Below are 115,343 nucleotides of genomic sequence, written 5' to 3' on the forward strand. Positions count from 1 at the left end.
TCCGTGTCGACAAGCAACTGTGTGTAGCCTGCTGCTTTCAACTGGAGCTGTGTACCGCGGATGAGGTCGAAGTAGAACGGATTGGTGATATCAGGGACCAGCACCCCTACGGCCCCTGTCCGCCCGGAAGTCAGGGCCTTCGCCTGGCTGTTCGGGATGTAGTTCAGCTCTGCTGCAACCTTTTGGATCCGCTCGCGGGTGCGGATGTTGACACGGTCCGGCGTGGACAGTGCACGTGAGACTGTGGATGGAGCCACTCCGCACATGGCCGCTATGTCATGGATAGTAGCGGGGCGGCCCACGGAGGTTGGTTGCGTTGCCATGGCGTTCCTCTCTGAACGGAATGACGGGGCGCCACTGTGACTTCTGACACGGGCTGACTGCTCAAGGGTCGCACAGGAAGGCAAATATGGCAATCGGTTGTCAGGAAGGTTGCAGCGGGTTTAGGGTGGCGGACATGTCTAACGCGTAAAACGCGCCTCTGCACGCGCCGGCCGCCACAGGCGTCCGCCGGTGTGCTGCCCCAACCCAGGAGAACCCGTGAACCCTATAGCAAAAGCAGAATGGCTGTTGTCCGGATTCGGCGATGAAGTCGATCCGGACCCGGCAGTGCAGGCGGCAGTGCTGCTCGCCCTGGGCGCCAGCCACATTGAAGTCCGCAGCGCCTGGGGCGTGAACGTCTCGGAGCTGGAACCGGAGCAGGTGACCCGGCTCAAAAGCATCCTCGACGCGAAAGGCCTGGAGGTCTCCGCGGTTGCCAGTCCCATCGGCAAGGTCGCCATTAACCTTCCGGTTGAACACGAGGTGGAGCGCCTGCGGCAGATTATCGCTGTGGCCAAAGGCCTGGACACCAGCTACATCCGGATCTTCTCCTTCTACCCCGGGGAGGGGCAGGGTCCTGATGACATCCGCGACGAAGTCCTCACCCGCATGGGCGCGTTGGCAGCGGAAGCCGCCAGTGCCGGCGTCGTACTCCTGCACGAAAATGAAAAAGGCATCTACGGGGACACTCCCCAGCGTGTCCTGGACATCATGAAGACTGTGGACTCGCCAGCCTTGCGGGTGGCCTGGGACAACGCCAACTTCGTCCAGGTGGGCGTCAAGCCCTACACCGAGGGCTACACGCTGCTGCGCCCGTACCTTGAGTACCTGCAGGTCAAGGACGCAATCGCCGGTACAGGTGAGGTGGTTCCGGCTGGTGAAGGCGACGGCGAGCTGGACGCCACCATCGCCGCTTTGAAGGCGGACGGATACACCGGCTTCGCTTCCCTGGAGCCGCACCTGGCCAGCGCCCACGAACTGGGCGGCTTTTCCGGGCCGGTAGCCTTTGGTACCGCCGCCCGGGCGTTCGCATCTCTCGCGGCCAAGAACGGGATTGTACTTTCGTGAGCGGCATCAAGGCGGCGCTGGTTGGCTGCGGCGATGTGTCATCGGTGCACTTCGAGGCACTGGCAAAGCTCGACGGCGTCAGGCTGGCGGGCGTGTGCGATACGGATCCGGGGCGGCTCGCGGCAGCCGTGCAAGCCTACGGCGTTCCGGGTTTCCCGGACCACCTCAGCCTGCTGGAGGCGGTGGGGCCCGACGTCGTGCATGTCACCACGCCGCACAACATGCACGCGTCCGTGGCTGCTGACTGCCTGGAGCGTGGGGTCAGCGTCATCATCGAGAAGCCGCTGGCCCACACCCTCGAAGAAGGTGAAAGGTTGGTCCGCGCGGCAAAGGCCAGCACTGCAAAGATCGCCGTGTGTTTCCAGAACCGCTACAACGCCACCAGCCAGGCCATGCACGCGCTGCTGTCCTCAGGCGACCTTGGTGCAGTACAGGGGGCCTCGGCAACGGTGATGTGGCAGCGCAGTGCCGAGTACTACCGAAGCAAACCGTGGCGGGGCAGTTGGGAGGGTGGTGGCGGCGGCCTGATGATGAACCAGGCGATCCATACCGTGGACCTGCTGCAGTGGTTGGTGGGCGACGTAGTGTCAGTCAGCGGCCATGCCGCCACGCGCTTCCTGGGCGGCACCATCGAGGTTGAGGACACGGCGGAGTTTGTCGCCGAGCATTCCGGCGGGGCCCGGAGCGCCTTCTATGCCACACTCGCCAACGCGGTGAACGCCCCGGTCACCCTGGACATCGTCACCGAGAAAGCGACGTTGAGCCTTCGTGGCGATCTCACGGTCACCTATGCGGACGGCACGGTGGAAGTGGTTCCCGAGCGCGTGGTGTCATCCGGCGGACGTGCGTATTGGGGCGTTTCGCATGAGCTGCTGATTAAGGACTTCTATACCCGGCTCAACGAAAAAGAACACTTCTGGATCGGCGCGGAAGAGGCGCAAAAATCCCTGCGGATCGTCAAGGACGTCTACCTTCAAAGCTTTCCCGATCTCGCTTCCGTCGTTTCTTAAAGCAACACCCCGAGATCCTCGCAACTTCCCTGACAACCGGTTGCCAAAAGCGGCAACAATGCGTACTGTGGGATCCACAGGCAGATGTGGTGCACGCCACACGCTCTAAGAACTCCCCTCTCCACGTAGCCAAGGAGCCAACAATGAAGTTAGGTCCCAAGGCGGCAACAGCCGCCCTCATCCTCTCCGCGTCCCTCGCGTTGACCGCATGCGGCGGAGGTGCGGGTGCGGGCCCAAATGCCGGCGCCGCCACCGCGACAGCCCTGACCCTGGGAACCATCCAGGACGTCCGCTCCTGGGATCCCGCGCAGGCCCACGTCGGACACGTCCTTCAGCCCTACCAGGCTGTTTATGACACCCTGATTCTGCGCGAACCGGACGGCAAGCTCAGCCCAATGCTCGCTACCGGCTGGAAGTACAACGACACCAACACCAAGCTCACGGTGGACCTGCGGAGCGACGTCACCTTCAGTGACGGCGCCACATTCGACGCAACGGCAGCCAAAGCCAACCTGGACCACTTCAAGGCGGCAAACGGCCCGCAAATGGCCCAGCTGACAGCCGTCGCAGATGTTGCCGTGGTGGACCCCGACACCATCGAGCTCAACCTCTCCACCCCGGATCCCGCACTGGAGTACTTCCTGAGCCAGGCGGCCGGCCTCATGGGAAGCCCCCAGGCACTGGGAACCGAAGGCATCAAGACCGAACCGGTTGGCAGCGGAGCTTACGTCATGGACAAGGCAGCAACGGTCAAGGACTCACAGACTGTCTTCACGGCGCGCCAGGACTACTGGAACAAGGACCTGCAGAAGTACCAGAAGCTCACCTTCAAGATCCTGACGGATCTGACGGCACGCACCAACGCCCTGGTCTCCGGCCAGGTGGACGCCACGCTCCTTGACCCTAAAAACGGCAAGCAGGCCGAGGGCGCCAAGATGAAGCTCGCCGCCAACGAAGTGGACTGGCAGGGCCTGCTGCTGCTGGACCGCGACGGCGCAAAGAACCCGGCCCTGGCCAACGTCAAGGTCCGCCAGGCCATCAACTACGCATTCGACCGCAGGACCATCCTGGACCAGGTCATGCTTGGCCAGGGCACTCCCACGTCGCAGCCTTTCGGCAAGGCCAGCGGCGCCTGGAGCGAGGATCTTGAGAACCATTACAGCTACGATCCGGCCAAGGCCAAGCAGCTCTTGAAGGAGGCCGGCTTCGAGAACAGCGTGACGCTGGAGATCCCGTCAGTGCCGGGCTTCGAAACCCAGATTTCGGTGATCCAGCAGCAGTTGGCAGATGTTGGCATCAAGCTGCAGGTCGGTGCAGCGATTACGAACACCTTCACCTCCGATGTTGCTGCGCAAAAGTTCACCACCATGTACTTCTCCCTGTTCCAGGGCCAGCCCACAGTCGCGATCGACCAGATCGTCTCCACGAAGGCGCTGTACAACCCGTTCAAGAACGCCACCCCTGAGCTTCAGGCCAAGATCGACGCCGTGCGCAACGGCGGTTCCGACGCCGGCAAACTGGCCCAGGAGGTCAACAAGTACGTGGTGGAGCAGGCGTGGTTCGCCCCGCTGTACCGGGTGAACCAGATGTACTACCACAACACGAAGGTCGACGTAACGCCCCAGATCCAGCAGGCCGTTCCGTCCATCTACAACTACTCGCCCGCCAAGTAGGACCCCATGATCACGTTCATTGCGAAAAGGCTGGGCAGCGGTCTGGTGGTGTTGTTCGTCGTCTCGGCGCTCACCTTCTTCCTGCTGTACATTTCCAGCGGCAGCATCGCCCGCAACATTCTCGGCGACCAGGCCACCCCTGAACAGGTGGCGATGAAGGAACAGGAACTGGGGCTGGATCAGCCCCTTGCAGCCCGTTACATCGCCTGGCTGGGCGACGCCCTGAGCGGAAACCTTGGAGCCTCCTGGTTCACGTCGGAGCCTGTGGCCAACTCCCTGGCCAGCCGGATTCCCGTGACCATGACCATGGTTTTCGCCGCAATGATCCTGATCGCAATCTGCGCGGCGCTGATCGGCGTTGCCGCAGCCGTCAAGCGCGGCTGGGTGGACAGGCTGGTCCAGGTGGGCGCAATCGTTGGCGATTCGGTTCCCGGTTTCGTCATCGGCGTCATCCTGGTCACCATCCTGGCCATCCAGCTGGGCTTCTTCCCTGCCACCAGCACCATTTCACCGGACTCCGGCGCGGACGCCTGGGTCTATTCGATGTCCCTTCCGGTTATCGCCCTGCTGATCAACGGCGTCACGGGCGGCGCACAGCAGATACGCAGTGCCGTCATCAAACAACTCGAGCGCGACTATGTGCGGACACTTCGCAGCCGTGGCATCGGGGAGCGGGAAATCCTCTTCAAGCATGTGCTGCGAAGCGCCGCTCCGGCAGGCCTCACGGTGTTGAGCCTGCAGCTGATCGGCATGCTGGGCGGCGTGGTGATCATCGAGCAGATCTTCGCCCTGCCAGGAATGGGCCCGCTCGCTGTGACCGCTACTGGCCAAACCGACCTGCCAGTGGTGATGGGCGTGGTGATGTACACCGTAGTGGTGGTCATCGTGGTCAATCTCATCGTGGACATTCTCAATGGCTGGCTCAATCCGAAAGTGCGTGTGTCATGAGCGACTCCGTGGAAACAGCGGCCGTGGCCGCACCGGCCCCTCAGGGTCCGGCCCCATCAGGTCCAATTCAAACAGGGCAAAGCGGCACGGTGGTCCGTTCGACGGTCCTGCGCCGCCTCTTCAGGAATCCCCTCGGCATCGCAGCCTTGGTGATCCTCACCTCCATCGGGCTGCTGGCCGTTCTCGCCCCGGTCCTGGCGCCCTTCGACCAGAACTACGCAAACATCGCCAAGACCTTGGCAGCGCCGGACTCCGTCAATATCCTGGGCACGGACAGCTCCGGCCGCGATGTCTGGAGCCGCCTGCTTTTCGGGGCCCAGCTGACGCTGCTCTCGGCGTTGCTCTGCGCCGGCGTCGCCATTGCCATTGGCCTGCCCGCAGGCCTGATCGCCGGGTACTACTCGGGCAGGTTCGAAGCCGTCTCCAACTGGGTGGTCAGCATCCTCATGAGCCTTCCCGGCCTGATTGTGCTCCTGACCATCCGTGCGGCGTTCGGGCCCTCGGTCTGGATTTCGATGATCGCCTTCGGCGTCCTCATCAGCCCGTCCTACTTCCGTCTGACCCGCACTGCCGTCCAGTCCGTGCGGAACGAGCTGTATGTTGATGCGGCCCGGGTCTCCGGTCTTTCAGACTGGAGCATCATCGCCCGCCACATCTTTTCCGTGGTGCGGGCCCCCATCATCATCCAGACCGCCGCCATCGCCGGCGTGGCCATTGCCATCCAGTCAGGGCTCGAGTTCCTGGGCCTTGGTGATCCCACCAAGGCCACATGGGGCGTGATGCTCTCCGAGGGCTTCAAGAATGTTTACCTCACGCCAACCCTTCTGTTCTGGCCTGCGCTCGCCATGGCGCTCGCCATTGGCGGACTGGTCCTCCTGGGCAACGCCATCCGCGACGCGCTGGAAGACGGCGAGAAAATCAGGCACAGCAGGAAAAAGGCAGAAAAAGCGGAAGGCACGACGACGGCACCCGCCAAGGCGCGACCGTCCCGTACGTCTGTGGCAGCCGCCGTCGAAACCGGTACTGAGCACCACCTGGTGAAGGTGACCAATCTCGGCGTGGGGTACCCGCAGGCGGACGGTTCCATCAAGAAGGTGGTCGACGACGCCTCCTTCCACGTGGACCGCGGCGAAATCCTCGGCATCGTGGGGGAGTCCGGCTCCGGCAAGTCCCAGACCGCGTTCTCCATCCTTGGCCTGCTGCCTGACAACGCACGCATTGTGTCCGGTTCCATCCAGTTCGACGGCAGCTACACCGTTGCCCCGGGAGAGGACCGTGTGAGCCAGGACCGGCTGTCCAAGCTGCGCGGCAAGCGGATCTCCTACATTCCGCAGGAGCCCATGAGCAACCTTGATCCGGCATTCACCATTGGCTACCAGCTGGTCACCCCGATGGTCCGCGTCCTGGGCATTCCCAAGGAAGAAGCCCGCAAGCTGGCACTCAAGCTGCTCTCCGACGTCGGCATTGTGAGCCCAGAGCGGACGTTCAACGCATACCCGCACGAAGTCTCCGGCGGCATGGCCCAGCGTGTGCTGATTGCGGGCGCGATCAGCTGCGAACCTGACCTGGTGATCGCCGATGAACCCACCACTGCATTGGACGTCACCGTACAGGCCGAGGTGCTGGATCTCCTGCGCGAGTTGCGGCGGCGGTTGAACATCGGCGTCATCCTGGTAACGCACAACTTCGGCGTCGTCGCGGACCTGTGCGACCGCGTGGCCGTGATGCAGAACGGCCGGCTCGTGGAAGAAGGGGCCGTGCGGGAAATCCTCCGCAACCCGAAAGAGCCCTACACCCAGACCCTGCTGGGGTCCATGCTCGAAGGAAAGAAGCCCATGTCCATGCTTGTATCCAGCCAGAAGGAGCCCGTGGCATGAGTGCCCTGGAAAGCGCGCCGCTGCTCTCAGTGCAGGACTTGATGGTGGAGTACCCCAGCAAGAAATTCCGGGCCAAGCCGTTCCGGGCCCTGACGGATATCAACATCAGCATTGGCCAGGGCGAGACCCTTGGCCTGGTGGGGGAGTCCGGCTCCGGCAAGACCACCTTGGGCCGGGCAGTACTGGGCCTGGCACCGGTCACCAGCGGAAAGGTCACGTTCGAGGGCAGGGATATCAGCCACGCCAGCCGAAGGGAACGCCGGATCCTCAGCCGGGACCTGCAGGTGGTCTTCCAGGACCCCTACACGTCCCTTAACCCGGCCCTTGAAATTGGTGACATCCTCGCGGAGCCCCTGGGCGTGCAGGGCATGAGCCCCGCCGCTGCGAAGAAGCGGGTGAAGGAACTGCTGGACCAGGTGGGGCTGCCCTCGGACGCGATCCACCGCCTGCCGCGTGAGTTCAGCGGCGGCCAGCGGCAGCGCGTCGCCATCGCCCGTGCCCTGGCGCTTTCGCCGAAGCTGATTGTGTGCGATGAACCCGTCAGCGCTTTGGACCTGTCCACGCAGGCGCGGGTCCTGGACCTGTTCCTGCAAATCCAGCAGGACACCGGCGTCTCCTACCTGTTCGTTTCGCATGACCTGGACGTGGTCCGCCACATCAGCCACCGCGTGGCCGTGATGTACCGCGGCGAGATTGTTGAGCAAGGACCTGCCGACGTCGTCACTACTGATCCAGAGCACCCCTATACCCAGCGGCTGCTGCTCGCGTCCCCGGTACCGGACCCGGACCGCCAGGAAAAACGCCGCGCGGACCGCCACCGGCTTCTGGAAATCCAGCGGCACCAGAACGAACAGGCCGGCGTCCCCGCCTGACCGCGGGCAAGCCTGCGAAAACGAAGCGCAATGAATGCAAGAGGAACTAACGGAGGAATGACGTGGCAAAGCTAGGCGTACAGGCGATGATGTTGAAGGACAGTGTCGCGGAAATCGGAGCGTTCGAGACGCTCAGGAAAGTCAGCGCGATCGGCTACAACGCCGTCGAAATTTCCCAGATCCCGATGACCGCGGACAACGTGGAGGAGCTGAACCGCTCCCGCAGCGAACTCGGAATGGACATCGCGGCTTTGTCCGTGATGCTGGAAAAGCCCGAGGGCCGGCCCGGTGACTCGCTTCGGGAAGACTTCGACAAAATCGTTGACGACGCGAAAAGGTTGGACTCAAAGCTGCTGCGCATCGGCATGCTGCCCTTCCCCGCCATGAAGTCGATCGACGCTGTCATTGATTTCGCCAAGGAAGCGAACGGTTACGCCGAGCGGCTGCAGGAGCACGGCATCAGCCTGTACTACCACAACCACCACGTCGAGTTCGCGAAGTTTGACGGCAAGTACATGCTGGACATCATCGCCGAAAACTCTCCGGCCATGGGCATGGAAATCGATGTGCACTGGGTCCAGCGCGGCGGACTCGATCCCGTCCGGACCTTGGAGAAGTACGCAGGCCGGACTGCCATGGTCCACCTGAAGGACTATCGGATCGGGACCCTTCCGGACGCCGCCTTTGGGATGCTCGAAGCCGGAGACTTCCCGGGCTTTATGCAGGAATTCAAGAACGTGGTGCAGTTCGCCGAAGTGGGCGAAGGCAATCTGGACTTCCCGTCCATCATCCCGGCAGCGCAGGCCGCCGGTGCCCGGTACCTGCTGGTTGAACAGGACGAGCTCTACGGCCGCACCGTGTGGGATGCGCTGCAGACCTCCTACGACAACCTCGTAGCCATGGGCCACGCGGACCTTTTCTAAATTTTCGACACAACAGCAGGAGCATCATGAGCAAGAAAGTACGCCTCGGCATCATCGGCTTCGGACAGCAAGGCGGCGCCTACGCCAAATTCATCACAGACGGACTGGTTCCCAACATGGAAATCGGCGCCATCTGCGATTCCGATCCGGCCAAGAAGGACGCTGCCTCGGCCACCTACCCCGATGTCCCCTTCTATGACGACTACACCGCCATGCTGGAAAGCGGTGACGTGGACGCCGTGGTTACGTGCGTGCCACACTTCCTCCATCCGGAAATGGGCATCGAAACGCTCAAGCGGAACATCCACGCGCTCGTGGAGAAGCCGGCCGGCGTCTACACCAGGCAGGTCAAGGAGCTCAACGAGTTCGCTGCTTCCAAGCCGGACCTGTCCTTCGCCATCATGTTCAACCAGCGCAACAACCCGCTGTACCGGAAGCTGAAGGAGATCATCGACAACGGTGAGATCGGCGCCATCCGCCGCACTAACTGGATCATCACCAACTGGTGGCGTCCCCAGGGCTACTACAACTCCAGCGAATGGCGGGCAACGTGGGGCGGCGAAGGTGGCGGCGTCCTGGTCAACCAGGCACCACACCAGCTGGACTTGTGGCAGTGGATCTGCGGCGTTCCCAAGTCCGTGTACGCCAAGGTGGCCTACGGTTTCCGCCGGGACATTGCCGTCGAAGACGAGGTCACCGCTGTGGTGGATTATGGCGACGGAGCCACCGGCGTGTTCGTCACCGCCACCCACGACATCGTGGGAACGGACCGCTTCGAGATCCTGGGCGACCAAGGCAAGATCGTCGTCGAAAACTCCAAAACCGCCATTGTCACCCGGCTGGTCAAACCGGAGCGCGAACTCAGCGAGAGCATGGACATGGACGATGTCCGCAAGCTGTTTATGGGCCAGCTCAACCCGGAGGAGTTCTACAGCACCGAGGTGATCGAGTTCGAGTCAGCCTGGGGCGCCCAGCACTCCGGCGTGCTGGAAAACTTCGCGGCGAACATCCTGGACGGCACTCCGCTGCTGGCCCCCGGCTCGGACGGCATTAACGGCGTCCGCCTGGCCAACGCCATCCACCTCTCGAGCTGGACCGGCACCGAGGTGGGGCTGGACTTCGATGAGGACGTGTTCCTCGCCGAACTCAACAAGCGCATCGCGGACGAAGGCAAGTTCCCCGAGCGCTCCTAGCCGCCCGCCAGCAACCAGCCTCGGCAAGGGGCGTTGGCAATCGCTGGCCATTTGTAGCCCAACCAGGTAGCGCTAAGTGTCGTTTTGAACCCCCAAAACGACACTTAGCGCGACTCAGTTGGGTGGTTTCCTCGTTAGGATGGGGCGGTGACTGACCCCAAGACGCCGGATGCGGCCGCATCCCCGGACCCGGCGAAAAAGCACGCCCGGAACGGGAAAACCAACGCCACCATCTACGACATCGCCAAGATAGCGGGCGTCAATCCTTCCACTGTCTCGAGGGCACTGAGCAAGCCCGGCAGGGTCAGCGCTAAGACACAGAAACTCATCGAGGACGCGGCCGCGCAGCTGAACTACCAGGTCAATCCGTTCGCCCGTGCACTGCCCACCGGCCGGACCAACACGTTCGGCCTGATCGTTGCCGACATCACCAATCCCACGTTCTTCGACATTATCCGCGGCGCCCAGACCACCGGCACCCTGCGTGATTACACCCTGGTGCTGGCCGAGTCGGCAGAATCAGCCGTCACCGAGCTGACGGCAGCCCGGCGCATGATGACCACCGTGGACGGCCTGATCCTCGCCAGCCCGCGCATGGACGACGACGACATCCGCGCCCTGGCCCGCGACAAGCCCGTAGTGGTCATCAACCGCGAGGTGGAGGATGTGCCCTGTGTCATTCCCGACGTGCGCAAGGGCATCGGCGAAGCCGTCCGCAGCCTCGCGGGCAATGGACACAAAAAGGTTGTGTTCGTGGCCGGCCCCGCGCGGTCCTGGATGTCCGCACGGCGTTGGGAAGGCATGCAGGCTGCGTGTGAATGGTCGCACCTTGAAGCCGTGCGTGTGGAGTCCGGCAAACCAACGGTCGACGGCGGCAGGCAGGTTGCGCGCGACGTGCTGGCTACCGGGGCCACGGCTGTGCTGACGTATAACGACCTCCTGGCGATAGGCCTCATGCAGGAACTGCAGGCCGGTGGCATGGCGGTGCCGGACCAGATCAGCATTGTGGGCTTCGACGACATTTTCGGTGCGGACTTCACCACACCGCCGCTGACCACCGTGCGTTCACCGTTGGGGGAGTGCGGGTCCGGCGCCGCTACCCGGCTGCTTGACCTCTTGCACGGCAACGGGGAGCCGGCCGGGACCCTGCGCGTGGAAACGGAACTCGTGCTCCGCGGCTCCAGCGGACGGGTCCTTCCAGCAAGCTGAAACCTGCCAGACAGTAGGCATCGGCAAGTTTTGGCAACCGGTTGACAAAAGTAGCGCACAACCCGGATTATTGACCTATGTCACAGTCGATTGCTGCAAACCCAGACCGGCTCCTGCCCGCTGATCCCGGAACCCGCCGTATTGCGCGCGAGCTCCTGCAGCGCGTCGAGGACCTTCCCATCATCTCCCCGCATGGGCACGTTGACGCTGCTGTCATCGAGCAGAACACGCCCTTCCCGGACCCGGCGGTGCTGCTGGTCAGCCCGGACCATTACGTTACGCGCCTGATCCACGCCAGCGGCGTTCCGCTGGACCGGCTCCGGGAATCGAAAACGTCGCAGCCGGACAGCCGTGCTGTGTGGCGCGAGTTCTGCAAGGCATGGCCCCTGTTCGAGGGCACCGCCTCCGGGTACTGGCTCCGCACGCAGTTCTCCAGCGTCTTTGGCCTGGCGGGGGAGCTCAGCGAGGACACGGCCGATGCCAGCTACGACGCCATTTCGGCGAAGCTCCAGGAGCCGGGCTTCCGGCCACGGGAGCTGTTTAAGGACTTCAACATCGAGGTCCTGGCCACCACGGATGATCCCCTGGACACGCTGGAAAGCCACAAGGCCCTCGCCCAGGACCCCACTTTCCACGGCCGTGTCCTGCCCACCTTCCGCCCGGACGCCTACCTCAACATCGCCCACCCCGAGTGGTCCGAGAATGTGGAGCGGCTTATCGCGGCAGCGGGCGACGGCGGCACGGGCTATGGTGCCTACGTCACCGCGCTGGAGAACCGGCGTCGTTATTTCGTGGAGCACGGTGCCGTCTCGGCTGACCACGGCGTCTTCACTCCGGCAACGCTGAAGCTGGACGCTGCCGGTGCGGCGAAACTGTTCGACCGTGCCCGCTCGGGCAAGGCCACTGCGCAGGACCGCGCCGACTTCGAGGCCCACATGATGTACCAGATGGCGCGGATGTCCGTGGAGGACGGCCTGGTGATGACCATCCACCCCGGGTCCTACCGCAACCACCACGAGCCCACGTTTAACAACTTCGGCGCGGACACCGGGCACGACATTCCGTTCGCCATCAACTACACGGAGGCCATCCGGCCCGTCCTGCAGGACTTCGGCACCGCGAAGGACTTCCACCTGGTGCTCTTCACACTGGATGAAACTGTGTTCTCCCGCGAACTCGCCCCGCTGGCCGGTTTCTACCCGTCCGTCTACCTGGGCGCGCCGTGGTGGTTCCTCGACGCCCCGGACGCGATGCTGCGGTTCCGCTCCGCGGTTACCGAGACCGCGGGTTTCTCCCGTTCCTCGGGGTTCATTGACGACACGCGGGCCTTCTGCTCCATCCCGGCCCGGCATGACGCCTCCCGCCGCATCGAAGCTTCGTTCCTTGCCCGGCTTGTAGCGGAACACCGTGTCAGCGAGGACCGCGCCCACGAACTTATTGTGGACATCGTGGACGGGTCGCCGCGCCGGGTGTTCAAGCTGTGAGCACCGAACTGCACACTCCGGTTGTTCCGGCAACGGACCTTCCGCAGCTGAACCGCAGACTCCGCCCGTTGCCCAAGGCCCCGGTCCGGATTGTCCACCTGGGCCTGGGCGCCTTCCACCGCTCGCACCAGGCCTGGTACACGCAGCAGGCCGGGGATGCCGCCGAGTGGGGGATCGCAGCCTTCACCGGCCGCCGCCCGGACGCTGCCGTGGCCCTGGCGGAACAGGACGGCCTGTATACGCTGGTGGAACGCGCAGACAGCGGCGACTCCTTCACGGTGGTTGACAGCATTGTCGAGGCGGTGGACGGCGCGGACCTGCAGCGGCTCACTGAACTGGTGGCCGCGCCCGGGACTGCCGTGGTCACCCTCACCATTACGGAGGCGGCCTACGGGCTGGGTGCCGACGGCACGTTGGACAGCACCGCGCCCGACGTCGCCGCCGACCTCGCGCTGTTAGGTTCCGGCAGCTTGCGTCCGGCCACGCCGCTGGGGCGCCTCGCGCTGGCACTTGCCGCCCGCAGGGACGCAAACTCCGGGCCGATTGCCGTGGTGTGCTGCGACAACCTGTCCAATAACGGGGTAGTAGCGAGGCAGGCTGTCGCCGGGTTCGCCGGTGCCTGGGATTCCGGGCTCGCCGCCTGGATTGATGCCAACGTAAGCTTCGTCAGCACGTCGGTGGACCGCATTACGCCGAGGACCACGGACCAGGATCTTGCTGACGTCCGGGAGGCCTGCGGGTACCGGGACACTTCGCCGGTGGTGGCGGAGCCCTTCTCCAGCTGGGTGCTCAGCGGGGACTTCCCTGCCGGCCGGCCGCGCTGGGAAGACGCAGGTGCCCTCTTTGTCGAAGACATCGAGCCGTACGAAAACCGCAAGCTGTGGCTGCTCAACGGTGCACACTCGCTGCTCGCCTACGCTGGGCAGCTGCGGGGACATTCCACCGTGGCAGAAGCCTTGGCGGACCCGGCATGCCTGCGGGCCGTGGAAGCCTTCTGGGATGAAGCTGAGGCGAACCTGCCCGCGGTCGAACTGCAAATCCCGGCCTACCGCGAAGCCCTCCTGGCCCGCTTCGGCAATGCAAGGATCGCCCACAACTTGGCCCAGATTGCCCTGGACGGCAGCACCAAGCTGCGGATGCGCGCTGTTCCGGTCCTGCAGGCTGAACGTGCAGCCGGAAGGACAGGTGCGGCCGCCGCACTCATGATCGCCGCGTGGATGGACTACAGCGTGGCCCGATCCTTCCAGGACCCCCTGGGGGAAGAAGTCTCTGCTGCCAACCGGCTGTCCGCCACAGAACGCATCGAGGCGTTGCTGGCCGTCGTCGATCCGCTATTGGCCCAGGACCCGGCGGTAGTGGGCCTGGTGGAAAGCCTGTGCGGCACGGTGGCCGGCAGCTCTGCTTCCAGCTGAACGCAGGTCCGTCAGGCATGCTGCCGTAGGGCTGTCCGGCACCATGAGGTGCCGGACAGCCTTTTTTCTTGAAATTTCAACAAACCTTTGGCAACCGCTTGCCATTTGTTTGCCACGTGACTAGGATTACAGGCAGAGCAAAACGCCGCCGGCCGCCCCCGGCCCCCTGACGCTTCATTTTTTGGCCGCCCCAGGCCGCCCCGGGTAAAGGAGCCCGCATTATGAAAAAGCTGAGCAAATTGAGCATCGCCGGCTATGGCGCCGGTGACGCCGCCAACAACCTGGCATTCACCACCGCCACCATGTTCCTGCTGGTGTACTACACCGATGTTGCCGGCATCTCTGCGGCGGCGGCAGGAACCCTGCTGCTGGCAGTCCGGATTTTCGACGCTTTCGCAGACGTCTTCGCCGGCCGCGTGGTGGACCGCACCTTCAGCAAGCGGTTCGGCAAGTTCCGCCCGTTCATCATGTTCGGCTCCATCCCGCTGCTCCTGCTGAGCGTTGCCACGTTCTCGGTCCCGCAGATCGGCGAATCCGGCACCCTGCTGTACGCCTATGTCACCTACGCCGCGCTTGGCCTGGCCTACAGCCTGGTGAACATTCCCTACGGCTCCCTGGCCGGGGCCATGACGCAGGACCCGGGCGAACGTGCCAAGCTGGGGTCCGCCCGCATGGTGGGCGCCGCGTTGGTGGGCTCATCGCTGGGCATTTTTGTGGCACCGCTGATCAAGCCGGGAGCCGACCTGCAGGCTACGTTCACCGCCATCACGCTGGCCTTTGTGGTGATCGGCGCCGCACTCTACTTCTTCACGGTCTTCACCGCGAAGGAACGCGTCCACCGCGCCGTGCCCAACGTGACCCTCAAGCAGAGCCTTGACACGCTCAAGGGCAACAAGCCGCTGCTGATGCTGTGCCTGAGCTCTTTCCTCTTCCTCTCCGGCTATCTGGCCCTCACGTCGGTCCAGCTGTACTACCTGCGCGACGTGCTGGGCCGGCTGGACCTGTACCCGGTCCTGTCCATGATCCAGCTGGTCCTGACTTTCGTCCTGGCGGCCGTCATGCCCCGACTGGTCCGCGCCGTGGGCAAGAAGAACGTCTACATCTACGCCTCGGTAGTCACGGTGATCGGCGGCATGGTCGTCTTCCTGGCGCCTGCCAGCCAGACCTGGATCGGCTTCTGCGGTCTCCTGCTCAGCCTGGTGGGCGTGATGGCCGTCAACATCGTGGTGTGGGCACTTGAAGCGGACACCGTGGAGTACGGAGAATGGAAAACCGGCGTCCGCACCGAGGGCATTACCTACGCCCTCTTCTCCTTCACCCGCAAGACCGGCCAGGCCGTGGGCGGCGCCCTCGCCGCCTATGCCCTCGCCCTGGGCGGCTACAAGTCCGGTGCCGCCCAGACCGCCGACGCAGTCTTTGGGATCCAGGTCGCTGCCGGCGCCATCCCGGCTGTCCTGGCGCTTCTGGCCCTGTTGGTGATGTCCAAGTACAAGCTCACCGACGCCCTGCATGCAGAGATTCTGGCCGAGATCAGGGCCCGTCACGCCAAGGGTGAAGGCAGCGGCAGCGACGCCGGAGGCGACGCCAGCACTAGTGCCAGCGGTGATGCCAGCGGTACTGCCAGCAGCGCTGCTTCTGGCGGACCCGCCGCCAGCCTGGCCGCCCCCTCCGCCAGCACCCCCAAGTAAGCCCCACCAAACCCAGCCCTTACCCCGGCCCCTACGCCCGCCCCTGAAAGGATCTGCAGTGAAAATCATTGCCGCCGAAGTCTTCGTGACCAGTCCCTCCCGGAACTTTGTGACCCTCCGGATCACCACCGAGGATGGTGTGACAGGTATTGGTGACGCCACCCTGAACGGCCGCGAGCTCGCCGTTGCCGCCTACCTCAAGGAGCACGTGGCGCAGCTGTTGATCGGCAAGGACCCGCACCGGATCGAGGACACCTGGCAGTTCCTGTACCGGTCCTCGTACTGGCGCCGCGGGCCGGTGACCATGGCTGCGATCGCCGCCGTGGACATGGCCTTGTGGGACATCAAGGGCAAGATGGCCGGCATGCCGGTGTACCAGCTCCTGGGCGGGGCATCCCGCAACGGGCTGCGCGCCTACGGCCACGCCTCGGGCGCGGACCTTCCGGCTCTGTTCGATTCCGTCCGCGAACATCTGGAGCTGGGGTACAAGTCCATCCGCATCCAGACGGCCGTCCCGGGCATCAAAGCCGTCTACGGTGTGGCAGCGCAGGCCCAGGCCTCCGGTGAGCGGTACGACTACGAGCCGGCCGGCCGGGGTGCGTTCCCGGTGGAGGAGGACTGGGACACCCGGGCCTACCTGCGGCACCTTCCCACCGTGTTTGAGGCGGTCCGGAACGAGTTCGGCCCCGAGATCCCGCTGCTGCACGATGGCCACCACCGGATGACCCCCATCCAGGCCGCCAAGCTTGGCAAGGCGCTGGAGCCGTATGACCTGTTCTGGCTCGAGGACTGCACCCCGGCCGAAAACCAGGAGGGCCTGCGCCTGGTCCGGCAGCACACCACCACGCCGCTGGCGATCGGTGAAATCTTCAACACCGTGTGGGACTTCCAGACCATCATCAAGGAACAGCTGATCGACTACGTCCGCGCCGCGTCCACCCACTTCGGCGGGATCTCGCCGTTGAAGAAGGTCATGGATTTCGCCGCGCAGTACCAGATCAAGTCCGGTTTCCACGGCCCCACGGACATCTCCCCGGTGGGCTTCGCGGCGCAGCTGCACGTGGGCCTGGCCATCCACAACTACGGCATCCAGGAATACATGCAGCACTCCGACGCCACGAACACGGTGTTCGAGCAGTCCATGACGTTCGTGGACGGTTACCTGCACCCGGGCGACAAGCCCGGTATCGGCGTCGAATTCAACGAAGAAGCCGCCGCAGCCTACCCGTACCAGCAGGCCTACCTCCCCTACAACCGGCTCATCGACGGAACGGTCCACGACTGGTGAACACTCCCAACCCCGATACAACTGTTCCCGCCGCGGGACATCCCAGGCTCCGCGTCATTGTGATGGGAGTATCCGGCTGCGGCAAGACCACCATCGGCGACCTCGTCGCCCGGGAACTCGGCGTCCCGTTCCTCGACGGCGATTCGCTCCACCCGGTGGAGAACGTTGCCAAGATGGCGGCCGGCACACCCCTCACGGACGAGGACCGCTGGCCCTGGCTCGCCACCGTGGGCACCGCGCTGGCCAACGCGGGCGACGGCGGCATGGTCCTGGCATGCTCGGCGCTGCGCCGCAGCTACCGGGACGCCATCCGGGCGCAGGCGCCGGACACCATCTTCCTGCACCTGCACGGCAGCAAAGAGGTTTTGAGGGCACGCACCGAAGGGCGCACCGGGCACTTTATGCCGCCCGCCCTCCTTGAGTCGCAGCTCGCCACGCTGGAACCACTCGCGGCCGACGAAGCCGGCATCGTCGTCGACATTGCCGCTCCCGTGCAGCAGGTTGTGCAGGAGGCACTCGCCGGGATTGCCGCCGTCGGACGTCCTGCTCACGTTGCCCGCACTGCGGGTGCCCCAGGCGCCGGGCCGGGGCAGTTCGACGTCGAACTCCAGGCTGCCCCGTTCAATCTCGACGACGACGCCGTCACCTGGGTGGAATCCACCATCTCCGGAATGAGCCTCGAGGAGAAGATCGGCCAGCTGTTCATCAACCACAACAACGACTACTCCCCGGAGTACCTCGACGGCGTACTGGAGAACTTCCACGTGGGCGGCATGCGGTACCGGCCGGGCCCCTCGGCTGCTGTGCAGGAGCACATCCGCTACGCGCAGTCCAAGACCCGCATCCCGCTGCTGGTGGCGTCCAACCCGGAAATGGGCGGTGCCGGAAGCTGCGACGACGGGACGTTCGTCTCGACGCACCTGCAGGCCGGCTCGCACCCGGACAAGGCAATCGCCCGGCAGATGGGGCAGGTGGCCGGCGTGGAAACCGCGGCGCTGGGCTGCAACTGGGCTTTCGCGCCGATCGTGGACATCCACTACAACTGGCGGAACACAGTCATTTCCACCCGGTCCTTCGGCAATACCCCGGAGATTGTGGTGGAGCGGGCCAAGGAGTACTTCGACGGCATCAGCGAGTCGCCCACGGTGTGCGCCATGAAGCACTTCCCGGGGGACGGGGTGGACGAGCGTGACCAGCACGTGGTCACCTCCTACAACACGTTTGGGTACGAGGAGTGGAACCGCACCTACGGGCACGTGTACCGCGAGATGATCGGCCACGGCGTGCAGTCCATCATGGTAGGGCACATCGGGGCGCCGGAGCTGTCCCGGCACTTCCGGCCCGGCCTAGCCGATTCGGACATCCGTCCCGCAACGCTCGCGCCGGAACTGCTGCAGGACCTGCTCCGCGGCGAACTCGGCTTCAACGGGCTGGTGCTTACCGACGCCTCGTTGATGGTTGGCCTTACGCAGGCCATGAAGCGCAAGGACCTGGTGCCGGCCACCATCGCTGCCGGATGCGACATGTTCCTGTTCTTCCGGAACGCGGCCGAGGACTTCCAGTACATGCTGGACGGCTACAAATCGGGCGTTATCACCGAGCAGCGGCTGCATGACGCGCTGCGCAGGATCCTTGGACTGAAGGCTGCGTTGGGGCTGCACCGCAAGCCCGCATCGGATCTGGTCCCGGCTCCTGAAGCTCTTGCCGTGATCGGCAGCGAAGCGCACCGTGCCATTGCCGCGGAGATCGCTGACAAGACTGTCACCCTTATTAAGGACACGGCCAACAACCTGCCCATCACGCCCAAGACGCATCCGCGGATCCGCCTCTACGGTATTTCCGGCGGTGCTGATTTCACCCGGGCTGACCCGCTCGCCTACCTGGACACGGTCAAGGAAGAGCTCGAGGCCGCCGGCTTTGAGGTGCATGTCTTCAAGACGGCGGAGCAGCGGGAAGCCGCGGGGGAGACCGGGATGAACTTTATGCGGGTCCTGTCCGAGGAAGCCACCGGCGACTACGCGGACAGGTACGATGCCGCGTTCGTGTTCGCCAACGTGAAGGGTTTCGCCCAAGAGGCAGCCATCCGGATCAAGTGGTCCTCGCCGATGGCCGCGGAGATCCCGTGGTACGCCACTGAGGTTCCCACGGTGTTCGTCTCCCTCAACCAGCCCAACCACCTCATTGACGTCCCCATGGTCAAAACGGCCATCCATGCCCATGCAGGATCCCGGGAAGCCATCCGGGCCACCATCGAAAAGATCCAAGGCAAGTCCGGGTTCCAAGGCACGTTCAACGACAACGTGTTCTGTGATTCCTTCGATACCCGGCTCTAGGCGGAACTCCTTCCATCAGGCATAACAATGGCGGCCAGCGAATCTCGCTGGCCGCCATTGTTATGCGCTTCGGCTCTTGCTGTTTACCCTGACTGCTTGTCCGCGGTGCGGGTGGTGAACGGCAGGACCAGCCGGGACGGGTGGGCGGCGTCCCGGTAGATCTTGTGGGTGACGGGCCTCCCTACGGGAAGGTGGAAAGCATCCGGCGGGAGCAAGGCGTTGTGCTCATCGGCGAGGGGTTCGTCGTTGGACAGTTCCACCGTGAGCTTGTGGCCGGGCATGAACGTGTTCGCGAACGGGAAAAGACGCAGCACATACTCCTCGATGATGCCCGGTTCTACGTGCACGGCACGGGTGTGCGGGTGCCGCGGGTTGCCCTCGGTGGTCCTGTCGTCGTCGAGCTCGCGGTGCGAGGCTTTGAGGTACCCACTGGTGATGAGCTGCCGCTTGCCGTTGGGGGCGTAGTCCCACAGGCGGAGGATGAAGTTGCTGTCCGGCTGATCGATTTCGGCGAAGATGTGCGCAGCACCGGTGCCGATCATTTCCGTGGCTTCCTCGAATACGGGAGTGGACCAGCTGATGATTTCCACCTTGTCCGTGACGGTCAGCGGGGCCTGGTAGAAACCGTCCGGGGCCGCGTATTCAGTGCCCATGGGCTCGGGCTCGGTGGAGAGCTTGTGGCGCGGGCGCAGGTAGAGGTTCGTGTACTCGATCTCCTTCGGCGGCCACTGGTCTGCGGTGACCACCTCGCGGGAGCCTTCCACGAAGACACTGACCGGAGGTTCATCCATGATGCCGTTATCGATGCCCTTGATCCAGTAGTCGTACCACCGGAACATCTTGTCGTGTTCCTCGATGAAGGGCCGCGACTGCATGGGCGGGTACGGGCCGATGTCCAGCTTCTTGGGGCCCTTGAGTTCGTTGAACAGATCGATGGTGCCGTCCAGGGTCCAGCCGCGGCCCTGGTCCAGCTGCAGCCACACCGGGATATCGATGTTCGGGGCGAGGGTGATCGGGTTGCGTTCCTCGTACCAGTCGCCGTCGAGTTCGTTCATGACGATGTCGAACCACGCTTCGTGGTTTTTCGGGTAGTTCAGGACGTGGACCAGGTTCGGCCACGCGGCCACGTCCGGGTCCTGCAGGCGCTTGGCCACGAGCTCCTTGAGCTCCTCCGGGGCGTACTTTTCGATCATGCGGGACTTCACGCCGTCGGTGAACGCCCAGCCGGAATCACCGCCGCGGCCTTCACGGGCAGCACGCGGCATGAACCACATGATGCCGCCATGGTAGGTGGTCTCGTAGAAGTCGTAATGGCCGCCGGAGACGAAGATGGCCTTCAGACTCGGCGGGCGTTCAGCCGCGGCGAGGACCTGCATGGAGCCGAAGTAGGAGATGCCCACCATGCCCACATTCCCGTCGCACCAGGGCTGGGCGGCAACCCATTCGATGAAGTCGTAGGCGTCCTGACCCAGGGACACACCGCCGGCGTTGTAGTTTCCGATGTGCTCGCCCCCGGAGTGGCCCGAGCCGCGAAGGTCGCCGATGACGTGGACGTAGTCCTCCTTGACGATCCGGACAATGTCGCCGGCCTCGATGCAGCCGTCCCACATGGAGCTGGGACGGCGTTGCGGCGGGGTGGTCAGGGCCAGGGCCTGCAGTTCCTTGCCGTAGGGGCTAAGCGCCACCAGTGCGGGGCGGGGTTTGTTATCGGTGCCCTGGTAGGCGTCGGCTGCGAGTTCTACGCCGTCGCGCATCGGAACCCGGATGCCCTTGCGGATGGCGATCTTCTCCCCGCCGGCATTCCAAAACTGAAAGTCATCCATGAGTGCCTAGCTCCTCGTTCTCGGTCGTGTGGTCAAACGTTGTGCGGTAGCCGTGGAGCGTGGTGAAAAACGGGGACGGCTCCAGGGCCGGGTCCCCCGAGTAGTCCAGGTCCTCAGCCACGGGGGCGAACGGTGAATACGGCGAGTCCGTCTCCTGCAGCCCGGCGGCAAGGCAGCCGCAGGCCGCGTCGTTGACCCGGGCCTCCACCTCCAGGCTTCCCTGCAGCGCTTCGCGTGCCTGGTCAGCATCGAGTTCGACGCCGTAGGGGGTGCCGTCTGCCCGGCGGTACGGGTGTCCGAGGTACAGGTTCCGGGGGCGGACTTCCTCGCTCAGGTACTGCAGGCTGGAGCGGTACCTGGCCGGGTCCACGAAGCCGGGGAAGCCGTTGGCCGCGCCGTGTACCTGCACTGCGTCGCCGACGAAAACGTCATCCTGCCCGTCGATGACGTAAGCCACCGATCCCGGGGTGTGGCCCGGGATCGAATGCACGGAGACGGTGACATCACCGCCGAGGGAGATGGTTTCACCGCCACGCACCAGCATGGTTGGCTCCATCTCGCCGGAAATGACAGAGTTGGTGGCAGCTGTCAGCTTGGCCTCTCCCTCGGGATCCTGCAGATACTGCCCCCGGCCGGCCAGGTATTCGTCCACGTGGGCCTGGCGGGAGCGGAGCATGGGTGCGTCGGCCTCGTGGATGACCACCTGGGCGCGCCGTCCGGTCAGCTCCCACAGCGCGTATGCGCCGCCGATGTGGTCGATGTGGCCGTGGGTCAGGAAAATCCAGCGGACATCCTCGATTCGCCGGCCGATCGCCTCCAACGCCGGGGCCATGCCTTCTGCCGGGGAGGAAGCGATGCCGGTGTCCACGATGGCCGGTTCGGGTGCGTCGATGTAGAAGCTGTAGAGCCCGAACCGGCCCCAGGGCGAAACCAGCGGATGAACAGCAACCGTCATTGCCCGGCCCCCGCCTTCAGGAATTCACCTGTCTCCTCGAACGCCCGGTGGTACTCCGGAAGCCAGGAAAAGTGCTGGACGAACCCGTGACCGGCGCCGGCATAGCGGCTGACCGTCGTCCGCACACCGGCGTCCTTCAACCGCTGGCCGTAAAGCTCGCCCTCATCGCGCAGGGGGTCGTACTCACCCGTGATGACCAGTGCGGCCGGCAGGCCGGTGAGGTCCTCACGCTTGATCGGCGAGACGAGGGGATCCGCCGGATCAGCCCCGCTCTCAAGGTAAAAGGAATTGAACGGCTTCAGGCCGGCCGTCTCCAGCCCGTAACCCTCGGCGTTCTCCCGCAGCGAGGTGTAACGATCGACGTCGAAATCCAGGTCCAGCGAGGGGTAGAACATCACCTGGTGGGTGATTTTCCCGAACCCGTCGTCGTGCGCCATGGCGGCGACGGCGGCGACAAAGGTGCCGCCCGAGCTGTCGCCCGCGAGCGCGAGGTTCCCGCCTTCCCACTTCAGGCTTCGGCCCTGCTCAGCGGCCCAGCGGACTACGCCGTAGCAGTCCTCCAGCCCGGCCGGGAATACGGATTCGGGGGCCAGCCGGTATCCGACCGAAACCACCTTGTGGCCGGTTTCCTTGGCGAGGGCCCGGGCCACGTGGTCATGGGTGTCCAGGCTGCCCAGGAAAAACGCGCCGCCGTGGAAGTACACCAGCAGGCCGTAGGAGTCTGCCTCAACCGGGGTGTAGATCCGGACCGGCACGTCGCCTGCGGGCGTTACTGCCGTGGCATCCTCAACGAAGTGCAGCGGCAGTCGGTCCTCCAGCGGCGGCACCTGGGCCGCCTCGCCGTCGCGCATTGCCGCGGGATTCAGCGGTCCGGGCGGAGGCGGCGGCAGGGTGCCGAGGATGCGGGCAATTTCGGGGTGCAGTGTCATGGCTTAGGCCCGTGCCGCGGCGGGCTGCTGGGACGTTGGCTTCTGGCCGGGGAAGACATCGTTGACTTCTTCCTCGCTCCAGCCCTGGCGGGAAATGCGCTGCAGCTCGTCGGTCACGGGTTTGCGGGTTGCCTGGAAGAGGGCAAGGGCCTCCTTGACAGATTCAGCCTGGGCCAGCGCGTCGGCCAGTGCTCCTGCGTCCTCGATGGCGGAGTTCGCGCCCTGGCCCTGGTGGTGCAGCATCGAGTGGGCGGCATCCCCCATGAGGACGACGTTATCGGTGTGCCACGTGTCCACGGGATCGATGTCGTAGACCGCGCGGATGTTCACGGTATCCATGTCCAGGCCGCGGGCGATCGCGACGATGCGCTCGTCGAAGCCTTCCACGGTCTGCAGGAGCTGTTCCTTCGTGATGGTGGGTGCCCAGGTGCCGTCCGGGTTCAGGGCGGTGATGTCGAAGGACATCTGGCTGCGGTGGCGCAGCGGCAGCAGGTAGACCTTGGTGCCCTTGCCGATGTACATGCGCAGGTTGTCGTCGGTCACCATGCCGTGGGCGTCGTCGGCCGAGATCACCACGCGGTAGGCGTGCTCGCCGGAGAACACGGGGCCCTTGTCGCTGAAGAGCTGCTCGCGGACCGTGGACTTGATGCCGTCGGCACCCACCACCAGATCGGCGTCGGCGGTTTCCCCGTTGGCGAAGGTCAGGACGGAGCGGCCGTCCTTTTCTTCGATGTTCTGCAGCTTGTGGCCGAGTTTGACCATGCCTTCGGGGAGGACGCTCAGCAAAGCCTCGATGAAGTCGCGGCGGTGGATGAGATAGGTCTGCTTCTCGTCGCCGGACTCCGGCCAGGTGTCCTTCATGATCGGCTCACCGGCGGCCGTAAGGATCTCGAAGTAATCACTCGGCGAGCTGACGTTGGCCACCGCGTCGAAGATGCCCCACTGGCGGAACCGGGCCATGGTGGCGGGACGCAGGCCGATGCCGGCGCCGACTTCGCCCATTTGGGGGGCCTGTTCGTAGACCGTCACGTCTGCGCCGAGCAGGCTCAGGGCTTTGGCCGCGGCGGCGCCGCCGTAGCCTGCGCCGACGATGGCGATCTTGAGGTTCTTGATGTCTTCAGCCTTCATTGGGTGAGTCTCTTTCGTGAGCCAGGCCGGGCCTGGGGAGGGGTAAGTTGCGGTGGTATGGGCCGGGTCAGGCGCGCAGCGACAGGAAGTCGGCCGGGTTGTCCTCAAGCAGGAGTTTGAGCGTGGCCTCGTCGATTCCGGCGGCGCGCATGTCCGGGATCATGTCCTCGAAGATGTAGTTGATGGTGTGGCCCTTTACGCCCGGCCAGCCCAGTGGGCTGCAGTTGGCGTCGGCTGAGACCAGGAGCTTGTCCGTGTAGCCCTTGTTTACGAGCTTGACGAAGTGCTCCATCCGCTCGTCGCGCTTGCGGCCCCAGAACGGCGGGTCCGGCAGTTCGAGGTCGTAGCCGAAGGTGTCGAAGCCGATCCGGCCGCCCTGCTCGTAGATCCAGTCGTGCGGGGTGATCGGAGCGTTCAGCCCGTCGTCGGCATGGCCGAAGAGCACGCGGTCCAGGGGGAGGCCCTCTTCCTGGAAGATGCTCACTGCCGGTTCGGGATCAATGGCCAGGTGGGTCAGGATCGGCGCACCGGTAACGACGGCGGCGCGCGCCGCCGCTCGGTAGATGCGCTTGTCCAGTTCCGTCATCCGGCCGCCGCGGCTCACGCCCACCTTGATGACGCCGGCCTTGGCGCCCGTGTTGCCAATGCCGATCGTAATCTCGTGGATGAACACCTTCGCGAGGTAGTCCACGGTGGCGCGGGCGAAGTGCGCCAGGGCGGTGTCGCCGCCGACGAAACCGGTACTGGCAACGATGTGCACACCCGTCTTGGCGGACAGGGACTTGTAGTAGTCCACATCGCGGCCGTTGCAGATACCGGTGGCGTCCACAAAGGTGCCGCCGCCGTATTCACGGAATTTCCGCAGCTTTGGCACGGTCTCCTCGTAGGCCTGTTCCGGCGTCTTCCACCATTTGGTGTCCAGTTCTGACCCGGGCATGCCGTAGCCGATGTGTTCGTGGACCGCCACGATTTCCAGTTCTTCGGCCGGGATGGTTCCCAGCACGGTGTTGACCTTGGTCATTCGTTCACCTCAGGGGTTCGAAAGCTTGTTGTGGATGTGCCGAGGCGTGCTAGCGCACGGCCAGGAGGTTGCGCGGGTTGTCAACGAGGATGCGCTGCGCGTCGCCGTCACTCAGGCCCTGCGCCTTAAGGAAAGGCACAAAGGAGGTGAGGACTTGGCTGTAGGGCAGGTTGTACTCCGGCAGGCCCTTGGCCACCCCGATGGAGCTGCCCGAGAGGATGATTTTGTCCGCATGGCCGGCGTTGATGAGTTCGAGGATGAGTTCACAGCGTTCGCTGTCAGTGAGGTAGTCGGCGTGGTCGTTCAGGCCAACGTGGTCGATGCCCACGAACGCTCCGCGGCCGGCCACGTCCATGGCCGAGTCCTTGGCGTCGCTGCGGTCCAGGTCCCCCACCAGCACCCGGTCGGCTCCGATCTGCTCGTCAAGGACGACGTCCAGATCGTGCAGGACATCGGCGCCGAAGCGGATGGAGATCGGGACCCCGGTGTTTTTGGCGGCCCGGGCGGAGCCGCGGAACAGGCTGTCCTCAGTGGGGGTCATGCCGGCGCGGTCGGCCACGGCTGCAACAATTCCGGCGGCGGCACGGCGCTCCACCCGGGGGACCACCATTCCCTCGGTGACTTCCTTGCCGAAGAGATCGCCGAACTTATCGGCCGGCCAAGGGGTGGGCGGGTTGGTCTGCGGCGTTAGGAAGTAGCCGCCCATTTCTTCTTCCGGGCCCATGCCGGTAGAGGCGACGATGTGGACGCCGGTGGAGCGGGACAGCGCCTCGTAGAGCTTGAGGTCGCGGCCGTGGAACATCCCCGTGCTGTCCACGATCGTCTGGCCGCCGTGCTCGCGGAAGTCCTTGAGCTTGGTTGCCAGGGCCTCGAAGATCTCCGCCCTGTCCATCGAAATGTCCGGGGCGTACTGTGCGCCGGGGAGCACTGACAGGAGCGCCTCGTGGACTGCGACAACGCCCAACTCGGAAGCAGGGACGGGACCCAGGACCGTGTTAACGGACTGCCCGCCCGGGGCTCCTGATTCATCGCCGGTCTCGACGGGTGCGGTGTAACTCACGGGCTTCTCCCTTGAAGTTTGGGTACTGGCGAAGGGCCCGGAGGGCCATCCTGGCTATTCTCACGGGCTAATGTAGCCAGCATCACATGTTTCTTTACAACATGTCAAGAAAACAGTCTAAGCGTAAGCGGTATTGACCATTGAGACCGAAGCGTCCATGTCGTTAAGTTGCTTGACATTATGTAAACAATTTATTCAAACTGTGGGGAAGACCACATCACCTCGAAACAAGGGAGTTTCATCGATGAACCAGGCCATCTCCGTGTCCAGCCGCGGCTCCACACGAGCCACCTTCATTGCCGCCTACAGCGCGGTCACTCTGGCCCAAATCACAAACGCACTGCCGGGCGCGCTCAGCGGCACCTTTGCCGTGGAGTTCCAGACCTCAGGTGCTGGCCTGACCTGGATTGCGGGCATGTTCCTCATGGGCATCGTGGTGTTTGAGCTCAGCTGGGGCCTTCTCGGAGACATGTTCGGCCGTAGGAAGCTGCTCTACGTCGGCGCCGCGGTCAGCGTTGTCGGTTCCGTACTCGCAGCGCTGGCGCAGACCACTGAAATGATGATCTTCGCGCAGGCGGTCGGCGGCGTCGGAGCGGGCATCCTGTTTCCAATCTCGTTGTCCATGATCGCGGCGATCACCCCGGACCACCGTGCCCGGGCAAAGGTCATCGCCACGTGGGCCGGGTTCCTGTCCCTCGGCGCGGTGATTTCACCCGTACTCGCCGGCTTCACGGCGCAGTTCTTTACCGTTCCGGGCGCTGTTCCAGGTGCACCTAATGAGTTCAGCGGATGGCGGGCGGCTTATCTGGTTGCCGCCGCCATTGCCGTGCTCGTGCTCCTCGTTGCACTCCGGGCAAAGGACTCTGCCGCCGCTGAGGGGCGCAAGCTGGACCTGCTCGGCCAGTTCACCCTGGCACTTGGCCTGATTGCCGTTCTTTACGCCACTGTCACAGCAGTGGACGCAGGCTTCGGCAGCCCGCAGGTCCTGGGAAGTTACGCGGCCGGCGTCATCCTCCTCGTCGCCTTCGTCATTATCGAATCACGCACCGCGCAGCCGCTGATCCACCTGTCACTGTTCAAAAACAGCTCCTACTCGATCACCGGAATCGTAGCGGTCACAGGCATGTTCGCCTTCCTTGCGATCTGCTTCAGCACGAGCGTCGCCGTCAGCGGGCTTGCCCTTGCCGAGACCTGGAAGGTCGGTGTGCTCTTCGTCTTCATCCAAGGTCCTGCCTTCATGTTCATACCGGTGGTCGGATGGCTCATCCACCACGTGGCCCCGCGGTGGGTGCTCAGCGCGGGCTTCGCACTCATGGCCGTCTCCGGCTTCTGGCTCTCGACCTTCGCCCTCGGTGCCCCGGAGGCCTTCGGCGGTACCCTGTGGACGGCCTTCATCCCGCCGCTTCTGGTGCTGGGGATCGGGTTCGCCCTCACCGTCGGCTCGGTAACCGCCGTTGCCATCAACACCGTCCCGCCCGAGCAGATCGGCATGGCTTCGGCCACCACCAACCTCCTGCGCGACCTTGGCTTCGCCCTCGGCCCCGTGGTCGGATCAGCGATCGCCTTCGGCATCGGAGCCACGGCCTTCGCGGGTCCCCTTGCCGGGATCCTGAGCGGGGCAGGACTGCCCGCAGAGGCCGTCAGCGGGTTGGCAAACGTGCCGCCGCTGGGCTTCCTCTCCGGCTGGGACGGCGTGATCGCGCAGTTCTCCGGCCAGGCAACGGCAGGCGGCGCACCCGCACAGGCCGTGGACGGCATGGTCCAGGCCCTCAACGCCGCACAGCCGCAGATCCAAGGCGTAGCAGGGACCTCGCTGGGCCAAGGGTTCCAGGCCGTTTACCTCGCCGCAGGTATCGCGGCCGTCCTCTCCGCGGTTCTTACCCTCTTCATCTCTGCACGCTCTTCCGCGCCCGCACCGGCTGCCGTGGGGGAGACCACCCAAGCAAACGCCGAAGCCGCCGTCTAAGGCTGACCCCGCTTTCCCGAACCATCACCTTCCAACAAGGAGAAACACCGTGACTGCACCCATCGAGTCCGACATCGACATCTGGGATGACGGCATCCTGGTTGACCCCTATCCGACCTACGCGGCACTCCGCGAGCAGGCCGCCGTCGTCCACCTCCCCAAATACGACCTCTACGTCCTGACGCGCTACGACGCCATCCGTGAGGCACTTGGTGACCCGGAAACCCTCTCGTCCACCAGCATCGGTTTCAACCCCATAGTGAACGAAGCGCTGCAGGGCACCTCGCTCGCTTCGGATCCGCCCGTGCACACGCAGCTGCGTGCCACGCTCTCGCAGAACCTCACTCCCCGCGCACTCCGCGGCCTGAAAGTGCTCATCGACGAAAAGGCCGACAAGCTTGTCGCCGAACTCGCAGCCAGCGGCAGCTTCGAAGCCATCGATTCCCTGGCCCGGGCCTTCCCGATCGAGATCGTTGCGGATCTCATTGGCTTCCAGGGGCACGTCAAGGACAACATGCTGCGCTGGGGCCAGGCCGCAATGCAGGTTATCGGCCCGCTGAACCAGCGCACCCAGGAGGCCTTTCCCATCGCCGGCGAGCTCTATGGCTGGTGCTCTTCGGTCACGGCTGAAGACCTCGTACCCGGCTCAATCGGCCGCGGAATCTTCGATGCCGAGACCCGCGGCGAGATTCCGGAAGGCTCGGCAGGACATATCATCCACCAGTACCTCGGAGCAGGTGTGGACACAACCATTGCCTCGATCGGGAACATCGTTGCGCTGTTCGGCCGCCACCCGGAGCAATTCAAGCTGGTGCGGGAAAACCCGGAACTCGTCCCCGCAGCTTTCGCCGAGGTGCTGCGCTACTGGGCGCCGGTCCATATCTGGGGCAGGAAGGCAACCCGCGATGTGGAAATCTACGGTGTGACAATCCCCGCAGGTGCCCAAGTGGGAATCCTCTTCGGAGCAGGGAACCGGGACCCGCGGCATTACGAGAACCCGGACACGTTCGACGTGCTGCGCAACCCGGTGGATCATCTGTCCTTTGGCTACGGGCCGCATGGCTGCGCAGGCCAGGGGCTGGCAAAGCTCGAAGCCCACGCAGTCATCGAAGCACTTGCCCGCAGGGTCGAGACACTGACCGTCGGGGACGAGATGCGGGAGCCGAGCAACATCACACGCAGCATCGAAAAGCTCGAGGTCACCAAGGTGGTGGCGGCATGAGGATCGAACTGGACCGGCCGCGCTGCGAAGGACACGGCCTCTGCGAGGAAGCAGCACCTGCGCTGATGCACCTGGATGACGACGGCGAGCTCGTGATCGATGTCTCCGAGGTGGACGGGGCGGAGCTGGAGTCCGCGAAAGCGGCCGTCAGGATCTGCCCGGTGGCCGCACTGCGGTTGGCCGCGGCATGACGATGCGACAAATTGTTGTGGTCGGCAACGGCATCGCCGGACTGACCGCCTGCGACTCACTGCGCTCAGCCGGGTTCGACGGCGAGCTAACCATTGTGGGCGCGGAGCGCCACCACCCCTACAGCCGCCCCGCCCTGTCCAAAGCGCTGCTTCACGGTGATGACACCCTCCAGGCGCACGAACTTCCCGAACCGACCCACGATGCAACCGAGTTGCTGGGCGTTAGCGCCACGGGCCTTGACGTCGATGCCCGCCATGTGTGCCTGGAGGGAGGCGGTGAGCTGCCATACGACGGCCTGGTCATCGCCTCCGGTTCCAGGGCGAGGCATCTAGCCCCCGGGCAAAGAACTGCTGGACCCCAAGGGGAGAGCATCCCCCGTGAGCTCACCCTGCGCACCATCGAGGATGCAATCCTCCTCAAAGAACTCGTCGCCCCGCGTCCCTCCGTTATCGTGATCGGCGGTGGTCCGCTTGGCATGGAGGTGGCGTCTGGTTGCCTGCATGTGGGCTGCGAGGTCACGCTCGTCTCCGACGTCGCGCCATTGGCGCGCCAACTCGGCGGCCATCTTGCCGGTATCTTTACGACGGCCGCCATCCAGAGCGGCCTGCGCGTGGTACAAGGCGGGCATGCCCGCCTCGCCGATCACGGTTCAGGGACACGGGTCGTCCTCGCCGACGGCACCGAACTCCACGCCGATCTGGTGGTCACCGCCATCGGCGATGACCCGAATATCGAATGGCTGGCCGGCTCAAACCTCCTCACCGACGGGTCGCTGCGCGTCGATTCCCGCGGCCGGGTCCGGCCGGAGATAGTCGCCGCCGGTGACGTGGCATTCTTCCCAACCCGCCGGGGCGTGCAGCGGGTTCCCTTGTGGACGAGTGCCATCGACCAGGCGAAGGTCGCCGCTGTCGGTCTGCTTCTGGGCGACAACGCGCCGGAATTCAACTTCCAGCCGTATTTCTGGACGGAGGGCTTCGGGCTGTCACTCAAGGCGGTCGGATTCACACCCGTGACCGGCGGACCCGATTTCTGTGAACCTGGCGCGGAGAGCGGGTCGCTGCTGATGCGCTGGCACAACGGCGACAGCTCAGGAACCGCCGCCGCGGTGAACTATCGGATCCCCATCCCAAAACTGCGCCGGTTGGCCGGCGCCGGCCCCGCGGCGTTGTCCACGGCCCCGCCGGCACGGGTGTGACGCCGCCAACGGCCGTTAGGATTGTTGGATGCCGTCGCTCCGAGAAGCCCAGAAGAAGCTCACCCGCGACATGATCGTGGAGCGCGCGCTGGTGCTCTTCACTGAAAAGGGCTACGCCGCCACCACCATCGATGAGATTGCGGCCGCGGCCGGAACCACCCGGGTGACCTTCTACGCTTACTACCCCTCACGCAGTGACCTGATGCGGGACTTTATGGCCCGTGTCAACGCCGTGCTGGACCGTGCCGACGAGCCCGAGTCCGGCTCCACCGCACCCGACCTGGTGGACGTGGTGCGTGCGGGTGAGTTGCCGGGCATCCTTGCGTGGCTGGAATCCCGGGCTGCACTCTGGCCGGTCTTCCGTCCCTACCTCGACGTCCTGGACGAGGCAGCCGCGGTGGACCGCGAGGTGCGCACCATGGTGGAGGAGTGGCACGAGGAAGTCATTTCCGATCTGGTCAAAGGGATGGCGCTCGCCCGCCGCTTCCCGGAGGAAACCCGCCACATCAGGGGAACCTTGGCGTTCACGTCCCTGGACTACGTGGCCACGCTCTGGACCCGTCGCAAGCTTGAACCCAATCGCGAGCATGCGCTCGAAATCCTAGCTGACAGTTGGTACCACCTGCTCTGTGACGAGCGCTGATTAATAAGTGAAGCCCCCTCAATGAGGGGGCTTCACTTATCAATCAGCGTTTGCGTCTAGATCCACTTCGGCGGGGACGGAACGCTGCCGTCCAGTGCGCCAAGTCCGGTGGCTGCAACCCCGGCGGAGCCGCGGCCTGCTGCCCACTGGACGACGGCGGCCAGCGGACCGGTGATGATCGTCGGCTTGGTTGCGCTCGTGTCGCCGAACGTCAGTGCGTTCCCGGTGACGTTGATCAGGATTCCCTGGTCAGTCCCGCGGGTGTGCCAGGCGCCGGTGATGTCCTTCAGCAGCCGCTCCAGGACGGGCGCCGGAATGTCGCTGAAGGTGGCGCCATTGTCCAGGTCCACGGCGTGGAGCCAGACCTCGCGGGTGCGCATCCACACCGTTTCCTCAGCCGGGACAACCCGGCCCTGGGCGGTTTTGATTATGTGGTGCCAAGCGTCGGCGGGCAGGTCGCGCCATTCGACGTTCAGGTGCACGGAGGAGTGGTCGAAGAGGTGCCGCAGGGCGATGGGGGAGAGGGTAGCCCCGAACTCGATCTCGTGGTTGCGCGCCTCAGGAGAGGGGTACATCGGAGTTTCCACTCCTGTGGCAGCCCATTCGACCAGCCGGGCGATAGCCCGGGCGTTGTAGCCCACGTGTACCACGACGTGGCGGCGGGCCCACCCCGGCAGCAACGAGCCGCCGTCGAGCTCTGCATCCGGGAGCTCGTTCAGCTTGCGGGCGAAGAACGCGGTGCCCCGGCGCGCCTGGAGCAGCGCGTGCAGGAGCGCCGGGTCCTTCGTCTGGTCGTGGCGGGCGACCATCAGGCTTCCTTGACCACGCGGTTGGTCAGCTGGCCCAGGCCCTCGATGGTGGTGACCAGGACCTGGCCTTCCTGCAGGTACCGCTTGGGGTCCTGGGCGTGGCCCACGCCGCCGGGGGTGCCGGTGGCGATCACGTCGCCCGGGTTCAGGGTGATGATCGTGGAGATGTAGGACACCAGGAATTCGGGGGTGAACACCAGGTCCGACGTCGGCGTGCTCTGCTGGACGTCGCCGTCCACCGCGGAGGTCATGAGCGGGCCGGGGGTGAATTCGTCCTTGGTGACCAGGGCAGGGCCGAACGGGGTGGACTTCTCCCAGGTCTTGCCCTGCAGCCACTGGATGGTGCGGAACTGGTAATCCCGCATGGACACATCGTTCAGGACGGCGTACCCGGCGATGTGGTCCGCGGCGTCGGTTTCGCTGATGCGCCGGCCCTGCTTGCCGATGACGACGGCGAGTTCGGCTTCCCAGTCCACGGTGTCCGATTCCTGCGGCAGCGCGAGGTCATCGTTGGGCCCGATCAGGGACTCGGCGTACTTGGCGAACAGGGTGGGGTGCTCGGGGACTTCCCGGCCCATTTCCTTGATGTGGTTGCGGTAGTTGTGCCCCACACAGATGATTTTGCCGGGGGAGGGCACGACGGCGGCAAGGTCGGCGCCGTCGAGCGCGTGCGTTGCGCCATTGGCTGCCTCCGCCGTGGTTTCCCAGGCGGGGTCCTGCAGGAGGGCGCCGACGTCGGCGAAACCCGGAATCTCGGTGAGGGTGCCGCCGTCCTGGCGGACCGCCGTGGTGCTCTTGCTGTTGTCGAGGCGGAGGGTGAGGAGTTTCATTACTTGGTGCGTCCTTCGGTGTAGGTGCGGTTGAAGCTCAGGCGCTCGAAGATGGGGGCGTCGCTGAAGCGGAACAGATCAAACCCGGTATCGGCCTGCAGGGACCAGGCTGCCCAGGACGGGACCACAAAGAGGTCGCCCTTGGCCAGCTGCTTAATTTCCCCGTTGAGGACCACCGAGCCGGTGCCTTCGAAGACCTGCCAGACGCTCGAGCCCACTTCGCGGAGCGCTTCGGTGGTGGCGCCGGCGCGGAGGCGGTGGAACTCGGCGCGGATGGTGGGCATGACGTCCCCGCCCGTGGTGGGGTTGGTGTAGCGGACCGCGGCGTGGCCCTGCGAGACCGTGGCCGGGTGGCCCTCGTCCTCCAGGAGCAGCTGCTCGCGGAGGGCGGCGTCGGTGTGCTCCCAGCGGTACGCGGCGATGGGGGAACTTGTGGTGTCATCCAGGCCGGAGAGCGGGCGCAGGCCGGGGTGGGCCCAGAGCCGTTCGGCGCGGGAGATGTCCGGGGTGGCTTCATCGGTGACGCGTTCGGTGCCGAACTCGAAGAACCCGGCATCGGCGTAGTGCACGAACGGGATGTCCAGTCCGTCGATCCAAGCCATGGGCTGATCGGTGTCGTTGTGGTGGCCATGGAAGTTCCAGCCCGGGGTGAGCAGGAAATCGCCGCGGGACATCCGCACGGGGTCACCGTTCACCACGGTCCACACGCCTTCGCCCTCGACGACGAACCGGAACGCGTTCTGTGAGTGGCGGTGCTCAGGTGCCGTTTCCCGTCCGCCCAGGTACTGGATTGCTGCCCACAGCGTAGGTGTGGCGTACGGGGCGCCCGCCAGGCCGGGGTTCGCCAAGGCAATCGCCCTGCGCTCCCCCCCGCGGCCCACCGGCACCAGGTCCCCGGCGCGGGCGGCGAGCGGGTACAGGTCGTTCCAGCGCCAGACGTGGGGGACTGCCTGGGGGGTGGGGACCATCGGCATCAGGTCCCCGATCTCCGTCCACAAAGGAATCAGGTTCTCCTTGTCGAAGTCCTGGTAGAGCTGCTCCAGCTGCGCAGCCTCCTCCGGGGTGGGCTCCGGCAGGGCGTGGCTGGCGGCCACTGATTCGTGAGTAGTGTTCTCGGCGCTGATGGACACGCAGGCCTCCTCGGTAGGTTCGAACGGTGTTGGCGTAGTTCGACCCTACGGAGGAAGTGCATGTGATACCGAGCATATTCTGTTCTACAGAATTAGGGCGTAGGGCTAACTAGTCAGGCTCGGCGGGGTTGGCGGCGATGTCGATTTCGAGCTGCCGGCAGGTTTCGTTCAGGGCGGCGACCAAGCCAGCGTCGAACACTGTCCGGAAGCGTGTGGCAGGCGTGGCGACGCTGATCGCTCCCACCACGTCGCCGTGCCGGTTGTGCAGCGCCATGCCGAGCGCGCTCACGCCGTCCTCGGTGCCTTCGAAGTTGGCGGCGAAGCCGTTGCTGCGGACGGCATCAAGCTCCCGCAGGAAGGCCGGGAATTCCTCCTCTGCGATGGTGTCGCCGCTGATCTCGGCATTATTGCTCCGGAAGAGCTGCTGGATCATGGACGGATCCAGCTCTGCCAGGATGGCCTTGCCGCCGGAGGTCTTGTTGGCGGGCAGAACCGTTCCCTGCCTGTCGCCTACCCGCAATACGTTGTTTCCTTCCACGGTGGCCAGGAACCGTACCTTGGTGCCCACCCGGACCATAAGATTCACCGTTTCGTTCAGCTGGGCCGACAGCAGTTCCATGTGCGGCTGGGCGAGCGAGCGGAGCAGCCTGGTCCAGCTCAACCCTGCCGGACCCACGCCCATTGCCGGGCCCGGAACGTAGCGCCGGGTTTCATCCTGCACCGCGAAACCGCGGTAAACCAGCATGGCCAGGAGACGGTGGGCTGTGGATGGCGCAACCTGCAGTTCCTCGGCCGCATCCTTCAGCCGGAGGGTCCCGCCGTCGCGGAGCAGCTGGAGCAGTTGCAGCGCGTTGTCCACTGCCTCGATGGAATACGTGGGCCGCTTCTGGACCGCCTTTTTCTGGCCAGGCTTCCGCCCTGGCCTCGCACTGGGGGTAGCGGGGTTGTTCTGCACATCAGAATTGTATTGTGGTTCATCTTCCATGCCGATGACAGTAGTGGGATGAATCACACACTTCCCGCTGCAGCGACGCAACGGTCCTCGCCCCCGGGGGCAACTGCCACCCCACCCAACGACAGCCACGGCCGGTTCTCCAAGGCTTCGGCCCTGGCGGTCCTGGTCTGCTGGCTGCTGGTGGTCTTTGACGGTTACGACCTCATCGTTTATGGGACCGTACAGTCCTCCCTGATTTCCGAAACCGGCTGGGGCCTGACCAAGGCCACTGCCGGAACCATTGGATCGATGGCTTTTGTTGGCATGATGATCGGCGCGATTTTCGCCGGCCGCATGGCCGACTCGTGGGGCCGTCGCCGCACCATCCTCGGCTGTGCCGTCGCCTTCTCCGTTTTCACCGTGCTTTGTGCCTTCGCTCCCAACGCTGCCGTCTTCGGCGCCCTGCGTCTCCTCGCAGGAATTGGGCTAGGCGGGCTGGTGCCCTCCGCTAACGCTCTTGTTGCCGAACTGGTACCCACCAAGTGGCGGTCCACCATCGCCACGCTGATGATGTCCGGTGTTCCGATCGGCGGCTCCATCGCCGCTCTTGTGGGGATCCAGCTGATCCCGGCCTTCGGCTGGCAGTCCATGTTCCTCGTGGCCGTGCTGGCCCTGGTAATAGTGGTGCCGCTCGGACTGAAATACCTGCCGGAAACCCTGGGTTCGAAACAGGACACCCAGAGCAAGCCGGCCGCGGCCGACACCAAAGCCAGCGCAGGGTTCTCCTCGCTCCTCCGCGCCCCCTACCTCGGCATCAGCATGCTGTTCGCCGTCGCGACGATCGCTACCCTGTTCGCCTGGTACGGCCTGGGGACGTGGCTGCCCAACCTGATGCAGTTGGCTGGCTACAACCTCGGTTCCGCGCTGACCTTTGCCCTGGCACTTAACCTCGGCGCGGTGGCCGGTTCGGTCATCACGGCCTGGGCCGGGACCCGCTACGGACCCATACCCACTGCCATCGCCGCGGCCGCCGTCGCCGCCGGTGCCTTGGTGGTCCTCGTGACAGGACCGCCCGTGGCAGTGGTGTACCTGATGCTGGTGCTCGCCGGCGTCGGAACCCACGGAACGCAGTGCCTCATCATCGCTGCCGTTGCCAACCACTACCCCACCCACCTGCGCGGCACCGCGCTGGGCTGGGCCTTGGGCACGGGCCGGATTGGCGCCGTCGCTGCACCTCAGGTCGGCGGCCTCCTGCTCGCAGCCGGGCTGGGCGTCAGTTCCAACTTCCTGGCCTTCGCCGGTGCCGCCGCCATCGCAGCGGTGCTGCTGACCGCCGTCGACCTTCACCTGAAATCCAAAAAAGCACCAACAACCACAGGAGCAAGCAATGTTTGAGCACGCCACGTCCACCGATGTCCTGGTGATCGGAGGGGGCATGGCCGGACTGGCCGGAGCCCTCGCACTGCGCGAGAACGGCGCCAACGTGACCCTCGTTGAAAGGGCCCCCGAATTCGGCGAGGTAGGCGCGGGGCTGCAGATGGCCCCCAACGCCTCCCGGGTGCTGAAGCGCTGGGGCCTGCTGGAAAAGGCCCTGGACATCGGTGTGCAGCCCAAGCACCTGGTGTTCCGCGACGCCGTCACCGGCGAAGAGCTCACCCGCCAGACCCTCGGCGGGGAATTCGCAGAGCGCTACGGCGCGCCCTATGTGGTGATCCACCGCAGCGACCTGCACCGCGTCCTGCTCGAAGGGTGTCAGGCGGCGGGCGTCAAGCTGGTCAACGACGTGATGGTGGAGAGCGTTGAAACCGTCAACGGGCGGGGCGTCGCTCACACGGCCGCCGGAGTCGATTTTGAAGCTGACGTGGTGATCGGCGCTGACGGACTCAAGTCCACCCTCCGTCCCCTCGTCGCCCAGGATGAACCGGTTTCCTCCGCCTACGTGGCGTACCGCGGCACCGTGCCGATCACCGAGAACACCCCGAAGGCTGACCTCGAGGACGTCATTGTGTACCTGGGCCCGGACTGCCACCTGGTGCAGTACCCGCTGCGCAAGGGCGAACTGCTCAACACCGTTGCCGTGTTCAAGTCCCCCTCCTTCGAGCGAGGCGAAGAGCAGTACGGGGGAGTGGACGAGCTCGAGGCTGCCTACCAGGACTGCGTTCCCGCCGTGCAGGAAGCCCTCAAGAACCTCGCTACCGGCATCCGCTGGCCCATGTACGACCGCGACCCGATCGAGAACTGGGTAGCCGGCCGGATGGTGCTGATGGGCGACGCCGCGCACCCGATGCTGCAGTACCTGGCCCAGGGCGCTTGCCAGGCCCTCGAGGATGCCGCCGCGCTGCAGGACGCGACCATCGGCACCGTCTTCACCCCGGACGGGGTTGTCCCCGAAGGCTGGGACGAGGCGATCCGCGAGTTCAACAGTGTTCGCGCCGGCCGCACCGCCCGGGTCCAGCGCACTGCCCGCGTCTGGGGCGAGTCGTGGCACGTCTCGGGCCTGGCCCGGACGCTGCGGAACCTGCTGTTCAAGAGCCGGAAGGACAACAACTTCCAGTACAGCGACTGGCTCTACGGGCAGGGCGGCGACGGCGTCCCCGCCGTTACGCCGAAGGGCAGGGTTGACGAGAACGTGCCGGCGTAGCCAGCCCCACCCCAACTGCAGCGGGCGACGGCGGGACCTCCCGTCGTCGCCCGCTGCCGTAGGCCGGGAAGTGGTTTTAGGATCGCTGCAACTACTCCGGACAACAAAATGACCACTGGGCTGGCTTAGTCTCCCGCGTTCTCACGCGATGTGATGTCGAAGCTCGGGGACTGCAGCTCAGTGAAGTTTCCGACGCTGGCGCGCACGGTGCACTGTGGCGTGATCTGGAGGGCTGTTACTGTCAGCCCGGAACTGTCCACCGCCAGGGCCCCGCCGCAGCCGTCGGAGAAGCGCACGCCCTTCTCGCCGCCGGTAACTGCGGTGAGCATCTGCGAGGGCTTCCCCGACGCGGGACTGACGTAGAGCGGGTTTAACTCGTCTGCGCCGCCGGCCCACACGGGCACCAGGGTAATCTTCAGCGGGCTCGGTGTCACGACGCGCGCCGGTGTGCGCACCTCCAGGCCCTTGAGGCGCTGGACGGGATATGCGGTGCCCTTAACGGCCGGGTCCTGCGTCGCAACCGTTGTCGCCTGGGATCCCGCCCGCAGCCACGCGTCGAAGGCCTGTTGGTCGGCGGGTTCCACCGGCACCTTGGCGGTCACCTGCACGGACCCTCCTGCCGGCACCTCCAACCCTGAGAGCTTCCAGCCGCACTCGGCATCAAGACCGGTGATCGAGGCCTGGTTTCGGGTCACCGAGGCCTCTTCCCAAATAGCCGCCGGGCACGCGTCCCCCTCCGCAATGCCCGGGATAACCTCCAGGAATTCACCTGACAAGGGCGCCTTCTGCGCTGCGTAGGAGACGGTCAGGCGCGTGTGGCCCGAGGACGGCTCGTACAAGGCAGTGCGTGAGATCGTCAGGCCGGTGGGAAGGGCCGGGTCCTGCAGTTGCGTGGACAGCCGGGCACCGCCGCCACCTGCCGAGGCCCGCTGGCCGCTTGGGGCGAGGACAACGAACCCCACAACCATGGCGACGAGGAGAAGGACCGCGGTACCGGCGAGAAGCAGCGCTTTACGCGTACGCCAGAACGGGGTTTCATCTTTCTCCTCGGGAAGGGCTTTCCCCTGGGTGCGCACCTGCCGGCGAGGGAGCGGGCGCACAATGGTGGCGCTGCCCGCCTCCCCGAGGGCGGGGACCTCCCCGCCGTCGTCGGCCGATGGGGTGGACGCCAAGGCTGTCAGTTCCGAATCAGTGAAGGCCCCCCGGACTACGGTTGCGGGGCGTTCGACGTCGTCGAAGTCCTCCGGAGCCTCCCCCCGCGGAATCGGGGCGCTGCCGGTAAGGCGCGGCACCAGGCGCCGAAGCGTCGCGGCAGCTTCTGCGGCGGTGGGCCGCTGCATCGGGTCTTTGGACAGCAGGACGTCGAAGATATCCCATACCTCGTCCTCTACGGGAATCCGTGGCGGACGGGAGGAAACATGGCGGTAGGCAACAGTGAAGTCAGTCCCCGGTCCGGCAAAAGGAGTGCGCCCGGCGAGGAGTTCGTAGAGCAGGACCCCCGTGGAGTACACATCGCCGGCAGGGCCGGACCGGCCCTGGCTGATGAGCTCGGGAGGCATGTATTGCGGGGTTCCGATGAGGCCGGTCGTCTGGCGGATCCTCTCGCCCACCACGTCGGAAATGCCAAAGTCGGAGACCCGGACGTCGCCTGGGCCGCAGTCCGGCCAGGGTTGGGCGAGGAGCACATTGTCCGGCTTGATGTCGCGGTGCGTCACGCCCCGCGCATGAGCGAAGGCCAGCGCATCGAGCACTTCGGCGGCGAGGCTGAGCGCATCCGCGGGACGCAGCGGGCCCGCCTCCTGCACCACGTCACGCAGCGAGCCGCCAGCAACGTAGTCCATAACAATGGCCAGCCGTGCGCCTTCCACCACCATGTCACGCACTGTGACGATGTGGGAGTCCTGCAACCCAAGCAGCACGGATCGTTCGCGGACAAACCGCTCCACGAGGGATGGATCGTCGGCGTGCTCCGGGCGCAGAACCTTGGCGGCAAATGTCTCGCCTTCGGCCGAGGTGATGGTCCATACCTCGCCGACGGCGCCTGACCCCACCCGCTCGCCGAAGCGGTAGGACGCTCCAAGCGCCTGGCCCGTCTGTGCGAATTGCATACTGTTCTCTCCACGCAGTTGATCTGGGTTACTCAAGGCCGCCGCCCGCCCGGCCAGTTACATCACGAGCCTGCGCCCGGGGATCAGCTCTCGGCACTGACTGCCTGGATCAGTGACATTTGCCCGCCCACACCGATGTAGCCGCGGCCGGTGGTCATCGCCACCGGTGCCTTTCGCGGGAGGACGGCGCCCAGCAGTTCGCCGTCGTAATTTATGTCCGGTTGAAGCAGCACGCCCAGGCGGGATTTGCGGATCGTCTTGGTCCAGTGACTGTACAGCCCGCGCAGGTCCGCGGCACGCCCCGCGGCGATGACGCACAGCCCCGGCTGCCCGGATGCCACCACCCCCGCGATCGATTGATCGGCATCCTCGAAGCGCTCGGCGTCGTCGATCAGCAGGAACACGGTACCGCGCTCCAGCCGCAGGGAGGCCAGCAGGGCAGGTACGTCGTCAGCGCCCACTGCCACCCGGTCGAGATCCGCGAGGGCCAGGGGCGAGCGGCGGTCGCAGATACCCCACACCTTGGCTGGTCCGTGTGCAGTGGTCGCGCCGCGCACGGCTGCGGCCAGGGCAAGCAACAACGTTGATTTCCCCGAACGGGCCGGCCCGGCGACCAGGGCGTGCTCGCCCTCGTAGATTTCCAGGAACGCCGGCGAGAGGTCCGCCTCCTGTATACCAACGGGGATAAGCCAGGGCTCCGACTCAAGCCGCGGTTCCACGCCCAAGTCCAGCATCGTGACGTCGGAAGGCAAGCGCCTGATCGCAGCGGTCTTCGCGGGTGCTTGCGCCCAGCTCTGCCGCACCCGGTCCACCGCGGCCTGCAACCCGATACCGGGTGTAGCCACGTGCATCTGGAGCGATGTGCGCGGGTCCACGCAGCGGCCAGGAAGCTCAGCGGGAATCGCCCTGCCCCGGACGCCGAGCGAGGAATAGTCGTAGTTGTCGGCCAGCCGGAAAAGCCACCGCTGCAGCGTCACTTCATTCATGGCTGAAGGCACAGCCTTGGCGCGCGTGGTGGACACGGCGAAGGACAGCCCGAGTGCCGGGCCGTCAGCGTAGGCCCGGTACAGCAAAGCCAGAAGCTGCTGTCCCTCAAAGTCCTGGAATTCATCCCGCAGCGAGGCCAGCCCATCCAACAGCACCACGGTGTGGCGGTGCCCCCCGGGCTTCGCGCGGCGGCTCTCCAGCTCGGTGTGCAGGTGCCGCAGGAAGCGGGCCTGCTGCTCCTTGGCACCGGCACCGGTTCCCACGTACGCCACGGTGTGGGGCAGCCGTTCCAGTGGCTCAAGCTCACGGGAACCCAGGTCGAGGATCATCAGGTCCAGTTCGGCCGGATCGGCGTCCTTCGCCAGGGCAAGCGCGATCGAGGCCAGCGTGGTGCTCGTGCCGGAGCCTGCAACGCCCATAAGCATCAGGTTCCCCGCGGCCATGTCCCATCCCGCGGCGGACTGTCGTTGCAGGTCGGGCTCGTCCACGAGGGTCACCAGGACGGAGGAGCCCCGGATGCCGCCCACGGCCGGTAGGGGCAGTGGCGCCGTATCGGCAGCAGCATCGGACTGGACATCGGGGGAGCCACTTTCCGGGGCAGGGAGGAAACCCTCCAACTCCACCCGCCTGCCGAGGGCCTCCGGCCAGACCTGCCGCGGAGCAGCGTACCCTTCCTCGGCATTGGCGGCCACGACCGCGTCGATGAGGAGGTCCAGGTCATTGTCATCCACGGCGTCAGGCCGCGGCGCAGCGGCAACGGGCACGGGAACGCCGAACTGGACGATCTCCCGCACTTCCACGGCGGCACCGCCGCCCAGCTGCGCCTGTCCGGTCACGAGGGCCGTCTGCACGGGCGTGATGTCGTCCTGGCCCAGCTTCACAAAGGCCCGGCCCATCTGGGCCCGGCCAATTGCCGAGGCTGCGGGCACACCGATGACATTGTTGGAGTCCTCGCGGCTCTGCACGCGCAGCGCCACCCGAAGGTTCGTGTTCGCCAGGATGTCCTCGCTGACGACGCCCGCCGGGCGCTGCGTCGCCAGGATCATGTGCACGCCCAGGGTCCGGCCCACTGCGCCCACGCTGACCAACGCCTTGAGTACATCGGGGAAGTCCTTGGCCAGCATGGCGAACTCGTCGATCACGAGCAGCAACCGGGGCATGGGCTCGGCCGGGTTCGTGGCCAGGTAGGCGTTCAGGTTATCGATGCCCTCGCCAGCGGCTGCGAAGATCCGCTGGCGGCGCTCCATCTCTGCCTCCAGGGCGCGGAGGGCGCGGTCGGCCAGCTGCTCGTCCAGGTTGGAAATGGTGCCTATGGTGTGCGGGAGGCGTTCGCACGCCTTGAACGCCGCCCCGCCTTTGAAGTCGACGAGAATAAAGTTCAGGCGGGTCGGATCGTTCCGCGCCGCGAGGCCGGCAACGAGCGAGCGAAGGAACTCGGACTTGCCGGAACCCGTGGTCCCGCCAACCAGGCCGTGCGGGCCGTCTTTGACCAAGTCCAGGGTCAGTGGCCCGTTTTCTCCTGTGCCTATGGGGGTGGAGACTCCCGTGGGGGCCTGCCACAGGCGCCGGATTGTGGTGGAGTCCGGGCGTTCGTAGCCGAGGAGTCCGGGCAGCCGCACCAGGGAGGGCAGCGAGGCTCCCGGCACGTTCAGCTCCGGATCGTCGAAGTGTGCAAGGCGCATTGCACAGCGCAGGGCCTCATCCTGGTCAAGGCCCGCCAGGATGACGTCTTCCACCCGGGTCAGGTCCGCTGGCTGGTCCACCGTGGCCGCTGCGTCCGCCCCCACCTTGATGATCGTTGTGCAGGAAGCCGGCAGTTGCTCCTCCGAGGCGGCAATGACAATGCCGGCCACCCGGACCGGGCGCTGTTGGGGGTTTACGTGGACCCCCGGCACGGAGCGGCCCATGCCGAGCAGTGCGCGCGCCGGGGCGTCCCTGCCCTCCGTGAGCACCTCGGAGTCCAGGACTACCAGGAGCGCCGGAGTGGGGAGATCCTGCACGGTGTCCTTCAACGTGCGCAGCATGGCGAAGCTCGTCTCGCGGTGCGCAGACATCCAGCGCTGGCCTGTGCTGCTGCCGGCCTGGCGCGTGTGCGGCAGCCACGACGCCCACTCCCACTCGTCGGCACGTCCGCCGTCGCAGAAAACGCCGACGGTCAGGTCCGCCGGGCCAACGTGCACTGCGGCCTGGGCAAGGAGCGACCGCGCGAGCGCCAGGGCTCCCTCCCGCGGGCCAACCATGCCCACCACTCCAGCATCGGTGAGGTCCACGAGTACGGGCGCGGCCTGCAGGCGTGCGGCCGCGAGGGAGTCCTTCACCCTTTCATCCAGCCGCGAGCCTGCCGTCCGGTCCACGTCCGGCGTCCAGGGAACGTCCCCCGTGCCGGCATGCAGGGCCAGGAAGTCGTCCGAGTCTGCGCGGCGCTGCCACATGGACGTGGCAGGGATGGCCGGACGGCGCACAGTCGTTGCGGGGTCGGGAATCATCCCGTGGCGCCGGGCGGTTTCCGCCTTGGCGGCTACTCGGACCTGCTGTTCGAATTCCTTAAGGGCCCCGGAGAAGCGTTCATCCTCTTCCTTGAGGCCCCGGGCGTGACGGCGCTTCTGTTCGAACCACATGCCCACTGCCATGACCGGGCTGAGCATGGCGAACATTGCAAAGCGCATATCCCCGAGGATCAGCACCATCGCCACGGCCATGACGAGGGGCGCCAGCACGGTAATGTAACTGAACTTATTGGCTGGGGGCACGTCCTTGGTGCTTGGCGGGACCAGGGGGTCGCCTGCCAGTGCCCGGCCGGGACGGGGCGGCCTGTTGAAGGGCGCAGTTGCCGCCGGTGTGAGATTGTGCAGGGTGCCTGGGGCCGGTGCAGGCTGCTCATCCAGTGACGGGCGCAGGAGGAGCACCGTGCCGCCCGCGCTGATCGTGGCCGTTTCGGTGACCACAATGCCGTCCTCCGCGACCATTTCGCCGTTGACGAGGGTGCCGTTCGTAGATCCGCCATCCAGCACCCGCACCCCGCCTTCCTCCCGGCGCAGGCGGCAATGGTCCCAGGACGCACTTTCTGTGGGCAGGCTGAGATCGGCGTGGGGTGACCGGCCGATGAGCATCTCCCGCCCCCGCGGGACCTCAACGACGGTGCCGGCACGATGGCCGCCGGCAAGCGTCACGTTCCAGTCCTGTACGCGGTGCGGTGTTTGCCACGGCGCCCGCGAGATGCGGCTGCCTTCCAAAAGGATCAGCTCCGAGACCGGGGTTGAACCCCGCACCTCGGCCTCGTTCACGAACACCACCTCCTCGGACCCCAGACGGGGCCCGCCGGCGGCCTCCACCAAGTCCGTCAGCGTGGTGGCCGGCGCAGCCCGCGCCACCTCGCATTCAAAGCGGCTCCCGTCCAGGTCGATCAGCACACGCACCGAGGCGCTCCTTTATGGTGGAATGGCCCGGCCCTTTCGGGACGGGCCGGGGACGGATTGTCAGGGCCCGGCCAGCGGTGCCGGCACCCAAACGAGCCGCGGAGCGTTCTCGTCCGCCGGGCGGAGGCCCAGATCCTGGGGTGAAGCATGGACCGGTACTGCTTCGGCTGTGAGCGCTGCAGAGCGGGAAAAGTCCAGGGCGGGCCCTGCGATTCCCTCGCCCGGGCCAAACGACATGGTGCCCAGCGCAGCCCCGACCTTGACGGGATCACCGGTTCCGGCCAACGCCGCCGCCCTCACAAGAGCCACGACGGCGTCGTGGCTGCTTGTGTCTGCTGCCCAGGCGTCAGCCGAGAAGGGAGCGTCGCCCGTCAGGTTATTGACCCCTGAATTGCTGGATGCCAGGCGGACTGCGGACAGGAAAGCGGACATCCCGCGCCCTTGGGCGTCCTGCTGGAGCGCAGCGGCATCGCCTCCACCGGCGGAGTAGCTGACCAGTTGGCCGGAAGCGGTGCCGTCGACTTCGGCCAGGGTGGAGGTAAAAGCAGGGGCGGCTGCCCCGTCCGGCAGGACCAGGGGAACAGACACACCGCGCGCCTGCAGGGCCTGGACCAGGCGGGCGAGCCGCTGCGGGGTGGCGGCCGAGACGATCACGGCGTCCGCCGCTTCGGCGACACTTGTGGACTCCGCGCCTGCGGGAGCATCTTCGGCAGGCGGGCGCAGCTGGTCGCCGGTCCGGATGGCCGCTTCCTGGGCCAGGCCCATCACGTCTTCGAACTCTTCCCGGTTGAGCGTCTGGGAGACCTGCACCGCCGCGGGGGCTTGGCCGCCGTCGCTGACGAGCAGCACCCTGTTCTTGCCCTCCAGCGTGGTTCGAACGGCGGCGTCGATGGATGCGCGCGAGGGCACGGTGGTCCAGGTGGTTTGTGTCAGCTCCGCCGGTTCCGCGTAGGGCAGGATCGCCGGGAGGCCGAGCTCCCCGGCGGTCTTGGCTGCAGCCCGGGCCTGCGGTCCCGTGCTCGCCACGATGACACCGGACGCTCCCTGCTCCGCCAGCGCTTGGACGGCGGCGCGCGCACCCTCCTCAGAACCACGGTCGTTCTGGGCCGCGAGGGCGACGGTCACGCCGCCCTGGGCAAAACGCTGTGCGGCAACGACAGCGCCCTGCGCCGCGCGGTTGTACTCGGAACCAGGTTCACCGGACTGGCCAAACGTCAGGACGACGCCGATTGAGAAGTCTTTCGGCATGCCCTCTGCGTTCAAGGCCACAGGAACTGTGGCGGCTACGGGGTCGGGCTGCGGGCTCTCCGTGGGGCGAACGAGCGTTATCACCAGGGCGACCGCAGCCACAACGACGATAGCGGCCCCTGCGACGATCAGGACAAAGGACCTGCTGCGGAAGTTCATGCGCCGCCGCCGATCTTCAAGGTGTACAGGGTCTGCGACGTCGCCCCGGCCGGTACTTGGAGGTGGAACGGCGGCAATTCTGCGGCCGCGGCAAGTGAAGCCTTGAACTGTGCCTGGCGCAGCAGCAGTCCGGCCACATCACGGGAGCGGATGTTGGCATACCCTTCAGCGTTCTGGGAGGCCAGGGCCAATTGGTAGTCAGCAGTGCCGGCCTTGGCAGCGCTTGTGGCCATGGAGCCGAGCAGCCCGGACCCGTTCACCGAGCGGTCGCCCAGGTCGAGCATCACCTTGCCGAGGCTTGAGGACAGGAGGGCGTTGGCGCCCTCGACGTCACGGGTTGAACCGGAAGTGCTCGAAGCGATGTTCGCGAGTGAAGACTGTGTGCTCTTGGCCAGGGACGCGGCCAGTTCGTCGCTCTGCCCGAGCAGTTCGTCACGCTGCTTGTCCACCGTCCCCGCGGCGTCGTTCACCACTTCGTCCGAAGTGGATTTCAAACCGGAGATGGATCGGTTGAAGGCCGTGATCACGGCGCCGGAGCCCGCTTCGCCGATTTCGGCGACCTGGCGCACCTGCTGGTCCACGGACTTTAGAACCTCGGCAGCGGTCTCAGTCGAGACGTCGCCCAGGGACTGTTTGATCTTCCCGCCCAACTCGTCCTGCTGCTCCTTCAGCTGTGCGAGCGTCATGCCTACGCGGCCGGAGGACTCAATCGCACCGCCGAGCGCTGTGTACAGGGCTTCAAGACCGCGTTTGGTGCTGCTGACATCGCCCGTTGCGGCGCCGTCGAGCTCTTTCGTGGCTTTGCTGACCGCTGCCAGCTTGGCGTCGACGTCGTCGATCGTCGTCCCCAGGTTGGTGAACGCCTGGCCGATCGATTCATCGGGGGCGGTGGTGTCCGTGGCCGCCAAGACCGCGTCCCAGGCGACCGCCTGGGCCTCCAGCCGGGCCTCCAGGGGGTCCTTGAAGCCCAACGGCGGGTTCAGCCCCTGCGCCGGGTTTCCGCTTTCATCCGTGGGCTCGCACGGAGCGGTCGTCAAGTAGGAACGGAGCTGCTCGGCCTGCTTGGCGGACAGTCGGCCTTCGCGGGGAACGGCGCCGTCGGCGATCTTGCACAGCTCATCAGCAAGCCTCTGGGTTTGCTGCGTCATGGAGCCGTTGAGCAGCGAGCTGCCACCCAGCTCGCCCCGGGCGTTCTTCGCAACCTTCTCGATGTCGAGCAGCTTCTGCCGGAGGCCGTCGATGCTGCTGCGGGCCAAAGCGGCCGCGTCCCGGGTAGTGGCGATGGAAGCCCGGGCGGACTGGATTTTTTCTTCCACGTTTGCGAGGGCGGTCTTGTAATCCTCCGTGGTCCCGGCGCCGTCGAGGACCGCGCCGAAATCTGCGCGCAGTTTCTCCAGCGCGCCCGCTGCAGCTTCCTGATCGCTGATTGCACCGTCAACCACATGCGGCTGAAGACCGGCAACAATATCGTCGCCCTTCTTCACCAGGCCCAGCAGCGCCCCGGTGATCGTGACCGCGGAGCCGTAGAGGGAACAGGTCATGGAACCTTGCTCCGCGCACTCCTCGGCGGTGGGGTTCTCAGGGCCCATTGTGGCTGTGATGGCACCCGCCACCGTGTCCCTGCAGCCTGCGCTGACCTTCGCATAGGCATCAAGCTGTGAAGCCATGGTCAGCACGCTGGAGTAGACGGTGGCAGACGTTGCGGACTTGGGAACCTCGGCGGCGCAGCCTTCGCCGTTGATCGGGACTGCAGGGGGCACAGCCGAGGTGTCGCCGAGCATCGAGTCGACGGCGGAGACGGTCTGTTTGAGCTGGGACGCAGTGATGGACTGTGTTGTCGTCGTTGCGGACTCCAGATCGGCCCCAAGCGTCCTCAGCTGTTCCTTCAGGCCGGACATGGTCGCGGCGAGCGCCTGGGAGTTGTCGCGCAGTTCCCCTGCGGTCTTGACGCCCAGGGTCTGGGAAGTCTCCTGCAGGTTCTGACGGACCTCCGTGATGGTGGATCCAGCCTTGGTCAGCACGGTATTGACGTCGGAGACCAGCGAGATGGTGCGGCGTTGCAGCTCCATTTCGGAGCCTGCGCCGGAAGAGAACGCACTGGCGATGACGCCATTGGCGCTGAGGTCGGTGTTGAGGCCGGGCTGGACCGCTACGTCGAAGTTGGGTACCTGGAAGTCCTCCACGTCGGCGACGAGGCGAAGAGTGGTGCTGGCACCTGAACGCGGCGGAGCCAGCACTGTGGCCCATTGAACGACTGTGGCGCCGTCTTCCGAGTTACTCAGGACGCCGTTCGTACCCGATGCGCCGTCCGCGGCGCCGGGGGTAACGTCGTCTGCCCGTACGCCGGCGAGTTTGGTTGATGCGGCGATGGCCAGGGGTGCGCCGACGAGGGCGGTGTCAGCGCGGGTTTGGCCGGCGGCGTCGTACTCGATGACCCGGGGCCCGACTGTGAGGTTTTCAAGGGTCAGTCTGATTTCGACCGGCCCAGTGTGGCCTTCAAGCTCGGCGAGGTCGGCGCCCGACTTCTCCCCGGCCCGGTACTGCAGGCTCACCCGCACGGGCAGTTCCCCGACAACCTGGGCCGCGTCGTACTTTGTTTCCTCGGCAGAGGATTCTCCGGCCGCGGATACCGAGATGGTGGTGCCTTCGACAGTCTCGACTCCGGCGGCGGGGGACAGGCCCACGCGCACGCTTTGGAGGAGCTTGACGGGGTTGGATACCGGCTCCGGCTTGGGAGTAGGGGTGCACGACGTCGTCGCTATCAGCCCTAGGGCTACAAGGAAGCCGCCCAGCGCCCGACCCGGGACGACAAGGCGCCCCCTGGCGTGCTGGTAGGTATAAGTCCGTTTGGGCATGGTCGGTCCCCTTTTCCGTTCGCTGTGCCTTGAGCATGATACGGGGTTGGACTGACGATTGGACTAATCCACGGCCTTGAAGGTCAGGCACATAACCCGCTTATCATCTGTTCGCCATCTTTGTTTATCCTTTTGTTGGATTTATTGCGATCTGTTGGTAGCGTCAGCACCGTCTGACCGCCGCGGTAATGTGATCGGCGGTAATGAGTTGGTCTCTTGGGGAGGAATTTCTGATGTCTCGCGTTTTGTCTACAGAGCAAGCAAAGGCTGCGATCGGCCAGGTGCAGTCAATTATCAACGGTGGTTTCACGGATCAGATCTCTGCTCTGGATGCCCAGGGCCGGGTCCTGTCGGATCCGAATGTTTGGGATGGTCCTTTGGCTGCCCAGTTCCGTGGTTCAACGTGGCCGGAGACGAAGGCTGCTTTGGATAAGGCCAAGGAAGAGTTGGAGCAGCTGCGGGGCCAGTTGCAGAAGATCTCGCAGGACATTTTCTCCGCCGGCGGCGGCGCCTAGCCTGTTTTTGCTGGCGTAAGGGCCGGGTGACCGCGCCGCTAGGGGGAGCGGCGGGTTGCCTGGCCGTTGCCTTGTTTTGATCTTTCCTCCGGTTCTGGGTTCTCCCGGTCCGGTTTTTTGGTTTGCCTGCGCGTTTTTTGGTCTTTTCCCGGGTTGGTCCTGTTTCTGGTGGTTTTTCCCGTACGGGCGCCTGTCCTGCGGGTTGGTGGTTGTTCTTGTATCGGTTCTTGTTCATGGGGGGCTTTGGTTGTGACCGAGTTCGTTGAGATGCCGCTGTTGCCGCATTCCGATGCTTCTGACGGTGGGCGGTTCGATTACGGCGTGGCCGGGCAGGTGCGGTCGGCGTTTGAGTTGGCGGCGTCGCGCCTCGAGGAGCATGCGGGCTCGCGGGCGTCGTATGTTTCCGCGGCGAAGGAGGACTTTCGGGGCCACTTTTCGGACGTCTTCGAGGTTAACGCTGCCACGGCCAGGAATGACGCGGGTGCATTGGCGTCCGGGCTGCGGACGGTCGCCGGCTACGTGGGTCGAATGATCGATGCTGCCCGTGAAGAGGACGCGCGGCGGGAGCGGAACAATGAGTGGGTCCGGGAGCATAATGACCGGAATTTTTTCGAGCAGGCTGGCGACTGGCTTTTCGGCGAAGATTCACGACCAAACGCGGAGCCGGGAAAGGCTCCGGTGTTTGCCCCTGCAGATGCGGACACGGGCTCTCGGGAGAACCCGCCGCCGGGCGGTGGGTACGGGGGCGGGACCTCCTCGGCGCGGCCGGCGAACCTGCGGTCGTTCGCGGCGAACTCCCGTGGTCTGGATGATGGGTTGGCCTCGGCCCCGGGGACCCTGGAGGGGCAGTTGTCCTCGTTTGAGTCCAGTTGCTATTGGGGATCGATTGAGGCATCGGGGGTGCTCCGCGCGTACCGGGATTACCTGAGGGCCAACGAGAACGACGCTGTCTGGGCCGTCACGGTTGCTGACGCTTTTGCCGCTGCCGGGGGCGAGGGGAACGTTTCAACGCTGTCGAACGCGGCCGTGAACGAGGCGCTGGTCGCAGCCGGGGTGAGCGCGAACCGGTCCGGGCTGGTCATTGACCCGCCAACGGCGGCGGGCGCGATGCCCACCAGCGGTTACGCCAATGACCCGGTGAACACAGCCACCGGCAACTTCATCGAGCCGGAAACGGATCTGGGCTTCGCCGGGGCTGCCGCGAACCTGGTGCTGTCGCGGATGTATAACTCGTTGGGCTCGGGACTGGAGCAGGACGGGGTCTTCGGTCCTGGCTGGGCCTCGGTGCTGGATCAGCACCTGGCGATCTCGGATGAGGGCTGCCGGTGGGTGCTGGCTGATGGCCGGGCCGTGGACTTCCCCCGGAACGGCGCCGGCTGGGCCCGCGGTGTGGGGGAGAACTACTGGCTCACCCGCGAACCCGCCACAGCAGGCGTTTTCACGGAGCTGAGCTCCCTGCCCGCGGGCACAGTCGAGCTGCTCGTGGTCCGGGACAACCAAGGCGCTTGGTGGGCGTTCAGCCTCGCCGGAGTATGGCTGGGTGCCGGTTCCGGTCCGGGCCGGACCGTGTCGGTCCTCCGGGAAGAACCGGCCGACGGCGGCACCGCCGGGCTGGTGAGCAGGCTTGAACACGTGCGGGGCCGCTTCCTCGAGGTTGACTACGCATCGGGACATGCCGCCGTCGTGCGGGCCTCCGACGGCCGCCGCGTTGAATACGGCTACGACGCCGCGGGCCGTTTGATCAGCGTGCGCACTGAGGTCGGCTCCCGGACATACCGGTGGAACGAGGCCGGGCTGATCGATGCCGTGTACTCCGCTGCCGGTGTCCTGGAAGCGGAAAACACTTACGACGAGCTGGGCCGGGTCATCCTGCAGGTGACCCAGCACGGGCGCCGGGTCCGGTTCGCGTATCTCCCGGGCCGCGTCACGGTTGTCTCCGACGAGGACGGCACCCGCTCCAACTCCTGGGTAGCCGACCCCAAGGGCCGCCTCGTGGGCGTCCTGGACAGTCATGACCAGCGCCAGTCGATGTCATACGACGCGCACGGCAACCTGGTGTCCTTCACCGAACGCGACGGGGCGGTCACGGTGCACGCTTACGATGGCCGTGGCCGGAAGATCCGGACCGTCACCCCGGAAGGTGCAGACCTCACCTACGGCTGGGACGGGCAGGACCGCATCACCACCTTGGTGACCGGGGCCGGTGAGGTGGTTGCCTACGAGTATGCCAACGACGTCTCACGGGACCCCTCGGCAATTCGGGATCCGCTTGGCGGGCGCACCGAACTGCAATGGCGGGACGGGCTGCTGAACCGCGTGGTGGACCCGACAGGGGTGACCGTCGAGTTCGCATACGACGGATTTGGGGACCTGGTCGCCACCCGGAACGCCGCAGGCGATACGGCAAGGATCGTCCGGGACGACGCGGGACGCCCTGTCGCGGAGATCAGCCCGTCGGGGGCCGAGGCCCGCTTCACCTATGACGCCGCCGGGCTGCTGGTGCGCCGTGAGGACCCGGACGGGGCCGTGTGGTCCTTCGAGCACGGTTCCGGGGGCCGTACCACGGCATGCATCGCCCCGGACGGTGGCCGGACCGAGATGGAATACGCCGCCAACGGTGAACTTGTCCGAACAGTCGACCCTCTTGGCCGAACTATTGAACGGGTCTTCGACGAACTCGGCAACGTTACCGCCGCGTTGTTGCCGGACGGCGCCCGCTGGGGTTTCACCCACGACACGCTCTCCCGGCTCATCGGGGTCACGGACCCTGCCGGGAATGACTGGGCCCGGAAGTACGACAAGGTGGGTGCACTGACCGCCGTCATCGATCCGACCGGGGCACGCACGGACGCTGCCACCGACCGGAAGGCGGGGACGGCCACTCTGACGGAGGTTTTCGGGTCTGCCACCATTCGCTTTGACGAGTTCGGGCGCCCCACGAAGGTGGAAGCCGCGGACGGGTCCGCGGAGCTGGTCACCTATGACGCGGCCGGCAACCCGGTTGAACTTATCGACGGTGAAGGCGGATTGACCGTTCTGGGCCGGGACGTGGCCGGAAAGATCACCACGATCACCTCACCCGGCGGCGCCGTCATGCGGTACGAGTATGACGGCTGCGGACGGCCCTGGCGCACCACGGACCCGTTCGGCGCCGTCACGGAGCTGGGCTACGACGCCGACCAGCGGATTGTGACCCGGACACTGCCCACCGGGGACGTTGAGTCCTTCGAGTACGACGCCGTTGGCCGGTTGCTTGCCCGCCGCGCTCCGGGGCAGGGACTCTCAAGGTACGGCTATGACCGGTGCGGGCGGCTGACCTTCTCCCAGGACACCTGGTACGGGACCCGCCGCTTCAGATACAACATCGCCGGCGAACTCGTTGAGACGGTCAATGGCTTGGGTGGGCGGACCCGGTTCGACTACGACGTCCGCGGCAGGCTGGTCAGGATCACCGACCCCAACGGCGGTGTAACCACCCGGACCTACACGGCAACGGACCTGGTGGACTCGGTCACGGACCCGCTGGGGCGGGTCGCGACGGCCACGTACGACCCGGCCGGACGGCTGCTCTCGCAAACCGATCCGGACGGGCACACCACCACCTGGACGTACGACCGGGCCGGCCGCGAAGCCACCACCACGGTGGACGGGAAGCTGATCACGTCGATTGATCGCGACCTGCTCCGCCGCCGGGTTGTGATTACCGATTACACCGGCCCTGACGGGTTGGCCATTGACCATGAGCTCGGCTTTGACCGGTGCGGGCGGTTGACCTCCCGGACCCGTGGTGCGCAGGGCCTGTCCTGGGAGTATGACGCGGATGGGAACCGCACCAGCTTCACCGACGCGCAGGGGATTGTTACCACGTACTCCCGTGACGCCGCCGGGCAGATCACCGCCGTGACCAACCCCCTCCTGGGGGACGCGGTATTCACCCACGACGCCGCCGGCCGGATCACCTCCGCCACTGCCGGGGACCTCGTCCAGGAGTGGGCGTACCGTAACGGCGCCCTCGCTGAGCACGCCCGGGTTGACGGGGCCGGTTCCGGTGCGGCCGACGTGACGCTGATCGGCCGCGATGACGACGGCAGGATCACCGGCCTCACCCGGTCCGGTGCGGTCACCCGGTACGGGTACGACGGTGCGGGGCAAATGACTTCGGCCAGGACCACGGGATCCGGCAAACCTGGGACCCCGGCTGTGGTGTTGGGGTGGGAGTACGACGCCGGCGGGCGGCTTCTATGTGAGGCGCTCCCGGGCGGGTCCCGGGTTTACGGTTACGATGCCGCGGGCCAACTCCTGTCCGTCACGGAACCCGACGGGTCCCGGACGGAGTATGTCCATGATGGTTTGGGCCGCCGCACACGGTTGATTGGACCGGACGGGTCCTGGATCGAATATGCGTGGGGTCCCACCGGACTTCTAAGCGGTTCTGTGGTGCGGGACCGTGACGGGGCTGAGGTGTCCCGGCACTCGCTGTGGGTTGACGCGTTAGGTGAGCTTGCCGCCGTCGACCGTTTGGAGCTGTGGTGGGATACCGCCAACCCCGTCCCCACCCTGGCTGGTATCGGTGGCGGGCAGGTCCTTTCGCTGCCGGGCGGTGTTACAGGTGTTGGGGAGGCCTGGACTGCGCCGGGTTGGCGGGCTGCGCGTCCCACGGATCAGGCTGATCCGTGGGCTGTTGTTGGTACCTCGACTGTCATGGAGCCCACACCCGAGAAAGCTGCGGGTGCCGCGGCTGGCCTGGCCTCCGTGCTGCCTGCGGGGATTAGGCTCACAGGCAATGGCGGCGTCGATATCGCCGGGCTGGAATGGCTCGGCGCTCGGGCGTACGACTCCGCCAGCCGTGGTTTCCTTTCGACCGACCCTTTGGTTCCTGTCCTTGGTGCTGGTTGGGACGGGAACCCGTACGCGTATGCCGGCAACAACCCCCTGAACACGACGGACCCCACAGGCCTCCGCCCCCTGACGGATGACGAGCTGAAGGCTTACGACAAATCGGCGGGGAGTCACTGGGAGTACGTTGTTGCGGGACTGGCCGTAGCGGGCGGCATTGCGGCGTTGTTCGTTCCAGGGCTCAATATCATCGCTGCAGGTGCTATTGCCGGTGCATTGGCCTCCGGTGGTCTATCAACGTTTTCACAAAAGGCCGCGAACGGTACCGTGAACTGGGGGCAAGTAGGGGTCGAAGCCGTAGCTGGTGGCGCTGCTGGCGCCTTAGGAGGGGCGGGAATCGCAGCTGCCCGAACCACAATGGCAGCTTCGTCGAGTTTATCGAGGCTAGGTGGATATGTAGCCATCAATGCAGGAGTTAATGGAGCCTCAGGCGCAGTGGGTGGTGGCGTTGTGTATGCTGCTAAAAATGGAGGCATCCAGAGCTGGCGAGGGCTCGCTGGTGCCATGGCTGGGGGTGGTGTGGGCGGGGCTGTTGGCGGTTTAGCCGGTCCAACGGGAGGCACTCTTGCGAGAGCAGGGGGTTACGCGGCGAACTCCCCCGCAGTCAGCACCATTGTCCGGCTACCAGCAATAGTCAGGATGACGGCTCTAGGAAGTAGCGGAGGCGTAGCTGGCACGGCTTTGGACAAGCTTGTCTCCGGGGAACAGCTGAAGTATGACGATGTGCTCTGGTCAGCTGCTACGGGTGGTGGCTTGACTCATCTCCCCGGCGGTCCTTCTGGTTCGAGTACTCTGGCGCAGGCGGCCTGGACCAACCCAAGCACACTTAATGGGCTTCGCAGTGGGGTGAATGGAGTAGCGCTCAGACGCTCGGCAGCTATTGGCGCTTCGTTCGGGGGCGGACTTGATTATTTAAGATTTCTCGTTACGGGTGACTGAGGTTTCAACAGATATGCAGGATTCTTTTTCGTTTTTTCATTTCTTCCGCGCTGCTTGGTCCATTTGGGCTATCGCACTGGTTTTTGCGGTAGGTATATTTTTTTCCACTTTCTCATTAACTGGTGGCTCCAATGGCGTGGAGATCGGGATGCTACTTGCGGCCGGCGTTCTTGGTGGAGGTCTGATTCGGGGTTTCCTCCGCGAAAGTTGGGTGACGATCGTTCTGGTGCTCGTTGTCGTAGCGGGAGGCTTTCTTCTTTCTCAATCACCCGGGCCTTGGTCTAAGCTCTGGCCGGTGTTGGTTCCAGCGAGCGCAATAGGTGTCATGGTTGGTAATGTCATTCGCTCCGCACTATCGGAGGGCAGTCGCAAAGTATTGCGTGATGTCTGGGTGGTCAACGGGGTCGAGGAACCACAAACAATGAGTGCCAAAGCGACATCGCTGGCTGCTCTGTCATCTTGGGACAGTGCGGAGTCAGGACGGTTCTTCGTGGAGCGCAATGCTGGGCTGTTCGAGGCCATGGGAAGCCCCGCGACGGGTTTCATTGTGCATTGTGCAGCAAATTCCCAAGACGATAGCGAGTGGCGGATGCTCGGTTCGGTTGAAAGCAACGAAGAAACCGTGATTCGGATACCTTCGGGACCTGCGTATGCTCCTAGCGGTGCCGTGGTTGATCTGAAAACTGCAAGTAGGGCCTTAAGCGGCTTTTTTCATCACCGTGGCCCCGACCCGGAGCTTTCTTGGACTTCAGGAGATGCAGCGCTTGATCTGAAGTTCGGATAGACCTAACCATTGTCCCTTGGTAGGCCGGAATGCGCCGTGGGTTATGGCGCGAACAATTCTGGTTGAAAGGCGCATTTTTCCCGGCTGGTAGGTGTCGGGATAGCGACATCTTCTCTCGATGGGCTTATTGCGGCGGAGGCAAACTCTGTCCGGGAGATCTTCGTTTTGTCAGTTTCACTAATGGTTTCGTAAAGGAGATGAAGATAGATGGATATGAAGATTGACGATGCTGCAGGCGGAGGCGTTGCGGAGGTTTCAGGCCCGGGCGGGCTGGGTGGGCCTCTTTATGGTGCGTCGTTTGGTACGTCGGTGAAGCGGTTCTTTGCGAGGTATGCGAAGTTCGCGGGTCGCGCTTCGCGGAGTGAGTTCTGGTGGAGTCAGCTTTTTGTTTTTCTGATCATGTTGGTCCCGTACCTCGTGACGACGGTCGGGCTCGTGGCCAGTATTCTCTGGGCCCAGCAAAACCCTAATGTGCAGTCCATGGGTTTCGATCCGGCCACCAGGCAGGAAGTGTTCTATGAGGCCCCTTCTGGGGTTGTGAACGCGCCGACCGGCAGTCTGATGGTGGTTGGTTTCATTCTCGTCGTTGTTCTGGGGCTGGCACTGTTGGTGCCTCAGCTGTCGTTGACGTGGCGGCGTTTGCATGATGCAAATCTGGCAGGTCCGCTTGCGCTCCTTGGGCTTGTTCCCTTTGTTGGCGGTCTGATTGTTTTCTTCCTGGCGTTGATGCCGTCCAAGGCGGAAGGTCGGCGCTTCGATCCTCGCTGACGGGCGGCGGCACATGCGGAAGGTTGCGAGCGTCGATACTTGACCCGCGCAGCACTGCCGCAGGCAGTGCTCGCGGTGCTCAGCCACGGAGAAAGTCACGGCTACGCGATCGCCGAGGTCCTTCGGCGGCACGGCTTCACGCGGATCAAAGGCGGGACGCTGTACCCGCTCCTGAAGAGACTCGAAGACCAAAGCCTCGTGGAGCACACCTGGCAGCACGACGAGTCCGGCCCGGGCCGTAAGCAGTTCACACTCACTGACCAAGGCCGCCAGGAATTGGAGCGCTCAGCGACAGCATGGCGCCGAATGAGCCAGACCCTCTCCGACATCCAGACGACCCGACAGGAACAACCATGAGCTACGAGCGAAGCCTGACTTTCAACCTCAGGGTGCGCGGGCTGTCTGAAGTCGAAATAGCCGAAGCCCTCGATGAGGTCGGGGCCCACGAGGCGGCTACAGGGGCGCCGCCGCAAGAGGAATTCGGTACAGCCGAGGAGTATGCGAAGCAGTTCCCCAAGCAGAAGAGGCGGACGCGGGGAAAAACCATCACGACAGTCAGCACAGCCCTCGCCGGGCTTATGTTCTGCTGGCGGTCATCCTGATGCTCGTCTTCAGAGTGGACATCCGCGACTTCGTCGGGCCGGTCACGCTCCAGCCGGCCGCAGGACTTGTCCTGCTTGGTCTGCTGGCTGGATTCCTGACTAGTTACTTCCAGCCGGTGCAGCGCTCCAGCGCTGCGTGCTCAGCAGTCCGCTAGGTTTGGGGTTGGGGCTTGATAAATGGCTGAACTGGGCCCTCTCCAGCAGCCTCAGGGTGAGTGTCTGATGATCTGACTAGGGGATGGAATGACGAAGTCGACGGCTCGGGGAAGACTGCCAAGAGACCGACGCTAAAGTGGTAATGGAGCTTGCTCGGATTCGGACTTCTGGGATATGGCGCTTTCGTTCTGTTGCTTCCGGTGTGGGACTCGATTGGTGTTGAGAGCATTCGCTGCGAGATAACGGCGGCGAAACCGGATACGAGTTCTGGCGGTTCCCGGGGTTCGGCATCGACTGCGGGCGTTCCGGTTGCGAAGTCAACCTGCGGGAGTATCTACGTCTCTCCGGGAGTGACTTTCGATAATCAAGACCAGGTTGCCGCGTCCTTCAGAGCCGGGACTGAATACGAGTTCGACATAGGTTGGTTCTCGCGAGTCGTGACCAAAGAGATCAGACATGGGATTCCATCGGTACAGGGCTATCGGTTAATCAGCCGATGACCACTGAGACTTGAGTGCGCTGCAACGTGACCTTCTCGGGGCAAGGCAAAGCAAAAGGTCCTGCTTCCCGTTGTTTACAAGGGAAGCAGGACCTCTTCAGCTGGCGGTGACGGTGGGATTTGAACCCACGTTGGCTTTTACACCAAACAACATTTCGAGTGTTGCACCTTCGGCCGCTCGGACACGTCACCAACCTCAATAGGGTACCGGAGTGAGGGGCCCATCCCCAAAACGGGACCAACGCAAAGGGCCTCGGCCCATCTTCATGTTCCTCCTTTTCTTTCTGCCGCGATTGAGGATGAGGAAGCATGGCCGGAGCCGCCGAACACTGCGCGGGTTGATCGGCTGTGTTTAGACACGAGGGGCTTAAAAAAATTTGAAGAATTTTTTTGGGGGCACCCGCTTCGATGCCCGGAATGTCAGACCCTCGCAAGAGGATAGTTGCATGGAAACGAACCCGGCAGTGGCGCAGGCGGAGGAAGCCCTTGTGGCTGCTGTTGCTGCATTCATGGCGGCGCTGGCTGGCAGCGATACAGCTGTTTCCGGTGCCACTGGCGGACCCGATGCCGCGGGCATTCCTGAGGCTGTCGGGGTTGCTGGCGCTGGGGTGGGGTTTGATGATGATCCGTTGCAGCGGGTTGCTGATCGGGCTTTGCATGTTCTTGCCGGGGTGGCCCGGTCCGAAGCGAAACTGGCGGCGGTGAAGACACAGGCCGTGGCCGTGTTCGCCGGGGCCACACAAGCGCTCAACGCTCCGGCGCGGTCGCCGTATGAGGCCACGGCGCAGGAGCGGAGCCTGGTGGCTGAGGTGGGGTGTGTGCTGGCGATTGGTGACCGGGCCGCCGGTGCTCTGCTCGCTGACTCCCATACCCTCACCACGTCCCTGCCGGGGACCCTGGCCGCTTTGCAGGCAGGGACAATTTCCTGGGCGCACGCCCGGACCATGGTGGATCAGACCGTGGGCCTTGACCCTGCCGGGGCGGCGGCTTTGGAGGCGCACTTCCTGGACCCGCAGGCGCCGAAACCAGCCGCAGCCGCCACGGTGGGGGAGATGCCTGCGTACCGGTTCAAGGCCAAGGCCCGGGCGTGGCGGGAAATCCACCACCCGGAGAGCCTGGAGAAACGGCACGCCAAGAGTGTGGCGGATCGGCGGGTCGAATACTGGCCGGACAACGATGCGATGGCCTGGATCGCCTCGTGCCTGCCCGCCGATCAGGCGTCGGCCATCTGGGACCGGCTCACCACCGTCTCCCGGGGCATGCAGGGACCGGATGAACCCCGCACCCTCACGCAGCTCCGGGCAGATGTCGCTGCGGGCTGGCTGCTGGGCGGCACGACCACCGAGATCCCTTCACCCCGGGCCCAGGTCCTGGTCACTGTGCCGGTATTCTCCCTGATGGGCCTGACCGATGAGCCGGCGATGCTGGACGGGTACGGCCCCATTCCCGCGTCGATGGCACGGGACCTCGTCGCCGAGGGTGCAGGCTCGTTCTACCGGGTCCTGGTCGACCCGCGGGACGGGGCACCGTTGGAGATCGGCCGCACCAGCTACCGCCTGACCAAGGCCATGCGGAGGTGGCTCAGCTTGAGGGACGGCAAATGCCCGTTCCCGGGCTGTAACAACCCCTCCCTGGACAACGAAGCCGACCACATCCTCGCCTGGCACCAGGGCGGGACCACCGGCATCAGCAACCTCGGCCAGCCCTGCCGCAAACACCACAAACTCCGGCACACCGGCGGCTGGAAACCCACCCCCGCCACCACAACCGAACCACCCGGCTGGACCTCACCCTCCGGGAGGCACTATCAAAGTGAACACCAGGACTGGGAACCACCCCACTGGCCCGGAAGCATCGGCGACGCGGCCATACCCAGCATCCATGGCTGCCCTGCTGAAGACGCCCTATTTCTGGAGCCCCCATTGGAGGAACCTCCGGGTGACAACTTCCTGGACCCGGACGATCTTCCGGCTGAAGACCCTCTTTGGGAAGACTTCTATGCCGTGCCGATCGTTTTGCCCAAAGACCCGTTCAGGGACTGGGAGTTGGCACTGACCTAGCAGCTTTTGGTGGAGCGAGCCTTGGGCTAAGCGCTGCAAAGCGGGAGGAACCGCCGTCAAACTTTCCCCAGCGCACGCAGGCAGCTAGATTCATCAGCAAGATGACTAACTCACGTGCGCCCATCCATGCAACGGCCTACTGGACCACAGCCCGCGAACAGGGCGAGCTCCGCTCAGAGGAACTCCCGGCGCCCGCTCCCGGCGAGGCACTGGTCCGCGCCCTCTACTCCGGCATCAGCAAGGGCACCGAGATGGTGGTCCATCACGGCCTGGTCCCGCCACGCGTCGCCCAAGAGATGCGGGCCCCGCATCAGGAGGGCCAGTTTCCTGGGCCGGTGAAGTTTGGCTACTTGTCGGTGGGAGTGGTGGAAAAGGGGCCGGCAGAATGGATAGGCCAGCGGGTGTTCTGCCTCAATCCGCACCAGGACCGGTACGTCGTGCCCCTTGATGCGCTCACCAGGATTCCCGACGGCGTTCCCTCCCAACGTGCGGTCCTCACCGGAACGGTGGAAACGGCAGTGAACGCCCTGTGGGAGGCCGGCCCCCGGCTGGGAGACAGAGTAGCCGTGGTGGGTGCAGGCCTGGTGGGCGGCATGGTTGCCACCCTGCTCAGAACCTTTCCACTGCAGCGGCTTCAGCTCGTAGACGTAGACCGGGGCCGGAAGCAGTTGGCAGACGCCCTGGGCGTCGAATTCACCCATCCTGATGACGCATTGGCCGACTGCGATGTGGTGTTTCACTGCTCCGCGTCCCAGGAAGGCCTCGAGCGCAGCCTGCAGCTCGCCGGCGATGAAGGCGACGTGATCGAAATGTCCTGGTATGCCAACCGGGAAGTCACGCTGCCGCTGGGGGAGGACTTCCACGCCCGCCGGCTCTCAATCCGCGCCAGCCAGGTAGGCGTGGTGGCCCGCGCCAGGCGCCACCGCAGGACCAACGCCGACCGCCTTGACCTCGCCGTATCCCTGCTGGCCGATCCGGTGTTCGATGCGTTCCTGACCGGATCGTCACCCTTCACCGACTTGCCCGGCATTGTGCAAGGCCTCGCCGACGGTTCGGTGGACGCGCTGTGCCACGTCATTGAATACCCGCAAGATCAGCCCACCCACGACCCCACCCGCGAAGACCAGAGGTAGCCCATTGTTCAGCCTGACCGTCCGCCGCCACTTCATGATCGCCCACAGCCTTCCGCGGGAGGCTTTCGGCCCCGCCCAGGCCCTGCACGGGGCCACCTTCGTCGCGGAGGTGGCCTTCCGCCGTCGGACGCTTAACGACGACGCCATCGTTCTGGACATCGGCGCCGCCGGCACCATCATCGAGGAAGTACTGGCGGGCCTGAACTACCGCAACCTGGACGAGCACCCTGACTTCCAAGGCAAGCTCAGCACCACCGAGGCGCTTGCGGAGTACGTCGCCCAGTCGGTTGCCGGCAAGATCAAGGACACCGGCGACGGCCGCGAACTCGCGGGTATCGACGTCACCCTGCGCGAAAACCCGGACGCCTGGGCCACGTATTCGCTGGACCTCTCCGCCGCCTGACATGCGCCCCATCCGGCTCCTTGTACCTGCCAATATTCGGCACAACTCCGGCGGCAACGTCTACAACGCGCACCTGGTGGAGGGTCTGCGCACGCTGGGCGTCGACGTCGAGGTGCTGGCTGTCGAGGGGTCCTGGCCGGAATCCAGCGCCAAAGAACGACGGCGGCTGGGCAGCCTGCTGGGCGCGTGGGAGCCTGAGGGGCAACACGGGTCCGTCGTGACAATACTGGACGGGCTGATTGCCATGGGTGCGCCGGACGAACTGGAGTTGGCCGCCAAGGCCCGGCAGGAGACCTGGGTGCTGGTGCACATGCCGGCCCCGTCGCGACACGAACTGGAGGCGCGGGCCCTCCGCGCGGCATCGGGAGTGATCTGCACCAGCAGCTGGGCGGCCACCACCCTCGAAAAACGCCACGGCCTTTCCGGGCTCCGGGTGGCCCTGCCCGGTACAGAGCCCGCACGCCTGGCCGAAGGATCGATTTCGCCGCACCTCATCACCGTAGCTGCGCTCCTTCCGAACAAGGACCAGTTGCTGGCCGTCGAAGCCCTGGCACGTATCCAGGAACTCGAGTGGACGGCATCACTGGTGGGATCGGACCAGGCGGACCCGGAATACGCTGGCCTGGTACGGGCCGCGGTGGCGGAGCACGGGCTGGAAAACCGGGTGCGGCTGACCGGCGAGCTGAAAGGCCAGGCACTCGAGGACGAATGGAACCGCGCAGACCTGAGCGTCCTGGTGTCCCAGGCTGAGGCCTTCGGCATGGTGGTCACCGAATCACTCGCTCACGGCATTCCCGTGGTTGTCCGCAAAGGAACAGGCGCCGTCGAAGCCCTAAGTTTCGCCGCGCCGGGAGTGGAGTCTGGAGAGCGGGCGGGCGCTCACCTTCCCGGAACTGCCGTAGCCTTTCCGTCCGATACTGACCCTCAAAACCCTGCCGTGCTGGCCGGGGTCCTGCGGCGCTGGCTGACGGACGGCGGAACCAGGGAGGCTTGGCGGTCAGCCGCGCGGGAGACGAGGAACCGCTTGCCGGGGTGGGAACAGACAGCGGCGCACGTGCTCGACGTCCTCGGCGGCTAAACTGTCCAAGCAGATCGCAGAAGCACCTACAGCCGGGTACGGTGCCCCACAAAGAAGTCACGCAGCAGCCCGCCGCATTCGGCTTCGCGTACCCCGCCGTAGACCTCAACCCAGTGATTGAGCCGGCGCTCGCGGAGCACGTCAAACACCGACCCCGCCGCGCCGGCCTTCTCGTCCCAGGCACCGAAAACCACCCGGGGAATCCGTGCCAGGACAATCGCCCCGGCACACATCGCGCAGGGCTCCAGGGTCACTACCAGCGTGCAGTCGGCCAGGCGCCACCCGTCTCCGCTCCCGCCACCGGCAAGTGCAAGCTCCCGCAAGCGCGCCGCCGCCTCCCGGATCGCAACCACTTCGGCATGGGCGGTGGGGTCGCCCAGCTCCTCCCGCTGGTTCCGGCCGGAACCCAGCACGGCGCCGTCGGGCCCTATGACCACGGCTCCGATCGGCACGTCCTCCGTGGCAAGGGCACGGCGCGCCTCCGCGAGGGCGAGGCCCATCCAGGCATCGTATTTGTTATCTGCGGAGACCATGGCTCAATGATAGTTTCGAAGAATACCCAGAGCCCGTGACGCACATCCGCCGGGAGGCACAATGAGCACCGTCCGAGACCGCGTGGACAAGTGGATCAAGCCGTATGCGGCCCTGTGGCTGACCATGATCATAGGTGGCGTACTGGTGCTCACCATGGCCTTGCTGGGAGCCGAGGTGTACTCGGACGTGGTGGATGAGGACGGGCTGGCAAGCCTTGATATTCCTGCGCTGGAATATTCCCAATCGCTGCGCAACCCCGAAGTGGAGGCCTTCGCCACCGCCTTCACGAACGTGGGCGGTGGAATCGGCATGCCAATCCTCGCCAGCATCCTCACGGCCTGGCTTACCCTCCTGAGCCGCACCTGGCGCCCCATCGTCCTGGTGGGCGGTGCAGCTTTTGTTTCCACTACGGCCACCACGCTGAGCAAGCGCCTGGTGGGCAGGGCCCGCCCGGACCACTCCGAAGCAGTGCCGCCCTTCGAGACCACCCCCTCGTTCCCCAGCGGCCACACCCTCAATACAACAGTGGTGATCGGCGTCCTGGTGTACATCATGTGCCTCCAGTTCCAGATGCTCTGGGCACGAATCACGGCCATCACCGCCGGGGCAATCTTCATCATCGCCATGGGGTTGAGCAGGGTATTCCTGGGGCACCACTGGATGACGGACGTGATGGCCGGGTGGTTCCTGGGGCTGGCTTGGGTGTGCATGGTGATCCTGGCCCACCGGATGTTCCACCTGATTCGGAAACGGGAACATGCAGGTCCGGCACCAACATTCGAGCACCCAGTCCTCCGCGAGGAACCGCTCCAGAGCAGCGAGGGCACTACCGCAAGGAACGACGGCGGCACCCCGGGACCGCCCGACGGCGGCACTTTCCGTGGGAGCGGCGGCGGCTCCCCGCAGGGGACCGGCAGCCCCCCACAAAGGAACGACGGCGGCTCCTCGCGGACGGGTGCAGAAGGCTAGCGGCACGGGAGGGTCCCAACAACCGGGTGATAGTTTTGACCCATGCGCACTCTCGTTGTGGACCACCCGCTGGTCGCCCATAAGCTCACCGTCCTGCGGGACAAGAACACCCCGTCTCCGGTCTTCCGGCAGCTGACGGAGGAGCTGGTGACACTCCTTGCCTACGAGGCTACCCGCGAGGTCCGCACCGAATCGGTCACCATCGAAACGCCCGTCAGCACTACCGTGGGTACGGCGTTCACCAAACCGACTCCGCTGGTGGTCCCCATCCTGCGCGCCGGCCTGGGCATGCTCGAGGGCATGACCAAACTCGTCCCCACCGCCGAGGTCGGCTTCCTGGGGATGGCCCGGGACGAGGAAACCCTGGACATCATTACCTATGCCGAGCGCCTCCCCGAAAACCTCACGGACCGGCAGATCTTCGTCCTGGATCCCATGCTGGCCACGGGTGGAACCCTGCGCGAGGCCATCAAGTTCCTCTTCAAGCGCGGCGCTTCAGACGTGACCTGCATCTGCCTCCTTGCCGCCCCGGAAGGTTTGGCGAAACTGGAGGAGGAACTTTCCGGTGCCAACGTGACCATCGTCCTGGCCTCGATCGACGAAAAGCTCAACGAGAAGTCGTACATCGTGCCTGGGCTGGGAGACGCGGGCGACCGCCTCTACGGCATCGCAGGGTAGTCCTCAAGCCTTTTTCATTCCGCCTCCCGCCGTTAGCCTCTGCGGATGGACTGGAAACTCGAACTTGTGTATGTCCCTGTGTCCGACGTGGACCGCGCCAAGGATTTCTACGTCAACCAGGTGGGCTTCAACGCGGACTTTGATGAACGGCCAACGGACTCCATCCGCTTTGTCCAGTTGACGCCTCCCGGTTCAGCCTGCTCAATTTGTATTGGCGAGGGGCTTACGGACGCGCCTCCCGGCACCGGTTCCAACCTGCAACTGGTGGTCAGCGATATTCATGCGGCGCACCAGCACCTCAAAAGCAACGGGGTGGACGTCAGCGACGTGGACGTGCAGGACTGGGGCCACTTTGTATATTTTGCCGATCCCGACGGCAACCGGTGGGCCGTCCAGTACATCCCCGGGCGCAGCGCCTGACATCCCGCGCCCGGGCGACTGTATCCGTGACGCAGACCGGGTTGTTTTCGTGACGCATGTCGCGGCGGTGACATCCCTTGGGCGCCGTGCCTGGGGCACAATGGGGACCGTGAACCTCTCCACGCCGGCTGCTGCCCGGACCCTGACCTGCCGCGCCGTCCTCTTCGACATGGACGGCACCCTTGTGGACTCCACCGCAGTGGTGGAACAGGTGTGGGGTGAATTTGCCGCCCGCTACGGGCTGGACATCGAGGAAATACTCCGGACCTCGCACGGTGTCCAAGCCGGCGATACCGTCAGGCGTTTTGCGCCGCCGGGGGCAGACGTGCTGGCGCTGACAGCGGAACTCGGTGCCATGGAACGCGTCCGGACCGAGGGCATCCTGCCCCTGCCCGGAGCAGCCCGGCTGCTGGCCGCCCTGCCGGCGGACGCCGTCGCGCTGGTGACCTCGGCTGACCGCGTCCTTGCTGACGTCCGGATGGGGGCAGCGGGGCTGGCCATGCCGGCCACGGTGGTGACGGCAGAGCTTGTCACCCGGGGCAAGCCGGATCCCGAGGGGTACCTGAAGGCCGCTGCCGGTCTTGGGGTGGATCCTTCGGAGGCAGTGGTGTTTGAAGACGCTCCCGCCGGCATCGCAGCCGGCGTGGCGGCGGGCATCCCCACCGTAGCCGTGGGGCCCAACACGGGAGCGCTGCCGGCGGGGGTGCTGCACATTGCTGATTACAGTGCCGTGACCGCCTGCGTGGACAAGGACGAGGACGGCCGGACGGTCATTTCTTTCCGGCTTTGAGGTCCGCCACCACTTTGGCGATGCGCCGGGCCCGGGTTTCCGGCGTTTTGGCTTCACCCAAGGGTTCAACGTACCGCCGCTGGGAGCTGTAGCCCAGGGTCGCGTAGAACTCCTGCGCCGCCGGCTCCGCCGCCATTGCAGCCGCAAGATCCTCCGGAATCTCAATGATGCGCGGCTGCGTGTCCAGTTCCAGGGTCACTTCAACGGTGTCTCCCGCCTGCACACCGACGAACTCCCTGTTGGCTGCGCTCAGCGAAATGAGGTTCTGGCCGCCCATCACAGCGATGCTGCTGCGATAGCTCTTGCCGTTGACGGTCACCACCACAGGCGGCCGCCTGCCGGCTCCCAGCTCCGCAACAACCTGCTGGGGGACTTCGATGCCGGTTTTATTGCCGCTGCCCTGGATGGTGGTGGTGAACTTCATGCATCACAGTATGCCGGGCGGCCGGGCCCTCCAGAAGGTCCCGGACCTCAGCAGCCGGCTGTTGTACTACCCGCGTGTTGTAGCACTCGCGTGTTGTAGTACCGCACAAGCCATTACGGGTTAGTACCAGTTATTCGACAGGTGGAAGTTCAACGCACCGCACGGCGACTGGTAACGCTCCTGGATGTAGTTCAGGCCCCAGTTGATCTGCGTGCGGTAGTTGGTGAGGTAATCCGCGCCGGCGCTGGCCATCTTCTCGGCGGGCAGGGACTGCACGATGCCGTAGGCGCCGCTGCTCGGGTTGGTGGCCGTGGTGGTCCAGTCCGATTCCTTGTTCCACAGGGTTACCAGGCACTGCATCTGGTCAGGAGCCCAGCCGTAGTTCCCCAGCTGGCCGGCGGCGTACGCCTGGGCGCCGGCGGGATCGTTGACCGCGACGACGGGCGCAGGCTCGGGGGCAGGTGCCGGAGCGGGCTCGGGAGCGGGTGCTGGAGCCGGCTCAGGGGCGGCAACCGGCGCGGGCTCGGGGGCCGGAGCAGGTGCCGGAACCGGTGCGGGCTCTGCCGCTTGCGGGGCTACAGCTATTTCCGGCGCGGCGGGCTCAGGCGCCGGATTGGACGTAATCTCGCTCTTCTCGATGCTGAGGTTCGACTGCGCCTGGGCGGCCTGCGTTTCAGTGGCCGCTCCACGGATACTGGTTTCCGTAGCCTGTCCCGCGGCTCCCACTCCAACGAGGAGTGCGCAGGATGCGGCAATAACAGCGGCGCGTTTGCCGAAGGAAGGAATTGTGCCGGTTTCCGGTCCAGCGTGCGGTGCAGAACCGTTTTTTGGACGTGGTTTTACCAGGTTTTTGAACATGATGAATCGCCTCTCACACCTGCGGAGTTAGCTGTCGGGTTCGGATGAGGGCATCCGGCCACACGGAAAGATCACGTGCTGGCTTAACCCCAAGGGCAATCAGTGCCCGGGACGGTGGGTCCCCCGCCTCTGCCTATGTTCAAAGGGAATCCGGGAAGTGGCAGAGCTTGGCGTCATCCGGATATGCGGTTCGAACACGAACTGCACCCAATCGACGGTACAGGAATACGGCGCCTGAGTCACATTTTGGTAACAGAGATCACGACGGCGGCGCGTCGCCTTGCTGCCCCGTACGCGCCAGCGGGATCTGGACGGCGAACTGTGTACGCCCTGGTTGTGATGTCACCGTTACCGTTCCGCCGTGGGCCTCAACAATTGATTCGACGATGGACAACCCCAAGCCACTGGTGCCTTCTGCCGCTGAAGCGCCCGCTTGGTCTCCCGCGCCCTTCCGGGCCGCGTCTGCGCGGGCGAAGCGTGAAAAGGCGTGGTCCATAAACTCCGCCGGGATACCGCCGCCGTCGTCCGTTACCGTTACCAGCGCAGCACCTTCGGCCGTCACCCCAACTCCTGTAACAACCGTTGTTCCGGCCGGCGTGTGTTTCCGCGCGTTGGAGAGCAGGTTCATCAGCACCTGGCGCAGCTGCGACGCGTCACCGTTGACCACCACCGGCTCATTCGGAAGTTCCAGCCGCCAGGTGTGGCCGGGTGCCATAACCTTTTCATCACTGACGGTTTCGACCACCAGCTGCGTAAGGTCCACCTCGCTAAGCTTCAGCGGCTGGCCCTCATCGAGCCGGGCAAGCAGCAGCAGGTCTTCCACCAAGGCAGTCATCCGCTCCGACTGGCTCTGTACGCGGGCAAGGGACTTTTGGCCGTCCGGGGTTAAAGACTCCGTCATCCTCATCAGCTCGGTGTAGCCGCGGATGGCGGTCAGGGGAGTGCGCAGCTCGTGGGAGGCGTCGGCCACAAACTGGCGCACCTTTGTTTCGCTCTTCTGGCGCGCCTGCAGCGCGTTTGCCACGTTGTCCAGCATGAGGTTGAGCGCGTGCCCGACGCTACCCACTTCCGTCCCGGGATTGGAGTTCGACGGCGGCACGCGCACCGCGAGCGCCACCTCGCCGGCGTCCAGGGGCAGCTGCGATACCCGGGTGGCCACCTCGGACAGCTGTTCGAGCGGCTTCATGGTGCGGCGGATAAGGACGGTCCCCACCAGTCCGATCAGCAGCAGTCCGCCCAGGGAAACAAACACAAACGTCCACACAAGGGAGGCAAGCGTGCTTTCCTTGCCGGCAAGGGGGAGCCCGGTGACCAGGACATCGCCGAAGTTCGTTTTCACCGCTACCAGCCGGTAGTCGCCGTTCGAGAGGGTGCGTTTGACGGGTTGCGTGTCTGTAGCCAGCCCCAACAGGGCCTGCTTGTCCTCAGTGGAGAGGGGCGAACGGGTGGTGTCCGAGGTGAGGAAGCCGCCGCTGTTGACTTGGCCGTTCAGGATGCGCGCGTTCATGGTTCCGACGCTTTGGCCGCGGGCGTCCAGGGGGTCCCGTCCATTGAAACCGCCATTCGGAGGGCGGCCCGGATTATTGGACCGGTCTGCGGCCTGGTTCAGCTGTTCGTCCAGCTGGCGGGTCAGGAACGCATCCATGGAGGCATAGCTGGCCACGCCCACCGCACCGCAGATGGCGATCAGCAGGGCCATGGCGAGGAGGATGAGGCGGGTTCGCAAGTGCCAGGTGCCGGGTTTGAGCCAGCTCCGGCGGTGGGGATCAGCTGCCTGTTGTGGCGCCATGGTGCGCCTACTCGGCAGGCTTGATGACGTACCCGGCGCCGCGAACGGTATGGATCATGGGCGGGTGCACGGCGTCCACCTTCTTGCGCAGGTAGGAAATGTAGAGCTCAACGATGTTGGCCTGGCCGCCGAAGTCGTAGTTCCATACCCGGTCCAGGATTTGCGCCTTGCTGATGACCCGCTTGGGATTCTCCATGAGGTAGCGGAGAAGCTCGAACTGCGTAGCCGTCAGCTGCAGCTCCTCGCCTGCCCGGGTTACCTCGCGGGTATCCACGTTGAGCACCAGGTCGCCCACCACCAGTTCGGCCGTATCCATGGCGGCAACCCCGGAGCGCTGGACCAGGCGGTGCAGCCGAAGCAGGACTTCCTCCATGCTGAACGGTTTGGTGACGTAATCGTCGCCTCCGGCCGCCAGGCCCACGATCCGGTCCTGGACCGCGTCCTTGGCGGTAAGGAAGAGAGCGGGCACTTCGGGCGCGAACGTGCGGATCCTTCCCAGTAGCTCGACGCCGTCGAACCCCGGGAGCATCACATCAAGGACCAGGACGTCTGGTCGGAAGTCCTTGGCCAGTTTCACGGCTTCAGGGCCGTCGGCCGCAACAGCCACCAACCAATTGGCCATGCGCAGGCCCATGCTCATGAGTTCCGAGAGGCTTGGCTCGTCGTCCACCACCAGGGCACGGATGGGGGACCCGTCCGGGTGGGAGAGCTGGGGGAGGTTGTTGGTCATGGAGTGCGAAGTGGCCATGGAACAACTCTCCGATCAATCGTTGAGCCGGGACTATGGGCTTCCTGTGTCTCAGCTGTGAATCCCAGCCTAGCGAGCTGGGCGGGTGAAGGCTGGGTACGGAAAAGGAGCGGCTGCTGCTGCGTCATGACGAGGCAATGCAACTCCGGACAACGTTGTTCTTGCACCAGCGCCGCCGTTGCGGCGGGTGGGGACGAGTGATTTGCCCGTCCAGATCCGGCTGCCGCTGGACAGCGGGGCCGTAGGCGGGGACGATTCCGGCATTACCGGCACATCTGAAGAAAAAGGCCGCGGGTGAAGCAAAGGGCGAATTAAGTTCCGCCGGTGGGGCCAAGGGGCCGGAAAAGCGGGATAATGATCAGCAATCTGACCATTGTCCAGAATCGTGATCTGCACCACATCAAGCGCTTTTGTCTCAGAATGCGGACTAAAGCGTCCATTGTTACTTGCAAGTTGGCATTGTTACGCTGCACACTTCCATTGTGAACAAGAACTCAACAGCACCTGCAGCCGCAGACTATTGGCCCAGCACATCAGCTGCTGCCGACATGCGCTGTTGTCGAATGTACGCCTGATCTTCCCACCCCTCGAAGTTCGTCGGCATACGCCCCCCAGCCCAGCGTCGGGCGTCCCTCCCCAGTTTCAGTGCGGGGAACCAAACATTCGAGCCGCGATGACGGCCATTCACATTGAGGTAAGCAATCCATGTCAGTTGCATCCGGATACGTCCACATTTCCGTCCGTAACGCCGCCAAGGGCGGCCAGCCTTCCGGCCTCCGTCCCGGCTTCGGACCACGCACGTCCCTTGCTCCCGCCACGTCCGGAAGCAGCTTTCCCGGCTCGGGATACGGCCCCCAGGGCTACAACCCCAACTCCTACGGCCAGCTTCGTGCCGTTCCGCCCGCCGAGGCCGCGCCGGTCACTGCTCCCACCCCCGTAGTCGCCGGGCCGAATCCGGTCCGCCCGGTGGCAAATGACAACGTTGCCCGGGGATTCGTTCTCTACATGGGAATCGACGAGGAAACCGCAGCCGCCGCCGGTACCTCCATCGCCAAGCTTGCCCAGGAAATCCGTGCTTACGCCCAGTCCCTGGTAACGGGAGCCGAGAGCTACGCCGCTGTTGCGGTTGCCCCTGCCGGCACGCCCGGCTCGGCGCTGGACGTCGTCCGCTCCACTTTCGGTGACCCTACGGTCAACACCCGCCAGCGCACCGAAACGCCGCGGCCGCAGCAGCCCCAGGAGCCGCGTCCCTCCGGCGTCCTGATCGACCTCGCCCGCCGCGAAGTGCACCTGGACGGTGAATCCCTGAACCTCACGTTCAAGGAGTTTGAACTCCTGAACTACCTCGTGGAAAACGGAACCCGCACGGTGGGACGCGACGAGCTGCTCGAAGGCTTGTGGCGCAACGCCGAAGAAGTGCCCAACGAGCGCACCATCGATGTCCACATCCGCCGCCTCCGCTCCAAGCTGGGCCGCCTCGCCAACACTGTGCGCACCGTTCGCGGCCAGGGTTACCGGTTCTACGAGCACCCCGAGGTTGTTGTCTGGGCCGCTCCGGAATACTCGATCTAGCCCCTTACAGGCAGTAAGCGGCAGTTTGGCGGTGCCTTAGGCTTGGGCCATGAGCCAGCACCATCTTCGACGCCTTGTGATCATGCGGCATGCCAAAGCCGATTGGCCTGGCGGCGTAGCTGACCACGAGCGGCCGCTGGAGGAGCGGGGCCACCGGGAGGCGCCCCTCGCCGGGCGCTGGCTGCTCAAGCACAACATCGTGCCCGACTTCATCCTGTGCTCCAGCGCCCTGAGGACCCGGCAGACCTGCACGTGGGTATGTTCCGAACTGGGGGACAAGGCGCCGACGCCCAAGCTCGAAGACGGGCTCTACGCTTCCTCCGCGCTGCGGATGCTCACCGTGGTCAACCATGTGCCCGATACCGTCACAACGCTGATGCTGATCGCGCACCTGCCAGGGGTGCAGGACCTTGCCATGCACCTCGCCTCACGCGATTCAGACCACGATGCCTACATGGACGCCGCCACGAGGTATCCCACCAACGCCCTCACCGTCCTCGAAACGGAGAAGTCCTGGGCGGAGCTGGACGGACAGGACGCGCGGATCACCAAATTCAAGGTGCCCCGGGCCCACTAGCGCAAGCTAATTCCTCGGCTGCCGCACTTGCCCGCGTCCGCCGGGCGGAGTGCGCGGCTGAGCAGCGCTGGCCTGCCGTGCGGTTGTCCTCCTCGCGGAGTTGCTGCCGCCGCGGCCAGCGGCCCGGACCCCGGCAGGACGGGATGCGCCGGCTTGCGCAGTGCGCCGGCGTCCTGGCCATACGGCGCCCGTGAACAGTGCTGCCAGGGCGGTCAGCGCCGAGAGCGCGGCCAGGAAGAAGTAGTTGTCCGGGTCTGAGGTGGGCAGCGGGGTGCCGAACACTGACGCCTCGTCGGTGGAAGCCAGCTCCCACGTGCTCAGGAAGGCCAGCGATCCCGCCACGGCGAGGCTCGTGGACAGGCCGGCAATGGCGAGCATAACGAAGCGTCGACGGCGCAGTACTTCCGTGATGCAGGCGAGGCAGGCGAGCGCGAGGACGCCGAGGAAAGCGGTGAACACGGGTTCCGCCAGCGTCATGCCTGTCAGAACCAGCAGCCCTGCAGCCACGATGCCGCTGATGACCGCGAATTTTCCGCTGTTCCCCATGTGGCGCATGTTCACCATCATCCCTGAGAAGCGGGCTGCTTCAGCACGTAGCCGCGCATGATGGCCATGATTGCTGCAACGCTTTGGTCACGGGTGCGCTCCGGGTTGTAGGTCTGCCGGTCAAGCCCCACCACAAAGCATGCGCCAAAAATTGCCGTTTCCAGGCTGCCCCGGGAAACGGACTGATCCACAGGGTACGCTTTGGCAACGTTTTCCACCGCTGCAGCAATGACCGCCAGGAGCTCGGCCCGCAGGAGCGTAAAGGTCCCTTGCCATTCGCTGGGCGTGCGCCAGTTCTCGCTCATCCACAGCCGGGCAAAGGACGGGTACTCGGCCATAAAGTCCATGGCCTGGCCGATCATGGCTTCCATGGCACGCAACGGATCCTGGCGGGAGGCGCCGCCCGGCGCCCCCAGCAGCCGGCCCTTGAGGATATCCACGCCGTACCGCAACAGCTGCGCGATGAGGTCGGACTTGCTGCCGAAATTGTAGTAAACCGTCCCCTTGGAAACGCCTGCAGCAACTGCAATCTCATCAACAGTCACACCGGCGGCACCACGTTCACCGATCAGCTCCATGGAGGCGTCAAAGAGCTTCTGCCGTGTGGCCGTCGTCCTCGCGGGGCGGAGTTTTTTCGCTGGCTCCAGATCGGCGGCACTCATACTGCAATCTCCGGCTTCAGCGTCTTGAGCGTCCAGTATTTTCCCTTGCGGACGGCCAGGATGGACATGACCAGGCCCAGCGCCGTGTACCCCGCAAGTCCCAGCACGGTGGGGACGATCATGGAGAGGTCGGCGCCGTAGATCAGGTGCCTCATTCCCGTCACCACGTAGCCCATGGGCAGGATTTCGTGCACCACGTGGAGGGGCTGTGGCGTGGTCTGCCACGGGAAGGTTCCACCGGAGGAAACCAGCTGCAGGACCAGCAGGATCAGGACCACAAGCTTTCCGGGGGAGCCCAGCAATGCCACGATGCCCTGGATGAGGGCACTGAAAGCCATGGCGGCGGCCAGCATAAAGAGCCACATCAGGACGGGATAGGCGGCGTCCAGGCCCAGCGCCAGGTTAACCACCAGGGTGAGGAGGGTGGCCTGCACCACCGAGACGGCCAGGAAAGGCAGCCAGCCCCCGACGGCGATTTTCCAGGAGCGGGCATTGGACGCGAGCGCCCTTTGCGTGAGGGGCCGCATTGCCTGGATCAACATAAAGATGCCGATCCACAAGGCAAGAGTGAGGAAAAACGGCGCCAGCCCGGCGCCGTAGGACCCGGCCTTTGCCTGCGAAACGTTGCTGACAGCCACAGGATCGGCGATCACCTGCGACAGGTTGCTTTTCTGGGCGTCGTCCGGATTCGGAACCTGACCGGCACCTCCCGCAATCTCGTTGGCGAGGGTCCGGGAACCGTCCGCGGCGGACCCTGCGCCCTCCTCGAGCTGCGCCGCGCCGGCGTCGAGCCTGTGCGCTCCGTCGGCCACGGCGGCGGCACCATCCGCCGCTGACTGCTGCCCCGTGGCAAGCGCCGCCGCTCCCGTGTGCAGCTGGTCCGCACCTCCGGAGGACTGCGTGATCGCTTCTTTCAGTGCCGGCGTGGCGGCGGCCAGTTGTGCCGCACCCACACTGACGGCCTCGGCGCCGTCTGCCAGCTGCTGGACCTGCGCAGCGTCGGTCTGGATTTTTGCTTTGGCAGCTGCCACCGGGCTGGAGCCGGAGACCGCGTCGAAGTCGGCCAGGATGCTGCTCGCCTGCTCCTGCGTGAGGACGCCGGCAGCCATCAGCCTGTTGTTCGACTCCACCACACGGGTGCGAAGTCCCTGGTCAGCAACGTCCAGCTGGGCGGCAACGTCCTGGACCTTGGTGTTCAGCTGGGCATTTCCGGCGGCAACCTGCGCGGCACCCGCTGCCAGTGTCCGGGAATCACCGGGCAACGTTGCTGTCTTGTCCCTCAGGACGGAGAGCCCGCTGCTCAGCTGGCCGGCGCCGTCGGTCAGCTGGTTGGCGCCGTCGCGCAGTTTGAGCTGACCCGCGTAAAGCTCGTCAGCTCCGCTGCTCAGCCCCGCAGCCCCGTCATGGAGGGCCACACTCCCGTGCTGGAGGGTGGCCACGCCGTCGGCAAGCCGGCCGGCGCCGTCAGCCGCCTTGACCATCTGCGTGTGGATGGTGCCGAATCCGGTGAGCAGCTGGTTGGCGGTTTCTTCGCCGACGTCGGCTGCAACCGTGCTGTGGACGGACGTGGTCAGCTTGTCCACGATGGTGCTCAGCAGATAGTTGTTGGCGTCGTTTGTGGTGACGTTGAGCATGGCTTGGCTGGCGGAATCGAAGCTGCCGGGGGAGACGAGGTGGGCGGAAAAGTCCTGCGGTATTTTCAGTGCGAAGGCGTACTTGCCGCTGGCCACACCGTCGTCCGCTTCGTCCGCGCCCGCCACCGGGATCCAGTGGAAGACGTTTCCCTCCACCAGGCTGTCGGCGACTTCCCTGCCTGCCAGGAGTTTGGAGCCGTCGCGGGCGGTGGCACCGGCGTCCTCAACCACCAGTGCGGCGTCGATCTGGTCCAGGTTGCCGTACGGGTCCCAGTTGGCATATAGGTACACGGCGCCGTAGAGCAGCGGGACCATGGTCAGCGCCACGATGGTCAGCTTCGGCAGCAGCCCGCCTGTCATTCGCTTGAGTTCAGAGCGGGCCAGCCGCAGCACTGTCATTTCGTATCCTGGGTTTCGAGTTTGAGTCCGCGGGCATCGGCGGGGCTTTCCGTTTCAGCTTCCGTCCCGGCCTTGAGCTCGTGGGGCACGGGCTCATGGGGCACGGCGTTGCCGATCGCAACAATCGGCCCGGACCACGACGGCGGCGGGGCAGCTACCGCCGCAACGACGGCGAGCGGCCGTCCGGCGTCGAACGCCAGCTGCTCCAGGCGTGGCAGCCAGGTGCCGGCGTCGGCGCTGTGCCGGTCCGGTGAGTCGACCACCAGCAAGTCGGTATGCGGGCTGGCCAGAGCCAGCGCCGTCAGGAGTTCCAGCCGGCGGGAAGGATCCAGCTGCTCGGTCCACAGGCCGGCGATGTCCTCAAAGCGGTTCACCTTAAGCCACGGACTGCTGAGCAGGGCGCCGCGGTACCGGCGGGGGATCAGGGCCAGGTCTTCCGTCACCAGGTCGCGCACACTCAGGTGCCGCTCGGGCTCGTTGACGCCGGGGGCATCAACAAGGGCGCTGGCCGTGCGGAGTGCCCTGATACCGCGGGTGCCGTCCCAGCTGACGGAGCCGCCGTTTGGTTTCATTCGGCCGCTCAGTACCAGGGCCAGAGCAGTCCGCTGATCCTGCCGTTCCCCGCAGGCGAGTACCAGTTCCCCGCGGCCTGCCTCAAAGGAAGTTGCCGGGAGCAGGGCATCCCGGCGGCCATGGACATGGAGTTGCTGAGCCAGGAGCAAGGGTGCCTTTCGGGGAGGGGTTCGGCACCCATTCTATTTGAACTGACTAGTCAGTTCAAATACGCAACCTACAGCCCGTACTTTTCCAGGAGCCGCAGCCAGACCTCGCTGATGGTGGGGTAGGAGGGGACGGCATGCCACAGGCGGTCAAGCGGTACTTCTCCCACCACGGCAATAGTGGCGGCGTGCAGGAGTTCCGCCACGTCCGGCCCGGCGAACGTCGCACCGAGGAGAACCTTGCGGTCCTCGTCAATCACCAGCTGTGCCCACCCCTCGTAGTTCTCCGAGTGCAGCGACGACCCCGCCACCTGGATGGGAAGTTCCACGGAAGAAGCGTTGTAGCCGTCCTTTTGTGCAATGTCCAGGGTGCGGCCGACGGCTGCGAGCTCCGGGTCGGTGAAAACAACGCGGGGTACTGCATGCTCGTTGGCACTTTGCGCGAAGCGGCTCCAGTCCCTGGCTTGACCTTCCAGTTCCCCCTTGGCGCGGGCAGCAATGGCGTCTCCGGTGGCCCGGGCCTCGTACTTGCCCTGGTGTGTAAACAGGTTCTTGCCGGCGGCGTCACCAACTGCATACAGCCAGGGTTCCCCGCCGGGGGCTCCTTCCACCAACCCCGAATTGTCCGTGTGAAGGGTGAGGTGCCCGGCCCCTGTGGCCTCAAATCCAACGCTTTCCAGCCCCAGGCCTTCCAAGGCGGGATGCCGGCCTGTGGCCACGAGGACCTTTTCGGCGGTCACGCTGGAACCGTCAGCCAGTTGCAGGCTCAGCGAGCCGTCGTCGTTCTCGCTAATGCTTTCCGTGGTGGTGTGGAGCCGGATCTCCACGCCATCGGCGCGCAAGCCTGCCGCGACCAAGTTGGCTGCGTCGGCCGGGAAGGTCCGGAGCAGTCCGCTGCGTGCCACGAGCGTCACAGTGGAACCCAGCCGTGCGTAGGCCTGGGCCAGTTCCACCCCGGCAACGCCGCCACCCAGTACCGCAAGCCGCGGCGGAACTGCCTTGGCTGAGGTTGCCTCCCGGGTTCCCCAAACCTGCACGTCCTGAAGCCCGTCTATAGGAGGATTGTTGGGAGCTGAACCGGTGGCCAGCACCACCGCATGGCGGGCCTGAAGCTGGTATGAGTTGCCGTCGAGCCCCGCGACTTCCACGGACTTGGGCGCAGTCAGCCAAGCATGGCCGCGGATCAGTTCGATGTCCGTGTCCTGGACCCACTGGACCTGCCCGTCATCCTGCCAGTTCGATGTCATGTAGTCACGGCGCTTGAGGACGGCGGCCGCATCAAGGGTCCGCGTCACTGCTTCCTTGGCGCCCGGTGCGGTCTGGGCTCCATGGAGGGCCGTGCCGGGGCGGAGCAGGGCTTTTGAGGGCATACACGCCCAGTAGGAGCACTCACCGCCCACCAGTTCAGCTTCCACGAGCACGGCCGTGAGGCCGCCCTGTACCACCCTGTCAGCCACGTTTTCCCCGACGGCGCCGGCGCCGATCACTACAACATCAAATTCACGCGAAATCGCCTCGGGCATCATGGGGAAAGCCTACGCCCGGGATCCGGCCAGCGGCCTGAGGCGGAACGGCGGGCGGACTGCGGGTTGCACACGTTTGATCGCGTAACTTTTGGCCGCTAACCGTAACTTTTAGCGGGCAAAGCAAAAGGTCCGCACCGGCTAACCGGTGCGGACCTTATCTGTGCGCCCAAAGGGATTCGAACCCCTGACCTTCTGTTCCGTAGACAGACGCTCTATCCAGCTGAGCTATGGGCGCATCTTGTGTCCGGGGAGAAGAACCGCTCTCCCTGAACCTCGAATTACTTTACGCGAGGGTTGGCCGCGATGCCAAATCGGACAGCATGTAATCTCCGCGACTAGACCGGTATAGGTGACCTTCGTCACTTTATGGGACGATTTGAACCTGACATTCCTTGATTTCCCGCGGAAACGTGTTTCTGCGGGGCTAAATGCTCAGCATACGTCCCAAAAACTCCGGTGGTCCGGACCATAGCATTTAGCACACACCGATGAACCCGAGGAAGGGAACCGAAATGGGCGATCTGGCGCAAAAGCCGCTGCTTGAGAATGCACCCACCACACATGCCGGTCTGCTGGCATGGGTCGAAGAGGTTGCTGAGCTTACGCAGCCGGACCGGATCTACTGGGTCGACGGCTCCGAAGAGGAGAACACCCGCCTTACCGACGAACTGGTCGCGGCAGGAACTCTGACCCGCCTGAACCAGGACCTCTTTCCCAATTCTTTCGCTGCTTTCTCCGATCCCGCTGACGTGGCCCGCGTGGAGGAGCAGACCTTCATTTGCTCCGAGAAGGAGCACGACGCCGGGTTTACGAACAACTGGATGGCGCCGGCAGAAATGAAGGACAAGCTTCGCGGCCTGTTCGCCGGGTCCATGCGTGGCCGGACCATGTACGTCATCCCGTTCGTTATGGGCCACCTCGACGCCGAGGACCCTAAATTCGGCGTCGAGATCACGGACAGCGCCTACGTTGTGGCTTCGATGCGCATCATGGCCCGGATCGGCACCGATGTCCTGAACCGCATCACCGAAACCAACGCGTTCTACGTCCCTGCGCTGCACTCGCTGGGGGCCCCGCTCGAGGCCGGCCAGGCAGACGTGCCCTGGCCCTGCAACCCGGACAAGTGGATCGTCCACTTCCCGGAAGAGCGGTCCATCTGGTCCTTCGGCTCGGGCTACGGCGGCAACGCACTGCTGGGCAAGAAGTGCTACGCCCTGCGCATCGCCTCCGTGATGGCCCGTGACGAGGGCTGGCTGGCCGAGCACATGCTCATCCTCAAGCTCACCTCGCCCGAACAAAAGACGTACTACGTCTCCGCTGCCTTCCCGTCCGCCTGCGGCAAGACAAACCTTGCCCTCCTGGATCCCACCATCAAGGGCTGGAAGGTCGAAACCCTCGGTGACGACATCACCTGGATGCGGTTCGGCAAGGAAGGCGAACTGCGCGCCGTCAACCCTGAAGCAGGCCTCTTCGGCGTTGCCCCCGGCACGGGCTGGGGCACCAACCCCAACGCCATGCGGGCCATCGCCAAGGGCAACAGCATCTTCACCAACGTGGCACTGACCGACGACGGCGGCGTCTGGTGGGAGGGCATGACCGAGGAAGTCCCCGCTCACCTCACCGACTGGCAGGGCAACTCCTGGACCCCGGACTCTGACAAGCCCGCAGCGCACCCCAACTCGCGCTTCTGCACGCCGATCGACCAGATCGACATGCTCGCCGAGGAGTACCACAGCCCCAACGGGGTTGAGCTTTCGGCCATTCTGTTCGGCGGCCGGCGCAAGACCACCATCCCCCTCGTTACCGAGGCACGCAGCTGGTCAAACGGCATCTTCATGGGGGCCACGCTGTCCTCGGAAACAACGGCCGCCGCAGCGGGTGCAGTGGGCGTGGTGCGCCGCGACCCCATGGCCATGCTGCCCTTCATCGGTTACGACGCAGGCGACTACCTGAACCACTGGGTCAACCTCTCCGCAAAGGCCAACCCCGAGCGGCTGCCCAAGATTTTCCTGGTCAACTGGTTCCGCCGGAACTCTGAGGGCGGCTTCGCCTGGCCCGGATTCGGCGACAACGCCCGTGTCCTCAAGTGGGCCATCGAACGCCTTGAGGGTACAGCGGATGCTGTTGAGACCCCGATCGGTTTCGTGCCTACCGGCGATTCGATCGATCTGGAAGGCCTGGACATGACCCCCGCCCAGGTGGAGGAAGCAGTTAAGGTGGACCCGACCGAGTGGGCAGCTGAACTGGCCTCCATCGAGGAATGGTTCGCCAACTTCGGCGGATCGCTTCCCGACGCGCTCCAGTCGGAGCTCACCAGCCTGAAGTCCCGGCTGGGGTGAACCCCTTAAGTACAACGGCGTCTTAAGTGCGACGACGGCCCCGCACCCTTCCAACAAAGGGTGCGGGGCCGTCGTCGTTCGTTGCCAGGGAGGCGGTGGGGGACTCAGCCGGCCAGCCAGATGTCCGGGCCGAACACCTCGTAGTGGATCCGGGTAGCGGGGATCCCGGCGTTGATTGCCTCGTTGCGGATGGTCTTCATAAAGGGCAGAGGGCCGCACAGGTAGAGGGAAGCATCGGCCGGAAGGTCCACTTCGCGCAACGACATAAAACCCGCCTCGGCCCCCGCTGCAGGCTGCTCCAGCCACAGCCGCAGCTCGGCACCATCCAGGCGCTCGACGTCGGCAGTCATCTGGCTGCGCAGGGCCCAGCTGTCCAGGGCGCTCTCGGCGTGAAGTACCAGCACCTGCCGTTCGGACCCGGAATCAGCCAGGGAGCGCAGGATTGACGCGGTGGGCGTGCAGCCGATGCCGGCGGACGCCAGCACCACCGGACCGTCCCCGTCCTTGAGGGTGATCTCGCCGTACGGGTTGGAGATTTCCAGGATGTCGCCCACCTGCACGCTGTTGTGAAGGACAGGTGAGACCTCGCCGCCGTCATCCAGCTTGGTGGTGAAGCTGCGGCTGGTGCCCGCTTCGCCCGACAGGGAATACTGGCGCACCTGGCGAAGTCCCTCAGGCAGGACCACTTTGACGCTGATGTACTGGCCGGGAAGCGCCGGCGTCACCGGGGCTTCGTCTGCGGGCTCAAGGGTGAAGGTTGTTGATCCGGCCCCGGCGGGAGTTTTGGCAGCCACCCGCCATGGCATCCACATCCTGTCATTCGCCTGCCCTGCGTACAGCGCCTTCTCGAGTTTGATCAACGCGTCCGCCATAAGCCAGTACACCTCTGTCCAGGCTTCCGCGATTTCGGGCGTAATGACCTCTGCCAGGTCCTCGGCGATGGCCGCGAACAGGTGCTCGTAGACCACCTGGTACTGCGGTTCCGTGATGCCCAGGGAGGCGTGCCGGTGGGCGATCCGCGAGAGGACAGTCTCGGGGAGGGTGCCCGGATTGTTGACGAGGTGCGTGGCGAAGGCCGCGATACTGCCTGCCAGGGCCTGCTGCTGGTTGCCGGAGCGCTGGTTGGAGCGGCTGAACAGGCCGTCCAGGAGTTCGGGATGCGCGGCGAACAGCCGTTGGTAAAACTTGGGCGTAATTTCACTGATGCGTGCACCAACGAGCGGCCGCGTTGCCTCGATGACGGGGCGGGATTTGTCCGAGAGCATAGGAACTCCTGAGGTAGGGACCGGGGCCCTTCGCCCGGCCTTTGCGAATACTTGCATTGCAGATGCTTGTATTCATCCCAAGTTCTACACGCTGTAGAACTTCGGATCAAATCCTGCGGCCCATGCGCCTGCAGTCCACGTAACGGTCAGGGAAGATGTTCCAGGCAGGGCCTAAAGCCCCGGGCGAAGTCCGATAATTTCGAAGACCGGGGCCATCTGCCGGGAAGCGGGAAGATCGGCGATCACTACACCGTCAAGCTCGTGGTAAAACGCCTCGCGCGCCCGTGACAGTGCCGTGCGGAGCTTGCAATCGTTGATAAGCGGGCAGTTGCCGCTGGGTGCAACGCACTCAGCGGCATCACTTCGGGTGTCGAGCAGGCGGAGGATCTGGCCCACCGTGGCTTCACGGCCTGCGTGGCTCAGCCTGAAACCGCCCGTGCGGCCCCGCTCCACCTCGATCAGCCCCAGGTTGCGTAGCTTGGCCATGGCCTTGCTGACATGGTTGTAGGGCGTCCCCACGGTATCGGCAATGTTTTGCGTGGTAAGCAGGGTGCCGCCAGGGGCGGCTGCAAGCACCATGAGTGCCCGCAGGCTCACGTCTGCAAAAGCATTGATTTTCATGGCCGGACGCGGTCTAGTCCACCCAGATGGCGGGCTCGCTGGCGTCAGCCGCGAGCTCGCCGAACTCCCACGTTCGGGTGACGGCGTCGGCCGAATAGGGCAAAACCGCGGCAAATACCGGGCCCTCGCGGTGCTCGGTGGCCACATGGATGGCGTCCGTGTCCTCCTCCACCAGCAGGATGTCGCAGACCACAGCCGCGGCCCGGAAGTCGTCCCGGTTCTGGCGCAGCAGGGCGGTGAGGTCGCTGATCATGGCATCGGCGTCGAAGTCTCCGCCGGAGCCTTCCGCCGCGTCCGCGGGGGACACGGCAACCAGGCGGACCTCGCCGTCGTTCTGTACCGTCAGGGCGAATGGCAGGAAGCCGCCGTTGCGCTGGAGCTGTTCCTGCGCGGCGCTGATGCCTGTTCCCAGAAGGTTCTCAAGGTCCGTAGCCGTGCTCTCGGGAACGGTGTCACGCCAGGACGCTTGCCCGCCGGTGCCCCCTCCGGAGCCCAATGCGCTGTCAGCCATGCGTGGACTAGGCCCGGACCATCGACAAGACGCGGTCCCGGATACGCTCCATTGTGGCCCGGTCCGTAGCCTCAGCGTTGAGCCGGAGGAACGGCTCGGTGTTGGACGGGCGCAGGTTGAACCAGTAGCTGCCGTCATTGGCCGTGAACGTGCTGCCGTCCATGCCGTCGATGGTGATGTCTTCGTCTGCAAAGTCCAGGCGGACGCGCTCAACTGCTGCGGCTTTGTCCTCCACTTCGGAGTTGATCTCGCCCGAGGATACGTAGGGCTCGTACTCGCGGCCCAGTTCAGAAAGCGGACCGTCCTGCTCGCCCAGGGCAGCCAGGACGTGCATTGCCGCGAGCATGCCGGTGTCCGCATTCCAGAAGTCACGGAAGTAGAAGTGGGCTGAGTGCTCTCCGCCGAACACCGCCCCTTCCTTGGCCATGACTGCCTTGATGAAGGAATGGCCAACCCGGGTGCGGACCGCCCTGCCGCCGTCGTGTTCCACGAGTTCGGGCACGGCACGCGAGGTGAGGAGGTTGTGGATGATGGTGGGGGTGGCTTCGCCCTGCGCCTTGGCGCGGGCGATCTCGCGGCGCGCCACCATCCCCGTGATGGCGGACGGTGAGACGGGCTCACCATTCTCGTCGATGACGAAGCAGCGGTCGGCGTCACCGTCGAACGCCAAGCCGATGTCCGCGCCGTGTTGCAGCACTGCAGCCTGCAGGTCCCGGAGGTTCTCAGGTTCAAGCGGGTTGGCGGGATGGTTGGGGAAGGAGCCGTCCAGCTCGAAGTACAGGGGAACGATGTCCAGAGGCAATTTGGGGAGCAGAGCGTCGCCCAGGACTGCGGGGGTAGTGAGGCCGGCCATGCCGTTTCCTGCATCCACCACCACCTTCAATGGACGGGAACCGGAGAGGTCCACCAGCTTGCGGAGGTACTCGGAGTAGTCCTTGAGCACGTCCCGGACGCTGATCTGACCTCGTTTCGCGACAGCAGGGATGGAGCCGGTGTTGAGGTACTGCTCGGCAAGGGCCTGGATGTCTTTGAGGCCTGTTTCCGAGGAAATGGGCACGGCCCCGGCCTTGGACATCTTGATGCCGTTGTAGCCGGCGGGGTTGTGGCTGGCGGTAAAGGTGGCACCGGCACGGTTCAGGTATCCGCAGGCGAAGTACAGTTCGTCGGTGGAGATGAGGTCGAGGAGCTCAACGTCGGCTCCGCGGGCAACTGCGCCGCTGGCGAAAGCCTTGCTGAACTCGGGGGAGGAGGGGCGCATGTCGCCGCCCACCAGGATCGTCTGGTCCTGGAGCTGCAGGACATCCACGAACGCTGCCCCCACGGCTTCAACGATTTCGGCGGTAATGGACTCGCCCACGATGCCCCGCACGTCGTACGCCTTGAAGGATGCCGAAAGGTCAAAAGCCGTTGTCTGTTCGCTAGTCACGGGCTTATCTTACGGTGAAGCCGGAGCCCGGCAATTAACGTAGGGCTATTTTTGTGGACAAACGCATCTGTGTGAGGGCATTCGGCTGGCCGGCTTAGCCAAAATCCACATAGCAGCCACAGTGCTCCTAAGTGTCGGACGTGGCTGGGATACTGAATCAATGGTCGATAACCAGCACGGCACTGTACTTTCCGAAGCGCCAACCACTGACGTCCCTTCCTTGACAGCAACGCATGCGCAGGCACTCACCGTTCTTCGCGAGCTCGTGGGCAACCCAATGGCCGGCTTCCATGAGGGCCAGTTTGAAGCAATCGAGGCATTGGTCGACGGCGGCCGGAGGGCTCTGGTAGTCCAGCGCACGGGCTGGGGGAAGTCGGCAGTCTATTTTGTGGCTTCCCTGCTCTTGCGGCGCCGGGGTGCCGGGCCCACCTTGATCGTTTCCCCGCTCCTCGCTCTGATGCGGGACCAGGTGGCTGCCGCCGCCCGTGCCGGGGTGCGTGCCGTCGCCATCAACTCCGCCAACCAGCTGGAATGGGACACCGTCCGGGAACAGTTGGCCGCTGACCAGGTGGACGTGCTGTTGGTCTCGCCGGAGCGGCTCACCAACCCGGCCTTCCGGGAAACCCAGCTGCCGGAGCTGATCCGGCGGACCGGCCTGCTGGTTATTGACGAGGCGCACTGCATCTCCGACTGGGGCCACGACTTCCGCCCCGACTACCGGCGCATTGCGGACCTGATCACCCAACTGCCGGACACGGTTCCGGTGCTGGCAACCACCGCCACGGCAAACTCCCGGGTGGTGCATGACATCGAGGAGCAGCTTGGGGACGGTGTCCTCACCATCCGCGGTTCCCTGGGGCGTGACTCACTGCGGCTGGGCGTCCTGTCCCTGCCGGACTCGAAGCAGCGCCTGGGCTGGCTCCTGACACATCTGGCAGACCTGCCCGGAAGCGGCATCATCTATACCTTGACCGTGTCGGCGGCAGAAGACACTGCCCGGCTCCTCGCCGAAGCGGGGCACGACGTACTGGCGTATACCGGCCGCACCGATCCAGCTGACAGGGAACGCGCCGAGCAGCTGCTGAAGGACAACCAGGTCAAGGCGCTGGTGGCCACTTCGGCCTTGGGCATGGGCTTCGACAAGCCTGACCTGGGCTTCGTGGTTCACCTGGGCGCGCCGTCTTCCCCGGTGGCCTACTACCAGCAGGTGGGCCGTGCCGGCCGCGGTGCGGCCAATGCCGATGTCCTGTTGCTTCCGGGCTCGGAGGACCGCGATATCTGGCAGTACTTCGCCACCGCCTCCATGCCCTCCGAAGAAAAAGCATCGGCCGTCCTCACTGCCTTGGCGGATGCCGGCACTGCGCTCTCCACGGTGGCCCTGGAAGCTCGGGTTGACCTCCGCCGCACCCCGTTGGAACTGCTGCTTAAGGTCCTGTCCGTTGATGGCGCAGTGGAGCGGGTGGGAGGCGGCTGGCGGGCAACGGGCCAGCCATGGGTCTACGACGAAGAGCGCTACCGGCGGATCGCTGAGGCCCGCGTGGACGAGCAGGACTCCATGGTGATCTACCAGGACACCGCCGGATGCCGGATGGAATACATCACTTCCGTCCTCGACGACGAAACCGCCCATGCCTGCGGCCGGTGCGACAACTGCGCCGGGCGTTGGTTCCCCGCAGACATCGCAGAAACCGCAACGGAGGCAGCCGGCCAGACCCTCAGCAGGGCAGGCGGGATTTTGGAAGCCAGGCTTCAGTGGCCCAGCGGCATGGACCGCCTGGGCGTGCCGGTCAAGGGGAAGCTCAAACCAGCGGAAGGTTTGGCCGAGGGGCGTGTCCTGGCCCGGCTGACGGACCTTGGCTGGGGTGGTGCATTGCGCGGGCTCTTTGCCGCCGGAGCTGAAGACCGTCCCGTGGATCCGGCCATGCTGCAGGCCTGCGTGCAGGTTCTGCGGGAGTGGGGTACCGGGGACGCCCGCAACCCTGGTTGGAGCGGAGTGGGCCGGCCCGCCGCGATCGTGAGTATTCCGTCCCGGAGCAAGCCCGAGCTGGTGGGCTCACTGGCCAGGGGAATCTCGGACATCGGGCGCATTCCCTACCTTGGCGGGCTGCAGTTGGCCCATGGTGGTCCCACCGGAGGCCGCGGCGGCAACAGCGCCTACCGGTTGGCCGGCATCTGGGACCGGCTGGTGGTCGGGCCCGACCTCGAAGCTGCGCTGGCCGCTGTGCAGGGCCAGCCGGTAATGCTGATTGATGACCTCACGGACAGCCGCTGGACGTTGACCGTTGCCGGCCGCGCCCTTCGGCAGGCCGGTGCGGGAGCGGTCCTCCCGCTGGCCCTTGCCCAGGCGGGGTGAAACCAGGCGGGGTGAAACCAGGCCGGCCGAGCCAATGCAGCGGGCTCAACGACGGCTGAGGAGAGAACCGGGCCTCAGGACGGAAGGACCAGCCCAGCACAAGCAGCGGACGTCAGACTGGCGGGGACGGTTGCTCCCGGGCGGCCGGCAATGGCCAGGACCACGGAGCCTACACCCGCTGGGCTTTGCGCCGGCTGACCTCCGCGCCGGCCTGCCGCGGCAGGAACAGGCTGTCCGCCGTGCTGGCCAGCATCAGCACTGCCATGGCAATGAAGGCCCCGCGGAAGGGCCCGGCGGCGTCGTCGGGAAAGGTGCCCAACCCGTCGAACAGCCGGACCAGCAGCGCCCCCACTGCAATGCCGGCGGCAGCGGCGAGCTGGACGAGGGTGGCAGAAACAGTGTTCGCCGAGGTGAGCTGCGCCGGCGCAATGTCCGCGTACTGAACTGACGCGTAGGCCGAGAAACCGATCGAGCGGAAAGCCCCGCTGCACACCAGCAGGGCGAAGGTCAGCGGCTCGGGTGTCTCTGCCGTCAGCAGGGCGCAGAGCGCGAAGGTGGCCGCCGAGGCAACCGAGGCAAAGACGAGCATCGCCTTGAAGCCGAAACGCCGGATGAGGGGAGTTGTAGCCGGCTTGATACCGATGTTGCCGATGAACACAGCCGCCACCATGGCGCCGGCATGCAGCGGCGACCAACCGAACCCGGCCTGGAACATCAGGGGCAGCAGGAAAGGGACGGAGCTGATGGTCAGCCGGTAGGCGAACCCGCCGGTGGCCATGGCCCTGAACGTCCGGGTGCTGAAGACGCCGAGGTCAAAGAGTGGATTGCGGCTCCTCCGCATCCACAAAACGGCACAGGCGACAGCCACCGCCCCTGCTCCTGCACTGAGGGCCGCCCAGGGAGCGGGGTGGGTGTTTGCCAGTTCGAGGCCCACCACCAAAGCCCCCACGCCGAGCGTCGTAAGGAACAGCCCAAGCCAGTCCAGCCGCCGCCCCCGGTCACCCGCCGCCGCCGGGACGAGGCGCAGTGCGAACAGGAAGGCGGCCGCACCCAGCGGGAGATTGATCAGGAAGATCCAGTGCCAGGACAGGTAGGTCGTGAGCGCCCCGCCCACCAAGGGAGCGAGGACCGGGGCCAGGAGGCCGGGCCACACCAGGAACGCCGTGGCGCGGAGCAGTTCGGCTTTCGGTGTCCCGCGAAGGACCAGAAGGGTTCCGACGGGAACCATCATGGCGCCGCCAAACCCCTGCGCGACCCTGCTGAGGGTGAGCGCCGTGAGGTCCGGGCTCAGCGAGCAAGCCAGGGACGCAACGGTGAAGATTGCAATGGCCAGGCAAAAGACACGGCGGGCGCCAAACCGTTCAGCAAGCCAGCCGCTCAGCGGGATGCCCATGGCTACCGTCAGCAGGTACGCCGTCATGGTGATGCCCACGTCCGCGGCGGCGACCTGGAAGTCCTCTGCGATGTTGGGGATGGCCGTGGTGAGGACGGTGCCGTCCAGAAACTCCATAAAGAAGGTGGCGGCCACCAGCAGTGCCAGGCGCGGACTCCACGCCTGCGTGTTGCCTGGCGTCTCATCCACCATGTTGCTTGCTGCCATCCGTTCATCATTCCACCGCTGCGGCACCCGGGGTGGCACCTGTCCGTACCCCGGACGGGGAAGGGCGCCGGGGCGGCGGGCAACGTGTCATATAACCCGGCAACGTCGCTGGTACGCAAAAGGCCCCGGTCCAGGACCGGGGCCAAACGCGGAGACGGGGGGATTTGAACCCCCGGTGGAGTTGTGCCCCACACTTCATTAGCAGTGAAGCCCATTCGGCCGCTCTGGCACGTCTCCAATTGCTATTCCTAGCCCACCAAGGATACGCAGAACGTGCCACGCAGCGCAAAACGGATCAGCCGGCGCCTCAAAGTGCCCCGGGAATCGCCCGCCGCCTACAGGCCCGGGGCGTGCCCGGACCGCACCATCCTGATTTCGTGCAGGTTTTCCCAGTCGGGGATCAGGTCCTCGGCACCATCAGGCGCGAACCCGAAGTGGCTGTAGAAGCCGATCGCACGGCCGTTCCCGGCTGCCACCCACAGGCTTGCCGCGCTGTCGCCCAGTGCTGACTCCAGGAGGCGGCGCCCCAATCCCAGCCCCTGGTGCGATGCCAACAGGTAGAGTCCCCACAATTCCAGGTCCCCGGACAGTGGCGGCTCTGATGGGTGGAAGGAATCACCAGCAGGTACCCGTCGGATGCCCGCGAATCCTACGATCACGTTTTCGTCGCACGCAACCCAGGCTTCCGCGGGCTCCGCAGTGTCGAGGAGGTGGCGCCACAGCGGCAGCCGGTTGTCGGGGCCCTGTGATGCCAGGAACCCCTCGGACAGCATGCCGCGGTAGGTTTCCTGCCAGCAGCGGACGTGGACCTCCGCCAGCCGCTCCACGTCACTCCGCACCGCCCGCCGCACGGCCAGGGACACCGCTACACCATCCCGCCCGCCAGCGCCTTCCAGAGGAAATGCTGGCTGCGGGCCTGCAGCGCCGCAGCCTGCCGGTTGTCCGACGCTCCGGCGTGTCCGCCCTCAAGGGCCTCGTGGAACCACACGTTCGGGATGCCCATGGCCAGCATCCGGGCAGCCATCTTGCGCGCCTGCACCGGACCGACCCGGTCGTCGGACGTTGCGGTCCAGATGAACGTCTGCGGATATTCCACCCCGTCCTTGAGCAGGTGGTAGGGGGAGAACGTCTTAATGTACTCCCACTGCTCCGGGACGTCAGGGTCACCGTACTCCGCAATCCACGAGTGGCCGGCGGACAGCTTGGTGTAGCGGCGCATATCGAGCAGCGGCACGCCGCAGGAGACAGCTCCGAACAGTTCGGGGTACTGCGTCAGCATATTGCCCACCAGGAGCCCGCCGTTGGACCCGCCCACGCAGCCCAGCCGCTCCGGGGAGGTGACACCGCGGGAGATCAGGTGCCGCGCCACGGCCGCGAAGTCCTGGTAAGCCTTATGCCGATTCTCGTGCAGGGCTGCCCGGTGCCATCCCGGCCCGTATTCGCCGCCGCCGCGGATGTTGGCCACCACGTACACGCCGCCCCTGGAGTGCTGCGCTTCTCCGTTGGTGCCGGCGGAAGCGGACGTGCGGCGTTCCAGCCATGCCCTGCCCACAGTGCCGCTGTAGGCAGGGGTGCGGGAAACCTCAAAACCGCCGTAGCCGGAGAGCTGGGTGGGGTTTTGCCCGTCCAGCGGGAGGTTGCGGGAGGCAACCTGGAAGTAGGGAACCCGGGTTCCGTCGTCGGAAACTGCGAAGTGCTGCTGCACTTCATAGTTTTCGTCGGCAAAGAACGACGGCGAAGTCTTGACTGTCGCGTGCCTGCTCACCACCCCTGGTGTCCCCGCTGCGGCGCGCGTCAGGGTGCCCCGCATCAGCGTGCTGGGGGTGGTGAAACCCGTGGCGACGAGCCAGAAGTCGTCGCCCGCGCCGGCGTCGGCCTCGTCTTCGTCGTCCACTGCGTAGGCGTTGACGTCGTGCAGCGGCGGGCAGGCATCCAGGGGACTGGACTCCCATGCTCCGGTGGCCTCGGCCGTTGGCCGGGACGGGTCGAGGACTCGAATCTCGGAGGACACGTCCTTCAGCAGGTTGAGCAGCAGGAAGTTCCGGGTCCAGCTCCAGGACTGCAGCGAGGTGCTGGCGTCCGGGGTGAACAGCACGGACATCTCGCGAGCACCGGCCAGGTAGTCCTCAAGCCGGGCGGCGAGGAGCGATCCAGCAGGGTAGGTTGACCCGTTCAGCACCCAGTCCTGCTGGGGGCGGAACAGCAGCCATTCGCGATGTGCACTGACGTTGACGTCGGTGGGAACGTCGATGGCCGTCCAGGAACCCTCGCTCAGAACGTAATTGCTCCTGTTGTAAAAGTCGATGTAGTCAACCGCGAAGGTCCTTTCGAACCCCGGTGTGGAGTCGTGGGCCACCACTGCCATCATGTGGTTCTCCGGCACCTCGAACAGGCGGGGTGCTTGGGCCAGGGAGGCGCCGCGCTTGAGGGTGACCGCTGTCCGGGCGTACGAGGACGCAGTCCGCGGAAGGCCCTCCGCGGTGGAGGCCACCAGCAGCTCGTCTGCATCCAGCCACGACACGTTCCCCTTTGCCGTCGGCAGGTCAAAGCCGCCCTGCGCGGGGTCCACGAACGTGCGCGACTCCACGTCGAATTCCCGGTAGCGGTTGGCGTCGCCGCCGTCAGGGGAAAGCGCCAGCAGCGCCAGGCGGTAGGGCGCACCCGGGGCAGGGCGGAGGAAAGTCGCCCCGTGGAAGACCCATTCTTCGCCCTCGGCGGCGGACAGGGCGTCGACGTCCAGCAGGACATCCCAGTCGGGCGTATCAGTGCAGTAGCTGTCCCAGGTGGTGCGGCGCCACAGGCCCTTGGGGTTCTGCTGGTCCTTCCAGAAGTTGTAGTACCAGTCGCCGCGCTTGCCCACCATGGCGATCCTGTCCGTGGAGTCCAGTACCTCCAGGATTCTGCCCTCGAGTTCCACGTAGCCGGCGTCCTCCAGCAGGTCTTCCGTGCGTGAATTCTGCTCTTTCACCCACGCCAGCTGCTGCTCGCCGTAGATCTCCTCGAGCCAGACGTTTTCGTCCGTGGGCTCGGGCGCGATGCCCGACGGTGCTGTGCCGGGCGTGGTGCCGGTACCGGGGGCGGGCGCTGGATCAGCTGCAGTGGCGGTCATGCGCCCCATCCAAACAACATCCGCGGACGGCTGGCAAGTCAAGCGTCCAGCGCACACTTTGATTTCAGCCCGTACTCTGGATGCCGTGGAAAAAACGCAGAGCATCCGGACCGCCGTTATCGGGGCAGGTCCCCGGGGCACCAGTGTCCTGGAACGCCTGCTTGCCCGCAGCGCCGCGCTGATCGCGTCCGGCGCCGGCCCGGTGCGGCTCCATATCGACGTCATCGATCCCTATCCGGCAGGTCCGGGCCACGTGTGGCAGCCGGGGCAGTCGCGGCTGTTCCTGATGAACACGCAGTCCTTCTATCCCACGCTGATCCCGCAGGACCCTGCCCTGGCGCCGCCGGTCGCGGGCACCACCTTCGACCAGTGGCGGGCCCGGCAGCAGAAGGACCCTTCACCGTCCCTGACTGAAGAAGAGCGCGCGGAGCTCGCGGTCCTGGCCTCCAGCGATTTTCCCAGCCGGGCTCTGTACGGCCGGTACCTCCGCAGCACCCTGGAGGAGCTGACGCGAAACGCGCCCGACGGCGTCACCATCGACTTCCACGACACCTCCGCACTGTCGGTGCGCCCCTCGGGCGACGGAATGTTCGACGTCGGACTGGCCACCGGAGCGACGCTTCGCACCGGATCCGTCGTGCTGGCGCTGGGCCACATCCCGTCCCGCCTGAATCCTGAACAGCGGGAGCTGCAGGCTTCCGCGGAGCAGTTGGGCCTGCGGTATTTCCCGCCCGCTGTTCCCGCCGACGTCGATTGGTCCCTGATTCCTGCCGGCGAACCTGTCCTGGTCCGGGGCATGGGGCTGAACTTCTTCGACACCATGGGCCAGTTGACCGAAGGCCGGGGCGGCAAATTCATCAGCCACGGTTCGGTGCTCCGCTACGAGCCGTCGGGCCAGGAGCCGCGCATCATTGCCGCCTCCCGCCGGGGAACGCCCTATCGGGCCAAAGCTGCGCTAAACGGCTACTACCCGGCTTCCGTCACCTTGCGCTACTTCACCGAGTCTGCGCTGGACCGCTTCACCAAGGCCGGCATCCGCCCTGCGTTCGACCATGATTTCTGGCCTCTCCTGCACCGCGATGCGCTCTGGGCCTATTACTCCACCCTGGTGCGCTCGCAGCCCAATGCGGTGCCTGATTCTGCAGCCTTCCTCGAAGCACTGGATGAGGCACTCCACCCGCACGCGCACAGTGCCGCGAACTGGGAGGACAGTGTGGAGAGCGTCCTGGCTGTCCACGTCGGGCCCCGGCACCGGCTGGACCTGCCGGGTCTGGCGGCGCCGCTGGCGGGGCGGTCCTTTGCGTCGCGCGCCGAACTGGACGCCGACGTCGTGGAGTACCTGCTGGACGATGCGCGCCGCTCGGCGCTCGGCGAGGATGACCCGGTGAAAATGGCCATCGGCGCCCTCCACCACGGGCGCGCGGTGCTGAAAACAGCGGTAGCCGACGGCGGCATCACCGATGAATCCTGGGTCGCGGGACTGCGTGGCTGGTTCGAGTCGTTTGTGGAAGGACTTGCCAGCGGGCCTCCTGCGCTGCGGTCCGAACAGCTCGCCGCCCTGGCCAGGGCAGGAGTGGTCAGTTTTGTCGGTCCGGACCCCAAGTTGGGGGTGGACCGCAGGAACGGGTTCTTCACTGCCTTCTCGCCGTGGGTGGACGTTGCGCCAGTGGTTGCACGGACGATGGTGGAGGCCCTGGCACCCGGCAACAGGGTGTCCGCGAACGATTCGCCGGTCTTGGAGCAGCTGCTGGCGGACGGCCTGGTGCGGCCGCGCCTCATGATGTCGGTGGAGGGTGCTCCCGTGCAGTCCACAGGCCTGGACGTGGAGCCGCACCCCTACAGGCCGCTGGCAGCGAACGGTTCCGTGACGGAAGGCCTCTACGTGCTGGGGCTGCAGCTCTCATCCACGCAGTGGGGCACAGCGATCGCGGCGGAAGCCGTCCAGGCTGGGGGGCCGAACTACCGCAGCGGCCAGCGAACGCTGCGCGACGCCGACGAAATCGCCGGCGCGATTCTTGCGCTGTAGCAAACCCCCCAACCCTCTCTCACCTGATGTGCCTTAAACGCCAACCATCTCTCACGTGATGTGCCTTAAGCCCCAACGCTCTCTCACCTGATGTGCCTTAATCCCCAACGCTCCCTCACCTCGATGAGAGAGCGTCGGCGGAAAAAGCACATTAAGCCTGTATGCCCCTTGCGGGGCGCCCGTTCCGGGCTGAAAATGTGCCTGTGGTCGCCTGCGACGCCGTAGTCACTATGGTTCTTTCAGGCCGTCATTAAGCCGGGCGCCGGGGATCCCGCCGTGGGCCCTTCACTGTTTCTTTTGCCGAGAACGAGGACTAGATTTCCGATTTCCCCCGGTGATCCCCGCGGGCGGCCGCTTTATCTATTGGCGGATATTTCGGGCGAGGAGATGAGTAGGCCATGTTGGCCGCAACCCAGGATGAGGAACAGATCATTGCCAGGGTCGCTGCCCTGGATATCGGCAAAGCCGAACTCGTGTGTTGTGTCCGGGTCCCTGCGGAGGGGAACCCGAGGAAACGGCTGCAGGAGGTCTCCACTCATTCGACGATGAGCCGGTCCTTGACGGAACTGGCGAACTGGTGGACCTGCGTATCGAGCGGGTGGTGATGGAGGCGACCTCCGATTACTGGAAGCCGGTGTTTTACCTCCTGGAGGCGCACGGGCTCGAGCCGTGGCTGGTCAACGCCCGGGATGTCAGGCACCTGCCGGGGCGTCCGAAGACGGACGTGCTCGACTCGGTGTGGCTCTGCAAGGTGGCCGAACGGCAGATGATCAGGCCCAGTTTTGTCCCGCCCGCCCCAATCCGGCAACTGCGGGACCTGACCCGGTACCGGATCGATCTGGTCGGAACCCGGACCGCGGAGAAGAACCGGGTCGAAAAACTACTCGAAGACGCCTGCATCAAGCTCTCCGTCGTCGCTTCGGACATTTTCGGGGTATCCGGGCGGGAAATGATGGCCGCGCTCATCGCAGGCGAACGGAACCCCGGCGTGCTCGCGCAAATGGCGCGGACCCGGATGCGGACGAAGATCACCGAACTCGAGGAGGCCTTCACCGGCCACTTCGATGACCACCACCGCTTCCTGTTGGCCCGGATGCTGGCCCGGATCGACGGCATCGACGCCGACATCGCCGCGGTCGATGAACAGATCGAGGCGAACCTGGCCCCTTTCGCGGAAGCGGCGGTACGCCTGGATGAGATCCCGGGCATCGGCCCCATTGCCGCCGCCGTTATTCTCGCTGAGATCGGGGCCGACATGTCACGGTTCCCGACCGAGGGGCACCTGTGTTCCTGGGCAAAGTTCTCCCCAGGCATCAGCTCCTCTGCAGGAAAAACGAAGGGCAACGGCTCCACCGGACACGGTAACCGCTACCTCGCCCGGGTCCTGGGCGAGGCCGCCGTCGGAGTCGGCAGAACGGATACCTTCCTGGGCGAACGCTACCGAAGGATCGCCCGGCGCCGGGGCAAGAAACGCGCCATCGTCGCCGTCGGACGGTCCATCCTCATCATCATCTGGCACCTGCTCCAAGACCCCGACGCCCAGTTCCACGACCTCGGCGCGGACCACTTCAGCCGCCGCACCGACCCCGAGAGCAGAAAGCGCGGCCACATCCGCCAGCTCGAAGCCCTCGGTTACACCGTCACCCTCACACCCGCAGCCTGACCCGCACCCCACCTTTATACAAACACCCGCCAGACCATGACGGGTGCACCAGTGCGCACCGACCACGGTCACGTCCCCTCCATTTTCGGACTAGTGAGAGAGCGTCCGGAGGGTCGTGCCTTTACGACGGCGGCTTGGGTCGCCGGCTGACCGTTGGTAGCTTGCGGGGAAGCGCCGGCTGGCCGTTCTCGTGAGCATTACTTCCGACGCGTGGGACCAGGCTTCGGCTTACTGGTCCTGTACAGACCCGGCGGGGCTTGAAATGACCTTAAACATGCCGCCCATTGGATCTGCCAACTGCGCCACCCGGCCAAAGTCGCTGTCTGCCGGTCCGTCCAGGATAGAGCCTCCCATCGCCAGGGTGCGCGCAACCGCGGCATCGGTATCCTCGACGGCGAAGTACACCTGCCAGTGGGAAGGGACAGCGTCCGGAAGATACCCGGAAGCGTCCATGATCCCGGCCTGCGCGGCTTCCCCGGCACCGAGGGTGGTGTAACGGAACTCGGGAGCTTCGCTCATGACACTCGTCTGCCAGCCAAAAACGTTTTCATAGAACTTCACGGCATCGTCGTACTCCTTGGTGTGCAGTTCATGCCATGCAGGGGCCCCGGGTTCGGCAGCGATTCCATACCCGCCCATTCCGCGGGGCTGCCAAGCACCCACCGCAGCGCCGCTGGAATCGGCAAAATATGCCATGACTCCCTGCCCCGGGACGTCCATGGGCTCCATGTAGATCTCTCCGCCGTTGGAGGCCGCTGAGGCTGCCGTGGCAGCGGCGTCGTCTGTGCACAAGTAGGTGGACCACATGTCCGGGAGTCCCGCCTGGTCCTCTTGCTTCTGCATAATGCCGGCCACGTTTTTTTCGTTCTTGAGGGCGGTGATGTAGCCGCCGTAGAGCTCCTGGTCACCCGTTTGGAACTGCCAGCCAAAGAGTTCGCCGTAGAACTCGCGGGCCTTGGCGGTGTCGGAGGTCATCAGGTCAATCCAGCAGGGGTAGCCGGGTTTGATGTCGGGAGTGGGCATAGCGTCTCCTGGTTGAGTGGTGATCCGTTGTTCAGGAGCGGATGGATCTCCGTTCCGGACGGACACCAAGAGGCTATGCGGGGGCTCTGACACTTTCAATGGTTCCGGCCCGTTCCGGCCCGTGCACGCAGTTGTCCGGGACAAACGAAGGACCCCTGCCGGCCAGCGTGCTGGCGGACAGGGGTCCCAATCGCGGAAGGTAAGAGATTCGAACTCTTGGTACGGGGTTACCGCACACTAGTTTTCAAGACTAGCTCCTTCGGCCGCTCGGACAACCTTCCTCGACTAGTAGTGTTTCATAGGCACTTGCCTGCAACAAAACAGAGACCGGAAGCTGTCCGGTGCACACTGGTTGCAGCCACTATTCAGTCAGAAACGGGAGTGTTCCATGAAAGCCGTCTACATATCCGAACCGGGCGGCCCGGAAGTACTTGAGGTCCGTGAGACGGACGCTCCGGTACCCGGACCCGGGGAGGTGCTGATCGACGTCGTCGCCGCCGGCCTGAACCGCGCGGACGTGCAGCAGCGCAGGGGCTTCTACCCGCCGCCGCCCGGTGCTTCGGAGATCCCGGGACTGGAGGTTTCCGGCCGGATCGCGGGCTTTGGCACCGGGGTCAGCAAGCCGTTCTCCCTTGGGGACAAGGTGGTGGCGCTGCTGGCCGGCGGCGGATATGCCCAGCAGGTGGCGGTGCCCGCTGAGCAGGTCCTGCGGGTGCCCGACGGCGTGGACCTGGTCACCGCGGCGTCCCTGCCGGAGGTGGCCGCCACGGTTTACTCCAACCTGGTCATGACCGCCCAGCTCCAGGCCGGCGAGACAGTTCTGATCCACGGCGCCACCGGCGGGATCGGCACCATGGCCATCCAGCTGGCCAAGGCCCTGGGCGCAAAGGTGGCAACGACCGCGGGTACGGACGAGAAGGTGGGGACGGCAAAAGCCTTCCTCGGTGCCGATATTGCAATCAACTACACGGAAGAGGATTTTCCTGCGAGCCTCCGCGAGCAGAATGGCGGGCGGGGCGCTGACGTGATCCTCGACGTCGTCGGTGCCAAGTACCTGTCGCAGAACGTGGAAGCGCTCGCCGACTACGGACGGCTGGTGGTGATTGGCCTGCAGGGCGGCACCAAGGGGGAGCTGGACCTGGGACAGCTGCTGAAGAAGCGGGCGGCGGTGGTGGCGACGGCATTGAGGCCCCGGCCCGTCGAAGAAAAAGGTGCCATCATGAACGCCGTCCGCGATGCCGTTTGGCCGCTGGTCAGCGACGGCAGGATCCGTCCGCTGGTTGCCAAGACCTTCCCGCTGGATCAGGTGCGGGCTGCCCATGAGTACTTCGACAGCGGCGACCATGTAGGGAAAATCCTTCTGCTGATGTAGGGCCCTCCGAGGCATGGATACTGAGTATTGCCCCGGAAGTCCTGGTGCATTACGCTCCACCCATACGCGGTATGCAGCCGCGTTCGGGGCGTGTGTCCCCAGGCTTGCAAGCATAAGGAGCGCCATGTCCATCCGTCACAGCCTCCTCGCCCTGCTGCAGGACCAGCCGCGCTACGGCTACCAATTGCGGGTTGAGTTTGAGAACCGCACAGGAGCCACCTGGCCGCTGAACATCGGGCAGGTGTACACGACGCTGGACCGGCTGGAACGCGATGGCCTGGTGACCAAGGACGGCGACGACGGCGAGGGCCATGTCATTTACAGCATCACTGACGCCGGCAAAGCGGAGGTTGGGAGCTGGTTCACGGCGCCGGTGGAGCGGAGCAACCCGCCGCGCAACGAGCTGGCCATCAAACTGTCACTCGCCGTCACCATCCCTGGGGTGGACGTGAAAGGCATCATCCAGGCGCAGCGGGTGGCTTCCATCAGGGCGCTGCAGGACTACACCAAGGCCCGGAGGGACACCGCCGGCGGCCAGCGCTTGGGAGACACTGCCTGGCTGCTGGTTGTTGATTCCCTGATTTTCCAGACGGAGGCGGAGGTCCGCTGGCTGGATCTTTGTGAGGCCAGGATGGTCCAGCAGGCCCAGCCCGCCGGGCAGGCAGCACGCAGGACGTCCAACGGGGTCACGGACAACGCCGCACTGCCCACCGCGGACAGCCGCCGGTGAGCGTCCGCGGACCGCAATTAGGTCACTAAATTGGGTCTTTTTGATTGTTGCCAACAGGCTTACCGTGGGTTCAGGAGCCGCCCGGCCAGGGCAGCGGAACCAGGAGGACTTTCCATGACAACGCACGTCGCAGACTGCAGCGTAACGAACTGTTCCTTTAACGATCACACGAACTGCAATGCCGCTGCCATCACGGTGGGCGGTGCCGAAAACCATGCACACTGCGCCACCTTCATTGACACCGGAACTCACGGGGGCCTGCCGAAGGTGCTGGCCGATGTGGGAGCCTGCCAGCGCTCCGAATGCGTCCACAACGACCACCTGATGTGCAAGGCACCTGAAGTGCACGTTGGGCCAGGGGCCGACAACGCCGACTGCCTCACCTACTCACACGTCTAGCAACCGTTTCCGCCGCTGGCGGGAGTCAGGGCCTTCGTCCGGAACACCGGGTGGGGGCCCTCTTTGCTTGGAGCCGTACGCAGGCCGGAAGCGCCGCGGGGCGCAGCCGCAGCATGTCGCTCGACGACGGGTGCCGGCCGCTCGGCGCAGGGCTCTTCCCAAAGCGGCGGAATCCAGCCCGATCCGCACCTGTCGTTGGTAGGGTGCCTGTCAGCAGAAGCGAACAGAATCTCAAGGAGGAGACATGGCCGAAATGCCTGATCGACGGAGCGCAGGCCGGGGTGAAGGTGCGGTTGCCACCGACACCGGTCTTCCTCCCTCGTCCCTGGACGAAAAGGTCCGCGAGGCGGAAGAGAAGAGATGGACGCCTGGGAAGATTGCCCTGTGGGCCGCGATTGCCCTGCTGGGCGGCGTGGCGTGGTTCATGCTCGCGATCATCCGTGGCGAGACGGTCAACGCCATCTGGTTCGTGTTCGCCTCGGTCTGCACCTACCTCATCGGCTACCGCTTCTATTCCAAGGTCATCGAGCGCTACATCACCCGGCCGGATGACCGCCGGGCCACCCCCGCAGAGTACAAGGCGGATGGCAAGGACTACGTCCGCACGGACCGCAACGTCCTGTTCGGCCACCACTTCGCCGCCATCGCCGGTGCCGGACCGCTGGTCGGCCCCGTCATTGCAGCCCAAATGGGATACCTGCCCGGCACTATCTGGATCATCATCGGCGTCGTCCTGGCCGGCGCAGTGCAGGACTACCTGGTCATGTTCTTCTCGATGCGGCGCGGCGGGCGCTCGCTGGGACAGATGGCCCGGGAGGAACTGGGCGTCATCGGCGGCACCGCAGCCCTGATCGCCACCCTGCTGATCATGGTCATCATTGTGGCCATCCTTGCCTTGGTCGTCGTCAATGCCCTTGGTGAAAGCCCGTGGGGCGTCTTCTCGGTTGGCATGACCATCCCGATCGCCCTGTTCATGGGCGTCTACCTCCGCTACCTGCGGCCCGGCAAGATCATGGAAGTTTCCCTGATCGGCTTTGTCCTGCTGATGGCTGCGATTATCGGCGGGGGCATCGTTGCCGAGACCCCATGGGGCGCGGACATGTTCACCCTGGACAAGGTCACCATCGCCTGGGGACTTATCATCTATGGCTTCATCGCAGCCATCCTGCCGGTGTGGCTGCTCCTGGCTCCGCGCGACTACCTATCCACCTTTATGAAAATCGGCGTGATCGTGATGCTCGCGTTGGCCATCATCGTGGTCCGCCCCGAGATCGCCGTCCCGGCCTTCAGCGAGTTCGCCAGCAGGGAGAACGGCCCGGTCTTCCCCGGCGCACTGTTCCCCTTCCTCTTCGTCACCATTGCCTGCGGCGCCCTCTCCGGATTCCACGCCCTGATTTCCTCCGGCACCACACCGAAACTCGTCGAAAAGGAACGGCAGACCCGTTTCATTGGCTACGGCGGAATGCTGATGGAGTCGTTCGTGGCCATTATGGCCCTGGTCGCGGCAATCTCCATCGACCGTGGCCTCTACTTCGCCATGAACGCCCCGGCCGCCCTCACCGGCGGAACCGTGGAAACAGCTGCTACCTGGGTCAACAGCCTGGGCCTGGCCGGGGTCAACATCACCCCGGACTTCCTCGCGCAGACTGCCGCCAACGTGGGTGAAGAAAGCATCGTTTCGCGGACAGGTGGCGCCCCGACCCTCGCCGTCGGCCTCGCCCACATCATGCAGCAGTTCATTGGTGGCACGGCCATGATGGCGTTCTGGTACCACTTCGCCATCATGTTCGAGGCCCTCTTCATCCTCACGGCAGTCGACGCCGGCACCCGCGTTGCCCGGTTCATGCTGCAGGACTCTATTGGCAACTTCGTTCCCAAGTTCAAGGAGCACTCCTGGCGGCCCGGCGCCTGGCTCTGCACCGCCATCATGGTAGGGGCCTGGGGTGCCGTGCTGCTGATGGGTGTGACCGATCCGCTGGGCGGCATCAACACGCTGTTCCCGCTGTTCGGCATCGCCAACCAGCTGCTCGCCGCAATCGCTTTGTCCGTCTGCCTGGCCATCGTCGCTAAGCAAAGAACCTTCAAGTACCTGTGGATCGTGGCGCTGCCCCTGGCCTTCGCCGCGGTGGTCACCATCACGGCGAGCTACCAGAAGATCTTCTCGTCCACCCCGGCGGTGGGCTACTTCGCCAACAACGCGGCCTTCAGCAAGGCACTGGCGGAAGGGAAGACGGAGTTCGGCACCGCAAAGTCCGTGGCAGCGATGGAGGCCGTGGTGCGCAACACCGCCATCCAAGGCTGGCTGTCGGTGATCTTTGTGGTGCTGAGCATCATCGTGATCACGACGGCGTTGCTCGCCACCATCAGGGCGTTCCGCAATCGCGCGGACGCGACAGCGGCCAGGGGCAATGAGGACCCCGCCAGGCCTTCGCGCGTCTTCGCCCCCGCCGGGCTCATTCCGACGCCGGGGGAGCGGGAGCTGATGGCTGAGTGGGACAAGGTCCCCGCCGAGCTGAGGTTCGAGAGGGCAGGACACCACTGATGAGCTCCGGACTCGCTGCCGTTGCCAAAGGTTTCCGGGGTTTCGCGCGCTATTTCCGCGACGTACTGGGGGCGGATGCGTACGCGAAGTACTTGGAGCACCACCAGGCAGCAGGCCATAGCACGCCACCCTTGGGCGAGCGTGAGTTCTGGCGGGACCGGACCGACCGCCAGGACTCCAATCCCCAGGGCCGGTGCTGCTGATTTAGCCTGCAGCGGACAAACTGTCGGCGGGCTTCATGGAGTGGACCCCGGGCGGATCGCTCATGAGAGTATGAACGCATGAGCGATCCGAAAGACACTCAGGCACCTGAGGACCTCCCGGTAGAAGGCACCACCATTGACGACAGCCAGCCGGCACCTGCTGTCCCGGACAACGGCAGCAAGCCCAAAAGCACTAGCCTGCAGGATTTGGTGGACGAACCAGCCAAGGTGATGCGGATCGGAACCATGATCAGGCAGCTGCTGGAAGAGGTGAAGTCCGCCCCTCTTGACGACGCCGCCCGGGGCCGGCTCGCCGAGATCCACGAGCGCTCCATCAAAGAGCTGGAGGACGGGCTTGCCCCTGAGCTGGTGGCGGAACTGGACCGGATCAGCCTTCCCTTCTCCGATGAGGCCACACCTTCCGACGCTGAGCTCCGCATAGCCCAGGCCCAGCTGGTGGGGTGGCTGGAGGGTTTGTTCCACGGCATCCAGACTGCCATTGCTGCACAGCACGCCGCCCGCGAGCACGCGGCCGCGCAGCTGCAGCTCCGCCAGCTCCCGCCCGGCACCGTGATCGCGCCCGGCGTCGTGATCGGGGAAAACGGAGAGCCCCAGCGTGCGTCGGCCGGCCACCGGCCGGGCGCTCCGGCCCGGCCTGGGCAGCCCAATGAGCCGGACCACGGTCCGGGACAGTACCTCTAGGGCAGTTGGGCTTTTTCAGCGCCGCCAGGCAGGGGCGCAAGGACGACGCGGAACTTGGCAAAGGATTGTGGCGCCGTGCCCACGACCGCTTCCACCGGGGGCTGGACCGTTTCCACCAGGTCCTCGAAGGGGTTGAGGACGACCAGCTCTACGGGGAGCTGGTGGAGATCGCCAACGAGCTGGCTGCCCTGCTGGACCGCGTCAGGGCAGTCTGCGTGGCAGCACAGCAACGGTCGCCCAGTGAGGGACTGGACATCCCGGTTGCCCTCGCACCTGTCCACCGGTCGCTGTCTAAGGCGGGCAACTCCCTCGCCACCACAGCCGAAGCTGCTGCCATGCTGCGCCTTGCCGTGGGCCCCGTCCCGGTAGGAGCAGCCTCCGTGCGGCGCCGCGCGGAGGCCGTATTCCAGCAGGTGGCCGACGCCGAGCGGCAGCTGCGTGAGGAAAGCCTGGGATCCCGGCAGGAAGATATTCCCGGTTAAGCGTCTGGCTTAGTCGGCCCCGATCGTGGTGCTCCGGGCAGTGGGTTTGGCAGGATATGAACCATGACTTTTTCACCGACACTGACTTTCAACGACGGTAACCAGATCCCCCAACTCGGCTACGGCGTGTGGCAGGTTGAGGATGGAGTGGCGGAAAAGGTAGTCCGCCAGGCCTTCGAGGCGGGCTACCGCCACATCGACACCGCCAAGATCTACGGCAATGAGGCAGGCGTCGGCCGGGCTATTGCCAGTTCAGGCCTGTCACCGGAGCAGCTGTTCATCACCACCAAGCTTTGGAACTCCGACCAGGGCTACGAGTCCACCCTTGCCGCCTTCGAGGACTCAATGGACCGGCTGGGCCTTGAGACCCTGGACCTCTACCTGATCCACTGGATGACGCCCAAACGCGACAAGTACGTGGATACCTGGAAGGCTCTGATCGAGCTGCAGAAGCGCGGGCGCGTTAAATCGATTGGTGTTTCGAACTTCACGGTTGAAGGCCTGGAGCGGCTCATCGATGAGACGGGCGTGGTCCCGGCGATCCACCAGATCGAGCTCCACCCGTACTTCAGCCAGCGCGAACTGCGCGAGTTCGGCGCCTCCAAGGGGATCCTGACGCAGGCCTGGTCACCGCTGGGCCAGGGCGGCGAGCTCCTCGAGGACGCAACGGTGGCGTCCATCGCAGCCAAGCACGCGGCCACGCCTGCACAGGTGGTTATTGCCTGGCACCTCGCCATCGGCAACGTGGTCATCCCCAAGTCCGTCACCGAGTCACGGATCCGCGAGAACTTCGCGGCACTTGATGTTTCCCTGGATGCAGATGACATCGAGGCCATCAACGCACTGGACCGCAGCGCCAAGGGCGAAGGCCGTATCGGAGCCGATCCTGCAGTTGCCGATTTCGCTTAAGCTGAAACGCGCACCGGCCCAAGCCGGACTTTGACCCGCGTTGCCTGGACATGTGTCTGGGCAACGCGGGTTACTGCTTTAAGCGGCGCCGACTAAGCGGTCCCGACTTAGCCGGCCTCGATCAGGCGGCAATACGCACCTGCTGGACCGGGACTGCGTCCACGACGGCCCAGCTGTCCTCGCCGGCACATTGCCGGCTGGCAAAGCGTTCGGCCTCGGCCAAGGTGTCAAAAACCTCGGCTCGGGACCGGCCGCAGTCGGCATCGAAGTAGGTGACGTGGAATTCTTCTACGAGTTGGTGTTCCATAATTCCAGTGTGCAACCGGGGTCTGACATTCCTCGGAATCAGCCCCGCGTGTTGCCCAGCCGGAGGACGCGTTCCTGGGCGAGCATCGCTGTCCGCTCCGCTTTGTCCGCGGCCCGTACGGCCTGTTTGGCTTCGGCGGTGGTGCTTACCAGCTTTTTGCGGCACTGCTCCAGCCGGTCCTCGGCCGCTTTGAGGCGGGCCCGAAGTTCCGCTGTCTCCTGCTGCAGCTCAGCAATTTCAGTCCGTGTTTCGTCGGCCTGGTCCTGTAGGTCCCGGGCCAGCTGCGCAGTCTCAGCTTCCGCCGCCTGCGCTTCCGCCAGGGCGGCCTTGGCTTTCTCCAGCGCGGGTGGAGAGGTTGGGCGCGGTGTCTGCCGGACTGCCTCGAGCCGCGGCTTGTCCGGCTTGCTCCGTGTGGCTCCTGCCGCCGTCGTACTCTGTGTCTGTTCCTCCCGCGCCTGTTCCTTCCGCGGCGGCAGCTTGGCGGGAGCGGGAGCTGCCCTGGGTGCGGGCAGGGCGGCGGGGACTGCCACGGAGCCCTCAAGCTCCACGGCATTAACCCCGTCGGCCGAAAGTGTCTTCACGAGCCGTCCGCTTTGGACAGCAGCAGCTGCGCCTTCGTCTGCTGTCAGGGCCCGTAAGGTCTCCTCGACGTCGGTCGCCATGGCATCGCTGATGGACCGGCCCTGCTGTTGGGCGACTGAGCGGGCAGTATCGACGGCGGCGGCCAGCATGGTGCGGCGCTCACGTCCCAGCTCCCGTAGTGCCGCGGCGTCCAGTGACGACTGTGCCCCGCGCATCCTGCCGCCAAGATCTGCCAGTTCGGCGAGGACGTCCGGTTGGTGCAGGGCCAGCATGTTCACGGCCCAGGCAGCAACGGACGGCTTTGGCAGCGCCTTTACTGCTGCGCCGAGTTCCTTATCCGAACGGGAAGCTTCCTTCGCTGCAGCGGAGCGTGCAGCCACAAAGTCTTCCATCGGCTTGGCATAGAGCTCGTTCGCGATCTCTGCCAGGGCCTCGTCTTCCATGCACGCCATCTTAGGCAGGTCGGGCAAAGCCCGGTGGCCGAGGGACACTGCCGGCGAAGTGTTCCTTCGCAGCCAATGCCCGGGGGACACGGCGCTAGGTATGGGGAACCCGCAGAACCACGGCTCTGCTAACTGTCATTTTGCCGGCGAACCATTTCCGTGATCCAGATCGGCGCAAACGGCGACGTGCAGCCCGGAGGAGTTGGGTAGTCCTTCAGCACTTCAAGGCGTTCGCCGATAGAAATGGCCCGATCCCGGTGCTCGGCGTGCCCGATCCCGATCTGGGCGAGGCAAGTGTTCATCGCCCACTGCAGGCGATCGGGCGCACCTTTCATCCCGGCCTCAATGACGTCCAGCAGCCCGGCCAGGTCGAGGCCCTCGGGCTGCTTCGCCACACGTTCGGACGTCAATGCCCAGCCGGCGCTGGCGACCATGGGATCGGGGTCGGCGAACCAGGCCAGCCGCAGCTCTTCCGAGTGTGGATTCTTCTTCACCACGTAGTTGACGAACCAGTCCTGCACCTTGGGTGCGCGGGCCTCGCGTCCAACTCGTCGCGCCCGAACGCCTTCGGGCGGCAAATCAGGAGGGCCAGAAGTTTGGCTGCGGTGTCTCCAGTGTCCCAGAGCTCGCGGGCGAGTTCCTGCTGCGTCTTCAGCCGCTTCGCGACCGCCCGCAGCTTGCTGAGGTTCACACCGTGATCGTCGCCGTGTTTTTCGTTTACCTCGCGTGCCCGCGGATCCTCAAGGTCCGCAAGCTCGGCCATCAGCTCGGGCACGCTCGTCCCGGTCAATGCAGTCCCGGCCATCAGGGGTTCCTCTCCGTCGTGTGGGAAAGCTCAGCCTACGATGAAGCACGGTCCCGTACACGCCGGCTCGCTTCCGCCCCCTTCATTTGGCGCCGTTGAAGCCGTGGCAACAACCACGTGCCGACCCGCCGGTAAGGGCTGACTGTGCAGAGCAGTGGCCAGTTGCGGCAATGAAGCGCGTTCACAGCCGAACGCGGATGGCCGGCAGCAGCCGTGGCCGGCATGCTGCCGTACCAACCAGAGTAGGAGCCGGTTACCCGCTGGTCATGAGTAGGAAGTACTTGAGTTTTGCGTGGCTCAGCTACTTGCTGTGGGCAGGGCATGCAACGGGTTCGGTCAGTACAGGGGGAGCCCGTTTTCCGGCTGACTGCCACTCCGTGATGCAGGGAGCAAAAGCAGTGGCGGGTGATGGTGTCCCGGGCGAATGGGTGGACTATCCGTATGGACGGCCGCTTCACAGTTGACACGCAACTACTCGCCGCCAGGAAGGCGGATAAGGCCTGGGCCGGGGCGAATCCAGTCAGACCAGCCAGCGCCACCAACGTGACGGCTCCGGCTCCGGTGTCGGTTCCGGTTCCGGCTCCTCACCCAAGGCCAGCGCGGCCTGGACGATGTCGTCTGCGGTGAGCGTCATGACGGCCTCACGATCGAGTGCGTCGAGACTTTGTTCCTCGTCGAGCGACAGCCGCAGCGCCTGGCGGTTGAGCGCCTGCTCGAACAGCGTGCGGGCGAACCGTGCGTTGCCGGAGTCTTCGCCCGCGTGGAGCCCGGTGAAGATGCGGCGCAGGATCTGGTCGGCACCCGGCTCCAGCGTGTACTCGTGCTGGGCCAGCATCTGGTGGAAGATCGTCTGGAGTGCGTCGACGGAGTAATCGGGGAACGTGATCTCGCGGGCGAACCGGGAGCGCAGTCCGGGGTTCGAGAGCAAGAAGGACTCCATCAGCCGCGGGTACCCGGCCACGATCACGACCAGGCGGTGGCGGTGGTCCTCCATCCGCTTGAGCAGGACCTCGATCGCCTCGGGCCCGAAGTCCATCCGGCCGTCCTCCGGGGCCAGTGCGTAGGCCTCGTCGATGAAAAGGACGCCGTCCAGCGCACGCCGGATCACCCGGTCCGTCTTGATGGCGGTCGCGCCAACGTACTGCCCCACCAGGCCCGAACGGTCGACCTCGACCAGGTGGCCTTTCTGCAGCAGTCCGACCGCGCGATACATCTCGGCCAGGAGCCGGGCCACGGTGGTCTTGCCCGTGCCCGGGTTTCCGAGGAACACCAGATGCTGTGATGTGGCCACCTCCGGCAGGCCGTGCGCCTTACGGCGGGCCTGGACCTGGAGCAGTGCGACGAGGGCCCGCACTTGTTCCTTCACGGTCTCCAGTCCGACCAGCGCGTCGAGCTCGGCCTGCACCTCGGACAGCGGCCGGGCCGGCCCCGGCCTTACACCAATGAGATCGCCGACCAGGTCGTCGACGCGTTCGGAACCGGGCAGCTTGAGCTGATCGGCCAGATGACCGATGGTTTCGCGCAGGTCGTCGAGCGGATTGCGGCCGGGAGCCATGGATCAACTGTAGTACTCGATTCCCGGCCGTGGTGGGGTTGGCTCACCAGTATCAACTCACTGATGGTTGTAGTCCGGGACGCGCCCGCCCTCGTCCACAAGACTGTCAGTGTCCGGGAGCACCATGGAGCTACCCGAGCTGGGCCTCCGCGAGGCGGAACTTCCCGGCTAGGGAAAGCGGACATCTAAATAGGGGGATTCAGCCATTTACTATTCCCTGGGCGGAAGCCACAATGGGTCCACATCACGACCTCCTTGCTGGGAAGAGGTAGCGCCGGCTGGTTGCCGCGGCCAGCCAAACCAAGGAGCTCTCATGGCAATCCTGCGAGTGACGCCTGAAACCGAGGCCACTGGCCTAACCGCTGAAATTTATGAGGACGACAGGCGTTCGCTGGGTTACGTGCCGAGCTACACGAAGGCGCTGAGTCTGAACCCGGAAGCATACCTCGCCTGCCAATCGCTCCTTGGAGCCATCAGTACATCGCTAGGATCGCGCCGCTATGAGCTGGTCACGCTGGCCGCATCTCAAGCTATCGGCTCCACGCACTGCATGTTGGCCCACGGTAAAAAGTCTCTCCACATCTTCAGCGAGGAGCAGCTGCGGGCCATCGCAAGGGACTTCCACGATGCCAACCTGTCCGAGGCGGAAGTAGCGATGATGGATTACGCGGTAAAACTCTGCACCGACGCGGCTGGCATGACTGACGCGGATACGCAGCGACTGCGGGACCTGAGTTTCAGTGACCGTGAAGTCGTGGACATCACGATGGCGGCCGCCGCACGAAACTTCATCAGCCGGTCGGTCCTGGCCATGGCAGTTGACCTCGACGTTCCAAGGGGGATGAGCGAGGATCTGAAGAATGCACTGCTGGCCCCCTTGTTCCCGCTGAAGGTGCCTGGACTGGACAACATCACATAGGAGGCATTGGGCACCTCATGTTGCCGAACCGGAGCGTCAAATCAACACCGCGGAGGGCAGCCATGAAGACCCCGGCTCTCGACCGTCAAACGATTGCCCGCCTTGTTGAAAAGGCAACACAGGCAGCGCATGACGTCGGCGTATCAGACTGGACAATCTCAACGGTCAACACTGGAGGGGGAGAATCGGCCGGGCTCTACAGAATCAGCGGTACAGCGACCCAATCCGCGGGGGCTTCTCCCTGGACCTTGATCTTGAAGATCCTCCAACCGACTGCTGAATCGGGCAACCCTTCTCAGTGGAACAATGGCCAGCGCGAAGCGCTGGCCTACAGCTCAGGGTTGCTGGACGGACTCAACGTGGGACTCACGCACCGTGCTGCCTGGAAATCAGTACAAATACCGACGGCACAACGTGGCTGTGGCTTGAGGACGTTGGCGGCGAAGCCGAAGAAACTTGGCCTGTATCCCGCTACGGGCTGGCGGCCTACCACCTCGGACGGTTCAACGGCTCGTACAGTAGCAGCGCTGCGCTGCCGGCTTACCCGTGGCTCAGCCGCAACTGGTTGCGAGGCTGGATCAAGGAAGCCGGGCCCTACATCGACATCATCTCGCGGCACAGAGACCATCCCAACGTGATTCAGATGTACGACGTCGACCATATCCTCCGGCTCTGGAGGGATCGCCACCGGCGCCTGGACTTTCTGGAAAGTCTTCCCCAAACGCTCTGCCACCTTGACGCCTACCGCGGCAACCTCTTCTCACGCCGCGACCCCGCCGGGCAAGAGCAGACAGTCGCCATCGACTGGGCCTTTGTAGGGCATGCCGCACATGGAGAAGAGCTTGCCTCTCTTGTAGCCGCAAGCGTGGCTATGGGCCACATTGAACCGCAACACATGAAGGAGCTGGAGAAGACCGCTCTTGAGGGTTACATGGACGGCCTTAACGACGAAAAATGCCACGTCAGTCCAGCAGGGGTATATGACGCCTACGCCACGTCAGCGGCAATGCGGCTGCCGGTCGGCGCTCTCCGGCTCGTGTTGCCGGTATTGCTGGCGCCGCACGACTACGACCGTTTCCTTCAGCAGCACGGCGGAACACCTCTTGCGGAACTTCTTCAACGGTGGGGCGCAATGAACAGACACCTCCAAGGGCTGGCGTGAGTGGACGCGTGACCTGTGCCCGGCGGCTGTGGCACCACGTGCGCGCTCAGGCCAGCGGGAGGAGGACATCTTCGCGGCCGTAGTGCCCCACGACGTCAAAGTACCGCTTGGCCGCCAGAGACCGACCCAGGTCGATGTCCGCGGCAACGATCCCCTCCTGGTCATAGAGAGGACCGGCTATGGCGCGGCCATTGATTGGCTCAAATATCGCGGCACCGCCCCGTCCAATTGCTTTATCGCCCTCAGGCAGCTGGACGGGGAAGTCGTCGGGAAAGGCAGACCGGGGAATGTACTGAGGGACCGACACAACGTAGGCACCAGATTCGATTGCTATGTGACCCATGGTGGAGAGCCAGCCTTCAGAGTCATCGGCCGTCGGGGCCGCCCATATCTGCACGCCCTGTCGATAGAGAGCATAACGAGCAAGAGGCATGCGGTTCTCCCAACAAATAAGGCCGCCAACTTTCCCGAGCGGAGTATCAACAACAGTCAGGTCCTGCCCGTGGCCAATGCCATGGAACAGACGTTCATGCAATGTGGGCATTAGCTTCCGATGCTTCAGGAGCAAGCCCTCAGGCCCAAGCAGGATCATCGTGTTGTACAGACTTCCGGGCCTGGCGGATTCCCTTTCGTTGACTCCAAGCACGCAGTACATGTCGTGCTTCGCGCAGGCGGAGATGAAGCGGTCTATGTGGGGTCCTGGTACGTCGACAGAGTTGTCCCAGAGGCGGGTCCACAAGTCATCAAATCCGTCGAAGCGGCCGGCGTTGTAAGCCCAGACGCTTGACGGGTACAGAGGAATGAACAGTTCAGGGAAAACCGCGAGTTTCACGCCTTGCGCCGATGCCTCGCCTAGGAGATCGAGTCCCTTCGCCACCGTGGCCTCAGCATCGAGTGTTACTGAGGTGGCCTGGATTGCAGCGACTCGCACAGTTTCTGAGGGCATAAGCAAACGTTGGCACGGCGTCCAACCCTCGTCAACGGTCGTTTTACCTGAGGCAGATGCAACGCGAGTTCAGAAGGAAACGCAGGGCTCGGGTGGACCAGCTCCTGGATCCCGGAAGGAGTCCAAAGTGTGTCATAAGTGTGCCCTGGTCCGAATCGAGGGTCCCGGCTTAACCAGCGAAAAACCCCGGAAACCCCTAGATCTAGGGGCTGTCCGGGGTTTATCCCGAGCTTCCTATCAGAATCGAACTGATGACCTTTTCATTACGAGTGAAACGCTCTACCGACTGAGCTAAGGAAGCACCGCATGGTTTACCCGGAAGAACCGGGCGCTTCATGCAAGAGTCAACTGTAATAGAGTCCCGGCGCCCGGGTCAAAATGGGCGGGACGAAAGGAGCTGAGGGCTTCAGCACACCGTGTTGTCGGCGGGAACCTGACCGGTGAGAAGGTAGGTATCCACGGGGTCCTCGATGCAGCTGTTGGACCGGCCGTAGGCGGTGTGGCCTTCGCCTTCCCACGTCAGCAACGCGGCGTTGCCCAGCTGCTTGCGGAGCGAAGCGGCCCACTCGACCGGAGTGGCGGGGTCGCCGGTGGTGCCGATTACGACGATAGGGGAGTCGCCCGTATATTCGACGGGTGCCGGTGTACGGACGTTCTTGTACGGCCAGTCGGCGCAGCTGGTGCCGCCGTAGGCGAAGAAATAACCGAAGGTGGGGGAGTCCTGCATCAGGCGCTGCTGTTCGGCCCGCATAGCGGCAGTATCGGACTCCATGGGGTAGTCCAGGCAGTTGATGGCGTTGAACGCGAATGTCGAGTTGGAAGTGTACGTCCCATTGGAAGCACGGTCGGCACCGAGATCGGCCAGCCGAAGCATAAGGCTCACGTCACCCGTCATCGCCGCTTCCAGGGCCTGGGTCAGGGCAGGCCAGCTCTGGTCGTTGTACAGCGGGGTGATGAGGCCGCTGACGAACATCGTGGCGTTGACCACGCGCCCGTCCTTTGCCGTGCGGGGAGTCTGCTGAACGGCGGCGATAAGGTCACGGACCTGCTGCACACCTGAATCAACGTTCCCGCTCAACGGGCACCCGTCCTGCTGCAGGCAGCTGGCAACGTAGGCCCCGATGGCCTTTTCGAAGGCGCGGGCCTGGCCACGGGTCAGCTCCTCATTGCTGATGGACGGATCCAGGGCCCCGTCGAGCACCATACGGCCCACGTTGTCGGGGAACAGCGAAGCATACGTTGAACCCAGGAACGTGCCATAGGAGTACCCGAGGTAGTTGAGCTTTCTGTCATTGACCACTGCCCGGAGGATGTCCATGTCCTTCGCGGAGCTCACCGTATCGATGTGGGCCAGTACCGGGCCGGTCTGTTCGGCACACTGGGCGGCGATCGCTTTATTGTCCGCCCGGGCCGCTTCCAGGCCGGCGTCAGTTTCCAGTTCGTAAATCTTGGCCCGCGCTGCATCGCGCTCGGCGTCTGTCATGCAGCTGACGGGAGCGGAGCGCTTCACGCCCCGGGGATCGAAGCCCACGAGATCGTAGGCATCACGCACGGCCTGGGAAAAGTGTGTTCCCGAGGCATCTTTGACGAAGTCATACCCCGATGCCCCCGGTCCTCCCGGGTTGACCAGCAGGCTGCCAGTCCTGTTGCCCGTGCTGGGTGCCCGCAGCGCAGCAAGTTCTATGGTGTCGCCCTCGGGCTGGTCGTAGTCCATCGGCACCTTCACCTTGGCGCACTGGAATTCACTTTCGCACGGCTCCCACACCACTTCCTGCGAGTAGAACTGCTCCAGGCCAGCCGGAGCGGAGGCCACAATCGAGGGATCCGCCTTTGCGGTGGAGGCCTCCTGGCTGCGGTCTCCGCCGCCAAGGAGGGTGCAGGAGGCCAGAACCATGGCAAGCACCATGGCCCCGGCGGCACGCACTCCAATCACCCAGGTTCGGGGGCGTGCTGGCAGGGGGCGGGCAGTCATCGGGTCTCCTTGGTGGGGCTAGATCAGGCTGGCTGCCATGGACTCAATGGTCAACAGCGGAGCAACGTTGGTGGTGGTAATGCGTTCACGGGCTTTGTTGATGGCGTCCATCCGGGCGAGGGTGGCTTCTGGAGTGGAGCGGCTGGCAAACTCCTCCAATTCACCCCTCAACTCAACGTTCACGAGCTCCACAGCATTCCCCATCTGGATGATCAGAACATCCCGGTAGAAGGACAGCAGGTCGGTCAGCGTCCGGTCCAGGGAATCGGTGATGGAGCGCTTAGCCCGGCGCTTCTGGTCCTCCTCCAGTTGCTTCACCTGGCTGCGCATGGCCGGTGGGAGCGTGCCGGATTCGGGCGCGCCGAGGGTTGCCAGCAGGGCGGCCTTCTCGGCGGCGTCGCGTTCCTCATTGGAACTGTTGGCCTCCGCGGTGGCGATCTTGACCAGCTTCTCGGCCATCATCACCGCTGCTGTAACACCCCGCAGCCCCAAGGGAAAGCGCACGGTTTCCAACCGGCGCTCCCTGGCTGCGGGATCCCGGGCAAGCCGGCGGGCAATCCCCACGTGGCTTTGCGCCGCCCGTGCCGCCCGCTCCGCCAGCGCAGGCTCCACGCCGTCGCGCTTCACCAGCAGGGCAGCCACATCGGCGGCCGGCGGCAGCCGCAGGGCAACGCTGCGGCAGCGCGAGCGAATGGTCACCAGCACGTCGGCGGGGGAGGGCGCGCACAGCATCCATACCGTCCGGGGAGTGGGCTCCTCGATGGCCTTGAGCAGGACGTTGGTGGTGCGCTCGGCCATCCGGTCAGCGTCCTCCACCACGATGATCCGCCAGCGCCCGGAGGACGGCCGGTTGCCCGCGGTGGCCACCAGGTCACGCGCCTCGTCGATGGTGATGGTGACTTTTTCGGTCCGGACGAAGGTGACGTCGGAGTGCGTTTCCCCCAGGATGGTCAGGCAGGCAGGGCACTGCCCACAGCCACGCCGGCTGATCTCCTCCTGGTCGCAGTTCAATGCCGCGGCGAACGCCTTGGCGGCATTTGAGCGGCCCGAACCCGGGGGCCCGGTAAACAGCCAGGCGTGCGTCAGGTTTTCGCCGCTTGCGGCCTGGCGCAGTTGTTCGACGACGGCGGCCTGGCCCTGCAGGTCGTCCCAGACCGTCATGGGTTGTCTCCCTCCGCGGCTGCCAACAGGCCGTCCACGCGCTGGAGGATCCGGGCGGCGAGGTCGCTCACGGGAAGATGGGCGGGCAAAACAAGGTAGGAACCGGCGCGGCTTTTCGCCAGTTCCAGGAAGGCATCCCGGATCCGGACGTGGAATTCGTCAGCTTCGGATTCCAAACGGTCTTCCGCGGCATCACCGGCGGTCCGGCGCTGGCGGCCCACTGCCGGGTCAACGTCCAGCAATACGGTGAGGTGGGGCTCCAAACCGGAGGTGGCCCAGGCATTGATTGACCGGACGGCGTCCTTGCCGAGGTCCCGTCCCGCTCCCTGGTAGGCAACGGAAGAGTCAATGTACCGGTCCGTCAAAACGATCTCGCCGCGCTCAAGCGCCGGGCGGATGACCTGGCTGGCGTGGGCGGCCCTGGACGCCGCGAAGATCAGGGCTTCGGTATGGGCGTCGATGTGGCCGTGGCCGTGGTCAAGGACCAGGGACCGAAGTTTCTCCCCGATGGGCGTTCCGCCGGGTTCCCGGGTCCGCAGGACGGTGAGTCCGCGCGCTTCAAGCGCGTCTGCAAGCCGGGCTGCCTGGGTGGATTTACCGGCACCATCCCCGCCCTCAAATGCGATGAAAAGGCCCGCCCTTTGTTTACTCACCGGTCAAGCCTACCGACCCCCACCGGCAATCGCAGATTGAAGCAGGCGGTATGTGGACAGTATTGGTGGCCGGGACACGGCTTTTCCGGGGGTCCGGGGCGGACAGTAGGCTTTCCTGCATGAGCCTTTCCGAACAGCAAGCGGCTTCCCTGGCGGCCGATACGGTCGTGGTGGCGGCAGGGCGTCCTCCCCGGGAAAGGGACCAGCCGGTCAACCCGCCCCTCGTCCTGTCCTCCACATTCTTCGGCATTGGTGCCCTTGCTGACGGGGACCGCGGCTACGGCAGGTACTCCAACCCCACCTGGGATCCCTTCGAGGAAGCGCTCGGGCAGCTCGAGGGGGCGGAACTGCCGGGCCTCCTTTATGCATCCGGCCTCGCTGCCGTCAGTTCCGCGCTGTCCCTCATTCCCGCCGGCGGGGTGCTGGTTATGCCCACCCTGTGCTATTCCGGCTCCCTGGTGATGGCCGCCGAGCTTGCCCAGAAGGGGTTCATCGAACTCCGGACCGTGGACATCGCGGATACCGGCGCCGTCAAGGAGGCGCTCGCGCCCAGCGGCCCGGCCGGGCGCCCCGCTGCCATGCTGTGGCTCGAGAGTCCCACGAACCCCATGCTCAGCATCGCGGACATGCAGGCTCTCACCGCCGCCGCGCACGCCGCCGGCGCCATCGTCGTCACGGACAACACCTTTTCCACCCCCTTGGTCCAGCAGCCCCTGCACCTGGGTTCCGACGTCGTCCTGCATTCGGTGACCAAGTACCTGGCGGGCCATTCCGACGTCGTCCTTGGCGCCCTGGTGACTTCCAACCCCGACATCCGTTCTGCACTGCTCCATCATCGGACCATTCATGGCGGTATTGCCGGCCCCTTCGAATCCTGGCTGGCCTTGCGCGGGCTGCGGACGCTGGCGCTGCGGATTGAACGGTCCCAGGCTTCTGCGATGGTCCTGGCGGAGCGGCTCGCGGCCTATCCCGGGCTCGAAAAGCTCCGGTTCCCGGGCCTTCCCGCAGATCCGGGCCACGAGCGGGCCAAGGCGCAGATGAAGGGCTTCGGTTCGATTATCAGCATCCAGGTGGCGCCCGCTGGCGGAATGAGCGGCGCCGACGCCGCCGACGCAATGGTCCGCGCAGTTAAGCTGTGGCTCCCCGCAACCTCGCTGGGCGGGGTTGAATCGCTGATTGAACGCCGGCGCCGGCATGCCGCCGAACCCTCGGAAGTGCCCGAAAATCTGGTCCGCCTCAGCGTGGGCATCGAAAATGTTGAGGACCTCTGGGCGGACTTGAAGCAGGCGCTGGACGCGCTGGGCGGCTAGGCTGGGCTTGTGGACGGTGAACTTATTATTCGGCCTGTAGAGCAGGCAGTGTTCTTTATTCTGGCCCTGGTGGCCCTAGGGCTTGAACTGTGGGCTGTGGTGGACTGCGCCCGTCACCGGGCCAATGCCTTCGAGGCAACCGGGAAGAGGACCAAGACCTTTTGGATGGCACTGACAGGCGGAGCCGCCTTCGTCGGCGTCATTTCGTTCTTCGGCAGCGGCGGGGGGTTCTTCGGCACGCTTGGCCTGTTCGGGCTCGCGGCAGTGGTCGCGGCGTCCGTCTACCTGGCAGATGTGCGCCCGGCCGTCAAGGACGCCGGACGCGGCGGCAGCCGCAACACCGGGCCCTACGGACCCTGGTGACGTTTTCCCCAACGGCTCCCTAGCTTCCAAGCCCGCCCAGGGAACCCGGCCGGCGTGGTCCCACCACCGGCCTTTGCTCAACCCCGCGGGGCCACCGCTTCCCAATCCACCGTCAGCTCGCCCAGCCGCCACCTGGCCGGACCGTCCTGAACCGGCCAGCCGCCGTCGCGCAGGATCCGGGCCATGGACAGCCAGCGCTGCCTGTTGCCGAAGGCGGACAGCGGACCGGATTCCAGCCAGGCCCGGTCCATGGCCTGCATCAGGGCGTGCACCGGTTCGCCCGGGACGTTGCGGTGGATCAATGCCTTTGGCAGCCGTTCCGCGACCTCGGAGGGCAGTTCAAAACTTCCAAACCGGACGGAAATACTGAGTGAGAGCGGCCGTTTGGCATCCAGTGCCACCCAGGCCACCCGCCGCCCGATCTCGTCGCACGTGCCGTCGATGAACAGTCCGTCCGCAGACAGGCGGTCCTGCACCAGCCGCCAGATCCCCGCTACATCCGCTTCCTCGTACTGCCGCAGAACGTTGAATGCACGCACCAGCACCGGCCGTCCGGCAACGGGGATTTCGAAGCCGCCCACATGGAAGCTCAAGCCGGGCCGCTGCAGCGGCAGGGCAGCGCGGACCCGGTCCGGTTCAATTTCGATGCCGCACACCTGGAT

At 65.1% G+C, this 115,343-nt stretch carries 96 protein-coding genes, 5 tRNA genes, 1 pseudogene and 1 riboswitch (2 of these 103 running past the window's edge); of the genes and pseudogenes, 55 read left to right on the top strand and 47 right to left on the bottom strand.

Annotation, left to right across the window (positions count from 1 at the left end; genetic code table 11):
• Window positions 1-323: the beginning of a LacI family DNA-binding transcriptional regulator gene (locus M1D93_RS04040; protein ID WP_461173893.1), read on the bottom strand. Its footprint begins 760 nt before the window's first position; only the first 323 of its 1,083 coding nucleotides appear in the window; it begins with the start codon at window positions 321-323; its stop codon lies beyond the left edge, outside the window.
• A gap of 226 nt (window positions 324-549) precedes the next feature.
• Between M1D93_RS04040 and M1D93_RS04045 the strand changes: the two genes are divergently transcribed.
• The 14 genes from M1D93_RS04045 to M1D93_RS04110 all read left to right on the top strand — a co-directional run bounded on the left by M1D93_RS04045 (window position 550) and on the right by M1D93_RS04110 (window position 19,299).
• The gene (locus M1D93_RS04045; RefSeq protein ID WP_461174921.1) at window positions 550-1,389 is read left to right on the top strand and encodes a sugar phosphate isomerase/epimerase family protein; all 840 of its coding nucleotides are present in this window, start codon (window positions 550-552) and stop codon (window positions 1,387-1,389) included.
• Entirely contained in the window at window positions 1,386-2,399 is a 1,014-nt protein-coding gene (locus M1D93_RS04050; protein WP_461173894.1) for a Gfo/Idh/MocA family protein, read from the top strand. The genes M1D93_RS04045 and M1D93_RS04050 overlap by 4 nt, the downstream gene beginning before the upstream one ends.
• Window positions 2,400-2,542: 143 nt before the next feature.
• Window positions 2,543-4,072 carry an ABC transporter substrate-binding protein gene (locus tag M1D93_RS04055; RefSeq protein WP_461173895.1) on the top strand — a complete coding sequence of 510 codons (1,530 nt, stop codon included), beginning with the start codon at window positions 2,543-2,545 and terminating at the stop codon, window positions 4,070-4,072.
• Window positions 4,073-4,078: 6 nt separating this feature from the next.
• Window positions 4,079-5,020, top strand: coding sequence for an ABC transporter permease (locus tag M1D93_RS04060; protein WP_461173896.1), 942 nt, complete (start codon window positions 4,079-4,081; stop codon window positions 5,018-5,020).
• Window positions 5,017-6,897: a dipeptide/oligopeptide/nickel ABC transporter permease/ATP-binding protein gene (locus tag M1D93_RS04065; RefSeq protein WP_461173897.1), complete on the top strand. Its 1,881-nt coding sequence runs from the start codon at window positions 5,017-5,019 to the stop codon at window positions 6,895-6,897. The genes M1D93_RS04060 and M1D93_RS04065 overlap by 4 nt, the downstream gene beginning before the upstream one ends.
• The gene (locus M1D93_RS04070; RefSeq protein WP_461173898.1) at window positions 6,894-7,769 is read left to right on the top strand and encodes an ATP-binding cassette domain-containing protein; all 876 of its coding nucleotides are present in this window, start codon (window positions 6,894-6,896) and stop codon (window positions 7,767-7,769) included. Before M1D93_RS04065 ends, M1D93_RS04070 begins: the two co-directional genes overlap by 4 nt.
• A gap of 62 nt (window positions 7,770-7,831) precedes the next feature.
• A complete protein-coding gene (locus M1D93_RS04075) occupies window positions 7,832-8,692 on the top strand; it encodes a sugar phosphate isomerase/epimerase family protein (protein WP_461173899.1) in 861 nt (286 codons plus the stop codon).
• 26 nt (window positions 8,693-8,718) lie between these two features.
• Entirely contained in the window at window positions 8,719-9,885 is a 1,167-nt protein-coding gene (locus M1D93_RS04080; RefSeq protein WP_461173900.1) for a Gfo/Idh/MocA family protein, read from the top strand.
• A 147-nt stretch (window positions 9,886-10,032) separates the two neighbouring features.
• Entirely contained in the window at window positions 10,033-11,094 is a 1,062-nt protein-coding gene (locus M1D93_RS04085) for a LacI family DNA-binding transcriptional regulator (protein ID WP_461173901.1), read from the top strand.
• A 77-nt stretch (window positions 11,095-11,171) separates the two neighbouring features.
• On the top strand, window positions 11,172-12,578 hold the full coding sequence (uxaC, locus tag M1D93_RS04090) for a glucuronate isomerase (RefSeq protein WP_461173902.1): 1,407 nt from the start codon (window positions 11,172-11,174) through the stop codon (window positions 12,576-12,578).
• Complete coding sequence (locus M1D93_RS04095) at window positions 12,575-13,990, top strand: mannitol dehydrogenase family protein (RefSeq protein ID WP_461173903.1); 1,416 nt, start codon at window positions 12,575-12,577, stop codon at window positions 13,988-13,990. The genes uxaC and M1D93_RS04095 overlap by 4 nt, the downstream gene beginning before the upstream one ends.
• A gap of 221 nt (window positions 13,991-14,211) precedes the next feature.
• Window positions 14,212-15,678, top strand: coding sequence for a glucuronide transporter (gene uidB, locus M1D93_RS04100; RefSeq protein ID WP_461173904.1), 1,467 nt, complete (start codon window positions 14,212-14,214; stop codon window positions 15,676-15,678).
• 58 nt (window positions 15,679-15,736) lie between these two features.
• Window positions 15,737-16,966 carry a D-mannonate dehydratase ManD gene (gene manD / locus M1D93_RS04105; protein WP_461173905.1) on the top strand — a complete coding sequence of 410 codons (1,230 nt, stop codon included), beginning with the start codon at window positions 15,737-15,739 and terminating at the stop codon, window positions 16,964-16,966.
• A gap of 62 nt (window positions 16,967-17,028) precedes the next feature.
• Entirely contained in the window at window positions 17,029-19,299 is a 2,271-nt protein-coding gene (locus tag M1D93_RS04110; protein WP_461174922.1) for a gluconokinase, GntK/IdnK-type, read from the top strand.
• Window positions 19,300-19,382: 83 nt separating this feature from the next.
• Here M1D93_RS04110 and M1D93_RS04115 read toward each other — a convergent pair whose 3' ends face one another.
• From M1D93_RS04115 to M1D93_RS04140, 6 genes are all read right to left on the bottom strand, one after another.
• Window positions 19,383-21,122: a CocE/NonD family hydrolase gene (locus M1D93_RS04115; protein ID WP_461173906.1), complete on the bottom strand. Its 1,740-nt coding sequence runs from the start codon at window positions 21,120-21,122 to the stop codon at window positions 19,383-19,385.
• Complete coding sequence (locus tag M1D93_RS04120) at window positions 21,115-22,077, bottom strand: MBL fold metallo-hydrolase (RefSeq protein WP_461173907.1); 963 nt, start codon at window positions 22,075-22,077, stop codon at window positions 21,115-21,117. The genes M1D93_RS04115 and M1D93_RS04120 overlap by 8 nt, the downstream gene beginning before the upstream one ends.
• Complete coding sequence (locus M1D93_RS04125) at window positions 22,074-23,006, bottom strand: alpha/beta hydrolase (RefSeq protein WP_461173908.1); 933 nt, start codon at window positions 23,004-23,006, stop codon at window positions 22,074-22,076. The genes M1D93_RS04120 and M1D93_RS04125 overlap by 4 nt, the downstream gene beginning before the upstream one ends.
• Before the next feature lie 3 nt (window positions 23,007-23,009).
• A complete protein-coding gene (locus M1D93_RS04130; RefSeq protein ID WP_461173909.1) occupies window positions 23,010-24,134 on the bottom strand; it encodes an FAD-dependent monooxygenase in 1,125 nt (374 codons plus the stop codon).
• 67 nt (window positions 24,135-24,201) lie between these two features.
• Window positions 24,202-25,155, bottom strand: a complete 954-nt coding sequence (locus M1D93_RS04135; protein WP_461173910.1) for a phosphotriesterase family protein — start codon at window positions 25,153-25,155, stop codon at window positions 24,202-24,204.
• Between the two features lie 49 nt (window positions 25,156-25,204).
• Window positions 25,205-26,215: a phosphotriesterase family protein gene (locus M1D93_RS04140; protein ID WP_461173911.1), complete on the bottom strand. Its 1,011-nt coding sequence runs from the start codon at window positions 26,213-26,215 to the stop codon at window positions 25,205-25,207.
• A gap of 244 nt (window positions 26,216-26,459) precedes the next feature.
• Here M1D93_RS04140 and M1D93_RS04145 point away from each other — a divergent pair, with 244 nt between their 5' ends.
• From M1D93_RS04145 to M1D93_RS04165, 5 genes are read left to right on the top strand one after another with little or no spacing between them, the layout of a single operon-like run.
• Entirely contained in the window at window positions 26,460-28,181 is a 1,722-nt protein-coding gene (locus tag M1D93_RS04145; protein ID WP_461173912.1) for an MFS transporter, read from the top strand.
• A gap of 49 nt (window positions 28,182-28,230) precedes the next feature.
• Complete coding sequence (locus M1D93_RS04150; protein WP_461173913.1) at window positions 28,231-29,403, top strand: cytochrome P450; 1,173 nt, start codon at window positions 28,231-28,233, stop codon at window positions 29,401-29,403.
• Window positions 29,400-29,594, top strand: coding sequence for a ferredoxin (locus M1D93_RS04155; RefSeq protein ID WP_461173914.1), 195 nt, complete (start codon window positions 29,400-29,402; stop codon window positions 29,592-29,594). Before M1D93_RS04150 ends, M1D93_RS04155 begins: the two co-directional genes overlap by 4 nt.
• Window positions 29,591-30,790 (top strand): NAD(P)/FAD-dependent oxidoreductase, encoded by a 1,200-nt coding sequence (locus M1D93_RS04160; RefSeq protein ID WP_461173915.1) that lies wholly within the window; start codon window positions 29,591-29,593, stop codon window positions 30,788-30,790. The genes M1D93_RS04155 and M1D93_RS04160 overlap by 4 nt, the downstream gene beginning before the upstream one ends.
• A gap of 28 nt (window positions 30,791-30,818) precedes the next feature.
• The gene (locus M1D93_RS04165) at window positions 30,819-31,433 is read left to right on the top strand and encodes a TetR/AcrR family transcriptional regulator (RefSeq protein WP_461173916.1); all 615 of its coding nucleotides are present in this window, start codon (window positions 30,819-30,821) and stop codon (window positions 31,431-31,433) included.
• 56 nt (window positions 31,434-31,489) lie between these two features.
• On the opposite strand, the gene M1D93_RS04170 is transcribed toward M1D93_RS04165, so the two are convergent.
• From M1D93_RS04170 to M1D93_RS04185, 4 genes are all read right to left on the bottom strand, one after another.
• Window positions 31,490-32,242, bottom strand: coding sequence for a maleylpyruvate isomerase family mycothiol-dependent enzyme (locus M1D93_RS04170; protein ID WP_461173917.1), 753 nt, complete (start codon window positions 32,240-32,242; stop codon window positions 31,490-31,492).
• Window positions 32,242-33,072 carry a fumarylacetoacetate hydrolase family protein gene (locus M1D93_RS04175; RefSeq protein ID WP_461173918.1) on the bottom strand — a complete coding sequence of 277 codons (831 nt, stop codon included), beginning with the start codon at window positions 33,070-33,072 and terminating at the stop codon, window positions 32,242-32,244. The genes M1D93_RS04170 and M1D93_RS04175 overlap by 1 nt, the downstream gene beginning before the upstream one ends.
• Window positions 33,072-34,202: a cupin domain-containing protein gene (locus tag M1D93_RS04180; protein ID WP_461173919.1), complete on the bottom strand. Its 1,131-nt coding sequence runs from the start codon at window positions 34,200-34,202 to the stop codon at window positions 33,072-33,074. The genes M1D93_RS04175 and M1D93_RS04180 overlap by 1 nt, the downstream gene beginning before the upstream one ends.
• A gap of 109 nt (window positions 34,203-34,311) precedes the next feature.
• Window positions 34,312-35,157 carry an IclR family transcriptional regulator gene (locus tag M1D93_RS04185; protein ID WP_461173920.1) on the bottom strand — a complete coding sequence of 282 codons (846 nt, stop codon included), beginning with the start codon at window positions 35,155-35,157 and terminating at the stop codon, window positions 34,312-34,314.
• Window positions 35,158-35,205: 48 nt separating this feature from the next.
• Here M1D93_RS04185 and M1D93_RS04190 point away from each other — a divergent pair, with 48 nt between their 5' ends.
• Both M1D93_RS04190 and M1D93_RS04195 read left to right on the top strand, forming a co-directional pair.
• Window positions 35,206-36,531: an MFS transporter gene (locus M1D93_RS04190; RefSeq protein ID WP_461173921.1), complete on the top strand. Its 1,326-nt coding sequence runs from the start codon at window positions 35,206-35,208 to the stop codon at window positions 36,529-36,531.
• On the top strand, window positions 36,524-37,777 hold the full coding sequence (locus M1D93_RS04195) for an FAD-dependent oxidoreductase (protein ID WP_461173922.1): 1,254 nt from the start codon (window positions 36,524-36,526) through the stop codon (window positions 37,775-37,777). The genes M1D93_RS04190 and M1D93_RS04195 overlap by 8 nt, the downstream gene beginning before the upstream one ends.
• 125 nt (window positions 37,778-37,902) lie before the next feature.
• On the opposite strand, the gene M1D93_RS04200 is transcribed toward M1D93_RS04195, so the two are convergent.
• From M1D93_RS04200 to M1D93_RS04215, 4 genes are all read right to left on the bottom strand, one after another.
• On the bottom strand, window positions 37,903-39,885 hold the full coding sequence (locus tag M1D93_RS04200; RefSeq protein ID WP_461173923.1) for a serine/threonine-protein kinase: 1,983 nt from the start codon (window positions 39,883-39,885) through the stop codon (window positions 37,903-37,905).
• An 83-nt stretch (window positions 39,886-39,968) separates the two neighbouring features.
• The gene (locus tag M1D93_RS04205) at window positions 39,969-44,288 is read right to left on the bottom strand and encodes an FtsK/SpoIIIE domain-containing protein (RefSeq protein ID WP_461173924.1); all 4,320 of its coding nucleotides are present in this window, start codon (window positions 44,286-44,288) and stop codon (window positions 39,969-39,971) included.
• Between the two features lie 60 nt (window positions 44,289-44,348).
• Complete coding sequence (locus M1D93_RS04210; protein ID WP_461173925.1) at window positions 44,349-45,695, bottom strand: type 1 periplasmic-binding domain-containing protein; 1,347 nt, start codon at window positions 45,693-45,695, stop codon at window positions 44,349-44,351.
• Window positions 45,692-48,550 (bottom strand): hypothetical protein, encoded by a 2,859-nt coding sequence (locus M1D93_RS04215; protein WP_461173926.1) that lies wholly within the window; start codon window positions 48,548-48,550, stop codon window positions 45,692-45,694. The genes M1D93_RS04210 and M1D93_RS04215 overlap by 4 nt, the downstream gene beginning before the upstream one ends.
• Window positions 48,551-48,753: 203 nt before the next feature.
• On the opposite strand from M1D93_RS04215, the gene M1D93_RS04220 reads away from it, so the two are divergent.
• The 7 genes from M1D93_RS04220 (at window position 48,754) to M1D93_RS04250 (ending at window position 57,209) form a co-directional block, all read left to right on the top strand.
• Entirely contained in the window at window positions 48,754-49,065 is a 312-nt protein-coding gene (locus tag M1D93_RS04220; RefSeq protein ID WP_461173927.1) for a pyrophosphorylase, read from the top strand.
• A gap of 249 nt (window positions 49,066-49,314) precedes the next feature.
• Window positions 49,315-54,900, top strand: coding sequence for a DUF6531 domain-containing protein (locus M1D93_RS04225; protein WP_461173928.1), 5,586 nt, complete (start codon window positions 49,315-49,317; stop codon window positions 54,898-54,900).
• The gene (locus M1D93_RS04230) at window positions 54,893-55,684 is read left to right on the top strand and encodes a hypothetical protein (protein ID WP_461173929.1); all 792 of its coding nucleotides are present in this window, start codon (window positions 54,893-54,895) and stop codon (window positions 55,682-55,684) included. The genes M1D93_RS04225 and M1D93_RS04230 overlap by 8 nt, the downstream gene beginning before the upstream one ends.
• A gap of 207 nt (window positions 55,685-55,891) precedes the next feature.
• A complete protein-coding gene (locus tag M1D93_RS04235) occupies window positions 55,892-56,452 on the top strand; it encodes a DUF805 domain-containing protein (RefSeq protein WP_461173930.1) in 561 nt (186 codons plus the stop codon).
• A 39-nt stretch (window positions 56,453-56,491) separates the two neighbouring features.
• Window positions 56,492-56,809, top strand: coding sequence for a PadR family transcriptional regulator (locus M1D93_RS04240; RefSeq protein WP_461173931.1), 318 nt, complete (start codon window positions 56,492-56,494; stop codon window positions 56,807-56,809).
• Entirely contained in the window at window positions 56,806-57,054 is a 249-nt protein-coding gene (locus M1D93_RS04245; RefSeq protein WP_461173932.1) for a hypothetical protein, read from the top strand. The genes M1D93_RS04240 and M1D93_RS04245 overlap by 4 nt, the downstream gene beginning before the upstream one ends.
• Window positions 57,054-57,209: a hypothetical protein gene (locus M1D93_RS04250; RefSeq protein ID WP_461173933.1), complete on the top strand. Its 156-nt coding sequence runs from the start codon at window positions 57,054-57,056 to the stop codon at window positions 57,207-57,209. The genes M1D93_RS04245 and M1D93_RS04250 overlap by 1 nt, the downstream gene beginning before the upstream one ends.
• Before the next feature lie 602 nt (window positions 57,210-57,811).
• Here M1D93_RS04250 and M1D93_RS04255 read toward each other — a convergent pair.
• A tRNA-Ser gene (locus M1D93_RS04255) sits at window positions 57,812-57,901 on the bottom strand.
• 254 nt (window positions 57,902-58,155) lie between these two features.
• On the opposite strand from M1D93_RS04255, the gene M1D93_RS04260 reads away from it, so the two are divergent.
• From M1D93_RS04260 to M1D93_RS04275, 4 genes are all read left to right on the top strand, one after another.
• Complete coding sequence (locus tag M1D93_RS04260) at window positions 58,156-59,769, top strand: HNH endonuclease signature motif containing protein (RefSeq protein WP_461173934.1); 1,614 nt, start codon at window positions 58,156-58,158, stop codon at window positions 59,767-59,769.
• A 101-nt stretch (window positions 59,770-59,870) separates the two neighbouring features.
• The gene (locus M1D93_RS04265; RefSeq protein ID WP_461173935.1) at window positions 59,871-60,902 is read left to right on the top strand and encodes a zinc-dependent alcohol dehydrogenase; all 1,032 of its coding nucleotides are present in this window, start codon (window positions 59,871-59,873) and stop codon (window positions 60,900-60,902) included.
• A 4-nt stretch (window positions 60,903-60,906) separates the two neighbouring features.
• The gene (locus tag M1D93_RS04270) at window positions 60,907-61,305 is read left to right on the top strand and encodes a 6-pyruvoyl trahydropterin synthase family protein (RefSeq protein WP_461173936.1); all 399 of its coding nucleotides are present in this window, start codon (window positions 60,907-60,909) and stop codon (window positions 61,303-61,305) included.
• 1 nt (window position 61,306) lies between these two features.
• Window positions 61,307-62,383: a glycosyltransferase family 4 protein gene (locus tag M1D93_RS04275; RefSeq protein WP_461173937.1), complete on the top strand. Its 1,077-nt coding sequence runs from the start codon at window positions 61,307-61,309 to the stop codon at window positions 62,381-62,383.
• Between the two features lie 26 nt (window positions 62,384-62,409).
• Here the strand turns inward: M1D93_RS04275 and M1D93_RS04280 are convergent, their stop codons facing one another.
• Window positions 62,410-62,916 (bottom strand): nucleoside deaminase, encoded by a 507-nt coding sequence (locus M1D93_RS04280; RefSeq protein ID WP_461173938.1) that lies wholly within the window; start codon window positions 62,914-62,916, stop codon window positions 62,410-62,412.
• A gap of 61 nt (window positions 62,917-62,977) precedes the next feature.
• Here M1D93_RS04280 and M1D93_RS04285 point away from each other — a divergent pair, with 61 nt between their 5' ends.
• The 4 genes from M1D93_RS04285 to M1D93_RS04300 all read left to right on the top strand — a co-directional run bounded on the left by M1D93_RS04285 (window position 62,978) and on the right by M1D93_RS04300 (window position 65,774).
• Window positions 62,978-63,886: a phosphatase PAP2 family protein gene (locus M1D93_RS04285; RefSeq protein ID WP_461173939.1), complete on the top strand. Its 909-nt coding sequence runs from the start codon at window positions 62,978-62,980 to the stop codon at window positions 63,884-63,886.
• A 42-nt stretch (window positions 63,887-63,928) separates the two neighbouring features.
• Complete coding sequence (upp, locus tag M1D93_RS04290; protein ID WP_461173940.1) at window positions 63,929-64,564, top strand: uracil phosphoribosyltransferase; 636 nt, start codon at window positions 63,929-63,931, stop codon at window positions 64,562-64,564.
• Between the two features lie 45 nt (window positions 64,565-64,609).
• The gene (locus tag M1D93_RS04295; protein WP_461173941.1) at window positions 64,610-64,984 is read left to right on the top strand and encodes a glyoxalase superfamily protein; all 375 of its coding nucleotides are present in this window, start codon (window positions 64,610-64,612) and stop codon (window positions 64,982-64,984) included.
• Between the two features lie 109 nt (window positions 64,985-65,093).
• Window positions 65,094-65,774 (top strand): HAD-IA family hydrolase, encoded by a 681-nt coding sequence (locus M1D93_RS04300; RefSeq protein ID WP_461173942.1) that lies wholly within the window; start codon window positions 65,094-65,096, stop codon window positions 65,772-65,774.
• On the opposite strand, the gene M1D93_RS04305 is transcribed toward M1D93_RS04300, so the two are convergent.
• The 4 genes from M1D93_RS04305 to M1D93_RS04320 form a co-directional block, all read right to left on the bottom strand.
• Window positions 65,755-66,198, bottom strand: coding sequence for a YdeI/OmpD-associated family protein (locus M1D93_RS04305; RefSeq protein WP_461173943.1), 444 nt, complete (start codon window positions 66,196-66,198; stop codon window positions 65,755-65,757). The genes M1D93_RS04300 and M1D93_RS04305 overlap by 20 nt on opposite strands.
• A 120-nt stretch (window positions 66,199-66,318) precedes the next feature.
• Entirely contained in the window at window positions 66,319-67,056 is a 738-nt protein-coding gene (locus M1D93_RS04310; protein ID WP_461173944.1) for an aggregation-promoting factor C-terminal-like domain-containing protein, read from the bottom strand.
• Between the two features lie 5 nt (window positions 67,057-67,061).
• A riboswitch (cyclic di-AMP (ydaO/yuaA leader) is annotated at window positions 67,062-67,222 on the bottom strand.
• Window positions 67,223-67,315: 93 nt separating this feature from the next.
• Window positions 67,316-68,845 (bottom strand): HAMP domain-containing sensor histidine kinase, encoded by a 1,530-nt coding sequence (locus M1D93_RS04315; RefSeq protein WP_461173945.1) that lies wholly within the window; start codon window positions 68,843-68,845, stop codon window positions 67,316-67,318.
• A 7-nt stretch (window positions 68,846-68,852) separates the two neighbouring features.
• Window positions 68,853-69,593, bottom strand: coding sequence for a response regulator transcription factor (locus tag M1D93_RS04320; RefSeq protein ID WP_461173946.1), 741 nt, complete (start codon window positions 69,591-69,593; stop codon window positions 68,853-68,855).
• A 705-nt stretch (window positions 69,594-70,298) separates the two neighbouring features.
• Between M1D93_RS04320 and M1D93_RS04325 the strand changes: the two genes are divergently transcribed.
• Both M1D93_RS04325 and M1D93_RS04330 read left to right on the top strand, forming a co-directional pair.
• Entirely contained in the window at window positions 70,299-71,165 is an 867-nt protein-coding gene (locus M1D93_RS04325; protein ID WP_461173947.1) for a winged helix-turn-helix domain-containing protein, read from the top strand.
• Window positions 71,166-71,214: 49 nt separating this feature from the next.
• On the top strand, window positions 71,215-71,742 hold the full coding sequence (locus tag M1D93_RS04330) for a SixA phosphatase family protein (protein WP_163167933.1): 528 nt from the start codon (window positions 71,215-71,217) through the stop codon (window positions 71,740-71,742).
• Window positions 71,743-71,748: 6 nt separating this feature from the next.
• On the opposite strand, the gene M1D93_RS04335 is transcribed toward M1D93_RS04330, so the two are convergent.
• The 6 genes from M1D93_RS04335 to M1D93_RS04360 form a co-directional block, all read right to left on the bottom strand.
• The gene (locus tag M1D93_RS04335; RefSeq protein WP_461173948.1) at window positions 71,749-72,288 is read right to left on the bottom strand and encodes a hypothetical protein; all 540 of its coding nucleotides are present in this window, start codon (window positions 72,286-72,288) and stop codon (window positions 71,749-71,751) included.
• Window positions 72,289-72,305: 17 nt separating this feature from the next.
• Window positions 72,306-72,950, bottom strand: a complete 645-nt coding sequence (locus tag M1D93_RS04340; protein WP_461173949.1) for a TetR/AcrR family transcriptional regulator — start codon at window positions 72,948-72,950, stop codon at window positions 72,306-72,308.
• Window positions 72,947-74,983, bottom strand: a complete 2,037-nt coding sequence (locus M1D93_RS04345; protein ID WP_461173950.1) for a YhgE/Pip family protein — start codon at window positions 74,981-74,983, stop codon at window positions 72,947-72,949. The genes M1D93_RS04340 and M1D93_RS04345 overlap by 4 nt, the downstream gene beginning before the upstream one ends.
• Window positions 74,980-75,705 (bottom strand): ABC transporter ATP-binding protein, encoded by a 726-nt coding sequence (locus M1D93_RS04350; protein ID WP_461173951.1) that lies wholly within the window; start codon window positions 75,703-75,705, stop codon window positions 74,980-74,982. Before M1D93_RS04350 ends, M1D93_RS04345 begins: the two co-directional genes overlap by 4 nt.
• Before the next feature lie 68 nt (window positions 75,706-75,773).
• Window positions 75,774-77,228, bottom strand: coding sequence for a dihydrolipoyl dehydrogenase family protein (locus tag M1D93_RS04355; RefSeq protein ID WP_461173952.1), 1,455 nt, complete (start codon window positions 77,226-77,228; stop codon window positions 75,774-75,776).
• Window positions 77,229-77,389: 161 nt separating this feature from the next.
• Window positions 77,390-77,463, bottom strand: a tRNA-Arg gene (locus tag M1D93_RS04360).
• 277 nt (window positions 77,464-77,740) lie between these two features.
• Here M1D93_RS04360 and M1D93_RS04365 point away from each other — a divergent pair.
• Complete coding sequence (locus M1D93_RS04365) at window positions 77,741-79,567, top strand: phosphoenolpyruvate carboxykinase (GTP) (protein WP_461173953.1); 1,827 nt, start codon at window positions 77,741-77,743, stop codon at window positions 79,565-79,567.
• A gap of 104 nt (window positions 79,568-79,671) precedes the next feature.
• Here M1D93_RS04365 and M1D93_RS04370 read toward each other — a convergent pair whose 3' ends face one another.
• The 4 genes from M1D93_RS04370 to M1D93_RS04385 form a co-directional block, all read right to left on the bottom strand.
• Window positions 79,672-80,832: a globin domain-containing protein gene (locus M1D93_RS04370; protein WP_461173954.1), complete on the bottom strand. Its 1,161-nt coding sequence runs from the start codon at window positions 80,830-80,832 to the stop codon at window positions 79,672-79,674.
• Between the two features lie 171 nt (window positions 80,833-81,003).
• The gene (locus M1D93_RS04375) at window positions 81,004-81,453 is read right to left on the bottom strand and encodes an RrF2 family transcriptional regulator (RefSeq protein WP_461173955.1); all 450 of its coding nucleotides are present in this window, start codon (window positions 81,451-81,453) and stop codon (window positions 81,004-81,006) included.
• A gap of 13 nt (window positions 81,454-81,466) precedes the next feature.
• Window positions 81,467-81,964: a hypothetical protein gene (locus M1D93_RS04380; protein WP_461173956.1), complete on the bottom strand. Its 498-nt coding sequence runs from the start codon at window positions 81,962-81,964 to the stop codon at window positions 81,467-81,469.
• 7 nt (window positions 81,965-81,971) lie between these two features.
• Window positions 81,972-83,390: a phosphomannomutase/phosphoglucomutase gene (locus tag M1D93_RS04385; RefSeq protein ID WP_461173957.1), complete on the bottom strand. Its 1,419-nt coding sequence runs from the start codon at window positions 83,388-83,390 to the stop codon at window positions 81,972-81,974.
• A gap of 160 nt (window positions 83,391-83,550) precedes the next feature.
• Between M1D93_RS04385 and M1D93_RS04390 the strand changes: the two genes are divergently transcribed.
• On the top strand, window positions 83,551-85,743 hold the full coding sequence (locus M1D93_RS04390; protein ID WP_461173958.1) for a RecQ family ATP-dependent DNA helicase: 2,193 nt from the start codon (window positions 83,551-83,553) through the stop codon (window positions 85,741-85,743).
• Between the two features lie 169 nt (window positions 85,744-85,912).
• On the opposite strand, the gene M1D93_RS04395 is transcribed toward M1D93_RS04390, so the two are convergent.
• From M1D93_RS04395 to M1D93_RS04410, 4 genes are all read right to left on the bottom strand, one after another.
• Window positions 85,913-87,343 carry an MFS transporter gene (locus M1D93_RS04395; RefSeq protein ID WP_461173959.1) on the bottom strand — a complete coding sequence of 477 codons (1,431 nt, stop codon included), beginning with the start codon at window positions 87,341-87,343 and terminating at the stop codon, window positions 85,913-85,915.
• Window positions 87,344-87,492: 149 nt separating this feature from the next.
• Window positions 87,493-87,580: transfer RNA gene (locus M1D93_RS04400), tRNA-Ser, on the bottom strand.
• Window positions 87,581-87,678: 98 nt separating this feature from the next.
• Complete coding sequence (locus M1D93_RS04405; protein ID WP_461173960.1) at window positions 87,679-88,206, bottom strand: GNAT family N-acetyltransferase; 528 nt, start codon at window positions 88,204-88,206, stop codon at window positions 87,679-87,681.
• 2 nt (window positions 88,207-88,208) lie between these two features.
• Window positions 88,209-90,452 (bottom strand): prolyl oligopeptidase family serine peptidase, encoded by a 2,244-nt coding sequence (locus tag M1D93_RS04410; protein WP_461173961.1) that lies wholly within the window; start codon window positions 90,450-90,452, stop codon window positions 88,209-88,211.
• 85 nt (window positions 90,453-90,537) lie between these two features.
• Between M1D93_RS04410 and M1D93_RS04415 the strand changes: the two genes are divergently transcribed.
• The 3 genes from M1D93_RS04415 (at window position 90,538) to M1D93_RS04425 (ending at window position 94,141) form a co-directional block, all read left to right on the top strand.
• Entirely contained in the window at window positions 90,538-92,478 is a 1,941-nt protein-coding gene (locus M1D93_RS04415) for an FAD/NAD(P)-binding protein (protein ID WP_461173962.1), read from the top strand.
• A 398-nt stretch (window positions 92,479-92,876) separates the two neighbouring features.
• Window positions 92,877-93,083: a hypothetical protein gene (locus tag M1D93_RS04420; protein ID WP_461173963.1), complete on the top strand. Its 207-nt coding sequence runs from the start codon at window positions 92,877-92,879 to the stop codon at window positions 93,081-93,083.
• Complete coding sequence (locus tag M1D93_RS04425; RefSeq protein ID WP_461173964.1) at window positions 93,056-94,141, top strand: IS110 family RNA-guided transposase; 1,086 nt, start codon at window positions 93,056-93,058, stop codon at window positions 94,139-94,141. Before M1D93_RS04420 ends, M1D93_RS04425 begins: the two co-directional genes overlap by 28 nt.
• Window positions 94,142-94,369: 228 nt before the next feature.
• Here the strand turns inward: M1D93_RS04425 and M1D93_RS04430 are convergent, their stop codons facing one another.
• Both M1D93_RS04430 and M1D93_RS04435 read right to left on the bottom strand, forming a co-directional pair.
• A complete protein-coding gene (locus tag M1D93_RS04430) occupies window positions 94,370-95,164 on the bottom strand; it encodes a VOC family protein (RefSeq protein ID WP_461173965.1) in 795 nt (264 codons plus the stop codon).
• Window positions 95,165-95,357: 193 nt separating this feature from the next.
• Window positions 95,358-95,445, bottom strand: a tRNA-Ser gene (locus M1D93_RS04435).
• Window positions 95,446-95,552: 107 nt separating this feature from the next.
• Here M1D93_RS04435 and M1D93_RS04440 point away from each other — a divergent pair.
• From M1D93_RS04440 to M1D93_RS04475, 8 genes are all read left to right on the top strand, one after another.
• Window positions 95,553-96,536, top strand: coding sequence for an NAD(P)H-quinone oxidoreductase (locus M1D93_RS04440; protein ID WP_461173966.1), 984 nt, complete (start codon window positions 95,553-95,555; stop codon window positions 96,534-96,536).
• Between the two features lie 124 nt (window positions 96,537-96,660).
• The gene (locus M1D93_RS04445; protein WP_461173967.1) at window positions 96,661-97,266 is read left to right on the top strand and encodes a PadR family transcriptional regulator; all 606 of its coding nucleotides are present in this window, start codon (window positions 96,661-96,663) and stop codon (window positions 97,264-97,266) included.
• A 114-nt stretch (window positions 97,267-97,380) separates the two neighbouring features.
• Window positions 97,381-97,665 (top strand): DUF1540 domain-containing protein, encoded by a 285-nt coding sequence (locus M1D93_RS04450; protein WP_461173968.1) that lies wholly within the window; start codon window positions 97,381-97,383, stop codon window positions 97,663-97,665.
• A gap of 244 nt (window positions 97,666-97,909) precedes the next feature.
• Complete coding sequence (locus M1D93_RS04455) at window positions 97,910-100,207, top strand: carbon starvation CstA family protein (RefSeq protein ID WP_461173969.1); 2,298 nt, start codon at window positions 97,910-97,912, stop codon at window positions 100,205-100,207.
• Window positions 100,207-100,410, top strand: coding sequence for a YbdD/YjiX family protein (locus M1D93_RS04460; RefSeq protein WP_461173970.1), 204 nt, complete (start codon window positions 100,207-100,209; stop codon window positions 100,408-100,410). Before M1D93_RS04455 ends, M1D93_RS04460 begins: the two co-directional genes overlap by 1 nt.
• Window positions 100,411-100,488: 78 nt before the next feature.
• Entirely contained in the window at window positions 100,489-101,112 is a 624-nt protein-coding gene (locus M1D93_RS04465) for a bacterial proteasome activator family protein (protein WP_461173971.1), read from the top strand.
• A gap of 5 nt (window positions 101,113-101,117) precedes the next feature.
• On the top strand, window positions 101,118-101,594 hold the full coding sequence (locus M1D93_RS04470) for a hypothetical protein (protein ID WP_461173972.1): 477 nt from the start codon (window positions 101,118-101,120) through the stop codon (window positions 101,592-101,594).
• A 63-nt stretch (window positions 101,595-101,657) separates the two neighbouring features.
• Window positions 101,658-102,503, top strand: coding sequence for an aldo/keto reductase (locus M1D93_RS04475; RefSeq protein ID WP_461173973.1), 846 nt, complete (start codon window positions 101,658-101,660; stop codon window positions 102,501-102,503).
• Window positions 102,504-102,624: 121 nt separating this feature from the next.
• On the opposite strand, the gene M1D93_RS04480 is transcribed toward M1D93_RS04475, so the two are convergent.
• From M1D93_RS04480 to M1D93_RS04495, 4 genes and pseudogenes are all read right to left on the bottom strand, one after another.
• Complete coding sequence (locus tag M1D93_RS04480; RefSeq protein ID WP_461173974.1) at window positions 102,625-102,810, bottom strand: hypothetical protein; 186 nt, start codon at window positions 102,808-102,810, stop codon at window positions 102,625-102,627.
• 38 nt (window positions 102,811-102,848) lie between these two features.
• A complete protein-coding gene (locus tag M1D93_RS04485) occupies window positions 102,849-103,835 on the bottom strand; it encodes a hypothetical protein (RefSeq protein ID WP_461173975.1) in 987 nt (328 codons plus the stop codon).
• A gap of 128 nt (window positions 103,836-103,963) precedes the next feature.
• A pseudogene (locus tag M1D93_RS04490) lies at window positions 103,964-104,640 on the bottom strand (DNA alkylation repair protein).
• Window positions 104,641-105,160: 520 nt separating this feature from the next.
• Complete coding sequence (locus M1D93_RS04495; RefSeq protein ID WP_461173976.1) at window positions 105,161-106,195, bottom strand: AAA family ATPase; 1,035 nt, start codon at window positions 106,193-106,195, stop codon at window positions 105,161-105,163.
• Between the two features lie 313 nt (window positions 106,196-106,508).
• Between M1D93_RS04495 and M1D93_RS04500 the strand changes: the two genes are divergently transcribed.
• On the top strand, window positions 106,509-107,114 hold the full coding sequence (locus M1D93_RS04500; protein ID WP_461173977.1) for a carboxymuconolactone decarboxylase family protein: 606 nt from the start codon (window positions 106,509-106,511) through the stop codon (window positions 107,112-107,114).
• 298 nt (window positions 107,115-107,412) lie between these two features.
• On the top strand, window positions 107,413-108,276 hold the full coding sequence (locus tag M1D93_RS04505) for a phosphotransferase (RefSeq protein WP_461173978.1): 864 nt from the start codon (window positions 107,413-107,415) through the stop codon (window positions 108,274-108,276).
• A gap of 46 nt (window positions 108,277-108,322) precedes the next feature.
• Here the strand turns inward: M1D93_RS04505 and M1D93_RS04510 are convergent, their stop codons facing one another.
• From M1D93_RS04510 to tmk, 5 genes are all read right to left on the bottom strand, one after another.
• Window positions 108,323-109,222, bottom strand: a complete 900-nt coding sequence (locus M1D93_RS04510; RefSeq protein WP_461173979.1) for a carbon-nitrogen hydrolase family protein — start codon at window positions 109,220-109,222, stop codon at window positions 108,323-108,325.
• 228 nt (window positions 109,223-109,450) lie between these two features.
• Window positions 109,451-109,523: transfer RNA gene (locus M1D93_RS04515), tRNA-Thr, on the bottom strand.
• Window positions 109,524-109,628: 105 nt separating this feature from the next.
• Window positions 109,629-111,194 (bottom strand): alpha/beta hydrolase, encoded by a 1,566-nt coding sequence (locus M1D93_RS04520; protein WP_461173980.1) that lies wholly within the window; start codon window positions 111,192-111,194, stop codon window positions 109,629-109,631.
• Between the two features lie 18 nt (window positions 111,195-111,212).
• Window positions 111,213-112,355: a DNA polymerase III subunit delta' gene (locus M1D93_RS04525; RefSeq protein ID WP_461173981.1), complete on the bottom strand. Its 1,143-nt coding sequence runs from the start codon at window positions 112,353-112,355 to the stop codon at window positions 111,213-111,215.
• On the bottom strand, window positions 112,352-113,008 hold the full coding sequence (gene tmk, locus M1D93_RS04530) for a dTMP kinase (RefSeq protein WP_461173982.1): 657 nt from the start codon (window positions 113,006-113,008) through the stop codon (window positions 112,352-112,354). The genes M1D93_RS04525 and tmk overlap by 4 nt, the downstream gene beginning before the upstream one ends.
• 119 nt (window positions 113,009-113,127) lie before the next feature.
• On the opposite strand from tmk, the gene M1D93_RS04535 reads away from it, so the two are divergent.
• Complete coding sequence (locus M1D93_RS04535) at window positions 113,128-114,318, top strand: trans-sulfuration enzyme family protein (RefSeq protein WP_461173983.1); 1,191 nt, start codon at window positions 113,128-113,130, stop codon at window positions 114,316-114,318.
• A gap of 9 nt (window positions 114,319-114,327) precedes the next feature.
• Window positions 114,328-114,681, top strand: a complete 354-nt coding sequence (locus tag M1D93_RS04540) for a DUF2516 family protein (RefSeq protein ID WP_163167969.1) — start codon at window positions 114,328-114,330, stop codon at window positions 114,679-114,681.
• A 77-nt stretch (window positions 114,682-114,758) separates the two neighbouring features.
• Here the strand turns inward: M1D93_RS04540 and M1D93_RS04545 are convergent, their stop codons facing one another.
• Window positions 114,759-115,343, bottom strand: partial view of a class I SAM-dependent methyltransferase gene (locus M1D93_RS04545; RefSeq protein WP_461173984.1) — the 3' portion only. The gene runs 261 nt beyond the window's last position; only the last 585 of its 846 coding nucleotides appear in the window; its start codon lies beyond the right edge, outside the window; it ends in the stop codon at window positions 114,759-114,761.

The sequence above is a fragment of the Arthrobacter sp. Z1-9 genome (assembly GCF_054792695.1).

What these genes read in the sequence shown, in the direction of transcription:
- M1D93_RS04190 (WP_461173921.1), top strand. Translation starts at nt 35,206, where the DNA reads ATGAATCACACACTTCCCGCTGCAGCGACGCAACGGTCCTCGCCCCCG.
- M1D93_RS04495 (WP_461173976.1), bottom strand. Translation starts at nt 106,195, where the DNA reads ATGGCTCCCGGCCGCAATCCGCTCGACGACCTGCGCGAAACCATCGGT.
- M1D93_RS04370 (WP_461173954.1), bottom strand. Translation starts at nt 80,832, where the DNA reads ATGCTCTCGGACAAATCCCGCCCCGTCATCGAGGCAACGCGGCCGCTC.
- M1D93_RS04315 (WP_461173945.1), bottom strand. Translation starts at nt 68,845, where the DNA reads ATGGCGCCACAACAGGCAGCTGATCCCCACCGCCGGAGCTGGCTCAAA.
- M1D93_RS04200 (WP_461173923.1), bottom strand. Translation starts at nt 39,885, where the DNA reads ATGCAATTCGCACAGACGGGCCAGGCGCTTGGAGCGTCCTACCGCTTC.
- M1D93_RS04310 (WP_461173944.1), bottom strand. Translation starts at nt 67,056, where the DNA reads ATGTTCAAAAACCTGGTAAAACCACGTCCAAAAAACGGTTCTGCACCG.
- M1D93_RS04355 (WP_461173952.1), bottom strand. Translation starts at nt 77,228, where the DNA reads ATGATGCCCGAGGCGATTTCGCGTGAATTTGATGTTGTAGTGATCGGC.
- M1D93_RS04535 (WP_461173983.1), top strand. Translation starts at nt 113,128, where the DNA reads ATGAGCCTTTCCGAACAGCAAGCGGCTTCCCTGGCGGCCGATACGGTC.
- M1D93_RS04465 (WP_461173971.1), top strand. Translation starts at nt 100,489, where the DNA reads ATGAGCGATCCGAAAGACACTCAGGCACCTGAGGACCTCCCGGTAGAA.
- M1D93_RS04395 (WP_461173959.1), bottom strand. Translation starts at nt 87,343, where the DNA reads ATGGCAGCAAGCAACATGGTGGATGAGACGCCAGGCAACACGCAGGCG.
- M1D93_RS04485 (WP_461173975.1), bottom strand. Translation starts at nt 103,835, where the DNA reads ATGGAAGACGAGGCCCTGGCAGAGATCGCGAACGAGCTCTATGCCAAG.
- M1D93_RS04325 (WP_461173947.1), top strand. Translation starts at nt 70,299, where the DNA reads ATGTCAGTTGCATCCGGATACGTCCACATTTCCGTCCGTAACGCCGCC.
- M1D93_RS04335 (WP_461173948.1), bottom strand. Translation starts at nt 72,288, where the DNA reads ATGGGGAACAGCGGAAAATTCGCGGTCATCAGCGGCATCGTGGCTGCA.
- M1D93_RS04520 (WP_461173980.1), bottom strand. Translation starts at nt 111,194, where the DNA reads ATGACTGCCCGCCCCCTGCCAGCACGCCCCCGAACCTGGGTGATTGGA.
- M1D93_RS04080 (WP_461173900.1), top strand. Translation starts at nt 8,719, where the DNA reads ATGAGCAAGAAAGTACGCCTCGGCATCATCGGCTTCGGACAGCAAGGC.
- M1D93_RS04320 (WP_461173946.1), bottom strand. Translation starts at nt 69,593, where the DNA reads ATGGCCACTTCGCACTCCATGACCAACAACCTCCCCCAGCTCTCCCAC.
- M1D93_RS04410 (WP_461173961.1), bottom strand. Translation starts at nt 90,452, where the DNA reads ATGACCGCCACTGCAGCTGATCCAGCGCCCGCCCCCGGTACCGGCACC.
- M1D93_RS04330 (WP_163167933.1), top strand. Translation starts at nt 71,215, where the DNA reads ATGAGCCAGCACCATCTTCGACGCCTTGTGATCATGCGGCATGCCAAA.
- M1D93_RS04345 (WP_461173950.1), bottom strand. Translation starts at nt 74,983, where the DNA reads ATGACAGTGCTGCGGCTGGCCCGCTCTGAACTCAAGCGAATGACAGGC.
- M1D93_RS04440 (WP_461173966.1), top strand. Translation starts at nt 95,553, where the DNA reads ATGAAAGCCGTCTACATATCCGAACCGGGCGGCCCGGAAGTACTTGAG.
- M1D93_RS04280 (WP_461173938.1), bottom strand. Translation starts at nt 62,916, where the DNA reads ATGGTCTCCGCAGATAACAAATACGATGCCTGGATGGGCCTCGCCCTC.
- M1D93_RS04365 (WP_461173953.1), top strand. Translation starts at nt 77,741, where the DNA reads ATGGGCGATCTGGCGCAAAAGCCGCTGCTTGAGAATGCACCCACCACA.
- M1D93_RS04305 (WP_461173943.1), bottom strand. Translation starts at nt 66,198, where the DNA reads ATGAAGTTCACCACCACCATCCAGGGCAGCGGCAATAAAACCGGCATC.
- M1D93_RS04380 (WP_461173956.1), bottom strand. Translation starts at nt 81,964, where the DNA reads ATGGCTGACAGCGCATTGGGCTCCGGAGGGGGCACCGGCGGGCAAGCG.
- M1D93_RS04340 (WP_461173949.1), bottom strand. Translation starts at nt 72,950, where the DNA reads ATGAGTGCCGCCGATCTGGAGCCAGCGAAAAAACTCCGCCCCGCGAGG.
- M1D93_RS04235 (WP_461173930.1), top strand. Translation starts at nt 55,892, where the DNA reads ATGGATATGAAGATTGACGATGCTGCAGGCGGAGGCGTTGCGGAGGTT.
- M1D93_RS04155 (WP_461173914.1), top strand. Translation starts at nt 29,400, where the DNA reads ATGAGGATCGAACTGGACCGGCCGCGCTGCGAAGGACACGGCCTCTGC.
- M1D93_RS04215 (WP_461173926.1), bottom strand. Translation starts at nt 48,550, where the DNA reads ATGCCCAAACGGACTTATACCTACCAGCACGCCAGGGGGCGCCTTGTC.
- M1D93_RS04460 (WP_461173970.1), top strand. Translation starts at nt 100,207, where the DNA reads ATGAGCTCCGGACTCGCTGCCGTTGCCAAAGGTTTCCGGGGTTTCGCG.
- M1D93_RS04450 (WP_461173968.1), top strand. Translation starts at nt 97,381, where the DNA reads ATGACAACGCACGTCGCAGACTGCAGCGTAACGAACTGTTCCTTTAAC.
- M1D93_RS04130 (WP_461173909.1), bottom strand. Translation starts at nt 24,134, where the DNA reads ATGAAGGCTGAAGACATCAAGAACCTCAAGATCGCCATCGTCGGCGCA.
- M1D93_RS04265 (WP_461173935.1), top strand. Translation starts at nt 59,871, where the DNA reads ATGACTAACTCACGTGCGCCCATCCATGCAACGGCCTACTGGACCACA.
- M1D93_RS04260 (WP_461173934.1), top strand. Translation starts at nt 58,156, where the DNA reads ATGGAAACGAACCCGGCAGTGGCGCAGGCGGAGGAAGCCCTTGTGGCT.
- M1D93_RS04390 (WP_461173958.1), top strand. Translation starts at nt 83,551, where the DNA reads ATGGTCGATAACCAGCACGGCACTGTACTTTCCGAAGCGCCAACCACT.
- M1D93_RS04145 (WP_461173912.1), top strand. Translation starts at nt 26,460, where the DNA reads ATGAACCAGGCCATCTCCGTGTCCAGCCGCGGCTCCACACGAGCCACC.
- M1D93_RS04295 (WP_461173941.1), top strand. Translation starts at nt 64,610, where the DNA reads ATGGACTGGAAACTCGAACTTGTGTATGTCCCTGTGTCCGACGTGGAC.
- M1D93_RS04525 (WP_461173981.1), bottom strand. Translation starts at nt 112,355, where the DNA reads ATGACGGTCTGGGACGACCTGCAGGGCCAGGCCGCCGTCGTCGAACAA.
- M1D93_RS04480 (WP_461173974.1), bottom strand. Translation starts at nt 102,810, where the DNA reads ATGGAACACCAACTCGTAGAAGAATTCCACGTCACCTACTTCGATGCC.
- M1D93_RS04285 (WP_461173939.1), top strand. Translation starts at nt 62,978, where the DNA reads ATGAGCACCGTCCGAGACCGCGTGGACAAGTGGATCAAGCCGTATGCG.
- M1D93_RS04500 (WP_461173977.1), top strand. Translation starts at nt 106,509, where the DNA reads ATGGCAATCCTGCGAGTGACGCCTGAAACCGAGGCCACTGGCCTAACC.
- M1D93_RS04245 (WP_461173932.1), top strand. Translation starts at nt 56,806, where the DNA reads ATGAGCTACGAGCGAAGCCTGACTTTCAACCTCAGGGTGCGCGGGCTG.
- M1D93_RS04170 (WP_461173917.1), bottom strand. Translation starts at nt 32,242, where the DNA reads ATGGTCGCCCGCCACGACCAGACGAAGGACCCGGCGCTCCTGCACGCG.
- M1D93_RS04115 (WP_461173906.1), bottom strand. Translation starts at nt 21,122, where the DNA reads ATGGATGACTTTCAGTTTTGGAATGCCGGCGGGGAGAAGATCGCCATC.
- M1D93_RS04055 (WP_461173895.1), top strand. Translation starts at nt 2,543, where the DNA reads ATGAAGTTAGGTCCCAAGGCGGCAACAGCCGCCCTCATCCTCTCCGCG.
- M1D93_RS04455 (WP_461173969.1), top strand. Translation starts at nt 97,910, where the DNA reads ATGGCCGAAATGCCTGATCGACGGAGCGCAGGCCGGGGTGAAGGTGCG.
- M1D93_RS04250 (WP_461173933.1), top strand. Translation starts at nt 57,054, where the DNA reads ATGCTCGTCTTCAGAGTGGACATCCGCGACTTCGTCGGGCCGGTCACG.
- M1D93_RS04110 (WP_461174922.1), top strand. Translation starts at nt 17,029, where the DNA reads ATGGGAGTATCCGGCTGCGGCAAGACCACCATCGGCGACCTCGTCGCC.
- M1D93_RS04165 (WP_461173916.1), top strand. Translation starts at nt 30,819, where the DNA reads ATGCCGTCGCTCCGAGAAGCCCAGAAGAAGCTCACCCGCGACATGATC.
- M1D93_RS04475 (WP_461173973.1), top strand. Translation starts at nt 101,658, where the DNA reads ATGACTTTTTCACCGACACTGACTTTCAACGACGGTAACCAGATCCCC.
- M1D93_RS04510 (WP_461173979.1), bottom strand. Translation starts at nt 109,222, where the DNA reads ATGCCCTCAGAAACTGTGCGAGTCGCTGCAATCCAGGCCACCTCAGTA.
- M1D93_RS04125 (WP_461173908.1), bottom strand. Translation starts at nt 23,006, where the DNA reads ATGACACTGCACCCCGAAATTGCCCGCATCCTCGGCACCCTGCCGCCG.
- M1D93_RS04160 (WP_461173915.1), top strand. Translation starts at nt 29,591, where the DNA reads ATGACGATGCGACAAATTGTTGTGGTCGGCAACGGCATCGCCGGACTG.
- M1D93_RS04275 (WP_461173937.1), top strand. Translation starts at nt 61,307, where the DNA reads ATGCGCCCCATCCGGCTCCTTGTACCTGCCAATATTCGGCACAACTCC.
- uxaC (WP_461173902.1), top strand. Translation starts at nt 11,172, where the DNA reads ATGTCACAGTCGATTGCTGCAAACCCAGACCGGCTCCTGCCCGCTGAT.
- uidB (WP_461173904.1), top strand. Translation starts at nt 14,212, where the DNA reads ATGAAAAAGCTGAGCAAATTGAGCATCGCCGGCTATGGCGCCGGTGAC.
- M1D93_RS04120 (WP_461173907.1), bottom strand. Translation starts at nt 22,077, where the DNA reads ATGACGGTTGCTGTTCATCCGCTGGTTTCGCCCTGGGGCCGGTTCGGG.
- M1D93_RS04070 (WP_461173898.1), top strand. Translation starts at nt 6,894, where the DNA reads ATGAGTGCCCTGGAAAGCGCGCCGCTGCTCTCAGTGCAGGACTTGATG.
- M1D93_RS04430 (WP_461173965.1), bottom strand. Translation starts at nt 95,164, where the DNA reads ATGCCCACTCCCGACATCAAACCCGGCTACCCCTGCTGGATTGACCTG.
- M1D93_RS04175 (WP_461173918.1), bottom strand. Translation starts at nt 33,072, where the DNA reads ATGAAACTCCTCACCCTCCGCCTCGACAACAGCAAGAGCACCACGGCG.
- M1D93_RS04135 (WP_461173910.1), bottom strand. Translation starts at nt 25,155, where the DNA reads ATGACCAAGGTCAACACCGTGCTGGGAACCATCCCGGCCGAAGAACTG.
- M1D93_RS04420 (WP_461173963.1), top strand. Translation starts at nt 92,877, where the DNA reads ATGTTGGCCGCAACCCAGGATGAGGAACAGATCATTGCCAGGGTCGCT.
- M1D93_RS04195 (WP_461173922.1), top strand. Translation starts at nt 36,524, where the DNA reads ATGTTTGAGCACGCCACGTCCACCGATGTCCTGGTGATCGGAGGGGGC.
- M1D93_RS04210 (WP_461173925.1), bottom strand. Translation starts at nt 45,695, where the DNA reads ATGAACTTCCGCAGCAGGTCCTTTGTCCTGATCGTCGCAGGGGCCGCT.
- M1D93_RS04445 (WP_461173967.1), top strand. Translation starts at nt 96,661, where the DNA reads ATGTCCATCCGTCACAGCCTCCTCGCCCTGCTGCAGGACCAGCCGCGC.
- M1D93_RS04220 (WP_461173927.1), top strand. Translation starts at nt 48,754, where the DNA reads ATGAGTTGGTCTCTTGGGGAGGAATTTCTGATGTCTCGCGTTTTGTCT.
- M1D93_RS04375 (WP_461173955.1), bottom strand. Translation starts at nt 81,453, where the DNA reads ATGAAAATCAATGCTTTTGCAGACGTGAGCCTGCGGGCACTCATGGTG.
- upp (WP_461173940.1), top strand. Translation starts at nt 63,929, where the DNA reads ATGCGCACTCTCGTTGTGGACCACCCGCTGGTCGCCCATAAGCTCACC.
- M1D93_RS04065 (WP_461173897.1), top strand. Translation starts at nt 5,017, where the DNA reads ATGAGCGACTCCGTGGAAACAGCGGCCGTGGCCGCACCGGCCCCTCAG.
- M1D93_RS04060 (WP_461173896.1), top strand. Translation starts at nt 4,079, where the DNA reads ATGATCACGTTCATTGCGAAAAGGCTGGGCAGCGGTCTGGTGGTGTTG.